General features: G+C 38.8%; 62 protein-coding genes and 4 tRNA genes. 38 read left to right on the forward strand and 28 right to left on the reverse strand.

Features of this window, described 5'->3' with window-relative positions:
• From Q0976_RS18640 to Q0976_RS18655, 4 genes are all read left to right on the forward strand, one after another.
• Positions 1-2,987, forward strand: a 2,987-nt coding sequence (locus Q0976_RS18640; RefSeq protein ID WP_299495384.1) for a KR domain-containing protein, incomplete at its 5' end; no start/stop codon positions are given.
• The gene (locus tag Q0976_RS18645) at positions 2,984-5,329 is read left to right on the forward strand and encodes a PfaB family protein (RefSeq protein WP_299495385.1); all 2,346 of its coding nucleotides are present in this window, start codon (positions 2,984-2,986) and stop codon (positions 5,327-5,329) included. The genes Q0976_RS18640 and Q0976_RS18645, both read left to right, overlap by 4 nt.
• A gap of 43 nt (positions 5,330-5,372) precedes the next feature.
• Positions 5,373-11,273 (forward strand): beta-ketoacyl synthase N-terminal-like domain-containing protein, encoded by a 5,901-nt coding sequence (locus Q0976_RS18650; protein WP_299495386.1) that lies wholly within the window; start codon positions 5,373-5,375, stop codon positions 11,271-11,273.
• Between the two features lie 26 nt (positions 11,274-11,299).
• Entirely contained in the window at positions 11,300-12,976 is a 1,677-nt protein-coding gene (locus Q0976_RS18655; RefSeq protein WP_299495387.1) for a PfaD family polyunsaturated fatty acid/polyketide biosynthesis protein, read from the forward strand.
• A 59-nt stretch (positions 12,977-13,035) separates the two neighbouring features.
• Here the strand turns inward: Q0976_RS18655 and Q0976_RS18660 are convergent, their stop codons facing one another.
• The 3 genes from Q0976_RS18660 to Q0976_RS18670 all read right to left on the reverse strand — a co-directional run bounded on the left by Q0976_RS18660 (position 13,036) and on the right by Q0976_RS18670 (position 15,296).
• Positions 13,036-13,263: a hypothetical protein gene (locus Q0976_RS18660; RefSeq protein WP_299495388.1), complete on the reverse strand. Its 228-nt coding sequence runs from the start codon at positions 13,261-13,263 to the stop codon at positions 13,036-13,038.
• A 222-nt stretch (positions 13,264-13,485) separates the two neighbouring features.
• Positions 13,486-14,139 carry a LysE family translocator gene (locus Q0976_RS18665; protein ID WP_299495389.1) on the reverse strand — a complete coding sequence of 218 codons (654 nt, stop codon included), beginning with the start codon at positions 14,137-14,139 and terminating at the stop codon, positions 13,486-13,488.
• Positions 14,140-14,459: 320 nt separating this feature from the next.
• On the reverse strand, positions 14,460-15,296 hold the full coding sequence (locus Q0976_RS18670) for an AraC family transcriptional regulator (RefSeq protein WP_299495390.1): 837 nt from the start codon (positions 15,294-15,296) through the stop codon (positions 14,460-14,462).
• A gap of 246 nt (positions 15,297-15,542) precedes the next feature.
• On the opposite strand from Q0976_RS18670, the gene nadE reads away from it, so the two are divergent.
• From nadE to Q0976_RS18690, 4 genes are all read left to right on the forward strand, one after another.
• Positions 15,543-16,391: an ammonia-dependent NAD(+) synthetase gene (gene nadE / locus Q0976_RS18675; RefSeq protein WP_299495391.1), complete on the forward strand. Its 849-nt coding sequence runs from the start codon at positions 15,543-15,545 to the stop codon at positions 16,389-16,391.
• 275 nt (positions 16,392-16,666) lie between these two features.
• The gene (locus Q0976_RS18680) at positions 16,667-17,068 is read left to right on the forward strand and encodes a hypothetical protein (protein WP_299495392.1); all 402 of its coding nucleotides are present in this window, start codon (positions 16,667-16,669) and stop codon (positions 17,066-17,068) included.
• A 285-nt stretch (positions 17,069-17,353) separates the two neighbouring features.
• Positions 17,354-17,989 (forward strand): nucleotidyltransferase family protein, encoded by a 636-nt coding sequence (locus Q0976_RS18685; RefSeq protein ID WP_299495393.1) that lies wholly within the window; start codon positions 17,354-17,356, stop codon positions 17,987-17,989.
• A 424-nt stretch (positions 17,990-18,413) separates the two neighbouring features.
• On the forward strand, positions 18,414-18,890 hold the full coding sequence (locus tag Q0976_RS18690) for a DUF1097 domain-containing protein (RefSeq protein WP_299495394.1): 477 nt from the start codon (positions 18,414-18,416) through the stop codon (positions 18,888-18,890).
• Positions 18,891-18,966: 76 nt separating this feature from the next.
• On the opposite strand, the gene xthA is transcribed toward Q0976_RS18690, so the two are convergent.
• From xthA to Q0976_RS18715, 5 genes are all read right to left on the reverse strand, one after another.
• Complete coding sequence (gene xthA / locus Q0976_RS18695) at positions 18,967-19,773, reverse strand: exodeoxyribonuclease III (protein WP_299495395.1); 807 nt, start codon at positions 19,771-19,773, stop codon at positions 18,967-18,969.
• 16 nt (positions 19,774-19,789) lie between these two features.
• Positions 19,790-20,089, reverse strand: a complete 300-nt coding sequence (locus tag Q0976_RS18700) for a YciI family protein (protein WP_299495396.1) — start codon at positions 20,087-20,089, stop codon at positions 19,790-19,792.
• The gene (locus tag Q0976_RS18705) at positions 20,089-20,634 is read right to left on the reverse strand and encodes a septation protein A (protein ID WP_299495397.1); all 546 of its coding nucleotides are present in this window, start codon (positions 20,632-20,634) and stop codon (positions 20,089-20,091) included. Before Q0976_RS18705 ends, Q0976_RS18700 begins: the two co-directional genes overlap by 1 nt.
• Before the next feature lie 91 nt (positions 20,635-20,725).
• Entirely contained in the window at positions 20,726-21,280 is a 555-nt protein-coding gene (locus Q0976_RS18710; RefSeq protein ID WP_299495398.1) for a hypothetical protein, read from the reverse strand.
• Between the two features lie 116 nt (positions 21,281-21,396).
• A complete protein-coding gene (locus Q0976_RS18715) occupies positions 21,397-21,714 on the reverse strand; it encodes a hypothetical protein (RefSeq protein ID WP_299495399.1) in 318 nt (105 codons plus the stop codon).
• 223 nt (positions 21,715-21,937) lie between these two features.
• Between Q0976_RS18715 and Q0976_RS18720 the strand changes: the two genes are divergently transcribed.
• Together Q0976_RS18720 and Q0976_RS18725 are read left to right on the forward strand one after the other, a co-directional pair.
• Complete coding sequence (locus Q0976_RS18720; RefSeq protein ID WP_299495400.1) at positions 21,938-22,762, forward strand: SDR family oxidoreductase; 825 nt, start codon at positions 21,938-21,940, stop codon at positions 22,760-22,762.
• Positions 22,763-23,061: 299 nt separating this feature from the next.
• Complete coding sequence (locus tag Q0976_RS18725; RefSeq protein WP_299495401.1) at positions 23,062-23,700, forward strand: thiol:disulfide interchange protein DsbA/DsbL; 639 nt, start codon at positions 23,062-23,064, stop codon at positions 23,698-23,700.
• Between the two features lie 98 nt (positions 23,701-23,798).
• On the opposite strand, the gene Q0976_RS18730 is transcribed toward Q0976_RS18725, so the two are convergent.
• Complete coding sequence (locus Q0976_RS18730; protein ID WP_299495402.1) at positions 23,799-25,457, reverse strand: FMN-binding glutamate synthase family protein; 1,659 nt, start codon at positions 25,455-25,457, stop codon at positions 23,799-23,801.
• Between the two features lie 174 nt (positions 25,458-25,631).
• Here Q0976_RS18730 and Q0976_RS18735 point away from each other — a divergent pair, with 174 nt between their 5' ends.
• Positions 25,632-26,138, forward strand: coding sequence for a GNAT family N-acetyltransferase (locus tag Q0976_RS18735; protein ID WP_299495403.1), 507 nt, complete (start codon positions 25,632-25,634; stop codon positions 26,136-26,138).
• Between the two features lie 76 nt (positions 26,139-26,214).
• Here the strand turns inward: Q0976_RS18735 and fur are convergent, their stop codons facing one another.
• From fur to glk, 5 genes are all read right to left on the reverse strand, one after another.
• Positions 26,215-26,646 carry a ferric iron uptake transcriptional regulator gene (gene fur, locus Q0976_RS18740; RefSeq protein ID WP_299495404.1) on the reverse strand — a complete coding sequence of 144 codons (432 nt, stop codon included), beginning with the start codon at positions 26,644-26,646 and terminating at the stop codon, positions 26,215-26,217.
• Between the two features lie 329 nt (positions 26,647-26,975).
• Positions 26,976-29,060 carry an elongation factor G gene (fusA, locus tag Q0976_RS18745; RefSeq protein ID WP_299495405.1) on the reverse strand — a complete coding sequence of 695 codons (2,085 nt, stop codon included), beginning with the start codon at positions 29,058-29,060 and terminating at the stop codon, positions 26,976-26,978.
• Between the two features lie 217 nt (positions 29,061-29,277).
• Positions 29,278-31,743: an ATP-binding protein gene (locus Q0976_RS18750; protein ID WP_299495406.1), complete on the reverse strand. Its 2,466-nt coding sequence runs from the start codon at positions 31,741-31,743 to the stop codon at positions 29,278-29,280.
• A 206-nt stretch (positions 31,744-31,949) separates the two neighbouring features.
• Entirely contained in the window at positions 31,950-33,398 is a 1,449-nt protein-coding gene (locus Q0976_RS18755) for an FAD-binding oxidoreductase (RefSeq protein ID WP_299495407.1), read from the reverse strand.
• Between the two features lie 195 nt (positions 33,399-33,593).
• Complete coding sequence (gene glk, locus Q0976_RS18760; RefSeq protein WP_299495408.1) at positions 33,594-34,565, reverse strand: glucokinase; 972 nt, start codon at positions 34,563-34,565, stop codon at positions 33,594-33,596.
• Positions 34,566-35,225: 660 nt separating this feature from the next.
• Here glk and tsaB point away from each other — a divergent pair.
• The 6 genes from tsaB to rnd all read left to right on the forward strand — a co-directional run bounded on the left by tsaB (position 35,226) and on the right by rnd (position 42,588).
• Positions 35,226-35,945, forward strand: a complete 720-nt coding sequence (gene tsaB, locus Q0976_RS18765) for a tRNA (adenosine(37)-N6)-threonylcarbamoyltransferase complex dimerization subunit type 1 TsaB (protein WP_299495409.1) — start codon at positions 35,226-35,228, stop codon at positions 35,943-35,945.
• Between the two features lie 145 nt (positions 35,946-36,090).
• Positions 36,091-36,756 carry a M50 family metallopeptidase gene (locus Q0976_RS18770; protein WP_299495410.1) on the forward strand — a complete coding sequence of 222 codons (666 nt, stop codon included), beginning with the start codon at positions 36,091-36,093 and terminating at the stop codon, positions 36,754-36,756.
• Positions 36,757-37,300: 544 nt separating this feature from the next.
• The gene (locus Q0976_RS18775) at positions 37,301-38,089 is read left to right on the forward strand and encodes a methyltransferase (protein WP_299495444.1); all 789 of its coding nucleotides are present in this window, start codon (positions 37,301-37,303) and stop codon (positions 38,087-38,089) included.
• Between the two features lie 496 nt (positions 38,090-38,585).
• On the forward strand, positions 38,586-39,482 hold the full coding sequence (locus Q0976_RS18780; RefSeq protein ID WP_299495411.1) for an alpha/beta hydrolase: 897 nt from the start codon (positions 38,586-38,588) through the stop codon (positions 39,480-39,482).
• 235 nt (positions 39,483-39,717) lie between these two features.
• Complete coding sequence (gene fadD / locus Q0976_RS18785; protein ID WP_299495412.1) at positions 39,718-41,388, forward strand: long-chain-fatty-acid--CoA ligase FadD; 1,671 nt, start codon at positions 39,718-39,720, stop codon at positions 41,386-41,388.
• Between the two features lie 90 nt (positions 41,389-41,478).
• Positions 41,479-42,588 carry a ribonuclease D gene (rnd, locus tag Q0976_RS18790; protein WP_299495413.1) on the forward strand — a complete coding sequence of 370 codons (1,110 nt, stop codon included), beginning with the start codon at positions 41,479-41,481 and terminating at the stop codon, positions 42,586-42,588.
• 71 nt (positions 42,589-42,659) lie between these two features.
• Here rnd and minE read toward each other — a convergent pair whose 3' ends face one another.
• From minE to minC, 3 genes are read right to left on the reverse strand one after another with little or no spacing between them, the layout of a single operon-like run.
• A complete protein-coding gene (gene minE / locus Q0976_RS18795) occupies positions 42,660-42,923 on the reverse strand; it encodes a cell division topological specificity factor MinE (RefSeq protein WP_299495414.1) in 264 nt (87 codons plus the stop codon).
• Between the two features lie 31 nt (positions 42,924-42,954).
• The gene (gene minD / locus Q0976_RS18800) at positions 42,955-43,764 is read right to left on the reverse strand and encodes a septum site-determining protein MinD (RefSeq protein WP_299495415.1); all 810 of its coding nucleotides are present in this window, start codon (positions 43,762-43,764) and stop codon (positions 42,955-42,957) included.
• Between the two features lie 31 nt (positions 43,765-43,795).
• On the reverse strand, positions 43,796-44,461 hold the full coding sequence (minC, locus tag Q0976_RS18805) for a septum site-determining protein MinC (RefSeq protein WP_299495416.1): 666 nt from the start codon (positions 44,459-44,461) through the stop codon (positions 43,796-43,798).
• Positions 44,462-44,581: 120 nt separating this feature from the next.
• Here minC and Q0976_RS18810 point away from each other — a divergent pair, with 120 nt between their 5' ends.
• Positions 44,582-44,863: a YcgL domain-containing protein gene (locus Q0976_RS18810; protein ID WP_299495417.1), complete on the forward strand. Its 282-nt coding sequence runs from the start codon at positions 44,582-44,584 to the stop codon at positions 44,861-44,863.
• 175 nt (positions 44,864-45,038) lie between these two features.
• Here the strand turns inward: Q0976_RS18810 and Q0976_RS18815 are convergent, their stop codons facing one another.
• Positions 45,039-46,172: a hypothetical protein gene (locus Q0976_RS18815; RefSeq protein ID WP_299495418.1), complete on the reverse strand. Its 1,134-nt coding sequence runs from the start codon at positions 46,170-46,172 to the stop codon at positions 45,039-45,041.
• A gap of 483 nt (positions 46,173-46,655) precedes the next feature.
• On the opposite strand from Q0976_RS18815, the gene cyoA reads away from it, so the two are divergent.
• From cyoA to Q0976_RS18865, 10 genes are all read left to right on the forward strand, one after another.
• Complete coding sequence (cyoA, locus tag Q0976_RS18820; protein WP_299495419.1) at positions 46,656-47,534, forward strand: ubiquinol oxidase subunit II; 879 nt, start codon at positions 46,656-46,658, stop codon at positions 47,532-47,534.
• Positions 47,535-47,536: 2 nt separating this feature from the next.
• On the forward strand, positions 47,537-49,504 hold the full coding sequence (gene cyoB, locus Q0976_RS18825) for a cytochrome o ubiquinol oxidase subunit I (RefSeq protein WP_299495420.1): 1,968 nt from the start codon (positions 47,537-47,539) through the stop codon (positions 49,502-49,504).
• On the forward strand, positions 49,497-50,096 hold the full coding sequence (gene cyoC / locus Q0976_RS18830) for a cytochrome o ubiquinol oxidase subunit III (protein ID WP_299495421.1): 600 nt from the start codon (positions 49,497-49,499) through the stop codon (positions 50,094-50,096). Before cyoB ends, cyoC begins: the two co-directional genes overlap by 8 nt.
• Entirely contained in the window at positions 50,096-50,425 is a 330-nt protein-coding gene (gene cyoD / locus Q0976_RS18835) for a cytochrome o ubiquinol oxidase subunit IV (RefSeq protein ID WP_299495422.1), read from the forward strand. Before cyoC ends, cyoD begins: the two co-directional genes overlap by 1 nt.
• Entirely contained in the window at positions 50,386-51,270 is an 885-nt protein-coding gene (gene cyoE / locus Q0976_RS18840) for a heme o synthase (RefSeq protein WP_299495423.1), read from the forward strand. Before cyoD ends, cyoE begins: the two co-directional genes overlap by 40 nt.
• A gap of 372 nt (positions 51,271-51,642) precedes the next feature.
• The gene (locus Q0976_RS18845; RefSeq protein WP_299495424.1) at positions 51,643-52,494 is read left to right on the forward strand and encodes an OmpA family protein; all 852 of its coding nucleotides are present in this window, start codon (positions 51,643-51,645) and stop codon (positions 52,492-52,494) included.
• Positions 52,495-52,524: 30 nt separating this feature from the next.
• The gene (locus Q0976_RS18850) at positions 52,525-57,210 is read left to right on the forward strand and encodes an Ig-like domain-containing protein (protein WP_299495425.1); all 4,686 of its coding nucleotides are present in this window, start codon (positions 52,525-52,527) and stop codon (positions 57,208-57,210) included.
• Between the two features lie 862 nt (positions 57,211-58,072).
• The gene (locus tag Q0976_RS18855; protein WP_299495426.1) at positions 58,073-59,398 is read left to right on the forward strand and encodes a hypothetical protein; all 1,326 of its coding nucleotides are present in this window, start codon (positions 58,073-58,075) and stop codon (positions 59,396-59,398) included.
• A gap of 34 nt (positions 59,399-59,432) precedes the next feature.
• Positions 59,433-61,901, forward strand: a complete 2,469-nt coding sequence (locus tag Q0976_RS18860; protein ID WP_299495427.1) for a hypothetical protein — start codon at positions 59,433-59,435, stop codon at positions 61,899-61,901.
• A gap of 273 nt (positions 61,902-62,174) precedes the next feature.
• Positions 62,175-62,265, forward strand: a tRNA-Ser gene (locus tag Q0976_RS18865).
• A gap of 150 nt (positions 62,266-62,415) precedes the next feature.
• Here the strand turns inward: Q0976_RS18865 and Q0976_RS18870 are convergent.
• A complete protein-coding gene (locus Q0976_RS18870) occupies positions 62,416-66,954 on the reverse strand; it encodes an REJ domain-containing protein (RefSeq protein WP_299495428.1) in 4,539 nt (1,512 codons plus the stop codon).
• A gap of 544 nt (positions 66,955-67,498) precedes the next feature.
• On the opposite strand from Q0976_RS18870, the gene uvrY reads away from it, so the two are divergent.
• The 6 genes from uvrY to Q0976_RS18900 all read left to right on the forward strand — a co-directional run bounded on the left by uvrY (position 67,499) and on the right by Q0976_RS18900 (position 71,435).
• Positions 67,499-68,143, forward strand: a complete 645-nt coding sequence (uvrY, locus tag Q0976_RS18875; RefSeq protein ID WP_298775010.1) for a UvrY/SirA/GacA family response regulator transcription factor — start codon at positions 67,499-67,501, stop codon at positions 68,141-68,143.
• Between the two features lie 141 nt (positions 68,144-68,284).
• Complete coding sequence (gene uvrC, locus Q0976_RS18880; protein ID WP_299495429.1) at positions 68,285-70,114, forward strand: excinuclease ABC subunit UvrC; 1,830 nt, start codon at positions 68,285-68,287, stop codon at positions 70,112-70,114.
• A gap of 193 nt (positions 70,115-70,307) precedes the next feature.
• Positions 70,308-70,856, forward strand: a complete 549-nt coding sequence (gene pgsA, locus Q0976_RS18885; RefSeq protein WP_299495430.1) for a CDP-diacylglycerol--glycerol-3-phosphate 3-phosphatidyltransferase — start codon at positions 70,308-70,310, stop codon at positions 70,854-70,856.
• Between the two features lie 231 nt (positions 70,857-71,087).
• A tRNA-Gly gene (locus tag Q0976_RS18890) sits at positions 71,088-71,163 on the forward strand.
• Positions 71,164-71,195: 32 nt separating this feature from the next.
• Positions 71,196-71,269, forward strand: a tRNA-Cys gene (locus Q0976_RS18895).
• A gap of 80 nt (positions 71,270-71,349) precedes the next feature.
• Positions 71,350-71,435, forward strand: a tRNA-Leu gene (locus Q0976_RS18900).
• A gap of 648 nt (positions 71,436-72,083) precedes the next feature.
• Here Q0976_RS18900 and Q0976_RS18905 read toward each other — a convergent pair.
• From Q0976_RS18905 to Q0976_RS18925, 5 genes are all read right to left on the reverse strand, one after another.
• On the reverse strand, positions 72,084-72,425 hold the full coding sequence (locus Q0976_RS18905) for a hypothetical protein (protein ID WP_299495431.1): 342 nt from the start codon (positions 72,423-72,425) through the stop codon (positions 72,084-72,086).
• A gap of 890 nt (positions 72,426-73,315) precedes the next feature.
• The gene (locus Q0976_RS18910; RefSeq protein WP_299495432.1) at positions 73,316-73,825 is read right to left on the reverse strand and encodes a hypothetical protein; all 510 of its coding nucleotides are present in this window, start codon (positions 73,823-73,825) and stop codon (positions 73,316-73,318) included.
• A gap of 369 nt (positions 73,826-74,194) precedes the next feature.
• Positions 74,195-74,587: a DUF296 domain-containing protein gene (locus tag Q0976_RS18915; RefSeq protein ID WP_299495433.1), complete on the reverse strand. Its 393-nt coding sequence runs from the start codon at positions 74,585-74,587 to the stop codon at positions 74,195-74,197.
• A 91-nt stretch (positions 74,588-74,678) separates the two neighbouring features.
• On the reverse strand, positions 74,679-74,930 hold the full coding sequence (locus tag Q0976_RS18920; RefSeq protein WP_299495434.1) for a DUF2999 family protein: 252 nt from the start codon (positions 74,928-74,930) through the stop codon (positions 74,679-74,681).
• Between the two features lie 129 nt (positions 74,931-75,059).
• Complete coding sequence (locus tag Q0976_RS18925; protein WP_299495435.1) at positions 75,060-75,911, reverse strand: alpha/beta hydrolase; 852 nt, start codon at positions 75,909-75,911, stop codon at positions 75,060-75,062.
• A 612-nt stretch (positions 75,912-76,523) separates the two neighbouring features.
• Between Q0976_RS18925 and Q0976_RS18930 the strand changes: the two genes are divergently transcribed.
• Entirely contained in the window at positions 76,524-76,979 is a 456-nt protein-coding gene (locus tag Q0976_RS18930) for a GNAT family N-acetyltransferase (RefSeq protein WP_299495436.1), read from the forward strand.
• A 10-nt stretch (positions 76,980-76,989) separates the two neighbouring features.
• Positions 76,990-77,280: a YciI family protein gene (locus tag Q0976_RS18935; protein ID WP_299495437.1), complete on the forward strand. Its 291-nt coding sequence runs from the start codon at positions 76,990-76,992 to the stop codon at positions 77,278-77,280.
• 190 nt (positions 77,281-77,470) lie between these two features.
• On the opposite strand, the gene Q0976_RS18940 is transcribed toward Q0976_RS18935, so the two are convergent.
• The 4 genes from Q0976_RS18940 to Q0976_RS18955 form a co-directional block, all read right to left on the reverse strand.
• Positions 77,471-77,923: a hypothetical protein gene (locus Q0976_RS18940; RefSeq protein ID WP_299495438.1), complete on the reverse strand. Its 453-nt coding sequence runs from the start codon at positions 77,921-77,923 to the stop codon at positions 77,471-77,473.
• Between the two features lie 391 nt (positions 77,924-78,314).
• Positions 78,315-78,500: a hypothetical protein gene (locus tag Q0976_RS18945; protein WP_299495439.1), complete on the reverse strand. Its 186-nt coding sequence runs from the start codon at positions 78,498-78,500 to the stop codon at positions 78,315-78,317.
• A 344-nt stretch (positions 78,501-78,844) separates the two neighbouring features.
• A complete protein-coding gene (locus tag Q0976_RS18950; RefSeq protein ID WP_299495440.1) occupies positions 78,845-79,354 on the reverse strand; it encodes a zf-TFIIB domain-containing protein in 510 nt (169 codons plus the stop codon).
• Position 79,355: 1 nt separating this feature from the next.
• A complete protein-coding gene (locus Q0976_RS18955; RefSeq protein WP_299495441.1) occupies positions 79,356-80,024 on the reverse strand; it encodes a VTT domain-containing protein in 669 nt (222 codons plus the stop codon).
• 166 nt (positions 80,025-80,190) lie between these two features.
• Here Q0976_RS18955 and Q0976_RS18960 point away from each other — a divergent pair, with 166 nt between their 5' ends.
• A complete protein-coding gene (locus Q0976_RS18960; RefSeq protein ID WP_299495442.1) occupies positions 80,191-80,751 on the forward strand; it encodes a GNAT family protein in 561 nt (186 codons plus the stop codon).
• Positions 80,752-80,781: 30 nt separating this feature from the next.
• The gene (locus Q0976_RS18965; protein ID WP_299495443.1) at positions 80,782-81,318 is read left to right on the forward strand and encodes a DUF924 family protein; all 537 of its coding nucleotides are present in this window, start codon (positions 80,782-80,784) and stop codon (positions 81,316-81,318) included.
• The last annotated feature ends 199 nt before the right edge of the window (positions 81,319-81,517 follow it).

Below are 81,517 nucleotides of genomic sequence, written 5' to 3' on the forward strand. Positions count from 1 at the left end.
CTTTACCTGAGCTAAACCCTGAGGAAATGGCCGAATGTCGCACATTAGGTGACATTGTCAGTTACTTAAACAGTCAACTTTGTACAAATTCGTTAGAAATGGATAGTCATTCTCCTCAAGAGGAGGAAAAAATAGATGTAAAAGTGATGACTGCTGACAGTTTACCTTTATCTTCAACCATCAGCAGTCAGATAGAGTTACCTAGTCATAGTGAAGTGGTATTAGCACCGCTTCCACCTTTAGTGGAACAGACATTAAATATTTACCCACAAAATGCCTGCATTATTATTGTAGATGATGGTCATAATGCCGGGGCTTTGGCAGAAAAGCTGCGATTACAGCATTTGCAAATTGCTGTGATCCGTTTACCAGAAGGTGAGCCTCAATCTCCTTTGAGTTCTGAAGTGGAAAGCTTTCAACTTAAAAGCCAAGATGAAGTGGGTTTGAGGGAAACACTTGCTTATATATCTCACTCTTTTAGTCAAATAGCTGGGTTGGTTTATTTGCAGCCTTTATCTCAGTCCGTCTTAAATGACGCTGAATCGCTGTTGGTATTAAATAAAAAGAGTTTGCGTCAGCTTAAGCTGGTCTTTCTATGGGCTAAATTATTACAGTCTGAATTAACGAAAGAGCATGGTAATTCAAGATACTGTTTTATGACAGTAAGTCGTATGGATGGTGGGTTTGGGTTAACAAATAACGCCCAGTTAAATGCAATCGAGCTTAATCAAGGGGGGCTTTCAGGACTCTGCAAAACAATGAATCATGAATGGCCTGATGTTTTTTGCCGAGCGTTAGATATTACTCCTGAAATGGATGCTCAAAGTGTGGCTCAGGCAATATTATTTGAACTATGCGATCAGGATGTGAGCCTTACTGAAGTGGGAGTGACATTGTTAGGCCGTTTTAATCCCGTCTTGAATACTGTTTTAGATAAAAATGAAGCGATGAGAGTTGAAAAGCGAACCAGTAAGCCTGTTAGTATCAATTCAACGGATATTATTTTAGTGACTGGTGGAGCAAAAGGGGTAACCCAGACTTGTGCATTAGCGCTAGCAAAGAAAACACAAGCCCACTTCATACTTGCCGGGCGTAGTGAGTATCTTCCTTTAGTTGATAGGCCTGCTTGGTCAGAAAATACAGATCTCGATAATTTACAAGCAGCGGCGATTACCTTTATGCAAACTCAGTCTGAAAAAGTGACCCCAAAACAAATAGCACAACTCATTGAGCCTATAAAAAATGCTCTGAAGATTGATTTAGCATTACAAGCTTTCAAGGAAGTGGGCGCCAGTGCTGAGTATGTGAGCATGGATGTTACTGACTCTTATTCTGTTCGTACTCAATTATCCAATTATACCAAAGTGAGTGAAAATCAATCGTTAGAGCCACATTCTTGTATTACTGGGGTGATTCACGGTGCTGGGGTATTAGCTGACAATTATATTCAGAATAAAAGCTTAGATGAATTTGATAGAGTATATGACACTAAAGTCAAAGGACTCGTATCTATAATGGAAGTTATTGATCCCCAAAAATTAAAAGTGTTGGCTCTCTTTTCATCTGCGGCGGCATTTTATGGTAATAAAGGGCAAAGTGACTATGCAATGGCGAATGAGATTTTAAATAAAATAGCCTTGCAATTGTCTGTTTCATTGTCTCAAACAAAAGTAATGAGTTTTGATTGGGGACCTTGGGATGGTGGCATGGTCAATGCCGATTTAAGAAAAATGTTCATTGATAGGGGAGTCGATGTGATCCCACTTGAGTCAGGAGCTGAGCTCTTTACGCGTCAATTGGTGAGTTCACATCATGTGCAGCTTGTTGTAGGTAGTTCCATGCAAGGAAGTGCCAAAAAACAGGTACCTCAACCGCTCACCATGACCCCTGACAGCCTGAATGACCGATATCAACATGAAGAGTATAAAGACAATCAAGGTCAAAATGGTACTGTACAAGTGCTTTCTGATCTTGAGAAAAATACTGACATTAAGCCCCTGACAAGGGCGATAATTTTAACCCGTAGACTGAATTTGGCTACTTTACCGATTGTGCTTGATCATTGTATCGGCGGTAATCCTGTATTACCTGCTGTATTTGCTATTCAATGGATGCGAGAAGCTGCAATTTCTTCATGTGGGTTAGCCTTTGATGATACGCATCATGTGCAAGTACAGGTTGAAGATTATCAACTGTTAAAAGGCATTATCTTTAATTTGTTTGAAGATCAGCTCTTGAAGTTAACGTTAATGCCAGATGGTGATGGAGATAAATATCAACAAGCATTAAAAGCAGAATTATATTGTAATGACAGGCCTCAATCGAGTGCACGCTTGATAGTGAAAACGATAAAGGCACTAGAGGAAGATGAGCAACCTTCTTTGATGGATAGGTCAGCATTAGCATTCGATAATGAGAATGATAATGTGCTAGATGCCAGTCAATTTTATCAGCAAGGTGTGTTATTTCATGGTCCAAGATTACAAGGGATCACCGCTGTGCAACATATCAATGATACATTTTTGTTGGCGTTATGTCAGCTACCTCTGGTGAATGCTCGTGACAGTGGTTGTTTTACCCCTTGTTATGAATGGGGAGGCTGTCAGCCTTTTGCGGAAGACTTGTTATTACAAGCCATGTTAGTTTGGGCGCGATTTAAATATGAAGCGGCAAGTTTACCAACAAGTATCGGGAAGCTGCTTACTTACCAGCCTTTTCAACAAGGTGAAAAAGGTGTTTTGTTACTTGAAGTGATAGAGCATTCGTTTCATCAATTAAAAGCGAATGTATCTTTATATCATCAAAATGGTGAATTAAGTGCAGTGCTAAAAGGTGCGGTTGTTACAATCAGTGATAGTTTAAATGACGCATTTTTATCTAATACTTTGATAACGAATGAGACACTTGTTGAAGCCAAAAGTTATTTAAACTCCAGTATGTCCTTGTCATCGTCTTCACAACAAATACAGGGACGTGAGAGCATATGAGTGTCAATAATCTTGATGATGGTAGCTTGAAACCATCTAAAAAGGCATTACGTATCGCGCTTTTTATTCAAGCAAACGATGTGCGAGATGCAAAAAAGCAGCGCTTGCCTGTAGAGGAAGCTAATTTTAAGGCTTTATCAATGGATATCAGGTGTGTGGTAGCATTTGAACAAGATCTAGATTCAGCGATTCAAGCGGTTTGTTGCGGTAATGGTGTCAAGCTGATTATGCCAGAATATACTCTTATAATGTTACCGGCATTAAAAGCGGCTAAGTTAAAATTACATCCCCATGCTTTATTATCAGCGTTTCAATGGCAATCGGTGCAAAGAGGAAGGGCGTATCAGGTTTTAGAACAACAAGCCATTAAACAAGTGAGGGGGGAAACTCATCACAGCGACATTAAAAGTGTGTCTTATGATGATTTAAATAGTGAGCAAAAATGCCTTCAATTCTGTCAGTGGGTTATTAATTTAATGAACCGGACATTGGTGACAGAAACACAATCACATTTTTGGTTTAGAGCGCCCTATAAGCCCCGCATGGTGGCAATGAATTTTGGTTTTTCAGAAGACAACTTAACGACGCTACCTGAAATACAGCAACAATCTTGTATTATTTTAACCCAAGGAACCTATCAGACACCTGCTAAGTCTTTAATCCATTCAGAGCAATTATTTTTTATTTTCAACGGCCATAATCAAAGTGAATTGCAACAAGCCTTAGTGAGATTAACACAATCGTTGGCAATAGATGATGTGTGTGTATTGACGTTGATGGCAGAAAATTTACGAACTTATGTAAATATTGGGCAGGGATCATTTTTTTCAGTGGTACTTCAAGCCACATCGATAAGTGGGCTTAAACAAGAAATAGACAATGTATTCAAAGCTATTCCTAAGGTAATAGCGGCTAAAGGTCGTTATCGAACACCCAGTGGTAGTTGTTTCTTTGCCAAGCCATTAACCGATGTTGGTTTAACTTTCGTTTACCCTGGCGTGGGTACAGTTTTTGACAAAATGCTAAGCCAGTTACATGAATATTTTCCTGAATTGTATCAAACTCTAGAAGGTGAGGGTGACTTAAGAGACATATTACAGTCAGAAAAGATTTATCAGGATATTGAGTTAAATGAGCTGTCTTTTGAGGAGAAGAAAAAAGAGTCCCAGTGGGATAAGCTCATTAGTATTCGTCGTAGCAGTGCGGATGAAAAAGGCATGAGCTTGGCAGAACAAGCCATTTCAGGTGTGGGGAGTAGCTATTTACTCACTAAACTATTAACACGAGAATTTGATATCACGCCTCGTTTTGCTATGGGGTATTCTATGGGCGAGGTGTCGATGTGGGCTTGTTTAGGTGTTTGGAAAAACCCTTATGAGATGGTGGAAGACACATTTACAACGGGTCTATTTTCTTCAATGGTGTCAGGCCGTTTAGATGCAGTCCGAAAAGCGTGGGGATTAAAGGATGAAGGGCAGTTCAATCAAGTAGTGGCGAATAAGGAAAATGATCCTCAAAGCGTGAACTGTGATAGTAAAGCGCATGAACGTGATGAATTACATCAAGATAAAGTATGTTGGGGGAGTTTTTTATTACGGAAACCAGCGAAAGAAATTAATGCCATTATTGATAATTACCCTCGTGTTTATTTAGCCATTAATCAAGGTGAAACTTGTATTATTTCTGGTTGTGAAGAAAGTTGTAAGGCGCTGATTAGTGCATTAGGCACAAAGGCGATGACCAGTTCAGGTGTATCTGCGATGCACACAGGGCCTGCAATGTTAGTACATCAAGAAACCTATGATTTTTATTTACGTCCTTTGAATGATTTTTCACAACGACCCTTCTTGTACGATCAGCCACATCATGTGTCAACCAAGACGTCCAATGACACTGTCGATCCGACCCAAATTACTTTTATTAGCTCGCAGTTAAAGCGGGGCATTCACTACAAGCATAATCCCTTTTGTGGCAAGACCATTGCGAAGTCAGTGGCGGATAATCTATGTTATCCACTTGATTTTCCAAAACATGTTGAAAATGCTAGACGCTTGGGAGCCAACTTGTTTTTAGAAGTGGGTGCAGATAAGCAAAATACCATTTTGATTAATCGTATTAATCAAGCTGATTCCGTCGATGACAAATGTGATGCCATGGCTGTCAACAGTCGTGCTGTCGATGACGTGAAGGGTTTATTGAATATTATCGCTCAATTAATCAGTCATCGAGTGCCATTGAGTTTAAAAGTATTGCAACGGAGTGTGGGTACGTTATTGGCCGATAAAGCAAATGACGCTATTGAATTACCGCACGCCTCAAGCCCTTTGGAAAAGCAACAGTAGATTATTATTGGCTTAATCATCATTGTTTAATGAGGAGAAGTTTATGCCACCCCACAATAAAAAAGCGTTACATCAATTACCGTTTTTATCTCATGAAGATGTGAATAAAGGCAGTAAAATTGCGATTGTGGGCTTAGCTGCACTCTATCCTGAAGCGAAAGATGTGGAGACTTTTTGGCAGAATTTATTACAAAAGAAAGATGTTCGTTCTCCTATATCAGCTCAGGAATTGGGTGAAAATGTTGATGATTATAGGGGCAAGAAAGGAGAAAATGATCGTTTCTATTGTGATAAGGGAAGCTATATCAGGCAGTTTGAATTTGATGCCAGTGGCTATCAAATGTGTGAGGATGAATTACACGCTTTAGATCAGAGTGTTCAATGGGCTTTAGATACAAGCCGCCGTGCGTTAATAGATGCAGGTATCACTCTCACGCCCAGTGGATTAGAAAAAGTGGGCTTGGTCATGGGAGCGTTATCTTTTCCAACGAGGCAATCGAATAAATTGTTTTTGCCTTTATATGACAGAGTGATTGAAAAAGCATTAAAAACACGTTTTAAATTGCAGCATGGGCATAGGTTGACATTGACTGAATCGATGCAGGTGAAAGAGGTTGATTTTCAGCATTCTCCTCATTGCCATTATGCTCAATTAGTGGCAAAAGCGTTAGGCTTAGGTGGTGTGAACTTTAACTTAGATGCAGCCTGTGCCAGCTCTGTTTATTCCCTTAAATTGGCATGCGATTACCTTAATCAACAAAAAGCGGATGTGATGCTCGCTGCGGCGGTTTCTGGTGCCGATCCGTTTGTGATTAACATGGGGTTTTCAATTTTCCATGCTTATCCTGATAATGATATTTCTATTCCTTTTGATCCTCGCAGTCAAGGTTTGTTTGCCGGTGAAGGTGCTGGTGTTTTGGTATTAAAAAGGCTTAAAGATGCGATTGAGAGCCATGATCATATTTATGCCGTTGTCGATGGCGTGGGATTATCCAATGATGGTAAAGGTCAATTTGTACTGAGTCCGAATAGTAAAGGGCAAGTAACCGCCTATGAGCGTGCATATCGTACCAGTGCGATAGCGCCAAAAGATGTGGAAGTGGTTGAGTGTCATGCAACGGGTACACCTTTAGGGGATAAAGTTGAGCTGACTTCTATGGAGCAGTTTTTTAGTGATAAATTAGCGGGAAGCTCGGCCCCATTATTGGGGGCGGTGAAATCAAATCTAGGGCATTTACTCACAGCCGCTGGCATGCCGGGGATCATGAAAATGATCTATTCCATGAATACAGGTAAGTTACCACCCAGTATGCATATTGAGCAGGCGATGTCATCGCCCAATGGCTTGTTTTCTGAACATTCATTTTTTGATGATGTTATTGATTGGCCTGTAAAAAATAATAAAAACGAAAAGCATGCAGGGGTTTCTGTATTTGGGTTTGGTGGTTGTAATGCCCATTTAGTGATGTCGTCATTTCAGCCTGAGATGATGGAAGAAAGTATTCATCTTGGTTCTGAGCAGGTAAGTTCTTCAATGGGGTATCAAAGGGAAAGTGAGCCCGGTAAGCCCTTATCGATTACAGGAATAGCAGCGCATTTTGGTCCTTTTGATGATATCAATAGTTTTGATCGTGCAATTCAAAATTATCAACATGGATTTATTTCATTACCTGAAAAGCGCTGGAAAGGAATGGATAAACATGCTGATATTTTAGTTGATTTTGGTTTGAAAGCTGTCCCTAAAGGGGCATATATCGATCGCTTTAAGTTGGATTTTTTGCGTTTTAAATTGCCGCCAAATGAAGATGATAGATTGATCCCACAGCAATTACTCTTAATGAAAATGGCTGATGAAGCTATTCGTGATGCCGGTCTTAAAAGTGGGCAGCATGTTGCGGTATTAGTAGCGATGGAAGCGGAACTGGAGTTACATCAGTTTAGAGGGCGGGTTAATCTTCATACACAACTGAAAAATAGCTTAGATAAACAAGGTATTTCATTAACGAATGAAGAATATTTAGCATTAGAAGCAATCAGTATGGACAGTATTTTACCTGCGGCTAAATTAAACCAATATACAAGCTTTATCGGTAACATCATGGCTTCTCGTGTGGCGTCTCTTTGGGATTTTTCTGGGCCAGCTTTTACGGTATCAGCGTCTGAGCAATCCGTGACTCGTTGCTTAGAAATTGCAAAGCAATGGTTTAAGCATCAAGATGAGAAAGACCCTTTGGAAGCAGTGGTGATTGCTGCGGTTGACTTAAGTGGCAGTATTGAAAAAATTTATGCGACAGCACACTGTCAACCCGTTGCGATAGATCCCAATCCTGTATTGAAGCCTCAAGAGTCAGCCGAGATGTCTCACTCACCTAACTGGAATGTGGGCGAAGGTGCGGGAGCGATTGTGTTGCAAATAAAAGAAGATGCGAAGCTTGATCATGTTTATGCTGACCTACTTGAATGTGTTTCAAAGGTGAATATTTCAGAGAATGAGAACAATACTGATATATTGCAGTATGTGAGTGCTAAGGTGTCAATGATTGAATCAAGTGTTGCTCCGAGCTCACAGGCTCAGCAATTAAGCAAGCAGTTAAATACATTCCTGTCTCAGCTTCCTCAAGCCCAATATTCAAAAGTCAGCGATAGGATTGGACATACCTTTGCAGCAGCAGGTATGGCAAGTTTACTGCATTTATTACTTAAGTTGCGTGAAACCCCCATTGAACAGTCTTGTGGTGACGAGGTGAATGGCTTAGTCAATATTATGAGTGAAGACGAGCAATCGTTACTCATCTTGACCCAAACAAAACCACATCAGCAGGCACTGAATAAGCGTCTTTTACAAGGGGGAAATGTTCATGAAGACCGAGCATTGAATAAACCTGTTGTTCAATTAATGAAAGAGGTTGTGTTGGGAGGAAAAGATATTTTCCAGACTCTTTTGAATGCAGAACTTAATAATGAAGCGGGTATTCAAGCTCAGTTTAATGGATGTGAACTTTGTCCGCCTTTAGGCTCAGCAGGAATGAATTCAATCGATTTTGAACAGGAAAAAGCTTTGATGCGTTTTTCTCAACTCATGGAATCGCATAAAGGTTCGTCTGTGGCCGCTGAAGATGAAGTCGAGATGATGAGACAAGTTGGGGGGGGGATGAGCCCAATGTTCCCTGCTTCTAGTCAAGTCATACATTCAGTTTACGAAACACGCTTGCACACTTTAATACCTGCTTATTTACAGCAACGTGATGCTATGCAAGAGGTACACAGCGCATTTTTGACAGCAAGTGAGTTTACCCATAAATTGAGCAGACAGGAATTACAGTCAAAGTATAGAGACTCCTTTTTTCATGCCAAGAAGAAGGCGACATTACCTGATGATTCTCAGCATATACTGGCGCTGTCAGCAAAGAGCGATAAGCTAGCAAAGCCAAAAGATTGTATTTGGGATTTTGAAGAGTTACAGGAGTATGCAGAAGGGGAAATTGCGAATGTATTTGGGCCCGAGTATAAGGTCATTGATACTTATTCTCGACGTGTTCGCTTGCCGACAACGGATTATCTCTTGGTCTCTCGTGTCACAAAACTTGATGCGACTATCCATGAGTTTAAGCCTAGTTCGATGACAACTGAGTATGACATTCCTATCGATGCGCCTTATTTATTGGATGGACAAATTTTATGGGCTGTTGCTGTTGAATCTGGGCAGTGTGATTTGATGTTGATCAGTTATTTAGGTATCGACTTTGAAAATAAGGGGGAGCGAGTATATCGATTGTTAGATTGTAGTTTAACTTTCTTAGGCGACCTCCCCAGAGCGGGTGATACATTACGTTATGATATTAAAATCAATAAATTTGCTCGTAATGGTGACACTTTGTTGTTCTTTTTTTCTTATGAATGTTTTGTCGATGATAAAATGATTTTGAAAATGGATGATGGGTGTGCCGGCTTTTTTACTGATGCTGAGCTAGCTGATGGAAAAGGGGTGATTAAAACAGAGTCAGAAATAGCCACGAGAGAGCAAGCACTCAAGCAAAATAGCCCTTCTTTTCCCCCTTTATTGCATTGCCAAAAAACGCATTTTGGTTTGGATGAAATTTGTCAGTTGAGTGAGGCTAATTTAGAGAAGTGTTTTGGAAAGAGTCACCGGGCTGATGGTCTTAAGCAAATGTCATTGAGTTTCACCTCTCGGCAATTTTTAATGATTGAATCAGTCAGCCAAGTTGATATTAATGGTGGTGCCTGGGGGCTGGGGTTTATTGAAGCCCATAAAACATTAGCACCTGATCATTGGTACTTCCCTTGTCATTTTAAAGATGATCCTGTGATGGCGGGCTCCTTAATGGCTGAAGGCTGTGGTCAGTTATTGCAGTTTTATATGCTTTATTTAGGTATGCAGACGTTAACGCAATCTGGCCGTTTTCAGCCTTTAGTTGAACTGACTCAAAAAGTGAGGTGTCGAGGGCAAGTGATCCCTCAGTCAGGTCAATTAACCTATCAAATGGAAATTACTGAAATTGGATTAAGTCCTAGGCCTTATGCGAAGGCGAATGTTGATATTTTACTTAACGGTAAAGTGGTGGTTGATTTTAGGGATTTAGGTGTGGTGTTAAAAGAAGAAGAGGAATGTGAACGTTATCAAGGACACTTGACGTTATTAGAGCAACAAAACCAACAATTTCATACTAATGCTCCTTTGATGCAGAAAATTGACGATGTTAACGCTGAGGCCAATAAAGGAGTGATCCCATTTAAACATGTTTCTGCACCGATTACGCCGGATTATCCTAATCGAGAACCGAATACACTACCTTTTACACCCTATCACTTATTTGAATTTGCAACGGGCAATATTGAAAATTGTTTTGGAGAAGACTTTGCCGTGTATCGCAATCGTATTTCTCCTCGAACGCCTTGTGGTGATTTACAATTGACCACAAGAATTATTGATATAAAGGGGACACGAGGGGAGTTTACTGAGCATGCTTTTTGTGTTGCTGAATATGATGTGCCTCAGGATGCATGGTATTTTAAGCAAAATAATCACCCAACTAAAATGCCTTACTCGATTTTAATGGAAATATCTTTACAGCCAAATGGCTTCATATCGGGTTATATGGGGACCACGTTACAGATCAGTGGTGAGGATTTATTTTTCCGTAACTTGGATGGAAAAGGGACATTAATTCGTGAAGTAGACTTGCGGGGAAAAACGATAGTGAATCGCTCAGTGTTACTGTCTACAGTGATAGCTGGAATGAACATTATACAGCGTTTTACTTTTGAGCTGAGTTGTAATAATGAGGTGTTTTATAACGGAGAGGCCTCTTTTGGCTATTTCACGCAAGGGGCATTAACTCATCAACTTGGACTGGATAACGGTCAAACGACCCAAGCTTGGCATCATCAACAACAGTGTGAGCCCGATCACCATATTGATTTAATCGATAAAAACAGCCGTTATTTTTGTGCCAGTAAAGCACAGCCTTATTTTAAATTGGCGGGTGGTCAACTTCATTTTATCGATGAAGTGGATATTGTCGAGCAAGGAGGTTGTCAAGGCATAGGGTATGCTTTTGCTAAGCGGGTAATCGATCCCAGTGATTGGTTTTTTCAATGTCATTTTCATCAAGATCCCGTTATGCCTGGTTCTTTAGGGGTTGAAGCCATTATAGAGTTAATGCAGGTTTATGCGATTAATCAACACTTAGGTGCGCAGTTCAATAATCCTAAAATCAATCATATTCTTTCTGAGATTGAATGGAAATATAGAGGTCAAATTACGCCGCTAAATACTCATATGTCTGTGGATGTGCATATTTTGGCTATTCGTGATGAGCCGGGGAAAAAAGTCATTATTGGTAGAGCGAATTTAAGTAAAGATGGTCTGCGAATTTATGAGGTCAATAATATTGCGATTTGTATTGAAGAAGCCAATGAATAAATTGTTATTAATTGAGGCGCTAATATATGGAAAAAACCAAGCTCAGTGAGCAACCATTATCTCCTTGGCCATGGCAAATTGATGTCTCTCACGTGAGCTTTGATTTGGCCGACATGTCTCAACAATTAAATGATCTTAGTTTAGGCTGCTACTTCGTTAATCATAGCAATAAAGGACTAGGGATCAGCCAACAAGCCTCGCTCATTGATCCACACCGTTTTGACTCGAGCAAACATATGTCTAGAACTGATGATTTTGTTTCAACCAATAAGGCCCACTTGCCGGTAAGTGCTTTTGCGCCAGCATTAGGCACACAAAGTTTAGGCGATCGTCATTTTAGGCGTGTACATGGTGTTAAGTATGCTTATTATGCGGGGTCTATGGCAAATGGTATTTCTTCAGAAGAGCTGGTGATTGCCTTAGGAAAGGCGGGCATTTTATGTTCTTTTGGTGCAGGAGGGTTAGTGAAAGATCGTATTGAACAGGCCATCATACGCATTCAAGCTGCTTTACCGAATGGTCCTTATGCTTTCAATCTATTACACAGTCCAAGTGAGCCTGCAATGGAACAGTCCAGTATTGGACTATTTTTAAAACATAAAGTACGGACTGTGGAAGCGTCTGCGTTTTTGGGGTTGACGCCGCAAATTGTGCATTATCGAGCTGCAGGCTTGAGTTGTGATTTAAATGGAAAAATATGTATTAAGAATAAAGTGATAGCAAAAGTTAGCCGCGTGGAAGTTGCGCGGCATTTTATGCAGCCTGCGCCAATTAAGTTATTACAAGGGTTAGTTGATGAAGGCTTAATCACAGCAGAGCAAATGTTACTGGCTCAAAAAGTACCAATGGCTGATGATATTACTGCAGAGGCCGATTCTGGTGGACATACTGATAATCGCCCATTGGTGACTTTATTACCCACATTGCTAGCGCTTAGAGACAGTATTCAATCTCAATATCAGTACTCGACTCCTTTACGTGTGGGTGCTGGTGGGGGAATTGGTACTCCTGATGCGGCATTAGCCGCGTTTAATATGGGAGCGGCTTATATTGTGACGGGCTCAGTCAATCAAGCTTGTGTAGAAGCGGGAGCGAGTGAACATACTCGTCAGTTGTTATCAACGACGGAGATGGCCGATGTGACAATGGCACCTGCTGCGGATATGTTTGAAATGGGCGTTAAATTACAAGTGGTAAAAAGGGGGACCTTTTTTCCTATGAGAGCCAATAAGCTGTACGATATTTATAGTCATTATGATGGTATTGAAGCTATCCCTATTAAAGAACGAGAGAAGCTAGAATCGCAAATATTTAGGCGGAGCTTAGAGGAAGTATGGGAAGGCACGGTGAGTTTTTTCAACGAGCGAGATCCCAAGGTTCTTGAACGTGCAATGAGTCATCCTAAGCGTAAAATGGCTTTGATTTTTAGATGGTATTTGGGTTTATCGAGTCGTTGGTCAAATGTAGGTGAAGCCGGTAGAGAGATGGATTACCAGATTTGGGCTGGGCCTGCGTTAGGAGCATTTAATCAATGGGCTAAGGGCAGTTACCTTGATGACTATAAAGCCCGTCATGCTGTCGATATAGCGAAACATTTACTTTATGGCGCAGCTTATCTTAATCGAGTTAATCATATTATTGCTCAAGGAATAAACCTTCCTGTTGAATTGAGGCGATGGTCACCGAGTAAAAGCATGATTTAAAAAATGAGGTCGGCGACCTCATTTTTCAGTATATCTTATTGATTATACTGGGGGTGATATTATTGGACTCGCTCCCAGCGGATCCCTTTTGCAATGATTTTTCGCTTTTTAATGGGATCGGGCTCAGTACCAAAGAAACGACATAAATAATGTAGGCTATTAATATAAAGTGGTACCCAAAAGGCGATATGCGTTTTGACTATGGGTTTGACGTTGGTTTTTTTTACAGTGGAGTGCTTCAAATAAGTGACTTTGTCAGAAGTGATATATTTGGGGGAATTATCCATTATTATTGCTCCTTTATTATCCATAAAGCATAAAAGAGTGCGATAACGTGTAGGCTCATTCACGTGGAAAGCTGAATCGATAATACACTCTTTTGAATGCCAAGGTTACCTTTTACTGCCTGTATGTAACTTGAATTAATTGAAATGAAAAGATAAAGGGACAATTAAAGGTGTTTTTACTGCATTATTAACCTCATTACTATGGCTATAAATAAATGATGTTTAGGCTAAGATTGGAATGAGGGCCTCATAGATAATCCCTAATGCGATAGCAATAAAAATAATGCCTGTTGCCAAATTAATGAAAGGGGTGATGCGTTGAAGTGTCGTTTGAATATGGGGTTTAGACAGGAATAAGCTGAGTAGGCTAAACCATAACAGTGACAGCAGGAAAAGTAATACCACACTCGCCAGTTGAGTGCCGATATTGATAGAAGGTGTGATAAGGGTTGAAAATAGTGTAATAAAAAAGATGAGGGCTTTTGGGTTGAGTAAATTTGTGAGTAGCCCTTGCCTAAATCCTTGAAATGGGCTGAGCGGTTTACATGATGGTCTCTTGTCATGATCTGATGATGTTGCATGGAAGTGAGTGAATACGGCTTTTAATGCATGAGTGCCTATCCAAGCCAGATAGGATGCACCGATGAGTTGGATCAGAGTATATAGGATCAGAGAGCTGTGAATAACTAAACTAACACCGGTTAAACTTAAGCTTGTGAGGATTAAAATACCGACTGAAATACCAAGCGCTGTCGTCAGTGCAACTTGGCGAGTTTGTTGAGTGGCTATTTTGACTGTTAGTGCAAAATCAGGGCCTGGACTCATGAGGGCTAAACTGTGGATCACGGCTAATGTCGTGAGTAATTCAACATTCATATGTGTTTTTACCTTGTTTTATCTAATGATCGTTATTGTGAGCCATATTTGTTTTTGAGTATTGTAAAAAATTGCATCTTGCATCTTGCAGTTTGGGGGACGCTGATCTTTGTTGATGATTTCTGCAGTAGCTTGTCATTTATTGATAAAAGGCAGAGTTTATGCTCGGCTTTGGTTCCAGACCTCCTCTCTTCCCCATTCTCCTTCTTTTATAAAACAGGATCTGGGTCTACAGACTGCGCCGAGATCAAAACACATTTATCTTAGGGGTTATTAAAGACTAAAGAACAGTTTCCTTAGTAGAAATAATGCTGTACTTCTCAAGCTGTAATTTGACGTTGAAAATGGCTGGGAGTCATTAAATAAGCGGCTTTAAAGGTTTTATTGAAATGACTTTGATCAAAAAAGCCCATATTATGAGCGATACTGGTGGATTTATCGCCTTTTAATAATGCTTTTTTAGCATATTCTAATCTAAGGCATTTAAGGTAAGCATGGGGTGTGATACCTGTGGCTTTTTTAAATTGCCGAAGGAATTGAAATTGACTTAACCCTGTTTGGGTAGCGAGTTCTTCCAATTTAAATGCGTGTGTGAGTTGGCTGTGGAACAGAGATTTAATGTTTTTTAATTGTTGATGACTTAAAGAAAAAGAATGCTTTGGATCAGCAAGGCTTCCTTTACAATGGCGTAATATTAGTTCTGTTGTAAAAGCCATGGTTGTGGTTTCTTTAATCAGTTGGCTGTCAATATTGTTTTTGTCTTGTTGTGTCAGTAAGTGATGTAATTGCAAAAAAGCCTGACATAATTGAGAACAGGGCAATATAGCATGTTGGAAATAACAAGAGGTGTGTTTGAGTTCTTGTGTAATGTGATGAAAATAGTGAATGGGGATAGACATCACATTGGCTGTGTAGCCCTCTTCTTGATGACTTGTTCCATCATGAACTTCATCAGGATTGAGCGTTGATAATACCGTATTGCCGACATGATACTGCTGTCCTTTATGGGAATAGCGTTGACTGCCTTGTGAGATAAGCCCGACATGGTAATCTAAGTGAACATGCTTTTCAAAAGTGAAATGTTGAAATCGAGCACGACTGACAGCCATTTCTGCAATGCTAGGGTGTTGCCAATAATGAATATAATCTTGTTGCATGTGATGTATTTTGTTGGCTAGCTTGTATTGCCTTTCGATATAACGTTGTCAAAATTAATATCGAAAGCGTAAATGAATAGCGCTATGTTAGTCTTTGCCATAAGCTGTGACTAGTAAATAATTGCAGTGATAGCAGATTGCCAGTGTTTCTACATTGGTATCTTTAGATTGCAAGGGTATAATCCTATCATTTTTTAATACTACATTTATTGACAATAATGATACTTGATATCAATAGGAGCCTCAGTGAAAGGTCAGATCATAAGAGAAATGAAAGTGTTAAAGGTTATTGATCCTGCTTTTGAAGTGCAAAGACGCGTAGCATTTATTAAGGCTAAGTTGAAGCAGTCAAGCCTTCATGCTTTAGTATTGGGGATCAGTGGTGGGGTAGACTCATCTGTCGCTGGTCGATTATGTCAGCTAGCCGTTAATGAACTCAATGAAGACGTTATTGAGACAAAGGCTGAGGCAAATCAATCTGAGTATCAATTTATTGCCGTGCGTTTACCCTATAAAGTGCAAAAAGATGAGGATGAAGCACAGCTTGCTTGTCAATTTATTCAGCCGTCAAAACAAGTGACCGTTAATATTGCTCAAGGGGTGGATGAACTTCATTTAGCCACTTTGAAGGGGATTGATGCTGCTGAGTTAGTCAGTGATAGTACTAATATTGATTTTGTTAAAGGTAATGTTAAAGCAAGAATGCGCATGATTGCTCAATATCAGATTGCAGGGGTTATTGGTGGCTTAGTGGTGGGGACAGATCATAGCGCTGAAAATATAACAGGATTTTATACTAAATGGGGTGATGGCGCTTGTGATCTTGCGCCATTATTTGGGCTTAATAAGCGACAGGTGAGGCAAATTGCCCGTTATTTGGATGCACCAGAAACATTAGTGGTGAAAGCACCGACAGCCGATCTGGAATGCGATAAGCCGCAATTAGAAGATGAGGCGGCATTAGGTTTAACTTATGAACAAATTGATGATTTTCTTGAAGGTAAAGAAGTATCGAGTTTTGTGAGCGATAAGCTCATTGCGGTTTATAAAGCGACGCAGCATAAACGACAGGCTATTCCAACCATTTATGATTAGTGATTATATCTAAATTAGATTTTAATATGAAATGATTAGCGCTCAGAAATGAGCGTTATTAATTAAAGACTAATAATTATTATATTAATTAATTACAATTATTATTCATATTATTTGGCTATAAACAAATAGCTTTAAGCTGCTAAAAACAACCATAACATTGAAAATGTTATTTTTTTGTTTTTATTTTTTGATTTTAGATTAGAATGGGCTGATTATTTTATACTAATATTATAGCGTTCAATCATGGAGTATCAATAATAAGGATATCGATTATGAAAACGTTTATTTGTTCACTCTGTATGAGCTTAGCATTAGGGCTAAGCATGTCAATTCAGGCCGATCCTATTCAAGATTTAAGTATGAATGCTTACAAAGCGGGTTGGTTTCCAAACTTTTATCAAGGGCAAGCCATGACCTGCCCTAAAGCGTGTGATGTTTGGGTCGGCACGCGTGCCGAATATGAAAGAACCAATGATGTTGTCTCGAAGCATGATGTTGCTTATGTGTGTAAGATAACCCGAGATCCAGCAATTATTATGGATCCACAAAATGATCCTAGCTCACATTGGGTTTATGGCTCGCAGTTTGATGATATTCCAGCTTGTTTTGCTGGCACTTCTTGGGGACAAACAATAGGCTCTGATTTATTTATGTGCCTGTGTGTTGATTATTAATGATAACAAAGTTGTTTGAGTAAATAGAGTTAAGGTTAGGTGATAATTTAAGGCCGCACTGAAATAAAAGAGATTATGAGTGCGGTTTTATTATTGATATTTATCACATGAATAAGATAGATGTATAAATTGACTAAAGAAGAAGTATTTTTATATTTTTAAGTATTTTAAAAATAAATGGTGAGATAGTTATTTATTTTGATAAGTATATTGCATAAAATGCGTTTTTTTGTTGCTTTCAATTTATAGGTAAATGCCATTTTGTCTCAACAAGGTCAAAAATTCATGATTGCAATGCTTGCAGCGGGTGGCAGTCGCCGCTTTCAGGGAGCGAAACTCGCTGCAACGTTAAAATGCAGTCAAAAAGCAATCATTTTAGATAGCTACTCCAAACTTACCCAACTTGCTAAACAGATAAATTTAAACGGCGATAATGAATTAATTGTTGAGTTGGTGGTTATTTTAGGTGGTCATCAAGCCACTTTACAACCTTTGCTACCTACAGCGGCGTCTTGTGTTGTTAATACTGATTGGGCCCAAGGATTATCCTCCTCGGTGAAATGTGCAGCTCGTTATGCTCAAAAGAAACAAGCATCGGCTTTGATGCTAACATTGGCCGATCAGGTCGCAATTGACGTTGATGATTATAAGCAACTTTTTTCTCTGTGGTTACAAGATAGGCAGACTGTAGCCTCAGAGTATTTTAGTGAACCTGGGGTGCCGGCGATTTTTAATGACGACGACTTACCCGATTTTTCTATGGTTCATGGTGATAGAGGTGCCAAACCTGTGTTGATGAAGCATAAATCACAGGGCCGATTGAGTCTTTTGCCATTGGAATGCGCCGTATGGGATATTGATACTCACAATGATCTTGAGCGTTGGGAACAGTCATCATATTTGATAAGAAATACGTCATAATATGCGAGAATTAGCAGATATAAATGATTAACTCACTCACCTTTTTTAGTTACCTCATTTCGATATTGGTCATTAAACTGTAATTTAAAAACCTAAAATGTGATTTTGTAACGTTATTTTTATAAAAAAGTGCTATTTAATGGTATTTTGAGTGATATTTAGTGTTTTTTTTATCAAAAAAAGGTAATTTATCTCACTTATAAATCAGAGTTATTTAATATGTTGTAGGTTGAGCTTTATGAGTGGTTCATTTACATACTTCAGATAATAACAATAAATAATAGAAAATAATGGGTGTTTAATTTTACCGAGTATTTTTCATCAAGGCTCATAAGCGATAATGTTTGTTGGAAACGACAATACTATTGTTTTTGTTTTTGTTTTTTAAAATACAGGTGGTTATATCCCAAAGGTGTTAAGGTTTATGGAAAATCGTTGGGCTGTGGCTACATCAGCGGGATTACTCGCTGTTGTTTGGGCTGGAGTAGCAGATATATTTAATTGGGTGACTTGGTTAGGCTTTATGGGATGTAGTACGTTTTTTGCTCAGCCTTTGCTTGGCGTTAAGGGCATGCTCATGGCTTGGGCCACAAATGTGTCAGGTGTGTTCTGGGGTTGGCTGATTATTGCCTCAAGCAGCTTTTTTGTTTCTCCGATTATTGGGTATACGATGACAGGTTTGGTGACAGCGGCGATGTGTTTGCAAGCCAGTTATAGTCGTTTAGCTTTTATTCCTGGAACATTTATTGGTTGTTGTGTCTGCTTTGCTTTAGCTGGGGATCTTGCAGTGATTATTCCTCCACTAATAATAGGAGGAGCGTTAGGCCTGTGCATGAGTTTATTAACTGGACGATTGATAAACTTGGGGAATAAGCAAACTAAAGTACAATCCGTAGAGTAAGGTTTACTTGGGTATATCCACAGCAAAGGTGCATTTCAAATGCACCTTTGCTTGTTATCAACAGGCTGAATTCAACTTACTTAAAGCTGCTCCAAATAGGTGCATGATCAGAGGGTTTTTCAATGCCTCTAAGATCATAATCTACATCACTTTCAGTCAATTTATTTGCAAGTGATGCGGTGGCCAGTACCACGTCGATACGCAGTCCTCTATTATCGACAAAGCCTTTACTGCGGTAATCGAACCAAGAGTAACGCTCTGCTCTATTTGGGTGGAGCTGACGGAAAGTATCGATTAAGCCCCAATCGAGTAAGGTGGCTAACCATTTACGTTCTTCAGGTTGAAAACTGCACTTTCCGGTTTTTAGCCAACGTTTGGCATTGACTTCTCCTATGCCGATATCAAGATCGGTGGGAGAAATATTAATATCGCCGATAATGGCAATGTCTTCTTCAGGACTATGATATTCATTTAAATATTTCATTAAATCTTGATAAAATCGACGCTTAGCAGGGTATTTTGTTTCATGATCAATGTTATCTCCTTGAGGAAAATACCCATTTAATACCGTCAGAGGGCGGCCATTTTTTTGCATGAAGGTACCTATGATCATACGGCGCTGTGCATCATCATCATCTGTTGGAAAGCCTTTTTGGACTTTGTCAGGGGCTTGTTTAGATAACATGGCGACACCGTAATGGGCCTTACCACCATGAAAATGCACGTGGTAGCCCATGGCTTCCACATCCGCTAAAGGAAAGGCTTCATCATGGACTTTCGTTTCTTGCAAACCAATAATGTCGGGTTGATGAGTATCGATTAAGGCTTGAAGTTGATGTAATCTTGCACGTAATCCATTGATATTAAATGAAACAATTTTCACAGTTTTTTCCTTACTTTTACGGTAATACGCGCTTAAAGGGTTTAACAACAACACTTTTGTAAACACCTGCAGTGATGTAGGGATCTTGATCTGCCCAAGCTTGCGCTTGCTCAAGAGAGTCAAAATCAGCAACCACTAATGAGCCTGTAAAACCAGCTTCGCCTGGGTTGTCGCTATCAATGGCAGGATGAGGCCCTGCGATAAGCAGTTTACCTTCATTGGTGAGATCTTGTAATCGAGCAAGGTGGGCGCTGCGAGCGGTTTTTCTTTTTTCTAGACTATTTTCATTATCTTGAGATGAAATCATATACCACATTATTTCAATTCCTTACGCTGTTCTTCAGACATATTTTTGTAAAGATAAACAATCGTCACCACGGTATTGATGAGAGTCAATGCCGTTAAACCGAAGACTTTAAAATTCACCCAAGTTTCTTGAGGCAAACTAAAGGCGACGTAAACATTAAGTAGACCACAAGCGATAAAAAAGAAGACCCAATACCAAGTAATATGTGCCCATATTTTGTCAGCAACAATGAGTTCTTTACCAAGCATGCTTTTCAGAACGGGTTTGTTAATCAGCTGACTCACCGTTAAGCCGATTGCAAATAGAGCATAAACAATGGTGACTTTCCATTTTATGAAGGCATCGTCATGGAAAAATAACGTCAATGAGCCAAAAACGGCCACCATGGCAAAAGTGATGACATGCATTTTTTCGAGTTTTTTGTATAGCATGTAGGTGACGATGAGTTGCAGCGCAGTGGCGACTATGAGTGCCCCACTGGCGACATAAATATCGTAAATTTTATAAAAAGCAAAGAAAATAACTAAAGGTAAAAAATCGAGCAACTGTTTCATAAAGTGATATCAATCAAAATAAGTAAAAGTAGCCATGAGTGTAGCATGATGGTGAATGAGGAAAAAGGATAGGCTAAAAACAAGGTCAATATTAGGGACTGATTTGCAGTAAGGTTGCGCTCAGCTTATCGTTAGGATTATTTTGAGTAATGGAGAGGTAAGTATCTTTGCTTGTATTGGTTGGGATTGGTAAAATATAACGGCTATTTTCATAATAGACATAGTTATTAAAGGTGACGTTTCTAAAGCGTTTGTTGATATTCTCTTTCAATACATATGAAGCAATTAATCTATCAGTTTCAACAAGGTAACCGACTCCCTTATATTTATAAGATGTATGTTGGTTAGGTTTCAGAATATTGACTTGGCAATGTCGGTATGGGTTTTCTGATTGTGGATGTTGGTACCATAAATGGGGCGGGTGTAGTGGATGGCTATATTGTATTGCGTTGTTTTTTGTTATGGCGATGGCAACATTGGTACAGCCTTCTGCTAGGAAACTGATCAGCATGTTTTGTTCTGTGTTATTTAATACTGTCACTTGAACATTTTGGGCAAAATCGGTGCTGAACATGGCACTGACTTTTATGGGAAAAATAATTAAGGTAGATAAAAGCAATGCATAAAAAAATATGAATCGATACATGTTATCCACCTTATTGCTGTTGCCTTTATCTTAAATTTAGAAGTGTTTAAATGTAAAATCAAAAGTGATGTTGTTACTTAATGTGTGTTGATGTTTCTTATATGTTCTTTTTTTGGTTAGTCACACCCACAATCAGTTTCACTGCGCCAGCAACCACCAGGACAAAAGCAGTCTTTTGTTCCGTCTCTCGATGAACAGCTTATTCCTACGGATGTTAAGCCAATTTCAGTCATACTATTGGAAATATTTTGCCGTGCTGATATTTCAGATATCCATTCTCCTTGCATAATTAAATCAACAAAGACATGTTGCATTTCAGTCCAGTTCACATTGGTTTGAAATGATGTTGATGATGTATCTTGATTGGAACTTGCATAGGTAAAACTGGTGACAAAGAGTAATAAAGCAGCAATGCTACGAGTGAGTATAGGCATGGTTATTCCTTATTGGATAGCGTGAATTTAGTCCGTTGTTTAGGTTGTTTTTCGATCTTTAATCTTGAAGGTGCTTCCTACAACAAGTAAGAGTGTAGTGGTTATTGAAGCGAGTACGGTCAAACATGTCAGTTCAACTGAAATATCGCTATTAAGGGTAGTTATTAAGGTGTAGGTTGATAAACTGGGTGAAGAATAAGTTGATTTTAATTGGAAAAAAACGATGACAAAGTCGGTGAGTATTGTGGGTTGTGGTTGGTTTGGTTTGCCACTGGCCAAAGCGTTTGTTGAAGTTGGTTTTGATGTGAGAGGCTCAAAACGAACAGCAGCAAAAGCCAGATTATTACAGCAAGAGGGAATAATGGGATTCCATTTAGATTTAGATGATAAGGAAACCTTCGACTCTAGGACATTATCACGTACAACATCCTTACTTGACAGTGATTATTTAGTGGTGAATGTTCCGCCAGGCTTTAGGCAGGATCCTCATGGGTATTTAAGGCGGTTAACACGATTAAAAGAGTGTATCTCTGATTGCCAATATCAGCGTATTATTTTTATCAGTAGCACAGGAGTTTATCCAGCGAAGGATCAAGTGGTGACAGAAAAAGATGCAATAATGCACTCAGCATCCAGTGAAAATTTGTTAGCTGCTGAGCAGGTGTTTAGGGATATAGCTCCCACATGTGTGCTTAGATTTGCAGGGTTAGTGGGTCCTAAGCGTCATCCTGGACGTTTTTTATCTGGAAAAACGGATATTTCAGGAGGGGCGGCTCCGGTTAATTTAGTGCATTTAAATGATTGTATTAGCGCTGTTGTTCAAGTGATTACGGCCAAAAATGTAGGACCTGTATATAACCTTTGTGCATTTGAGCATCCAAGTCGAGAACAGTTATATCAAGCGGCATCGCTGCATTTAAATTTACTTAAACCACTCTTTAATGAGGTTGAGGTAGCGGGGAAAAAAGTGGATGCGAGCTTGATTACACGAGAGTTAGGTTTTCAATATCAATTCAATAATCCAATTGATATGCTTGATTATTGTTAGCAATAACTTAGGGCCTGTTGAGCTTTGGTGAGTGTTTTTGCAGCAGTTTGTCGTTTCTTTATACAAGGCAGAGCTTATGCGGTGTCGTTATTCGCCATAAATAAGCGATAATGCCGTAGAAAGGAGCGACAAGCGCTGTCCTCATTCTTTTATAAGGCAGGATCCACTAAACGTGTTTTACTCTTTGTTGAGAGGCATTCGCTTAGAATAACTAGGCATCACACCTCTCGCCGCGATTAAAACACGTTTATCTGAACATAATTTAATCACTAAAGAACAACAGGCCCTAGGGTATGACCATGAAAAAGAGATTGAAAATGAAACAATTGTTTTTAGGTATAGCTATGTGTTTAATGGCTTTGCTAAGTTATGCGAGTGATAATCGTTACATTGAAGGCCAAGATTATATTCACATTAATGGGATCCCTGAAACACAACACCCCGTTGTTCGGGAGTTTTTTTCTTACAATTGCCCTCATTGCTACCGTCAAGATGCGACATTTGAGACAATGTCGCACTTGTTAGGAAAGGATATCATGTTTGTCAGAACACCTGTCGGAGCGGGTCGAGACGCATGGATATTAAGTCAAAAAGCTTATTATCTAGCGCAGAAGTTTAAAGTGACTCGTCAAGTCCATGGGGTTATTTTTAAACGTATTCATACACAAGAAGGTGGGTTTAAAAATGAGATGGATGTGGTGAATTTTTTTGTTAAGCAAGGTTTAGAGGTGAATGAAGTTAAGGCTGCATTAGCGTCAGCAGATGCCGATTTAGCTATTTCAAATTATGATCTGCAAACTCAATTATCGGGTATTCGAGGGGTGCCTTCGTTATTAGTTAACGGACAATATCTGGTGAATTCGACTTCACAAACTCCTGAGCAGCTCAGTCAATTGGTTCAGTATTTAAGTCGATTAACCGTTAAAAAAGACAAATAATAGTGAGTACTGTCAGAGCATATTGGTCGTGATAATGAGGAATGATACCCGTGATACTTTCTGCTAAATGCATGGGAAGAGTCACGGGCATAGCAGGATTATTTTGTGCTGCTGACCCTGTGTGATGTATATTCAAGTGGGCTAAGAATATACAGGTCGTCTGAAACAAATTCATTACTTTTTGCTTGACTCCACCAGTGATGCCAAGGGCCTAGATCATGGGTATCTTGCAGTAATGACTTAGGTGGTAAAGGAGTGACTAAGCTGCCTAATGAAATCGCAAGTCCTGTTGGGGTACGTTTTTTTATCATTTGAGGCATAAGCTTACTTGGATCGTCTAATCCCATGGCTCCAACTAACTCATAAAAACTATGTAGCGTATTATGATGAAAATGCATGACACGCTCACTTTTTAAATTGACGTCTATGGCTTTACTTCTGACAGGATCTTGTGTTGCGATACCAGTTGGGCAGCGGTTGGTATTACAATGTCTTGATTGTACGCAACCAATAGCTAGCATCATGGTTCTGGCTGCGTTGACTGTGTCAGCACCTAACGCTAACTTAGTGAGTAAATCAAAGCTAGAAGCGGTCTTTCCAGAACCTATGATGCGAATTTTATCTCTAAGGGCTACCCCCATCAGTGCATTATGTACAAAATAAATACCTTCAAGGCAAGTCATGCCTAAATGATTACTAAATTCTAAAGGTGCAGCGCCTGTACCGCCTTCTGCGCCATCAACAGTAATAAAATCAGGCAGAATATTGGTTTCAAGCATGGCTTTACATATACATAAAAACTCTGCGGGGTTACCCACACAGAGTTTAAAACCTATAGGCTTTCCCTCGCTTAGTTGTCGGAGTTTTTGGACGAATGTTAACAAGGCTTTAGGCGTTGTACATTCGGGGTTGACGGCGGGTGATACACAGTCTTGTCCCTTAGGTATATGTCGAATTGAGGCTATTTCATCGGTAATTTTTGCGGCGGGTAATACGCCACCATGGCCAGGCTTTGCGCCTTGGGAAAGTTTAATTTCAATCATTTTGATTTGAGGTTTACAGGCCATTGCCTTAAACATATCTTCATCAAATTGTCCTTCATCGTCTCTACAACCAAATAAACCTGAGCCGACTTGCCAGACCAGATCGCCATCGTGCTTTAAATGATAAGGGCTCACACCTCCTTCGCCTGTGTTGTGAAAACAATGCGCTTTTTTTGCCCCTAAATTGAGTGCTTCGATTGCATTTCGACTTAAGGCACCAAAGCTCATAGCTGAAATATTAAGATAAGATGCGCGGTAGGGTTGTTTGCAATCATCGCCCCCAAAGCTAATGTGTTTCGCTTCTGCTTTGACTGTTTTAGGGCTGAGTGAGTGCCATGCGCTTAAATAATTCTCTTCAATTAAATTCCGCTGAGTACCAAAGGCAACCGTATCTCTCACATTTTTAGCTCTTTGATAGACTAAAGAGCGTTGCTCACGGTTGAAAGGCTTTTCTTCCTCATCATTAGCGATAAAGTATTGCTGAATTTCAGTACGAAAGGATTCTAAAAAATAGCGAATATAGGCCACACTAGGATAGAGTCGATTTAAATTATGCTTACTAAACTTTAAGTCATAAAAACCGACAACAGTATAAAGTAAGGTAAAACAAAAAATCAGCGCAGAAGAGAGATCATTAACATGTAACCAGAGAGTAAAAGCTAATAAATTCCCTAGGGTAGCAATAAACCAAAATACTTTTTGCATTGGCGTCATTGGAGGATCCTTTATCAACAAGCAAAGAATGTGAATGTTTATTGAACGTCATTGCTTTAACTATAGCAAGAGTGAGCATACTTTTATTTTGTATTGCGCTAGACCTAAGAGTAGACTTAGCGCCATTGCAGGTTCTCTCCTATATTTAAGTGATAGAAAGTTCGGGAGCACAGTATGGTTGTTGCAGAGACTGGACGGTTATATCTTCGTCGGTTTAACGTAGATGATGCTAAAGCAGTTTTTTTACTGAATAGCATGCCTAAGATTTTAAGTCATTTACCGGGTTCTCCACTTAGGTCAGTTGAAGAAGCTCGCCAAGTTATTTTAAATGTTGCCTTGCCGACTTATGCTCAATTTGATTATGGTCGCTGGGCGGTTGTCCATAAACAAGATGAGCGTATTATTGGTTTTTGTGGTCCCAAATATCTTGATTGCTATAATGAAGTCGAGTTATCTTTTCGTTACTTACCTGAATATTGGGGACAAGGCTTTGCCACTGAAGCAGCTATTGCGGCAATAGAAATATGCCAAGAATATCATTTAGCAGGGATTATGGCCTTAGTATTGCCGGGTAATCATGAGTATGAACATGTATTGAAAAAAATTAAAATGTATGAAACAAAAAGAGATCATTATTTAGGTTATCGGGTTAAAATATTTCATCGACTTTTTGATCATTAAGTTTATTCTTTCAAAGAAAGATCATTTGTTCGTTAAAAAACCAGCAATTAGCTGGTTTATTAATCTATTTGGTGGACTATTTTTCTTCATGATCACAGTGACCATCGGCACAAACGCCGTATAGGTATAAACTGTGATTTGTTAATTTTATATTGTATTTTGCGGCAATTTCATCTTGGCGTTGTTCAATGATGTCATCGGCAAATTCAATCACTTTGCCACAAGATAGGCAAACAAGGTGGTCATGATGATGTTGAGTTGCCAATTCAAATACAGCTTTACCACTTTCAAAGTGATGACGGGTGACGATACCTGCATCATCAAATTGGTTTAATACACGATAGACTGTCGCGAGGCCAATTTCTTCACCTAAATCTAATAGTCTTTTATAAAGATCTTCAGCACTGATGTGTTGATTTTCGGGCTCTTGCATGAGCTCTAAGATCTTTATTCGAGGGAGGGTTACTTTTAACCCTGCTTTTTTTAGCGCTTGATTTCCATCAGTCATGATGCATCTCTTATTTGCAGAACGATTAGCATAAATGTTAATGGTTCATTTGTGGCCGTTGAAACCATTATATGTGTACCTGCAGAAAACTGGAACCTTTGATTTATCTATATCAGTCAAATGAATAATAATTATAGGGTATTTTTTTTAATATGCGATAAAATAAGCAATTTAAGCATACATTCTGTAATGTTATTAAGTTTATTTGACGTATTTTATAAAATATAAAATCGATATGGGAAAGGAAGCGTTTTATTGATAAACAGGCATAAAAAACCCCATAAAATATTTTATGGGGTTTCAATGGTACTAAAGATTAACGGCTAGCATTATTTTTTAGCGTTTCTTTCTTTAACTTCAGCAATGACTTTTTCAGCAACACTGTTAGGACAAGGTGCATAATGAGCAAATTCCATAGAGAATTGACCACGACCTGATGTCATTGTACGTAATGAACCGATGTAACCAAACATTTCTGATAATGGGACGTCAGCTTTAATACGAACGCCTGTTACACCTGCCATTTGATCTTTGATCATGCCGCGGCGACGGTTAAGATCGCCAATTACATCACCAACGTTGTCTTCTGGGCTGAATACATCAACGTTCATGATAGGTTCAAGCAGTTGTGCACCGGCTTTAGGCATAGATTGACGGAAAGCACCTTTAGCAGCAATTTCAAACGCGATAGCCGATGAATCGACTGCGTGGAAAGCACCATCTGTTAGTTCTAGTTCAACGTCAAGTACCGGGAAGCCTGCAACAGTACCGGTTTCCATCATTGAAGCGAAGCCTTTTTCAACAGCAGGCCAGAATTCTTTTGGTACGTTACCACCCACAACTGAAGAGCTGAAAGTGAAACCTGAGTTTTGCTCACCAGGACGGATAACATAGTCAATTTTACCAAATTGACCAGAACCACCAGATTGCTTCTTATGCGTGTAGCTATCTTCAATGGTTTTTGTGATTGTTTCGCGGTAAGCAACTTGTGGCTCACCAACAATAAGATCAACACCATAAGTACGCTTAAGAATGTCAACTTTAATGTCTAAGTGAAGCTCACCCATACCTTTAAGGATGGTTTCACCTGAATCTTCATCTGTTTCTACGCGGAAAGATGGATCTTCTGCAATCATTTTACCGATAGCGATACCCATTTTCTCACTGCCACCTTTATCTTTTGGCGCAACAGCGATAGAAATAACAGGATCTGGGAATACCATGGCTTCTAGTGTACAAGGATGTTTAACATCACATAATGTGTGACCTGTCTGGACATTCTTCATACCGACAATAGCGATAATGTCACCCGCTTGAGCAGAATCTAATTCGTTACGCTCATCAGCTTGCATTTCAACCATACGGCCAACACGTTCTGTTTTACCGGTGAACGAGTTTAGAATGGTGTCGCCTTTGTTGATTTTACCAGAGTAAATACGTACGAAGGTAAGCGCACCAAAGCGGTCATCCATGATTTTGAATGCGAGTGCTTTTAATGGCTCATCAACAGAGACTAGGGCATGTTCGCCAGTTTCATTACCTTCTTCATCGGTAAGTGGCTGAGGATCAACTTCAGTTGGTGAAGGTAGGTAATCAACAACAGCGTCAAGTAGAAGCTGCATACCTTTGTTTTTGAAAGCACTACCACAGTATGTTGGGAAGAAGTCCATTGTACGTGTTCCTTTACGGATACAACGCTTAATGTCTTCCATAGATGGCTCTTCGCCTTCCATGTACGCTTCCATTAGGTCATCGTCTTGCTCAACAGCAGTTTCGATTAGCATTTCACGGTATTCTTCAACAAGATCGACCATGTCAGCTGGAATATCTTCAATCTTGTAGTTTTCAGCTTGTCCAGTTTCGTCCCATACCCATGCTTTACGAGTCAGTAGGTCAACAACCCCTTTGAACTCATCTTCGATGCCGATAGGCAGAACCATAACCAGTGGGTTTGCAGCTAGTACGTCTTTAGTTTGCTTAACAACACGTAGGAAGTCAGCACCCATACGGTCTAACTTGTTTACGAAGATGATACGAGCAACTTCTGATTCGTTTGCATAACGCCAGTTTGTTTCTGATTGAGGCTCAACACCGCCACTTCCACAGAATACACCGACACCACCGTCTAATACTTTAAGAGAACGATAAACTTCAACAGTGAAGTCAACGTGACCAGGGGTGTCAATAACGTTAAAACGGTGATCGTTCCAAAAACAACTTACAGCAGCAGACTGAATGGTAATACCACGCTCAGCTTCCTGTTCCATGAAGTCAGTTGTAGATTCACCGTCATGAACTTCACCGATCTTATGGATTTTACCGGTTAGCTTAAGGATACGCTCGGTTGTAGTGGTCTTACCCGCGTCAACGTGAGCGAAGATACCAATGTTTCTGTACTTTGATAAATCAGTCATTTTTTTACTCTATTGGAGTTACGTTCTAAAATTCCGCGCAAGTATAGCAATACTTTCCGAATTTTTTTATCGATTTTTATCAATTTGAGTTAAATAAGCCAAATTAAAATCAAAAAAGCCCTTAAAACCGCAGGATTATGGTTTTAATTATTTATGTTGAACCAGATTATCCGCAGGGTTAAAGGGGAGTTAAAATGGCAAAAATGGCATTTGATTATTATGAAGTGGTAAGATATTTGTTAATCATTTCGAATAGTTTGGCTTTTTGAATGGGTTTTGAAAGATAATCATTCATGCCGACTTGGGCACATTTTTTAATATCTTGATCTAAAATACTGGCAGTCAAAGCGATAATGGGATGGGGGGGGATTTGTTGCTCCTTTTCGTACTGACGGATATTCGTTGTGGCAGTAAATCCATCCATTTCAGGCATCATACAATCCATGAGGATCAAATCAAAATCAGAATTACTTTTTATTTTTTCAACGGCTTCTAATCCATTATTAGCAATTTCATAACGGTAACCTTCTTTTGATAAAAACAAAGAAACGACTTTCTGATTAACTAAGTTATCTTCAACAATCAGGATACATTTTTGTAGTGAGTCTTGTTGCGGTGCAGTGTTATTTGATTCTATAGTGTCGTGGTTTCGACGCTGTTGGCAATATTTGACTCCATTAACTAAGGTATTTAACAGTCGGTTACCGAGTAATGGATATTTTATAATCCCATCAATTTTATCTTTAAAATCAATACTGGGCGTGAGTATATGCTGACAAATAATAAAGGGAACTTCAGGATATTGATCTTTAAAGGTATTGAGTTGTATAAAAAAGTCACTTTCACTTTCACTTTCGCCTTGATAATGATAAAGAAGAATCGCTTCTTTGGGCAATGTTGTGATGGATTCAAATTCTGTCAGTTTTTGTGCAATAGTGACGCCGTAGTAAGTGAGCTCATTTTCGAGTGTTGAGCACACTTGATCATCGTCACTTATCAATGCAATAGAGGCGTTGTTCAAAGCAGTATTGAGATCGGGAGGGCAGGTTTCAACTAGTGTGGCATCGATAGTAAAAAAGAAAGTACTGCCTTGTCCTTTTTCTGAGTCTACGTCCAATTTCCCCCCCATCAGTTCGACCAGTTGAGAGCTAATACTGAGCCCTAAACCTGTTCCACCAAATTGTCTTGTTATCGAGCTGTCTTCTTGTGTGAAAGGAGAGAAAATACTGGCTTGTTTGTCTTTTTCAATACCCGTTCCGGTATCCGTTACGGCAAAATAAAGGCGTAATTTTCCTTGCTGTTCATGGGGTTGTTGAATAGATATTGTAATGTCACCAGATGAGGTGAATTTGACGGCATTAGACATAAGGTTCATCAATATTTGACGTAATCTATGCTCATCAAGCATGACATTAAAAGCGACATTGCTGTTAATTTTAATATTTAAATTGACCGATTTTTCTATTGCTTTTGATACCACAATAGCAAGTGTGTCGTAAGCGACTTCTCTGACGTTTGCATCACAAGGTGTAATTTCAAGATTACCTGATTCAATTTTGGATAAATCAAGTACATCATTGATGAGCATTAATAAAGTATGTGAGGAGGTTTCAATCGTATTTAAATGTTCTTGTTGGGTAGGGGTAAGTTGAGTTTCGGCTAAAATACCTGACATACCAATAATGCCATTTAAAGGCGTTCGAATTTCATGGGACATATTGGCCAAAAAGGCGCTTTTGGCTTTATTAGAGGTTTGCGCTTGAGTATTCAGCTGTTTTAAGTTCTTCTCCACTTTTGTTAATGATCGTGTTAAATAAAATAAGACAGAAATGAGCAAAATAAAGAGTAATAGTATTAATAATCGGTTGAGGTTTTCGAGTGAATTAAGTTTGTCTGTGAGTGCTAACGGAATTTCAATATTTAGAATATTGAGTTCATTTTCAACGCTATGGATGGTGGCTCTGAGCTGGCCTTGTAAGCCTGAGTCATGATTGATACCTGCAATCTGTCCGAGCTCTTCTAATTGCAGTAGTGTTGTTGTAAACGTTTGCAGATCGGCATGGAGCTTAGCGTGTTCTTTTTGAGTATTAAATAATGCTTTTAGCTCCTTAATATCTTTGATAAAGGCTTCTTGGTATTGAGGATCATGTAAGGTAAAAAAATAATAGATGTCTTGCTGGACTTGCCAAAAAGTTAATTGAATATTTTTATCTTGTGTATTGATAATGTTTTTTTCGAGTTGAATTAAAGCGGTTTGTAAATGATGTTTTAGGCCATTATTGTTGGTGCCATTAATATCAAGTAATACCTGTGATAGTTCGTTAAAGGCATTGATATAAATATTAATGCTATCTATCATGACTAGACTATTGTAGTTAATATCTATTCTATTGTTTGATAATAATTGTTCAATTTGTATAATATCTTTCTTGAGCTGTTCGCCTTGTTGTTGTAAAGAGACTGCGTATTGTTCATCCAGTCTAGACATGAAATCCTTTTCATGTCGTCTCATCGTGAGTAAGCGGTTAGAAGAGTTGGATACCGTCACTTCAAGAGAAAGTAGATTATTTTCAGTTTCAATAATTTGATGGTTAAAGTAAGTATAAATAAGCAGAAGAATAATAATGGCACTGGTGGCGAGTTGAAGTTGTAATTTAATTGAGCTGGTGATTTTATTGGGCATAATCAAATCGCTTCCATGTACGAAGGTGTATGGTTGAATACGTGCTTTTGTGTTGAGTATAGTTAAGTTCTTTTACTTTGGTGGGATTGAGGAGAAGATGTGTTTTTACTCGTTTATTTTAGCAAACTTGGGATGAGTTTGAGCTTCGCAATAAGAAGGATTCAGTTTAATCATTTTTAATGAGTTGGTTTCAGTGAAAAAAGGGGCTAATCGGCAGGGGGGATGTTGGCATTTTTACGGAATAAATTCATCGGATCATATTTTTTTTTGATTTGCCTTATCTTATTGTAATTTTTACCATAGACTTTCTTAAGGTGTTGGTTATGTTCTTCACCAATGCCAGCATGATTAAGGTAAATACGGTTTTGGTTTGAATAGGTTGCGAGTCTATCCCACAATGCCCGTCCCCAAGCAATATTAGCATCATCAAAGTTTGCATCAATCCAGGCTAAATTTGACTCGAGCATAAAGTCTGTATCTCTTGAACCAAAGGCTGTAGCCTCTTCAGCGATCTCACGATATGCACCGCGTAAGCATTGGATGACAAAAGAGACGTTGCCCTTACAAGTGGAAAGGGGTCTTAATCTAAATCCATCGATGAATTCTTTTAGCATAGAGTGACTTAATTGGTTTGTATAAATCGATTTAAAGTAAAAGCGTTGAGGTTGAACTTTATTGCTATTCCAATTTTCAAACCATTGTTGGACTTGCTTGAAGGGGATAATTGATGTGGCATCATGGACTAGACCATCAAAAGAGCAAAGACGCTGAATGTGTTTTTGAGCCTCTTTATGTTCTCCTACATGAACCCCTGCAAGCATGACAACATCTTGATCATGTAAATGTTTAGGAAAGTGGAGGCTAGGTGGGACGCGATAAATAAATGCAATAGAGGTTAAATCTTGACTGGCTTGTGCCATGAAGTCTCGCCATTGTAATAATACACTTTCCGCTTTATCTATAGGATACATAGGGCTACAAAAGAGGACTTCAGGTCCAATAGGGTGGGCTTGAAATAGAAAAGAACTGACCACACCAAAGTTTCCGCTGCCGCCACATAAGGCCCAAAATAAATCAGTATGTTTGTCTTTTGAGACGGTTAAAATTCGCCCGTCACTGGTAACAATTTGTGCTGATAATAAATTATCAATAGTTAAACCATGCTTTCCCGTGAGCCAACCAAATCCACCTCCTAAGGTGAGTCCTGCAATACCTGTGACAGAGACTGTGCCGACAGGCACTGCGAGACCAAAAGCTTGTGTTTCATGATCGAGTTTACCCAGTAGTGTGCCAGCTTCGACTCTGACTTGCTTGGTATTAGCATCGACATAAACACTTTGCATTTTGCATAAATCGATTAACATGCCACCTTCACAGCTGGCATGCCCTGCAACATTATGACCGCCGCTTTTAACTGCGATAAGGAGTTTATGTTTTGCTGCAAAAATAACACAGGTTTGAATGTCTGCTACGCCTGTTGGTTTGACAATGAAAGCAGGTTTTCTATCAAAGATATGGTTAAAGATCTGTCTAGACTCTTCATATTCATGACCGTCTTCAAACAGTATATTTGAATTGAGTAGAGCCTTGAATCGGTCAAATTCTTCTTCTGGAATGTCAACGTTTTTATTATTTAATCCTTTTACTTTTATCATGCTGCTCAAACACCCATCGTTCATTATTTATTTTATATATTAGTCTAAGTTTGCACTTTTATTTTCGAGTGGATCAAAATTGATTGGGCGATAACGGTCATAATTTTGATCAGAAAAATCTAGATGAGAATATTGGGGCAAGCGATTAAGGAGCGGGCAATTATGCTCCTTATTCAGGTAAAGGGATTGTTTAATTTACACTTGTTCTAAATATGCAGCAGCGCCAATGAGTCCGGGCTGAGGCTCTGTGATTAAATACAAAGGTGCTTGATTAACATAGCCTGTGAAGCGACCTTTATGTGTATAATGCTGTTTAAATTGTGTGAAATCTATATGCTCAATGATCCTAGGCAGAATCCCTCCAGCAATATAAACCCCACCAAAAGCGCCATTCATGAGAACGAGATCGCCTAAGAATTGTGCCAATATTTCTAAGAAAAGCTCAATACTTCTAATGCATAATTCATCTGTTTTATGGATGAAGTGTTCGGTAATATGCTGAGCATCATATGGCTGGGCAATGACATTAGATTGAACGGCAAGTGCCTGATAGATATTAATGATACCTTGTCCAGATAAGAGTCGTTCTATCGATACACGTTCATGTTGGTCTAATAAATGGTTCAATACTTGTATTTGTTGTTTCGATGTAGGCGCAAAAGCAATATGCCCGCCTTCACCACTGATACAGTGATGATGCTTACCGACTGAGATGAGTTGAGCAATACCTAAGCCTGTACCTGGACCGCAAACCATTTTTGGCGCCTGGGTTTGTGCTTTTTTATCACTGATGGTGATCAATTGTTTGGAAGAGAGTTGAGGTAAGGACATGGCGATAGCATGATAATCATTGATGAGATGAACCTGTTTGATTTGACAATATTGTTCTAAGGAGTGAGCAGAAAATTGCCAATCAAGGTTGGTCATTTTAATGATTTCATCATTAACCGCCCCGGCAATACAAATACAGGCTTTTTCAATATTCAATTGATTAAATTCGATATAATGCTTGATTGCAGCTTCTAAGGAAGGAAATTCAGCACATTTAAAAGTTTGAATATGATTGAGTTTACTTTGACAAGCAATTGCAAGGCGTATATTGGTACCACCTACATCGGCGACTAGATTTCTTTGCAGCATAGGGTTCTCTTCGTTTTGCATTTTCATATGTCAGTCAAGATTTACGGTAGAGCTTAGAACGAGTTGATTTTTTGTGATTACATGATGTTCGAGATAAACGAGTCTGAATCGCGGCGAGAGGGATGACGCCTAGTCATTCTTAGCCCCTTTAGATGGGGGAGGTCGAACAACGTTTGAATCAAGGCCGACAATAACGACGCCACATAAGCTCTGCTAGGTCAAATAACGCCACAAACGGCTGCAGAAATCACTACCAAAGATAAACATGAATATAAGATAACGGATTTAATCAACGCTGGCGAACATGATTTTAAATTTGTCTCCAAACTGCTTTAAAAATGTTTATTTGTGATTAAATTACGTTATTAAAATGATGCAAGTCAAGCTGATGTATCATAGCATTCATCATGAATATTACATTAATTACTTATTTTACAATTAGTTGGTTATCTATCGCGATATTCATCAATAAAGTTCAATAATCAGTTTGGTTGTTTTTTTACCACGCTTAAAGAGCGAATGCAATACCGCTAAAAATGATGAGACAGTGTTTGTTTTTGATTTTAATCGGACCGTTAAGCGTGGGCTATTTGATTTAAAGTGGGATTTTAAAGCGTGTAGGCTTAACCTCATCTGCGCTTGAGGTTATACTGACGGAAAATTTATATTCGTTGCGATTAATATTAAATGACCCAAGACGTTCAACAACACCTATCGTCAACTGTGTTGGCATTAGACACCTGTACAGAGTCATGCTCTGTGGCATTAATGGTTAATGGAGAAGTGTATCATCAACAAGTTGATGCTCCTCGTGAACATAGCCAACGTTTATTGCCTATGGTTGACAATATATTAAAACAAGCACAAGTGACCTTAAAAGATATCGACTATATTGCTTATGGTCGGGGTCCGGGGAGCTTTACGGGGATTCGAATTTGTACGAGTATGACCCAAGGCTTGGCGCTAGGACTTGATGTACCTGTTATTGGGATCTCTACATTAGCGACGATGGCGCAAATTGCAATAACCGATCGGGGGGCGACTCAAGTATTGTGTAGTATTGATGCGCGTATGGGAGAGGTGTATTGGGGTCAATTTATCAACCTTGATGGTATTGCAACGCTTGTTGGGAAGGAGCAAGTGACAACGCCTCAAGATGTGAGCTTAGTGTTGAATGTCAATGAAAGTATTATTTGCACTGGTACAGGCTTCGATACATACCCTGAGCTGTTATCAATAAGCGAGAATCTCACGGTTGATGAGAAAGCTAAATATCCTCAGGCCAGTGCGATGATTGCGTTAGCTGAGGTGGGATACCTTAAAGGCGAATCGACCAGTGTTGATGCGTTAGCCCCTGTTTATTTACGTGATACCGTGACATGGAAAAAATTACCGGGACGTGAGTAAGCTTTTCATTATAACGCTTTAATCATTATTTATTCGATAAGCCCACTGAGTCTTTAAAATACTCAGTGGGCTTTTTATTGCTGTATTGATAAAGGCTCGATATTATTGATGAAATAATATCGAGCCTTTATCAATAGGAAATGCCATGGGTCACTCAAAAATCCCAACCAAAGGACGTTTTTTCATCGAGTTATTTGTGGCGGTGATCATTACTCGTTTGCCTCTTATTCAAATTCCTTTTAAGTGGTTGGAAAGTTACTTTCATGAACTTTCCCATGGTTTGGCGACGTTATTAACGGGTGGGTCAGTGAGCCATATTCAATTATTTCCTAATGGTGCGGGTTTGTGCTTTAGTCAGGGGGGCTGGCCTATCATCATTGGTTTTAGTGGTTATTTTGGCGCAGCTTTATGGGGCTTTTTACTGTTTTTTTTGGCAACTAGCTCAAGAGGAATAAGGGTTTATTATGCTTTATTAGGCACAGGTGTGTTGCTAACGATTGCCCTGTGGGGGCGAGATATATTGACGATTGTGATCCTATTGGTCCTTGCTGGGGTATTTTTATTGCCGCTTAAACTGGATAGTAAAACTTTTTTTAATAGTGGGTTAAGGATTATAGCCCTGATGATTATGCTTAATGCTCTGGCTAGTCCAACTTATTTATTGGGGATAGGATCCCGTGGCGATGCCGCCATGTTAGCTTCACAAACGTGGATACCGGCTTGGGTTTGGGTGGGAATATGGCTGTTATTCAGTGCATGGATGTTGATATTAAGTTGGCGTCGAGTGCGCGATGTTAAGCGAAATGCTTGAGCTTTTTATGTGTTATACCCGTGAGACTTCAAGCTGTAGGATTCAGTTGGAATGAAAAGTCTTTTAGACAAGGTCATTAATTGCTCCTGCATAAATGACATTTCCATCATCCTTGATGGTTAGCTGAACATCGAGCCTAGTCATTCTAAGTTGGTGTTTAATAACACAGTATAAAAGGCTTTTAAACCAACCCTTTGGGAGTGTGTAAAAGCGCCTACTTCTGCGTTGTATCACCTTAAAAGGCAATAAGCATTTCGGCAATAATACGCCTTGAATTAGGCACTTTTACGCACTCTGAAAACATGCATCTTGAAGTATCACAGGTATAAGGCGTACCAACGGAATTGCGGGAAAGGCTTGGTTTTTCATTTAGTGGCTGTTATTTTGAACGTTTATTGATAATCAAGGAAGAAAAACTATGTTTTTGAATACGATTTTTAATACTCCAATACTGAATACTCGCTTAGAGAGTATAAAGAGGAGTTTGGGTGGGAAACACTTATCGTCTGTTTCGTTCGTCAGCGTGGGGTTGTTATTGGGGAGCATGAGTTTTTCCGTAATGAGCAGTAGCGAGTCGAGTGATATGAAAGATCCGTTACATAATGCCGTACAAAGCGACTTTAGAACGTCAAGTAACATTCAGCGTGATGTTTACAGGCACCCCTTTGAAACATTGAATTTTTTTGGTGTTAAACCGACTGATACTGTGATTGAACTATGGCCAGGTGGAGGATGGTATGCAGAAATATTAGCCCCATATTTAAATCAAAAAGGGCAATATGTTGGTGCGATTTTTGACAGTAATCCCACAGATGAAGCTAAAAAGAATGGCTATAGGGCGACATCTGCAAAGAAATTTAAAGTGTGGCTGGAAGACAGTAAAACGAAGACTTCTCAGGCTGAGGTCGTGACTTTTGATCCGCCAACGCATTATTCTCTCGGCCCTAATAACAGCGCAGATGTTGTTCTTACATTTAGAAATTTACATAATTGGGCGGTGAAAGATTATTTATTACCTGTTTTTCAATCGGCATTTAAAGTGCTAAAGCCGGGCGGCACTTTTGGAGTCGTAGAGCATAGGGGAAAAGAAGGAATGTTGGCCAGTAGTGGCTATATGGAACAAGATGAGGTGATTGCTTTAGCTAAAAAAGTGGGCTTTTCACTTGTGGCTAGCTCTGAAATTAACGCAAATTTAGCCGATACAAAAGATTATCCAAATGGAGTATGGAGTCTTCCTCCACGATTAAAAGGAGGGGATACCGACAAGCAAAAATATGTGGATATCGGTGAGAGTGATAGAATGACATTGAAATTTATTAAACCAAATCGTTAATTTTGTATTCTCAAAGCGATTAAGGGTTTAGGCAAACGTTAAAATGAAATTTGTTTAAATAGCGCTTGATGAGCAAAAACGTTAAAGTGCTTTTCATGATGATATATACCGTGATACTTCAAGCTTAAGGATTTGGCTGGCATGAAAAAGCCTTTTAGACAAAGTATTGAACATCGAGCCTAGTTATTTTAAGTTGATGTTTAAAAACTCAGTATAAAAGGCCTTTCTCTTTACTAATAAGGATTAGCTCGTTGGGAGTGTATAAAAGCATCTACCTCGACATTATATCATCTTAAAGGGTCATATATTTCGGCACTTTTTCTTATACAAGAATACGCACTTTGAAAACATGCATCTTGAAGTTTCGCGGGGAGAACAATCTGTCTGTATTTAGAAAGGTGATGTTGCTTTAAATAAAGGAAGTAAAGAAGAGGGGTGAAGTGTTGTTCATCACTTTTTTATGCTCTTTATTTTTATTACATTAAACGGGAAAAATATGCTGAGTGATGTCAAAACGAATGGCGAAGAGATACAAATTGCCTTGCCGCATTTGAATGTATCGGCAAGGATGTGGGGACGAGAAGATAAACCTTTACTGTTGGCTCTACATGGTTGGTTAGATAATGCGAATAGTTTTGAGCCTCTTGCGGCTTATTTGAATGATTATCAAGTTTTGGCTATTGATTGGCCCGGTCATGGCTATTCGGATCACCATCCTGGGCATTATCCTTTACATTGGGTTGATTATATTTTCGATTTACAATTACTCATGACCTATCTTGAGCAAAAAAAAGCCCCTGTTGCAATTATTGGTCATTCATTAGGGGGAATTGTGGCATCGGCTTATACGGCTGCTTTTCCTGAACACGTGAATAAGTTAATTTTAATTGAAGCGTTAGCGCCTATTTTTGAGTCGGCGAAAAAAAATAAAGCAAGATTAAAGAAAAGTTTTAAAGATTATCAAACTTACCTTGCCAATAAAGAGAACACCATTAGTGTGTATGATAATTTGCATATTGCTGTGAATGCGCGGCATAAATTAACCGGATTAGAGATATCATGGTGCGAATTACTGACTAAACGAAATATGTTTAAAAATGGACAAGGAGTGAGTTGGAGAAGTGATCCAAGGTTAAGATTGGACTCGCCTACTCGTTTAAGTTTTGAACAAGTCGATGCATTGATGCAGTCACACCCTTGCCCCACGTTACTTATCACGGCTGAAGATGGGTATCACTCTTTACAAACTGCGCTCTCTCAAGGCCAAAAATGGTTTAATCAATTATCGACATTGCATTTAGCAGGGGATCATCATTTGCATATGGGGAATGCCGCAGCAGTGGCGAGTGCGATAACAGAATTTATTGCTAATGATAGAAATGTGGTTGTTTAGAAGAGGGGAAATACGATTTTGGGTTATTTCTTCGTTAAGTGCTTTAGTTGTAAATTTTGACTAGGTTTTTTGTTTCATTTATGTGATGATGTTCAAAAAATTAAACGCTTGTATGATTTATATCACTGGCAATAGAAATACAATCATTAAGTCTGTGTTAAGCATTATTTCTAGGTGTTTAACGTAGACTTTTGTTGTACTGCTTTCATCATACTGAAGGCATGAGGAGAGAGTTTTGGATCAGCCTTGGATTAATAATTTACCTGATGGTGTACCCGCCGAAATCGACGTTAATGAATATGCTTCACTTGTTGATTTATTTGAACGGTCAACGGCTAAGTATGCCGACCAATCCGCTTTCGTTAACATGGGGGCGAGTTTAACTTATCGTAAATTAGAAGAGCGTAGTCGTGCTTTTGCTGCTTACTTGCAAAATGAGCTGGCATTAAACAAAGGGGATAGGGTTGCGATCATGATGCCTAATTTATTGCAATATCCCATTGCTTTATTTGGCGTACTAAGAGCTGGAATGGTCGTTGTGAATGTCAATCCTCTTTATACACCTCGTGAGCTTGAACATCAGCTAAATGACTCCGGTGCCAAAGCGATTGTTGTTGTCTCTAATTTTGCTCATACTTTAGATAAGGTAGTCAAAAAGACAGCCGTTGAAAGTGTGATTTTAACAGGACTTGGGGATCTACTGAGTGCGCCTAAACGGACTTTAGTTAATTTCGTTGTCAAGTACGTGAAAAAAATGGTGCCTAAATATCATTTACCTCATGCTATCTCTATTCGTCAAGCCTTATCGAAAGGTCGAAGAATGCAGTATGTTAAACCTCATATTGGTGCTGAAGATTTAGCGTTTTTACAATATACAGGTGGAACCACTGGGGTATCGAAAGGGGCCATGTTAAGTCATGGCAATGTGGTGAGTAATGTATTGCAGGCCGATGCGGCTTATTCTCCTTTATTGAATAATGGTGAAGAGTTTGTGGTGACAGCTTTGCCGCTTTATCATATTTTCGCATTGACAGTGAACTGTTTGTTATTTATTCATAAAGGAGCAAATAATTTATTGATCACTAATCCTCGTGACCTTCCTGCGTTTATTAATGAATTGCATAAATACCCTATTACCGCTTTAACAGGGGTCAATACTTTATTTAATGCATTAGTGAATTCCCGTGATTTTTCTGGTTTGGATTTTTCTACGTTAAAGCTGTCTATTGGTGGGGGCATGGCAGTACAGCGAGCGGTAGCTGAAAAATGGCAAAGCATTACTCATACCCGTTTACTTGAAGGTTACGGGCTAACGGAAGCTTCACCTTTAGTGACTTGTTGTCCGTATAATTTAGAGGGATACAATAGCTCCATAGGTTTCCCTGTGGCGATGACGGACGTGCAAGTCCGTAGTGAAGAGGGAGATATCTTACCTCAAGGGGAAGTAGGGGAAATATTTGCCAAAGGACCCCAAGTTATGTTGGGATATTGGCAACGACCTGAAGAGACCCAAAAGGTGATCGATGACACTGGGTATTTAGCAACCGGTGATATTGGTTATATGGATGAGAATGGTTTCTTTTACATTGTCGATCGTAAAAAAGACATGATTTTAGTGTCAGGTTTTAATGTTTTCCCCAATGAAATCGAAGACGTGGTGGCAATGCACCCCAGTATTGTTGAGGTGGCTGCTGTTGGTGTGCCTCATGAGGTATCCGGTGAAGTGGTTAAAGTATTTGTTGTTACCAATAACGATGCGTTATCCGCTGAGGATGTTATTGAGCATTGTCGTCGTCATTTAACGGGTTATAAAATCCCTAAGTTGGTTGAGTTTAGAAAAGAGTTACCTAAGTCCAATGTGGGTAAAATATTGCGTCGTGAACTAAGGGATGAGCAAAAAAACTAAATCTGTTATTTCTTGTGTTAATATAGCAATAGCATTGAAAAAAGCCGGCAAATGTCGGCTTTTTATTTGAAGCAGATTTTGGAGAAGATATTGTTAGCGTTTGAGTATATAGATAATAATGCGAGTCTTGAAGCGTTAGTGAAACAGTATGAACAGGCAGATTTATTAGTATTAGATACTGAATTTGTTCGTACTCGTACCTATTATGCAAAACTAGGGTTAATTCAAGCCTATGACGGTAAGACATTGGCGCTTATTGATCCTTTAGCTGTGATGGATCTGTCTGTTTTCTGGGCGTTACTCACTCAGCCTAATTTGATTAAAGTACTGCATTCTTGCAGTGAAGACTTAGATGTTTTTGCGCATTATGCTCAATGTCAGCCCAGTCCACTTTTGGATAGTCAATTGGGTGCCAGCTTAGCGGGCTTAGGGCATAGTTTAGGTTATGCCAAATTGGTTGAAAATCTTTTATCGGTGAGTTTAGATAAAGGGGAATCTCGAACTGATTGGCTTAAGCGCCCCTTATCTCGTGCGCAACTAGACTATGCTGCTAATGATGTTTTTTACTTATATGAACTTTATCCCCAGTTAGTTGAAAAGCTAAAAAATATGGATAGACTGGATTGGGTGATGGCAGAAAGTGAGCGAATGACACAGAATCGACTCACCCCGGTGGTTCCTAATGATGCGTATTTGAAGGTGAAAAATGCCTTTCAGTTGTTGCCGAGACAATTAGCTTGTTTGCGAGATTTGGCTAAATGGCGTTTAGAAGTGGCATTGAAGCGAGATATGGCAGTGGGATTTGTTATCAAAGATCATGCATTAATCGCACTGGCAAAGAAACAGCCTCAAAGCCTCACGCAATTAGCAAAATTAATCGATTTAACAGAGCAAGAAAAACGTGTTCATGGCAAAAAAATTGTCGAGATCATCAATCAAGTGAACTTTGAGTTATTACCTGAGCCGATTGATGTGATTGCGCTTAAAACGGGATATAAATCCGCTTTTAAGGCGATTAAACAGGTATTAATGACACAAGCTGAAGCAGTTCAAGTCCCCATAGAGCTGTTAGGTTCAAAGCGTCATATTCATGAATATTTACGTTGGTTATGGGATGGTAAAAAAGGGGAGCTACCTCTGATATTAACAGGTTGGCGAGCCGATATTGTGGGTGAGCACCTCGATACTATTACTGTGTAGTCAATTGTGTGTCATGATAGTTAATCTCACAGGCTAAATCATTTAGCTTGTGAGATCACTAAAAGTCGAAATTAGCCCTGTGGCTCAGGCAAAGTAACGTTAAGTTCAAGTACTGACAGCTTTTCATCGTTTTGATCGAGTTGTACCGATATTTGATCGGGTCCAACGTTCACATACTTTCGAATGACTTCGATAATTTCTTTTTTCATTTCAGGAAAATAGTCAGGGGCGTCTCTTTCTCCGCGTTGATGGGCGACGATAATTTGGAGACGCTCTTTGGCGGTTGCAGCTGTATTCACTTTTTTGTCACTTTTAAAATAATCGAGTAAAGACATAGTTAATTACCAAGAAGTTAGTTACCAAAAGTTAGCTACCAAAAATGCGTTTTAAAAAGCCTTTTTTCTCTTCGGTAATAAAACGTAACTCAACTTCTTCACCTAAGAGGCGCGCAACACTGTCACTATAAGCAATGCCTGCATCGCTTTCTTCATCCCAAATGACAGGGATCCCCGAATTGGATGCTTTTAGAACAGATTGTGACTCTGGAATGACACCTAATAACGGGATCGCTAAAATTTCTTCTACATCAACAACACTTAACATTTCACCCGTACTGACTCTATCTGGTGCATAGCGGGTTAACAGGAGTAATTCTTTTACCGGTTCTAAGCCTTGTTCTGCGCGTCTCGATTTACTTTGTAACATACCGACTATTCTGTCAGAGTCTCGCACTGAACTGACTTCAGGGTTGGTCGTGACAATAGCAAGATCGGCATAATATAAGGCCATCATTGCCCCATTTTCGATTCCTGCAGGGGAGTCGCAAATCACATATTCAAATTGCTCAGAGAGTAAATCCAGTACTTTTCCTACTCCCTCTTTTGTGAGTGCATTTTTATCTCGAGTTTGTGAGGCAGGAAGAATGAACAGGTTTTCACAACGTTTATCTTTGATTAATGCTTGATTGAGATTGGCTTCTTCATTAATGACATTAACGAAATCATAAACGACACGACGTTCACAACCCATAATGAGATCTAAGTTTCTTAATCCAATATCAAAATCAATCACGACAGTCCTATGTCCTTTTAGGGCTAATCCTGTTGCAATGGCTGCGCTTGACGTGGTTTTGCCAACGCCGCCTTTGCCTGAGGTGACAACAATAATTTGTGTCATGTCTATACTATCCTTTTTAATCTGTCGGTTGTTAAAGTGATAAATTATCGGCAGTTAAGGTATTCTCTTTTAAGCGAATACAGGCACTTTGCGACGTAATATTTTGCTGAAGGTTTTCTGTTAACCAATATTGGCCAGCAATGGAAACTAATTCAGCTTCGATTTTTTTCGCAATGATAACGGCATGCTTATCGCCTGCGGCGCCAGCCATTGCCTTGCCTCTTAATGTACCATAGACGTGTATGCTACCATCTGCAATGACCTCTGCACCATTACCAACGGCGCCAATGATGATTAAATCACCACCTTTTGTGTAAATTTGTTGTCCTGAACGAATATTACGCTGGATAATTTTAGTTGTTTTCGGTAATTGAGGGGGATTGAGACTTTGTTTTCCTGATTTTACGATGGCCAGTCCAAGGGATTTGGCCTGCTCAATCAGTTCGGGAATGGCAGCGGTAATGCCAACAATGATTAAATGCCGTTGAGTAAGAATGTGCTTGAGTCGAGCAAGGTCAAATAACGGATCTTTGATGCGCTCAATATTAATCACTAAAGGTGCACCAATAAAGAATTGGGGGGCAATCGCGAGTTTATTATCCAGTTCAGCCGTGAGTCTGCTCATATCTTGATGCTTAATGTGCAGTACCGATAGGGTAAAGGATGCGCCTTTTAATTCTAGGCTTGGTGTATACATTCCGACTTTGCTCTTTACAAATGATCAACTTTACGTCGATAAACATTAAATTCCGATCAGTCCATGGTATAGTGTCGTTAATTAGCTGGCAAGTTGAATTGTTTGGAAATTGAGCCTGATATGATCTGTGCAGTATATAAAAGTAGTCGAAAACAAGAAACCTATTTATTTATTGAAAAACGTGATGATTTTACCAAAGTACCCGATGCATTAATGGATATGTTTGGGACGCCGACTTTAGTGATGATGTTGCCTTTAAGCAAACGTGATCACTTGGGGTTTGCAGATATCGAAAAGGTGAAAAGTGAATTAGTCGATAAAGGGTTTTATTTACAATTGCCGCCACCGGTTGAAAACCTATTGGAAACCCATAAAGCAGAGATTGGTTACAGCCGAGATTAATGGAATTAGGCATAGTTTAAAAGGCAATAATAAATCAGTGTAAAACATGTTATTTTTTATGGTGGGCAATATCGTTCATGCTTTGTGGTACTGCCCAGCAGACTCCATCAGGTTATTTGCTTTTGCGACGTTGTAAAGTGCATTTTTCTTGAGCGAGTATTGATGCTAGTCATCCTCATTCAGCACTTGCTGCCATTTGAAAGTTTTTCACTAATGCGTTTGCAATGTTGTAGCCTAAATATAAGTAGTTTTGAATATCGGGATGGACGTTATTTTTATACCCCGTCACCGGAATAATTGGTTGGGCAATACTGATGTGAGCGTTGGGATTATTTAAGAGCACATCTTGGGTTAAGCTTGGTGATGATGAGCTAAGGTTCTCATTTTGAATGTAACGATTATAGGTTATATCGGCGCAACCATCTGTAGTGAACATCTTGCAAGCCCCGCTATTTGCAACGGGGGGAATTGGTGACACAATATGATATAGCTGATTATTTGCGTTTTTAGGGTTGAAATTCATTGGTAACGTGCTGGTGATGAAATGGAGTAAATCACTTTTGAGTTCGTCAAAAGTATCGAATCCAATCATAATGTCATTCGTACCAGCTAAAGTAATAGTAAATATGTCAGCTTGATCTGGAATAGGTGTTTTGGCTTGTTGAAAAAGAGATGTAATGGGAAGTTGGCAGTTGTGGGTGTTATCACACAAGGTGTAGCCTTGATTAGCAAAATAAGGTGCATTAATGGTTTTAATTTTTTTATTACTATCAGGTGCTTGTGTTGCAGTAAAGAAATCAATTCCAGGTGCTTGATTATTGGGATCGCCTCCTAATGGATTTGAATGAGTGTTACCTAAGAATTTTATTAGGTGTAATTGATTTTTTTTATCAATAAAGCTGATATTTTTCAGTGAAGTATTACATTGGAAGTGACTGGCAATCGATGTTGCTGGATTATTATTGATTGTTTGTTCTGCGACATTGATGGATAAATTGGGGTCACACATGAGCTGTATTAGTGCTTCTCTATAACCTCCAGGTGCAAAGGCTGTATTACCAAAAAAACGTGTTTGATACTGTTGATTTACCTTATTCTTTCCCTGAATGATTGCACTTGAATAAGTGTATTGATCTTTTATTTGTTGATTATCATTACCATCAACACCGACTGTGATGGAGTCCCCAATGGCGGTGATATAATAGGGTTTTGTATCAGCAAAAGCGGATAAGTGGATCTGTAGGCCTAAGGTTAAAAGGCAATACACAATTGCGTTTTTTGGAGTTATTAATCTAAGTGAAAGTGCCATATTTTTCCTTATTATTTAATTATTTTTATGTGATGATCTAAATTAATTTGAACAAGCATTGGATAAATAGTGGGGATTGAGAATATGAATAAGCACTAAAATATGTCTAATCTTTTTAAATTAATTAAATTTCATACCCATATTCAAAAATAAAATATTTTAATTCAAAATCAATTGCTTAATTTTTTTAAATTAAAAAATATATCGATAGCATTGTTAATCGTTTTGGCCTTAAACGATTAAATTCAAAGGAGAGAATCTGAATTTGATTATTTTGAATGAAGCATTTACAAAGGATAAATAAGGGTAAGCATAATATATGTGACTTGTAGTCTACTTGAAATGTTTTTATAGACTTTATTAAAAACACCCTACTAATTATCAAAAAATCAACAATACTAATATTACTCACATTTCTATAGTCGTTTATTGCAGAGGCTATGCTGTGAAATGTCAACTCCCATTCATTTGTAAAGAGTTGCCATGATGAAGATGACAAAAAAAGCGTTAATTTGGATTATTTCATTACTTTTTCTAGCGAGTTGCAGTTTAGGGGTACTTGATTCAAAAGGGCAAGTGGGTAAGGAGGAAGGCGAATTAATTATCACAGCGACCTTGCTGATGCTCATTGTGGTTATTCCTGTGATTGTGATGACTTTTGTGTTTGCTTGGAAGTATCGAGAGCATAATGAAAAATCAACCTATGCACCTGATTGGGCCCATTCAACCAAAATAGAGACGTTTGTGTGGGGGATCCCTTTTCTTATTATTCTCGTTTTAGCCATTATCACCTGGCGGACAACACACGCACTTGATCCTTATAAGCCATTGAACAGTGATGTAGAGCCTATTGTGATTGAGGTCATTGCGCTTGATTGGAAATGGTTATTTATTTATCCCAAGTTTGGTATTGCGACCATTAATCATATCGAAATTCCAGTGGATGTGCCGATTGCTTTTAAGATCACTTCTGATGCGCCCATGAATTCCTTTTTTATTCCAAAATTGGGAGGACAAATTTATGCCATGTCAGGCATGCAAACCCAATTACATTTAATTGCCAATGAGCAAGGCACTTTTAGAGGCATGTCTGCCAATATTAGTGGTGAAGGTTTTTCTGATATGACATTTACCACGACCTCAACTTCTGAAAAAGGGTTTAAAGATTGGATTAATAGTGTTAAGCAATCGCAATTAACACTTAGCAAAGCTCAATATAATAAGTTAAGTAATAAGAGTGAGAATCATCCAATACAGTATTTTTCATATGTGGAGCCGCGATTATTTGAAGCCGTAATAGAAAAATATATGTTGCCAGGTAAACAAGATGCGGATCGTAAATTCATTTTAAGGCAGGACTAACTATGCTAGGGAAACTAACTTGGGACTCTGTCCCCTGGGATAACGGCATTGTGATGGGCGCCGTTTCATTTATGGCTGCAGTCGTCATTATATTGGCATTAATTGTGACTCGGTATGGTAAATGGCGTTACCTTTGGAGTGAATGGTTTACTACCATCGATCATAAGAAAATCGGTATTATGTACGTTATTGTTGGCTTTGTCATGATGTTAAGGGGCTTCAGTGATGCAATCATGATGCGTTCACAATTGGCTTTAGCAGCCAGTGCGCCAGGCTATTTACCCCCAGAGCATTATGATCAAATTTTTACCGCACACGGTGTGATAATGATTTTCTTTGTTGCTATGCCACTTGTGATTGGTCTTATCAATATTGTGGTACCACAGCAAATTGGCGCAAGAGATGTTGCCTTTCCTTTTATGAACTCTTTGAGTTTTTGGCTATTTTTTGTCGGAATGGCATTAGTGAATATGTCTTTAGGCATTGGGGACTTTGCGAGAACGGGTTGGTTAGCGTATCCCCCTTTATCTGGAATAGCCAATAGTCCGGGTGTAGGAGTCGATTATTATATATGGAGCTTGCAAATTGCGGGCATTGGCACCTTAATGACGGGCATTAATTTCTTTGTCACTATCATGAAAATGCGTTGTCCTGGCATGACTTTGATGCGCATGCCTATTTTTACTTGGACAGCTTTATGTACCAATATTTTGATTATTGCTGCATTCCCTGTATTGACGGTAACGTTAGCATTGTTGACGTTAGATAGGTACTTAGGGTTTCACTTTTTTACCGCAACAGCAGGTGGCGATCAAATGATGTATGTTAATTTGATTTGGATTTGGGGCCATCCAGAAGTGTATATTCTTATTTTACCTGCTTTTGGGGTTTTTTCAGAAGTGGTGCCGACTTTTACGCATAAAAAGCTATTTGGTTACACTTCAATGGTTTATGCAACAGCAGTGATCACTGTACTGTCATTTAGTGTTTGGTTACATCACTTTTTTACGATGGGATCTGGGGCCAATGTCAATGCTTTTTTCGGTATTGCCACTATGATAATAGCCATTCCAACAGGGGTTAAAATCTTTAATTGGCTATTTACTATTTACCGTGGGCGATTACAAATGAATTTGCCTATTATGTGGACGTTAGCCTTTTTATCAACCTTTACTATTGGTGGCATGACGGGCGTATTACTGTCGGTACCTGGCGCCGATTTTTTGCTGCATAACAGTTTATTTCTTATCGCTCATTTTCATAATGTCATTATCGGTGGTGTGGTGTTTGGCATGTTTGCTGGCTACAGTTATTGGTTTCCAAAATCATTTGGCTTTACGCTTGATGAAAAGTGGGGAAAACGGGGTTTTTGGTTGTGGGTAGTTGGGTTTTATTTAGCCTTTATTCCTTTATATGCACTCGGCTTTATGGGAATGACAAGACGTTTAAATCACTATGATATTGACACCGGGTGGCAGCCGTTATTGATGGTGGCAATGGCTGGAGCGGTATCGATTTTATTTGGTATTATTTGTCAAATTATCCAATTATATGTGAGTATTCGTGATCGTGAGCTTAACCGCGATGAAACAGGCGATCCTTGGAATGCAAGAACCCTAGAGTGGTCAACAAGCTCTCCGCCAGCATTATATAATTTTCCTTTTACGCCAGTGGTTGATGACATTGATGCTTTTTGGAAAGAGAAACAAGAAAATCCAGTGAGGCCTAAAGAAACTCGGCCTTATGTTGATATTCATATGCCACGAAATACGGGAGCAGGATTTATTATGTCTGCTTTTGCGCTTGTTTTTGGCTTTGCCATGATTTGGTATATCTGGTGGTTAGCCTGTGTGGGCCTCTTGGGAATATTTTTAACTTTTATTCACCGATGTTTTGAAAAAGATGTGGATTATTATATCCCTGCGGCTGAGATTGAAGCCATTGAAAAGTTAAGGAGTCATAATGTCTAGTACAGTAATGGATCCGCATGTGGAAGAGTTAGACGAACACTCAATAACCGTTTTTGGTTTTTGGGTTTATATCATGAGTGATTGTATTTTATTTGCCACTTTATTTGCGACTCATGCCGTATTGATGCCGAATTTCTTTGGTGGACCTACGCCCAGAGAGCTGTTTTCAATGCCTTTTGTTTTAGTGGAAACCTTTCTTTTATTAACCAGTAGCTTTACTTATGGTTTGGCAATGCTTGCTATGCACCGAAATAAATCATCACAGGTTATCCAGTGTTTGATTGTGACATTTATTTTGGGTGCAGGGTTTATTTCTATGGAGCTGTATGAGTTCCATGAATTAATCACTGAAGGAAATAGTTGGCATCGTAGTGCATCTATTTCAAGTTTCTTTGGTTTAGTTGCGACGCATGGCTTTCACGTCACATTAGGCTTAATTTGGATGTTAGTGTTGATGTGGAGTGTTTGGCACTTTAATTTGACGAAACAAGTTAAAACGAGACTGACTTGTTTAGGTTTATTTTGGCATTTTCTCGACATTATTTGGATATGTGTATTTACCGTGGTTTATTTGATGGGAGCAATAGCATAATGAAGCAATCAAATGTTACCAGTAGTGGCGCCGACCATGGCACCTACGCTTCTTATATCACGGGATTTATTTTATCCATTCTATTGACCATTATTCCATATTATATTGTTGTTTATATGGATTTATCGAGTGGGATAAAAACATTGTTAATTGTGCTGCTTGCTTTAGCGCAATTATTTGTACAATTAGTTTTCTTTTTACATTTGAATACGCGGTCTGAAAAAGGGTGGAATTTTTTATCTTTTGTTTTCACTATGTTAGTTGTTATTATCTTAATTGGAGGCTCTCTTTGGATCATGTATCACCTTCGAGTCAACATGATGATATGAAGCTAAAGTTATTTGTATCGTTAACAAAACCTGGGATTATCTTAGGTAATTTAATTACCGTTATAGGCAGTTTTTTTTTAGCTCAACACCATTCGTTTAATATGAGCCTTTTTGTTTTACTATTATTGGGTATAAGCTTAGTGATTGCTTCGGGTTGTGTATTTAATAATATTATCGATAAAGATATTGATAGTCTTATGTTAAGGACCGCAGATAGGGTATTGGTAAAAGGATTAATATCAGATAGGGTGGCTTTACGTTATGGCATTATCTTAGGCGGGCTAGGTTTCTTATGTCTACTGAATATCAATTTATTGAGTTTTCTATTTGGACTTGTTGGTTGGTTTTTTTATGTGGTGGTTTATAGCTTATGGGCTAAGAGACAAACAGTATATGGAACCATAATAGGCAGTATTTCTGGTGCGATGCCTATGGCTGTGGGGTATTGTGCTGGCGGTAATCATATTGACTCTGGGTTGATATTGCTGGTGCTTATTAGTATTTCTTGGCAAATTCCTCATTCATATGCAATTGGTTTAGTTAGAAAGGAAGATTATATCAATGCCAATATTCCTCTCTTCTCTGTTTTATATCACACTGAAAAAGTGAAATTTCACTGTCTATTATATATTATCGCTTTTACTATACTGTGTTTAGCGCTATATCTTTTTGAATATGTTGGTTTGTTATACCTGTTGACTATGATGTTACTGTGTTTATATTGGTTGTTTATTGCTTTTCAAGGTTTTTCCCATCAAAATGTTAAACAGTGGGCAAAAAGAATGTTTCTTTTTTCCATTGTTATTATTTCTTCTTTTAGTGTTTTAATTGCTCTTGGTTATTAACTTTATCTGACTCATTGTTTAAAAATTAATTATGTTTCCCTTTGGTTAACAAAGATTGAAAATAGTTAATGTTGGTTGTTTATATTGATGATGAAATAGAGTAAATAAAAAATTATTATTAGGATGCATTTGTTTAAATATAAAAAATTGCTTATCGTACTTTTAGAATGGTATTCATCAATTAATATTGATTTTGCTATTATATTTAGGGTTGATATCAGCTCTTCAGTTTTTATCCTTGTTTATTGTCGGTATACATTAATATTCATATCTTTTTACTTTTTATATATTAATGTTTCTAAATTTTAGCCTTAGCTACGATTAGATTTTTGCATTTATTGTTAAAAACAATAGAAATAATATGGTAAGTAAATGTTAATAATAAGAATGATGATAATATGTTTACTCTTTAATTCATCAATAGTGTTAGCCTCAAAATATAATCTTCAATATTGGAAAGACTCAATTGATCCGTTAGGTATTGGAACCGGTTATCGTTATGTGTTTAATTCTCAATTTGTAGAAACAGAAAGTTTTGATAATATTATCAGTGATTTTTTATGCTATAACTATTGTCAATTAAATATAGGAGTAATAATAACTCAATTGGAGTTTCCTGTATCGGGCTACCTTGTTAATACGGTACAGCCATCAAGAATGATGGTGACTTTTAAAACAGGAATGGCTTATTCACTTATATCGCGTTTATCTTTAGGTTTCCGTTATGATTTTGATGCAAAAGTTATAGACAGTAATTTTGCCAGTGAAGATAATATTGCTGTTATAAAAAATCATGGTTCGGCGAGTGCTTTATTTAAGATAAGGTACTTGTTTACCGATAAAAATCAAAAACAGATCATCTCCTTATCGATTTATACAAATCGTTTGATTCAATCTAGTTCAAATAGCCTAACCAAGTTCACTGTCTATTTTGACTCTCATTACTCGACTGCTAGTCAAGCAAATCAAGCTTTGGTTGTAGAAATTAAAAAGCTTGCGGCTATCAATCAAGATTGTCAAATAAGTATTCAGGGGCACAGGAATGCTCAAGGCGCTAAGGCATATAACCTGATGTTATCAGAACAAGGTGCTTTGTCAGCCAAAAACTTACTTCTTGCCCAAGGTATTTCGGTTGACCCTATTGATATTTCTTTTCAAAGAAAAATGATTCAATTTCAAATAATAACAAGGCGTTATGGTGGTAGGGTAACCGTCGTGTCTTAGTCACTTTTATTCTAAATTAAGGTGTTTGCAATGATGACTACTATGAAGTATTGCTGCTTGATGTTTATTGCTGTATTAACGGCATTGTTATTAGTTGGTTGTGGTGAGAGTGAAAATACCACTGTTGAAAGCTCGTCATTGGTGGGCTTACAAGTTGAGCCAACCAATGCGGTGATCCCTGCTGGTACTACTCAGGCTTATCGGGCTACGGCGATTTATAACGATAACACCACGTTGGATGTGACCTCGAAGGCAACTTGGAGTGTGAGTGATCCCACTGATGCATCCATATCGACTTCTGGGCTAGTGACAGGTATTCACAGCGATGATGAGATAGAGAAAATTTCTGCAGTGTTTCAAGAGCAGTCAGTTAATGTTGATTTAAAAGTGAGTCCTGCCGTCCCAGTTGAATTAGTGATAACGCCTTCATCAATGAGTCTTCCTAAAGGCAGCACAATACAATTGTTGGCGACAGTGATTTATAGTGATGGTACAACTTTTGATGCTAGCAATAGTGAGAATATTAAGTGGAGCAGTAACAATGGCGCATTGTTTTCAGTCAGTGATACTGGATTAGTTGAGGCCAATATACAAATTAAGGGCGAGGGGAGTGTTATTGCTATTTATGAAAGTGGTGATGTTACTGTCAGCGCTCAAAGTCAGGTCAGAGTGACCGATGCTATTCCTACTGCTTTAATGATAACCCCTGTACGGTTAAGTATGGCTCAAGGAACAGAGCAGTCTTTAACTGCAATGGTATCATACAGCGATGGTACGCAAAGAGATGTGAGTAAAGCAACTAATATGATATGGCAAAGCAGTAATGATAGTATTGTTTCTGTGAGTGCCAGTGGCTTAGCAATTGCCAATAACGAGAGTAATGGCGATGTCATCATTACTGGTAACTATAGCAATTTAGGTGTTTCTATTTCAGCGAATAGCAGCATAAGCGTGACAGATGCCATTCCTGTGTCACTTTCGGTTACTCCGTCGTCGAGTACATTGGCTCAAGGGATGTCGAAGTCATTTACTGCATTAGTCAGGTTTAGTAATGATAGTGTTGTTGATGTCACACAAAATAATAATACTTCCTGGGTTAGCAGTAATACGAGTATTGCAACTGCCAATACCAGTACTGGAGTTGTAACGGCCAATAGCGCACAACGCTTAGGAGAAGTGAATATTATTGCCACCTTTGTTTTTGGTGACGGAAACAGCCAATCAATTGTGGTGAGTGATAATGCTGCATTATCTGTGACTCAAGCTATTCCGGTTGACCTTGTTGTGTTATCAACTAAAAGCAATATTGCTCAAGGGCAGAGTGCTCAGCTTAAAGCTAAATTGACCTACAGTGATAATAGCAGTATTACCATTAGTGACAATCCTCAGTTATCTTGGGTGAGCGATTCAAATCAAGTAGCGAGTGTGACTCAAGCAGGTTTGGTGACAGCAAATAGCCAACAATTAACAGGCTCTGTTTTAATGAGCGCAACTTATACCGATGTCAATCTGCAATTAACGGGCAGCCAAACATTAACGGTGACCGAGGCCGTTCCTGTATCGTTGGCTATCAGTGCTTCAAAAAGTCAAGTTGCTCAGGGACAAAGTATGCAGCTGACAGCCAAAGTAACTTATAGTGATAATACAAGTACTGATGTGACAGATGCCGATCAAAGTGGGATTGCTTGGAGTAGCAGTAATAATACCCTTGCGACGGTAACTAAAACCGGGTTGCTTACTGCCAACAGTTTACAGAAAAGTGGCGATATTACTGTCACAGCGACTTTTATGGATGTTTCTATTCAGGTTGTTGATTCTACTTTGATAACCATTACCGATGCGGTGCCGACTCAGTTAGTCGTTTATAGCAATGAATCAAGTATTGCTCAGGGACAATCGAGTCAGCTAAGTGCCATTGTTACTTATAGTGATAATACTACCGCCAATGTGACAGATGGCGATCAAAATACGACTTCTTGGATAAGTGAGAAAAATGAATTAATGACAGTTGATGCCCAAGGAAAGGTGACGGCAAATGTTAATGGTCAACTCGGTCAAGTTACTATCCAAGCGATTTATTCGCATGGTGGCGTAGCAGTGCAAAGTCAAGTTAGCTTAACAGTAACGCAAGCCGTTCCTGTAGCATTATCGATTATTAGCGAACAGACAACGCTTGCTCAAGGGCAAAGTCTTCAACTTAAAGCCATGGTGACCTACAGTGATAATACAACAGCAGATGTTTCTGACGGAGAGACAGTTAATACCTCTTGGGTGAGTGATAATAATGCGTTAGCGATAGTGACTAATGCTGGGGCGCTAACAGCGAACAGTTTTCAACAAGTTGGAGACGTGAATATTTCTGCCATTTATTCTGATGCTGGTGTGAAAGTCGATGCCAATATTACATTGTCAGTCACACAAGCCATTCCTGTTAGTATGGTGTTAAGTGCATCGAAAAAAAGCATTGCTCAGGGGCAAACGATTCAAATAAATGCCTTGGTTACCTACAGTGATAGTAGTGTTGTCGATGTCAGTGACAGTCAACTATTTGAAACTTCTTGGGTGAGTACACCTGAATCGGTGGCTAAAATTAATGGTCAAGGCTTATTGACGGCAAACAGTTCAGGTTTATTAGGGGAGGTTTCTGTCAGTGCGACTTATCTTGATGTTAATACTCGCGTTCAAGCCAGCCTTTTGTTATCTGTGACGCAAGCAATTCCTGTGCAATTAACCCTATCATCTGAAAAAAGCAGTCTTGCACAAGGGCAAACGATACCATTAAAAGCGACAGTTATTTATAGTGATAATACAACGTCTGATGTTACTCAAGATGTTGACATAGCATGGGTCAGTGAAAATACCGCATTAGCAAAAGTCGATGAAGGAGGTCGCGTTACTGCTAACAGTGAGCAGCAAGTTGGGGAAGTATCAGTAATGGCGACTTATCTAGATCTGGGGGTCAGTGTTGATGCAAGCATTAAGATCACTGTGACAGAAGCGGTTCCAATCAAATTGGTTATAACGCCCACGACGATTGATTTGGCTCAAGGTACCACTACGCAATTACAAGCGACGGTGACTTATAGTGATAACAGCAGTAGTGATGTTACCACTAAAGTTTCTTGGGTAAATGATTCTGTCAGTTTAGTGAGCATTAATAATACAGGATTAGTGACAGCAAATAGTGAACAGCAGTTGGGGGATGCTCAGATTAATGCAAAATTTACCGATGTAAATGTGCCTGTAGAGGCTTCAGCGATAATAACTGTTACGCTGGCGATACCACAGCGCTTAGTCGTATCGCCAAGTGTTGTCAGTTTGGCGCAAGGTCAAAGCCAGCAATACAGCGCAACCGTTATTTATAGTGATAGTACAACGGCTGACTTTACTCAAGCATCGACCCTTTCTTGGTCTAGCGATATGACTGAAATTGCAACGATTAACCAACAAGGCATGGTGACTGCTAATAGCCAACAAAAAGTGGGAAGTGTTGTGATTTCTGCGACAATATTAGACAGTGGCATTTCTGTTGAAGGTAGCGCAAATTTAAGTGTGACTCCCGCAGTGCCTGTAAGCTTGGCTATGTCTCCCGATGTTGCTAGTATTCCTATGGGGTATACTCAGCAGTTTTATGCGATGATGACTTACAGTGATGACAGTGTAAAAGATGTGAGTGACGGTACTGCGTATGATATTTCTTGGTCCAGTAGTAATAATTTCCTTGCTTCTGTGAATAACAAAGGGTTGGCGTCGACTTTATTTTCTGAAGGAACTGGCGATGTCATCATTACCGCAAAATTAATTGACAATAATGTTCCATTTGAAACCAGTGGAGTGTTAACCGTTACGGATCCTATACCAACAGATCTTGAAGTGACGCCAACAGAGGCGAGTATTGCTCAAGGAACGACACAAGCATTTCAGGCATGGATGACGTACAGTGATGGCGTGACAAGAGAAGTCACGAATAATACAAATATCGATTGGAGTAGCGACAATACAACAATCGCAACGGTGGGAACCACAGGTTTTGAAGGGGTTGTGACGGCGAATAAGAGTGTTAATGGCAGTACCAATATTATTGCAACGGATACCAATAGTGGTTTTAGTGGTAGTGCATCATTGACGGTGACTTCTGCGGTGCCAGAATCTTTGAATGTGACGCCAAGTAATGCGAGTAGCTATCAAGGACAAACAAAACAGTTTACTGCTACAGTAACTTACAGTAATGACACGACTTATAATGCGAGTAAGGATCCTAAAACCTCATGGATAAGCAGTAACCCGACTATTGCAACTATTGATAAAAATGGTAAGACGACGGCCTATTTATCAAAAGGCAGTGTCGACATCACAGCAACCTATCTTGATGGCACCAGTTATAGTGATACAACAGGTTTAACGATTAAGTCAAAAACATCATATCCTTTAGATTGTTATGCTGAATTTAATGACAGTAATACGTTAATTTCAGGGACTGCGAATACGAGTGGAGATGGGCCGACGTTAAGCCGTAAAAATAACAAATATGCTTATTGTTTACGTCCTGATTTGGCAGGGCTGGATATTACCTTAAAAGCCCATTCTGGAAGTGGTTGCCAAGTGTCGGCTCAAAAACAGTCTGGTTGGAAGACGGTTAATGGGTCACAATTTAAAGTGACCAAAATTATTGCTAATTCTTGTCCTAAGTATAGTGCTTTATATAATGGTTATTGAGGGCATTTCTTTTATTGAAATTTAATCGTGATTCATTAATGCTTTTTAGCTGATAAAAGAACGAGAATCGCTTTTGGCGCAGATTTACTTTGTTATCGCTTATTGATGTATCATCCCATGGATGGGGAGGATGGCGCTTGGGTCGTTCATTCACATCCATTTGTTCATCCGAAAACATCAGATGGAGGAGATAGAGGATGTTTGGAACCTAAGCCGACGACTCCAAGGATGGAGGAGATAGAGGATGTTTGGAACCTAAGCCGACGACTCCAAGGATGGAGGAGATAGAGCGACGTTTGGAACCTAAGCCGAGAATAACGGTAATATCCTTCACTAATTGTCCTGAAATCATTATCAAAGAATAAGTCTCTTTTAGAGACATTATATCCCTGAGTTCAATCGAGGGCGTTCAATCTGCTTTATAGTCAAAAAAGTTTGCCTACCTCCTACCTTATTTCAAATACGGTTAATTAAAATGATGCAAAAGTTTACTATTAGTTAGCCAAATGATCTTTCTTGTTGTATTTATCTATATTTGTTTACATTGTTTTCCATTTGTTTCGTTTTGGTTGTACACACTGTTCTTTGTTAGCTTATTGTTTATTAGTGTTAATTCGGATTGTTTAATTGGTTTTGTCTTTATTTTAACAAATGTAAGTTTGTTGGATTGTTTATTAATTATAATTAATCTTTGTTGGTAGAGTGAGGTTTACTAGTTGAATGATGTAAATGAAGTGTCATGTATTTCAATGTGTTATTTGGTAAAGCTCAATACAGTTGTCAGCTGAATTGAGGTGACACAGTTAATAAGTGTCATGGTCTGATAAAAATTATAAAAACAATTAATTATGGAGGTAATAATATGAAGAATATGGACTTAACTAAGTCTGTTATTAGCGCAGGACTCTTATTTTGTTTCAGTGCACATGCAGACTTTGAAATTGAGCTGACTGAAGCGCTAACAAATGAAACTGGGGTAACGTTAAATTATGATATGACCAGCATTGCTGATGGAAATACATGTATCGTTGTCACTAAAATTGAAAGATTAAGGGATAATGTTAATTGGGATGCCCCTGTTTGGGAACCTGCTCTTATTTATAAAAATTATGTGGATAGTAATGACAGTCCTGATGAAGATGATATTAAGTCCGCCTGTCGGAACAATCTTGACGGTGGTAGTGAAGATTTTTTCTCTTATGCCGGCATTAGTAATATTTTTACCAAACGGCATCGAAGTGTATGGAATGACAATAGCAGGCATTCCGTTATTTTTAATAATGCCAGTTTAGCAGCAGCAGCGTGGGCTGCAACAGGAAAGACTTCTTACGATACGTTTTTAACCGGGACGGATGCCGAAGATGCATTTGGTGAAGAGATCACCATTGATGATACTCTAAAAATCACGACTGTGGTTGCTAGGCGTAACAATAGTAGTTGGAAGCAATTTTATTATTTTGACAGTTATGTCAATTTAGATGATGGGACCGTTGTTAATGTGCCACCAGGAATGGATTTAGAAAATTGGGTGTTTCCAGGCTATGACGCTGAAAGACAGGTTCTTCCAGCCTTACTGACTTTTGAGTATGAAAACAAGGTGGGGTGTCTCGCTTTTCATAATGGTAGCAATTATGAGTGTTTTTGGGTTGCAGAGGATGACAAAGAAAATGTCTTTCCAACATCAGTGGATTTATCCAATCCAGAAAATTTGCGGGTGTTAATGTGCGGTTCAGATATTGATACCGATATTAGTTTGGGAGAATACGCTATTGTTAGTGTTGAAGATGAATACGGTTGGGATGAAGGGGGATATGATGCAGGATACCGATGGTGTTTGCGAGCGGATAAGTCGTATCGTACTTGGCATAACATGGTGGGTTATGTTGGCCAAGGTTGGTTAGCCGCTAAGGACGGCAATGATAATTGGTGGTGTATAAGAGACAGTGACAATATTTGTTTAAATGGATTAGTGGATACTTTTTCTGTTCCCGCACATGGAGACATAACAGCAAAGCATAATGGGTTAGCAGGTAAAATGGCTGACAGTGATAATATGCAATGTCGATTTAACGATGGCTCCATCGCAGATTGCCCTTCCGCCTTTGAGAATACGGTTTCTTTAGATACTCTGCAAAAATCATACTATTTAGATGCCGCTAAGTTATTAGATAGCGAAGAACCGCAATAGTTTTCAAGTTATTTATTTAGTGGGGAAATAGAATATGTTTAGACTAATAAAAAAATATTATATTAACGTTATTTTAGTGGCTACTGTATCCGCTTTTTTTACTCAAAGTGTTAATGCTGCATGGTACTCAGATTTTTGGAATGGTGTTAAGAATACTTTTTCTGGCCGTTCTATAAAAGCGACATATGTTGATCAATATAAAACCATCACATCGGGTGTTACGGGGACATTTGATAATTTTGCGGTGATTACTGAACCTTATTATCAAACGAGAGATTTAGCTACCGCGTTAGGCAATGGCAATGTGTCATTGACTATGGGCAATGCTGTAGGTGATCTTAATGCTATAGCTAAAAAATATGGCGTATCAGATGCGCAATTAGGTTCAGCATGGACCACTTTTAGAGATGAAACAGTTGATGGTTTGACTACAGCAGGGGATGCTATTGCGGCATCGGGTAGAGAATGGATGGAGTTTCAACTCGAATTACTTAATGAAATGTTCAGTTTATGTGTTTGGGCTGCTAAAAACTCTGAATATGCGATGTCTCCTATGCTTGTGGCATATACACAATCAACAGGTGAAGACGTTAACCTTATCGGAGAAGATGAAGCCTACGCAATATGTTCAAATTCTGGTTTGGGTATGCTGACTAATTTGGCAAATAGTTTAGAGTCTAATTTGAAGCAGTATAAAGAGCTAAACAGATATATAAATGGCAATCGCAAGGCTATTTTACAAACCGCTTTTACTAATATGTTAGACATGACTAAAGAGGCCAATAAACTCCTGACTCAACCGCTTATTAAAAGTATGATTAATCAATCAAAAATAGATGATGAAACACAAATCGTCATTACTGAGCCTTTTGTTCAATATGACAGTATTAATGATATTCGTAATAATATTGTTGAGAGCCATTATAGCTATCATACCAATCCAACGGCAGCATGCTCGCGTATATCGTTACCTATCATTTGTGATTCAGACGACTCTGAGATTAATGATTTAATGGATGACTTAGGGTATTTATCACATTCTACAGAGGCAGAGCAGTGGCGTTTTAAACGTAACATTCATGCTATTTTAGCTCATGCTTATGGCCCAGCTTATTGGTTTGAAAATGATAACTTTTCAACAGATTTACGTGATACGTTACTTGCAAAATATTCTGATTACTTAAGTGGAGATACACTGATATCGTCAGCAGGAAATGTTGACCCAAGAGTACCTTATATCGTGAGCGATACGTTTTTAAGTGGAGGGCTAGGTGTTATTTTGTCTAGCGATACGGATTATATTATCTTGTTAAATGAAAAACTTTTTGCTAATGGTTATAACAATTTAAATTTAGTGTTTAATGAAGCACTAGCAGATGATGCAATCAATGATGCGAAACTGATTTATATTGAAGAATTGTTTCATTTAATGGGCAAAGAGATCTGTAAAAACAATCCAAACCTTTCTTTGTGTCAGGTAACTGATGATGCAGGCGCAATGGCAGCTAATGCAATAGAACAATATGATACTGATTGGGAAACGTTTATTGATAATGTTTATACAAATACTCATGCTCAGACGATTAATGCGCAATATCAGTTGCCTTTGACAAATGAGGATGTGGTTTTAGAGACGAATAATAATCTTTGGGCAACCAATACTTATCTTAAAAAGAAAAAATCTAAACTACGTTTTCGTTCACGGGTCGGTGCAAGTACTTCAAGTGGGTTCACCAGTACCACTGCGGTGATTGATACGACTTTTACCTTTCCTCGTTGGATTAGGCCTGGAACCGGTTTAGAAGATTACTATGATGTCACGGATTGCAGTAATTTTCATTGTCGGGCACTGATTATGGAAGTCAGTGTGGGTATTCGTGACGAAGTAGAACTGGGGACGGGGACAGACGATCTTGTTAGTGCCTTTCAATTAAACCCCGATTATTATCCTGGAGGGAGTATCGCATTTGGGACCAGCCGAGTGCACAATGTTAAGCTTAAATTTGTCTTAAAAGACGGTGATATTACTCGGTATGATGAAAGTATCACACGCAAAAATAGTGGCTTTGAATATGCGATAGGGGTATGGGGGTTTGGTGGTGTTCGAACACCTAAGTTGCCTATAGGTAATTTTACATTGACCGGGAGTGCGTATGTAGTTCCATGGTACGATATTGCTGCTGAATGGAATTTAAAAGCGCGTTCTAAAATTGGAACAGCACTTGGTGTTGGCGCGACTTTAGGCTTAGGCGGATGCGTTGCTGGTGGTGTCGGTGGTTCATTTATGTCTAAATCGTTAGAAGGGTGCGTACTTGGAAGTCAGTTTGCTGAGTCATTAGCTGTTTTTCGAATTGTTCAGGAGCAAAATAAAGTAAACAAATGGCAAGGTTGGGGCTGGATTATCGGTACTCAATTGTTGAAAGCAAGTCGAAATGCGGGTCCAGTTAGTGCGGATTTACGTCTTGAATATGTGAAAACGATGAATCAAACCAATCATTATTAAATGAATCAATAAGGAGGGGGTTTTTACCCATTAACGGCCATTTCTTTTTATAGCAGGAATGGCTGTTTTTAGCTGAATTGAGTTTAAGAATTAGGACGTTTAGCCTTTTCATAGAGTAAGCGATTGGATTGTTAATGACGGCAAAGTCCAAGGATAATGTCAGTGTGGGATGGTAGTATTCAATCAAATTTGATGGCAAAACAACCAAACGGATCTATAGTGGCATTTTTTTGTTTACAGCAAGTCAGCGCAAAGGTATTATCCCTTCCGCTTGGAGAGATGGCAGAGTGGTCGAATGCACCGGTCTTGAAAACCGGCATGGGTTTGTAGCCCATCTAGGGTTCAAATCCCTATCTCTCCGCCATATTAAGCAAAAAAGCCGCTAATGATTTAGCGGCTTTTTTGTGTTTGTAACTCGCTTATGTAGGGTTCAAATCCTTATCTCAGGACGGAACACATATTAAAACAAAAACGGCAGCCTTAACGGGTTGCCTTTTTTGTTTCTAATGACCGACTAATTGATTTCAGTAACCCCAGGATAGTGAGTATCGATAGGTTTATCAGCGGGAACGACTTGAGTGACGACGGCGCTATTCGACAGGGTATAAGCAAATAACTTATCATTATGGCCACTGCCATCTGAGACGACTCCGACAATATCGCCGTTTGAATCTTCTGTTAAAAAACCGACGACACTGGTCAGCCCAAAATCAGCGACTTGTAACGTACTATCATTAGTCGAGTCGAAGCGCATTAACTTGCCACCTTGAGTACCGTAGTAGAAATGCCCATCAGAAGCTGAAAATAACGCAGTAGAAGGTAAGTCGGTTAAGCCAGTAATGGCATCACTAATGGTGGGGGTGGTACAGTTATTGCTCAAACGTTGGATAGTACCTTGCCCAGACATTGCATTGTCGCGAGTGGCAAAAAAGCCCTCTCCACCGGCGCTCTTAAAGGCAATTGCTCTAACGGGAACATTCGCACCTACGGTGGTAAAGTCATATGAGTATTGTTGATGAGTTAGCGTGTCATAGCAATAAAGCCGCGTATCATTAAAGAACCAAAGATGATCATTATCCATAATCACTTCATATTCTGGCACCACATCGGCAGTCGTATCGAGGTCTTTGAGTGATTGAAAGGTAAGCGTTGCGCCATCGAGTGAAAAAAGTTGGTAACGTTTATAGAATAAATCAATCCCCAGCCCATAAAGTGTTCCTTGAGCAGATTCAGCGAGGCTAATTCCTGGGCGGACTCGATTAGGGGTAGTGATTGAGGTTAACGTACCTAATGCAGAATCATAACGGAGTATTGAACCAGAGAATCGGCTGGTGCGTGCTGAAATAACGGAAAAAAGGTAATCTCCAGTGGATGTTTTTACTGCACGACCAAATGGAAATCCTCCCGATTCAAAACCTAATGAAGCCATTTTTACTGAGAAATCTCCCCTATCATAGGTTAGTACGGCACCCTGACCATAATCACCGCCATCATAGCTCAATACTGACACGTAGCGGTCGTTGATATTATCGGTAGGATCATTGACTATCGCCGGGTCACCAATAAAGTAGCTTCCTCGATCGCTCCCGCCAGTGATAGCTGAGCGATCACTATAATTGGGCTGGGTTACCTCACTGAGAAAAGGGGCCTGTATGGTGAATGATGAGGGTAATGATCCCGCAGGTAAATCGACAAAGGTATAGGCATTTTCGTCATTAACAGTAATATACATTCTCGCACCAACCTTCGATGCCACTAGGCCGTTAATATCAATGTCAGTCCAATTAGAAAAACCTCGTTCTAAGCTCGGTCTTGCAGCTCCCATATTGGTTTTATATAATGTAGCGGCATTAACACTGTTACCGGTACACAGAATAAATACATCAGGGTCAAGCCAAAAAAAAGCCCCTACTGGATCAGAGCAATCTCGGATAGTATAACCACTCCCTCCGCTGCGGGTTACGCCTTCCACTAGCGGAGGAGAAATGGATGTCACGTTGACAAAGCTGTCATTGTCAACAGCAATATGACGTCCTCGGCTCCAAGTATTATTGACAAAAATAGATATTTGCCAAGGCTGTGCTAAATCACTAGCATCTGATGCCGTAAATTCAATAACGGGGCGCGAAGGTTGTAAACGAGAAAAACCAAAAGTCAGTAATAGCTTGTTGGGCCCATTCCACATTAAGTTACTATGGCCGGATGATACAGAACCAGTAAAACTGCCGATACTTTCGCCTATTTCACCGATAACAGAGACGTCTTTATAGTTTGCATTTGCAGAGTCGGTATTGATATGAAGTAATAAGCCTGCATTGTTTACTCCGCCGAGCTTTGAATACGCATAAAGAGACTTGCCATCGGGGTGAAATAGCAATTTGGAATCGGCGAAGCGAATGCGATTTCCGTTGATGTTAAAATTTGGAATACTGGTGAATAATTGAAGCGCTTGTGTTTTAGGATCTAAGGTGAAAATAGCTCCACTACCAAAGACACCGGTTTCTGATTGTAAACTATACAGTGTCATCGTATTGGGATGCGCAACCAGACTTTGGTCGGGGCCTTTTTCAAAGAATCCGGGTACTCCGTGGAAACTGATAATTTCAGTGCTTTGTGATAAATAACTTTCTCTTAATGAAATTAGCGCGCCTGTGCCGCTCTCCCCCCCAGTTGCACTTATCATCATTAAGTTATGGCCGCTTGGCAAGGGAATAGCTGAGCCTTTTGCGGGATCATTAACCGTGATTGTCTTTGATATAGGTGATGACGTCAATAACCCATCATTAACCTGTAATGCTATTAAGTAGTTACCTGCAATATCAGGAGTAAAGTGTGGCATTGCCAAAGTGGTATCATTTAATGTCGCGCCACTGCCAACAGGTTGACTGAGGATTGTCCAGTGATAACTCAGTGCATCCCCGTTAGGATCGGAACTCTGGCTACCATCGAGAGAAACGGTGGTTAATGTCACGCCTATCGATGCGGCGCTAATATGCGCTTTTGGCTGTAAATTCTTTTTTGTATCATGAATGATAATCGTGTCTGGAAGGCTGGTACTTTTTGTATCACTCACGACCAATTGAATAATGAAATCACCATCGACATCGGGGAGGAAATTCGGGTTTCTAGTCGTATTATTGACTAATTGTGCGGTGCTGCCAGAAGGGCGGCTGACCATTGACCACGTATAATGAAGAGGATCCCCATCGGCATCAAATGAGCCTGAACCATCCAATACAATATTGGTACCTAAATCGACGCGTAGATCGGTTCCCGCATCGGCGACTGGGATGGTATTGCTAACCGAATCACGGATTATTAACACGTCAGATTTTTTTTGCCCATCAGAGTCTTCTACGGTTAACTGCACCACATAATCCCCTATGCGGTCTGGTATTAATGATGCAATGGCGTTATTACTGTTAATGATGACAGCCGTACTACCGATAGGATTGGATAATAATACCCAGCGGTAGCTTAAGGGTTGAGACTCAGGATCGATTGACATGGTACCGTCGAGCGTGGCCATATAACTCGTGGCAACACTTTGATCGGGGCCAGCCTCAGCGATAGGAGGGAGATTGCTATCAGAGATGACGACTGTAGCAGGTAGACTGTTGTGGCTGCCATCAGAGACGATCAGTTGGAACACATAGTGGCCCGAAACATCAGGGGTGAAGCTTGGTGTGACAGCAGTTGTACTTGATAATGTTGCCGTGCTGCTTTGTGGGGAGGAAATCTCGCTCCAAATATAGGTTAACGAAGAACCTTCAGGATCAGTTGATTGTGAACCATCAAGGTTGAACTGTTGACCCGTGATAACGGTTTGATTGGCACCTGCATGGGCCGTTGGCGCTAAGTTATTTGTCGAAATGGTGACGGTATCAGCGATACTAAAATAGTGTCCATCATATACGATTAATTGCACCACATAATCGCCTGCAGAATCTGGAATAAAGGTGGGCTGTAGAGTATGGATATCGGCTAGTATTGAGGCTGAATTTTTAGGCTTAGAGACGAAGGACCAACGTGCCTCTAAGGGATCACCATCGGCATCGGTTGATCCGCTACCATCAAGGTGCACTAGTTGGCCAATTTGACTGATTAAATCTCGTCCAGCGTTGGCGAGAGGTGGCTGGTTATCACTATGTAAGGTGACAGAGGTCACAGGACTGCTGGTTTTCCCATCATTAACAACTAGTGAGATAATGTAGTCACCTGAAACGTCTGGCGTTATAGAGGCAATGACGGAGGTACTGTTCAGCAGTGTCGCAGTGCTGTTTGTGGGGGCAGAAACGATCAGCCACTGAAATGTTAAGTTATCGCCATCCATGTCAAAGGAGCGACTAGCATTAAGATTAACCGCTCGTCCGGTGACAAAAGTCGTACTTGTACCCGCGTTCGCGACTGGGGTGATATTTTGATCCGTGACGATCACGGTATCGGGCAAACTGGTGTTGCTACCATCTGAGACAACCAGTTCAAATGTATAGGTTCCAGAACTATCGGGTATCAATATAGGATAAGGTGAATTAGCCCGTATTAGCTTAGATAAACTGCCAGAAGGACTGGATACCATCGTCCATTGATAGCTGAGTTGATCACCATCAGTGTCGAAACTTAAACTGCCATTAAGAGTAATAGGATTAGTACCGTCTACTTTTCGATCATAACCTGCGTTTGCGACAGGAATTGAATCGGTATCACTGATTTTTACCGTCACTGGTGCGCTATTGCTACTGCCATTATTCACTATCAATTGTATTTCATAATCGCCCAGGCTATCTAAATATAAACTGGGATAGGGGCTAGTGGTATCACTGAGATCACTGGTGCTGCCGGTGGGCTGGCTAAGGATACGCCAATTAAAGGTGAGGGGGTTACCACTAGGGTCATAAGATCCACTGCCATCTAAAACGGCGGTAGCGTATTGCGATAATGTCATGCTATGACCTGCATCGGCAATGGGCATCGACAGGGGATACTCTCTGTCAGAACCATCACTGCAAGCAGTCAGTAATATAACGAGTATCAATATGAGTGCGCGCCGCATAGCCATTTCCCCTAATGATGGAACATTTTATTAGAATATTTTGTTGTGTATGTTTGATTTGTTTTTTATGTTAATAAACATAGTTAACCTTAGAATGAGTTTCAAGGTTAGTTATTGAGTATTGTGGTGAGAACCGATTTATTCATTATTCTGATCGACTTGAAATGGCGTGATCATAATAGACTCTGCTTTATTCTTTTTTATGTTTATATTATTTGGGTCGTCTTTATATTTTGTTTGCTATTTTTTCATTTTGAATGAGTGAAAAGTAAAATGTGTTTTCTGCTTATTTGATACGAAAATGAACGTGCAGCTGAGACATTACCTAGAGTGGGCTCTTTTACTGGTTCATTTTTTTGAGGGGTATCAGAGCATAATTGTATGAATTTTCTGCTAAGTGAATCGTTTACACTTTTATTGTATTTCATATGCTTAGCAATTGGTAAATTCTCCTTTCTAATTCATAATAGATGGGATAAATTACTTATAACTTATTTTTCGAGGCGATTGCCTCTACGCGTTTATGTCGGAAGGAAGAGATAATTTGATTTCTGTATATTTAGTCGATGATCATGAACTGGTTAGAACGGGTATCAGACGTATTTTGGAAGATGAACGTGGTATTAGGGTCGTTGGTGAAGCTTGTGATGGTGAAACGGCGGTGCAATGGAGTCGTCAAAATGAAGCTGATGTGATTTTGATGGACATGAATATGCCTGGGATTGGTGGTTTAGAAGCGACACGTAAAATATTGCGTTATCAAGCGCACGCTAAAATTATTGTGTTAACGATCCATACTGAAGAGCCATTTCCAACAAAAGTCATGCAGGCTGGTGCATCAGGTTATTTAACGAAAGGTGCTACGCCACCGGAAGTATTACAAGCTATTAGGCAGGTGGCGCACGGGCAGCGTTACCTCTCCCCTGAAATTGCTCAGCAAATGGCACTGAGCCAATTTAATCCAACTGAAGATAACCCATTCCAATCATTATCTGAACGGGAATTACAGATAATGATTATGATCACTAATGGTGAAAAAGTGAGTGATATTTCTGAGCAATTAAACTTAAGCCCAAAAACCGTAAATAGTTATCGCTATCGTTTGTTTGCTAAGTTGGGTATTGGTGGCGATGTTGAATTAACGCGTTTGGCTATTCGCTATAAAATGTTAGATACTGGACAGTTTTAATGAGTTTGGTGATTGAGTTTTAAATACATTTAAAGGCGCTTATTGTTCATAAGCGCTTTTTGTTTGTGCCATAGGCTTTAGTGAGGGCTTGTGATTGGGTTAAAATGCTATGTGTCATTAAGAGGATGAGAAGTTATATTCATGGTGGGTGAATTTAATGCGGTGGATTTTTTAAAAACGGTGAGTTCAGCTCCTGGCGTTTATCGTATGTATGGTGAAAATCAGACTGTCATTTATGTTGGCAAAGCGAAAGACTTAAAAAAACGTTTGTCTTCTTATTTTCGTAAAAATATTCCCAATGTTAAAACCCAGGCCCTAGTGAGGCATATTAAGCATATAGATGTGACAGTGACACACAGTGAAACTGACGCATTGATTCTAGAAAATGATTATATTAAGCAATACATGCCAAAATACAATGTATTACTTAGAGATGATAAATCCTATCCTTATATTCTTTTGAGTCAGCATAAGCACCCTAGATTGGCTTATCATAGAGGGACTAAACGTGAGAAAGGCCAATATTTTGGTCCTTATCCCAATGGGGGAGCGGTGAGAGAAAGCTTGCATTTAATGCAAACCCTTTTCCCTATCAGGCAATGCGATGATCTGTATTATAAATCTCGTTCACGTCCTTGTTTACAATATCAAATTAATCGCTGTAGTGCACCTTGTGTGGACAAAATTAGTGAAAGTGATTATCAGGAACAAGTGATGTTAGCCAGTTTGTTTTTGAAAGGGAAAGACAAACAAGTGATGTCGGCTTTAGTGGATAAAATGAATTTAGCTGCTGCCAAGCTGGAATATGAAATGGCGGCCCGTTTGCGGGATCAAATTACGGCATTAAGGCGAGTGACTGAGCAACAAGAAGTGTCTAATGCATCAGGTGATATGGATGTGATTGGTGCACACTATGCCTCTGGTGTGGCGTGCTTTCATTTACTTTTTATTCGTGAGGGTAAAATCTTTGGCAGTCGAAGTTATTATCCAAGTGTGCCAGCAAAAACAGAATTGTCAGAAGTCTTGCATGGCTTTATATTACAATTTTATCTCAATACTGACAGTCAACGCAGTGTGCCCAAAGAAATTATATTAAGCAATGATTTTCAAGAAACGGGATTATTTGAACAGGCTATTGATGCAGTATTGGATAAGAAAGTGCAGATTAAAACTCAAGTAAGGGGCGAGCGGGCTCGATTTGTTAAGTTAGCCCATACAAATGCCACCCATGCCGTTAATACTCGTTTGTCCCACAAAAGTACAGTTGAGCAACGTTTTACTCTATTGGAAGAAGCATTGGAGACGACACAAGCAATCCAACGAATGGAATGTTTTGACATCAGTCACACAATGGGGGAGAGTACGGTTGCCTCTTGTGTCGTATTTAATCGTGAAGGGCCATTAAAAGCGGACTATCGACGATATAATATTACCGATATTACCCCTGGTGATGATTATGCTGCGATGAAACAAGCGATTAGTCGACGATTTGATAAGATAAAACCGGGTGGTAAAGTCCCGACTATTTTGTTTATTGATGGGGGGATTGGCCAACTTCGTATTGCCCAGCAAGTCGTGGATGAAAAGTGTATACATCTTGATAATCCACCTATGCTGATAGGTGTGGCGAAAGGAGAAGGGCGTAAACCGGGTCTTGAAACATTAATTTATGGCACAACTGAAACGGCCTTTAATTTAGCTCACGATTCAGGTGCATTACACCTTATTCAACATATTCGTGATGAATCTCATCGCTTTGCGATCACAGGGCATCGTAATAAGCGCCAAAAAACTCGTAATACCTCTACATTGGAGTCTATTGTTGGTGTGGGGCCTCAACGGCGAAAGGCTTTATTGCAATATTTAGGAGGACTTCAAGGGGTAAAAGGGGCAAGTGTGTTAGAATTAGCAAAAGTACCTGGGATCAGTAATGATATGGCTCAGCTTATTCATGATTCACTAAAAGAGTAATATGAAAGAGGTTGCTTTTTTCTTGTTATAGTGACAAAAGTATCTTTTTGTTGGATAAAGTTTATAGGGTTTCACTGAACAGTGAAACATGGTTAGAAATGAGGCAAAGCGTTAATTATCCCCGAGTATGCATTGCGGGTGTCTTGAAATTAAGGCAAGATTGGCGCTGCTTTTTAGATAATAGGTTTTATCAATGCCCTTTAATGTACCCATTGCGTTAACCCTGTTCAGGTTATTACTTTTACCTGTTTTTGTTGTGCTTTTTTACATACCTGAGACGTGGGCATCTTTTGCCGCGGCTTTTGTCTTTTGGTTAGCAGCCTTAACGGATGCACTGGATGGTTATGCAGCCAGAAAATTAAAACAATCAACCCGTTTTGGTGCTTTTTTAGATCCTGTTGCAGATAAAATAATGGTGATTACTGCACTGGTATTACTGGTAGGGCAATATAATAGTATTTGGTTAACGATACCCGCATTATTTATGATTGGGCGTGAAATTGTCATCTCGGCATTGAGAGAGTGGATGGCTGAGATTGGTAAAAGGGGAAAAGTGGCGGTTTCTTGGATTGGAAAATACAAAACGGCGGCACAAATGATAGCCATTATCGGATTAATCTGGCAACCAAATAATTTTATTATCTATACAGCATACTCTTTATTTTACATTGCCAGCATACTGACTTTTTGGTCGATGATAAGTTATATTCGTGCAGCATGGAGTGATTTGACTGCTGAGTAATGTTTTGTATGTGTATTTTTGATAAAAAAGGCTGACATTTGTGAGCCTTTTTTATGCAAGTAGGAGGGAATACCATCGTGTCGTTGGTTTTGTGCGCAGTCAGTTGCTAATCATGAAATTGACGATTGACTCTCTGTCATAAATCGGTAGAATGCCATCCCGTACTCAAGACGAAGTGAGCAAAACTATTTTATTCACATCATTTAAGAGTATTAACCACAAGGTTAAAAGGCGACATTAGCTCAGTTGGTAGAGCGATACCTTGCCAAGGTATAGGTCATCGGTTCGAACCCGATATGTCGCTCCAAATTCTTGATAAAAGAATTGGAATAAAAATTTGGCGCGATGGCAGAATGGCTATGCTGCGGATTGCAAATCCGTCGATCTCGGTTCGACTCCGGGTCGCGCCTCCAAATTTAGAAAAAGTTGAGTAATTTTGTTAAATTACAGTATTAACTATCGATAATACGTTTCATCTTATTCAAACAGTTTTGCCCGAGTGGTGGAATCGGTAGACACAAGGGATTTAAAATCCCTCGCTTAATAGGCGTGCCAGTTCAAGTCTGGCCTCGGGTACCATTTTTACATTAGCCCTGATTAATATCAGGGCTTTTTTGTGTCTGTTTTGCAGGTTGATAAGCAAGTAAGCGTAGAAAAATTATCGGATCAACGTTGCCCACTTTCTAGTGACTCTTTCTGTACTCTGGTTAATCGTATTCCAAGTATGACAAATGCTATTAACAATGCCTTCGTAGCTTTTAAATACCTTTCCATAGATGACCCATTGCTTTTCGATTGAATTATTATACCAACCTAAGTAAGTCAATGATCAGTTCAGAGCCTCTCAGGCTTTTCGATTCAAGGCGCATTGATGCAGTAAGGGTCATTTCTTTTCAAATTAATGCAACATAGAAGTGAAATGCCAGAGGGACTCACTCTGTGCAGGTTTAAAAATACGTTATGCTGCGTTGTCTGTTTTCGATATAGAATAACGATTAGCGTCAAACTGCCGCGACCGCCATGGCCGTTCATCCACATCCCTATGAACACGCCATTTGTTCATCCGTAAACATCAGATGGTGGGAATGTCAGTTAAAGCAGGAGCAATTAACGACCTTGCCTACCGCATTTTACATTCCCGCTTAATGATCACTTACTTAGATTGGTATTATTACAAATTAATATGTGAATTTTAGCCAACGAATATTGATAGAATGAAATTAAGTTTTATGGCGTCGTTTTGACATCGATGATGACTGGTTGTTCTGAGTGTATTTGGTGATGTTTGGGATCATAGAATTCGATGGCCATAAAATACAACATAAAGGCTAACCAGCCCAAAGCGATAGCTTGACTAGTGATCCGATAGCCTTTTCGAAGAATGAACCAAGTAAAAATATAAGGTATAAAGATAATTCCCAATAATAGTGGCCATGATATCTTCCTTGTGTTTTCTGAGTTGATTACTGGTGATTGAGTTTGTTGCTCATTTGGATGCCCGCAAAGTGGGCAAGCTGAAATGTCTTTTGAGATGAGTTGTTGACATTGACTGCACTGAATAAGTGCCATGAAATGTACCTTATATCTTATAGGGATATTCTGTATTTTAGTTAATATTTTGTGAGTTGTAATTAAAATAGGTTTTGAATGTAGTTGTAAGATAATATTTAGGGGTATATTGGGGGATCTAGATCGGCTAATAAAATCTGTATTTTTTAGTTGGCCATTAAATGGTGAGGTTCTATTCAATGTGAAGTTAATTCCTATGGGTTAAAGTTAAATATAGGACAGGCTTATTTTTAAGCTCCATAGCCTAGCTCTTGTTCAAAGTCGAAGTGATGCTAATGGTGTGATTCGAGCTTTGGTTGGAAATTGATGAAAACACATAATGGCATTGAATATGAATAATTAATGATTCACTTTTTATTTGTCATCAATGGTGATTTACAAAACCTAGATAAGTCGTTAAGCTACTTGTAAGGATATTTTAGAGTCGTTTAACCATCCTTTTAGGTGAATCTGAAAAAATGGCTTAATCCTTTTAAAATAGTGAGGTTAAGCTATTTTATTTTCTTGGTTAAGTTCTGAATATATTTTACTTTTTCCTGTGAGGACTACTAATTTTTTATCGTGATAATTTAATAAATGATCATTAAACATATCAATCATTATCGCTAATCCTCCTAATGCAGAAGGCTCAAGGTTAAGTTGGTTGTTTCTAGCCAGTAATATTGCCTCTTCCAGTGAGGTTTCTGTGAACTCACTAATAGATGAGTATTTTCCTATTTTTTCATCGCTATTTTAGTTGTAATAAAATTTTTATCGATTATGGAAAAGGGGTTAAATGGTGCGTATAGTTTATCAGCCTTTGAATATTTATAATGTGTTTTACCTCCTATTATATTGACATTAAAAGGTTCATCAAAAATGTCACTCGATAAAAAGCTTCCATAAAGGTGTCAGGTTCCATAAGGCACAAAAATATAACCAGATTGATAATGAGAAAGGTTGGAAACGAAATCCTTGTAATAATTATTATAGGGATTAATCGCCATATTGGATGTGATTTCGATTCCTTTTTCATTGTTTGTGAGTGCTAAAATATCAGTTGATGATAATACGTTAGACTCAAGATCACAGGTATATATTTCACAGCCTATTTTTTTCAGTATGTCGATTTCTTTTCTTGAAGAGTCAATTAATACTTTTAGCGAGGGGAGTTTATTTTTAGTTAAGGCAATTTGTATCGCATAAGCTGCAGAACCACTTGATATTAAAGATAATCTTAAAGTATCATTACTTAGTAACATATCTTGATATACAGTAATAATCGTTTGAGCCATGCGATCTTTATGGGTACCTGATGGATTTTTTGATTCATCCAATAAAACAATTTTTCCATAAATTGGATGGGTGATATTTATCGCAGAAGTGGGGAACTTAAGTATGGTTTTATTTCTTTTCAACATGGTATGATATCCTTTTCAATTGTGTTGAATTGCAATGGTTTATTTTATTATTGTCAATAAATAATATTAAAACAGTATAGATAAGCGAAAATATCGCCTATGATAAACAATAATATCTTCTTGATTTAATAAAAAGTAACATACATATGAAAGTGTGTAAGTTAATATGTGTAACAAAATATAAATAATGTTGAATGGTATTATTTTAAGTTAGTTTATATTACTCTCATACCGTATTTTTACTGAGTAAAATGGATGAAGAACACTATTTATTCTTATCTAGAGTATTATTATTTTTGAGTATAGAGGCTAAGAATATGCTCATCGATGTTTTCTTAGACAACATATTGACTGAGTTAATGGTTGGCTTTAAGAAATAGACAGTTCAGTAAACCCTGTGTTGGCATCATATTCCCGTGAGAAAGTGAGTTGTGGGTAACTATGAATAATGAGCTCACCCGTTGTATCTATGATGGAACCATCCAGTAAATGACCTCCTAGCACTTCGCCTTTTTGGTTGGCAACCGAGATATGAATATGAGCATGTTTAGGCGTTAATGTACCCATGATTGAGACGATTTCGAGCGGCTCTTGCAGTGTTAATGTGTTTAGTGCACCTGCGAGCCGTATTTTGAGCATGGATAAACTGCCTACACATGAGGCAATGTTTCCAGCTTTTATTTGGTTGAGTATGATCTGCTGATGAATGGCTTCCTTTAAATCTGTGCCTTGTATAAGACGGACTGCTATGGGTGTTATCATATTTATCACGTTCTATTGTCGTTAAAGCTAATAAAGTGTGTTAAATGGCCTATGAAGCGAGTTGATAAAAGCGCTTCATAGACCATTGTTTTTATTTATTTAAGCTTGCTTTTGCTGCTTCAACTTTTGAGAAATCAAGACCTAGTTCTTCGACGGCCTCTTTAATTAAGTTAGGTTGTTGCATTAATAACATCATTAAGGATTGTAATTTATCTTGTGGGATCCCTAATTCCTGTACTGTGGTCATTGCCATGAGTGGATTTTCAGTTAATGCTTGAAATACTGAGCGGGTTTGATCGTCACTGACATTATGTTCTTTTAAGAGTGCAAGGATAGGATTCATTCACTGACCTTTTGAGTTGATAATTTGAGTAATATTGACTGTAAGTGAATATATTCTATCAAAGTAACGCTCAATACAGAAAGGCTTGTTGGCGATCTTTTTCTGGTTTAGTTAGGTTATTTTTAGTATTTAGCATTGCATAAATGTATCAACAACTTGATTAAACTTAATTGGGTTTTCGATAAAAGGAAAGTGTTTTCCCCCTTCTTTTACTTCAAACACCACTAATTTTGCTTGTTCGATTTGTTGACTGAGCCAAACTTGGGAAGAAAGTGAGATAGGGCTCCCTCGTCCAGCAATCACTAAAGTAGGAAGAGAAATGTGTTTGATCGTGTTTCGCCAGTCTTGATGATAATTATCATAAAAGAGTTGTGCTGCACCAATATCTGGTATGTTCGAGCTGCAGTCGAGTATGCGTTGTTTATCATCGTGAGTAATATTTTTTGATAACATGCAATTGAGCAGTATTTTTTGATATTGTTTTCCGCCAGAGTGGGTTATTTGATGAGATAGCTGCATTACTGTGGTGGTATTTGCAGTTGGACCAAATGCTAATATGTCATCTTTTGACCAAGTTGGGTTTAATATTGGGGTCACGGCTCTATCTAATAAAATGAGTTTGTTTATATGCTTTTTACCAAAAAGTTCCCAGTAACATAGAATAATGGATGCACCAACTGCGTGGCCAAGTAAGGTCGCATCTTGTAAGTTTAGATGTTCAAGGCATTCATATAAGTCTTTGGCGAGTCGATAAACTTTATAGCCATAATCGACTTTTTGTGATTGACCATGTCCTCTCATATCAAGTGCAATGACTCGGTATTTTTTGCTTAATTGTTGAATTTGATATGTGTATATTTCGGTATTGAGACTCCAGCTGGGAAGGAGAACAATGGGCTGCCCGCATCCTTGCTCAATATAATGTAATTTTACATTATCATTAGTGATAAAATAATGGCTATGACGCTTAAAGTTGGTCATATTCATATCCTACAGAATGTTGGCCTTAGATACTCAGGGTGAGTGGTTCGGTTTAAGGGCGTTAGAATGGTCTTTTTGGTGCTTAGCTGTTTAATTATAGCTTGCGATGGTTAGTATTTCTTCTTAAGTTTTTCATTATCAATTGCTCCACTTATTTGTCATACAAATAAGTGGAGCAATTGATTGTCACCTATCAGTGTTTATCATATATTTTAATGTGATAGGTGTGTTGGCATCTCATTTGGCGGATAAAAAATTGTCATTGATATGCATGATGGCGTTATTAATAAACTGCGATTAAGTCGAAGTAGACATGTGGTATCAAAATAGGTAAGTGATAGTATTAGGAACGATGGTTTTCTTGGTTGTCATTAGCATTATTTTTTGTGTTTACTTGTTGGGCTTGGACTAAATTCAAGGTTTATAAAATGGTGTTAAACGCTCAAGCTTTACTCAAAAAGGCATAGTGAGCTAAGTAAATTTAAATAGCGGAAGCTGACGGTTAGGCAAAATGAGTTCAAGCGAAAGCGGAGAGCGAATATATGCCAACAGAAGCGGGATTATCCATTTTAGATGCAGGGAAGAAAAAACAATCGATTAGAGAGTAACATTATGATTGAATTAAAATTATCGCGTATTGAAGACATTCCGCTCATTGTGACAATGGAGAATGACGTAGAAACAGCCCCCTATATTATGCCTTATGAGCATGATAAACATCAGTATGAAATGACTAATAGTGGTATTGTTTATCTTTCTATATTTGAAGGGGCATTACTTGTTGGTTTCATTATATTGTCACTAGAGCCCCATGATTCGATTGAATTTAGGCGTATTGTCATTGCTGTAAAAGGGCGGGGGATCGGCCAGCTTGCAATGCATAAAATGGAAGCGTATTGCCAATCAGTGTTGAAGGCTCAACGGATCTGGTTAGATGTATTTGAAAGTAATCTTCGAGGACTGTATCTTTATAAAAAATTAGGTTACCATCAATTTAAACAAAAAAATATCGATGGTAAGGTATTGCTCTTTTTTGAGAAAATAATATTGCCTATTGGTAAAGGGTAAGGAGGAGTTAATGTTTGTTGTGTCCTTGACGTATTTGGTTGATTTAAGTGAAGTGGAAATACATTTACCTGCACATATCACCTATTTAGATGCGCAGTATACCGCGGGGCATTTCTTGGCTTCTGGGCGAAAGGAGCCGCGTACCGGAGGCGTGATTTTAGCCCTTGCTGACAGTCGAGAAGTGTTAAATGATATATTAAATGCAGATCCTTTCAAGCAAAATGGCATCGCGCATTATGACGTCACTGAATTTATACCGACTAAGACGGCCTTTGAGCTTGATTTTCTAAATAAGGCTTAATTTTAGATAATATTAATCAAGGTCGGTGGCATGTTATTACTGTCGAGTGTATGGATAGTCAGCGATGATAATGATTAGAGATTAGTATCGGTGGAGATGACAAACGAAATTGGCATCCTTGCCAAGGGGGGCTAATAAAACGTTATATACCTTTTAATTAATCAGATGGGTTGGTGTAAAATATAGTCAATTAGCCGATACTAAATTCAAGCTCAAATCCATTGATAGCACCAGCAGACCAGTCTTTTTTATACAAACTGACATTGGTCTTTTTGTAGATAAATTGAATATCATCGCCGTGTTTGATTGCGTGAATGATGCGGGGATCAAGTTGGCAATCAAATACATATAAATAAAGGTCTTTAGCACAAGCCAGCAAATACTCTTTATCGGCAGGCATGTAAGCAATATCGTTGATATTTAATATTAATCTAAAGGTATGGCATTGTGTTTGATTACCTGCAATGTAATAAGCAATATGGTTGGGGTGTTCTGTTGTTTCTAGGTTAAGGTAAGAGGAGCCAGCATAGTAAAGATCGGGATATTGTTCATCTTGTTTATATTGATCGCAGACAAGTGATTTAGAACGGTATTGAAATAATTCTCCTGCTTGCTTTGGCGCATATTTGACTAATGCTTCCATGTTTTCTCCTTCAGGTTTATTTTTCAGTACGACTAACACTGTTTAACTATTCGTTAACATTACAACGTTAGCAAGTAATACTGATATACTCAAGCCTAAAGGTTATCTTTTAAATATTAGCTAAACCGAATTAATTATGAATAAAGATAACTTATTTAGTTAACTGAAAACTTCATATTTAAAAGAGCTTATTTATTATTTTTAGACGAGTATGAGGCAATATCTTGCTTAGCGGCTTATGTTTCTTGATTGAGGGCGGAGCCTTCAAAAAGTGATGAGTTTTGCTAATACTTGATTTTGTTACTTTAGGCGGGCAATTTATTGTTGGATTGAATACAGCTCATTTTTCAGACTAGGAGGTAATGTGCACCTAATAAGGGTCAATGAGCTATTAAGATTGAGAAAATAAATTTGTATCTAAATTAAGTACACTTTTTTCTTCAGTGATGGCTTTTACATCGCCAGAATCTTCTTGAGTGAAATACTGCTTTATCCCTGTGTTTTCGATATTCTCTTTTATTTTAAGTTTTTGTTTTTGTAAAAAAAATTTTATATCTTCATCTAAATTACATGCCATGGTTGAAATCCCTAAATTACTTTAATATTACAAATTTATTATTCTTTAGGCCGTTTATAGCATGGAATTTTATTTTGTCAAAGTTGATAGGTGTTATAAATTGTATCATAATTGAGCAATTACTCAGAGTTTTAAGGGGTAAAAAGCGTTTTTTGTATACAAAAAAGAGTGAGTTAATTATCTGCATAAAAAGCAGATAAGAAAGAAATTTTTTTTTGATGTGTTACATCAAGTTTCTCTTTTGTTAAAGTTGATTGATTGTTTTGTATTCATAAACAATATGATTTTTGATATATCCCGAGTTTAAGTTAAATAAAAACGGATATTATTTACTTAGAGTGATGTTAGGGATTAAATAAGTATAAAAAAGAATTGATTTTCTTTATATTGCTTATCCTGTGAGACATAGCTTCTTTTGCTTCTAAGTGCTGGATATGATCATGGTATTTTGCACTGTGAAGGATATTTTCTTCAAATGCTCTTGAAGCATTTTCTCTATCGGCTTTTGTTGGAAAGAGTGTTCTTATTTTTTCCAGTTCGCCGTAATCAAACCAAAACCCGCCACAACTAGGACACTCATCGACTTCAATGATTTTTTTCGGGCTATAGAAGTGTCTCTGCATGGTGACATCTATACATTTAGGACATTGAATACGCTGCGTTAAGTCTAACTTTGGTGGGACAAACTGTTTTAAATGTTCCACTAACACTTGACCGCGGCGTTCATGCTTTTCATCGAAATGCTGTAACTCTAAGTGGTCAAAAAATACGCCACCACAAGTGAGTGAAATATCGACAGTGATACCACCGACTTGGACTGGTTTAAGCGTTGAGCCTGTTCTTGGGCATCGCATATCATTTTTCCGATAATGAGTTTTCTTCTGTTTTCTTTTTTCTATTCTGTATCATGCATCCGAAAATGGGTAACAGAATAGAAATCACAATAATGCCTAATATGATTGCACTTAAATGGTGTTTGACAATCGGTATATGACCTAAAAAATAGCCTACTTCAATAAGGATCGCAATCCAAGCTAATGAGCCTATTCCATTAAAAAATTGAAATCGCCGCCAGTTCATGGCTGCAATGCCAGCAATAAATGGAACAAAAGTGCGTACGATAGGGATAAAGCGGCCAAAAATAAGTGCTATGCCGCCGTATCGTTGATAAAAATGATGGGCTTTTTGCAGGTGAAAAGGGTTGAACCAGCGGGAGCGAGGAAAGTGAAAGACTTTCGAGCCTAACCATTTACCTGTGAAGTAATTCACGGTATTACCTAATATTGCAGCAAACATTAATGAAGGTAATAGTATTGTAATATCCAATGTGCCGAGACTGGCCAAGTAACCTAGCGCTAATAATAAAGAGTCACCCGGTAAAAAGGGGAAAATAATGAAGCCAGTCTCACCAAAAATAATAAGGAAAAATAATAGATAAGACCAATTTCCCATATGTTCGACGAGAGCATTAAGGTGGGTATTTAAATGTAAAATAAAATCAATGAATATGGCTAAATATTGCATGGACAGATTATTTACTAAAAGCGTAAAAATACCTAGTGTTGACCTGTAACTATATGTTTTTATCCTTAAGAAAAACGGATAGATAGTTTAACCATATGTTGTGTAGCTATTTTTTTAATAATAATTTAGGATTAATTATTATTTATTATCATTAAGGTGATGTGTGATGTGTCCTGAATTAATGACTGAGCGTTTATTCATAAGGGCTTTTTCTGAAAATGATCTATTGATCTTTAGCCAATATCGAGCCATGCCAGAAGTCGCGAAGTATCAAAGTTGGAGTGAAGATTATTGTTTAGCGGATGCACAAGCTTTATTAGCGAGAACGGATTATGCGTCTTTTGGGCAAGAAGCGCATTGGTATCAATTAGCGATAGTGGACAAAGCGTCTCATGGATTGATGGGAGATTTGGCATTACATTTTATTGATACTCAACAAGTTGAGATAGGATTTACGATAGCGCCTCAGTTTCAAGGTAAAGGGATCGCTTATGAAGCGGTAAAGGCATTATTGTTTTATCTATTTAATACCTTGAATAAACATCGAGTAATAGCCATAACGGATCCTCAAAATAGTGCATCATGCCAATTCGTTGAGAAACTTCATTTTAGACGAGAAGCCCACTTCATTAAGAATATTTTCTTTAAAGGCGCGTGGGGAGATGAGTATGTTTATGCTTTGCTGAAAACTGAATACCAAGAGCAGACTCATGGAGGTAAAGATTAAGTTCAAACGAATATATCAAAAGGAGATCTTATGTACCAAAAAGTATTACAATTTTGGTTTGAAGAGATAAGACCTGATCAGTGGTGGACAAAAGATCCTTTGTTTGATCAACTGATTAAAGATACATTTTCCTCATTGCATGTTCAAGCGAACAGGGGAGAGCTTTATGCTTGGCGGCAAACCCCTAAAGGACGATTGGCCGAAATTATTGTGCTTGATCAGTTTTCAAGAAATATGTATCGCGATAGCCCACAAGCGTTTTCATCCGACTCACTTGCCTTGGCGTTATGCCAAGAAGCGGTTACTCAAAGGGCTGATACAGCATTAACACGTGTTGAGTGTAGTTTTTTGTATATGCCAATGATGCATAGCGAATCCTTGTTAATCCATGAAATGGCGTTGCCGTTATTTAAGCGAAGAGCCGTAGAATCGAGTGTTGACTATGAATATCAACATAAGGCTATTATTGAACAGTTTGGCCGTTATCCCCATCGCAATGCTATTTTAGGCCGAGAGTCCACAGCTGATGAAATCGCATTTCTTAAACAGCCCAATTCACACTTTTAAGTCGGTGGTCGGTGCTAATAGAGAGGGGATGATTCTATAGGCTAAGATTTTGCAGGAGAAGTACACTTAAGTTTTAGCTATTTCACAGCTGATGAACTTGCATTGCTCAAACAATGCGATTGACACTTTTAAGTCGGTGGTCGGTGCTAATAGAGAGGGGATGATTCTATAGGCTAAGATTTTGCAGGAGAAGTACACT

This window comes from uncultured Shewanella sp., from assembly GCF_947501665.1.
In the GTDB taxonomy this organism is placed as follows: Bacteria; Pseudomonadota; Gammaproteobacteria; order Enterobacterales; family Shewanellaceae; genus Shewanella.

What these genes read in the sequence shown, in the direction of transcription:
- Q0976_RS18645 (WP_299495385.1), top strand. Translation starts at nt 2,984, where the DNA reads ATGAGTGTCAATAATCTTGATGATGGTAGCTTGAAACCATCTAAAAAG.
- Q0976_RS18650 (WP_299495386.1), top strand. Translation starts at nt 5,373, where the DNA reads ATGCCACCCCACAATAAAAAAGCGTTACATCAATTACCGTTTTTATCT.
- Q0976_RS18655 (WP_299495387.1), top strand. Translation starts at nt 11,300, where the DNA reads ATGGAAAAAACCAAGCTCAGTGAGCAACCATTATCTCCTTGGCCATGG.
- Q0976_RS18660 (WP_299495388.1), bottom strand. Translation starts at nt 13,263, where the DNA reads ATGGATAATTCCCCCAAATATATCACTTCTGACAAAGTCACTTATTTG.
- Q0976_RS18665 (WP_299495389.1), bottom strand. Translation starts at nt 14,139, where the DNA reads ATGAATGTTGAATTACTCACGACATTAGCCGTGATCCACAGTTTAGCC.
- Q0976_RS18670 (WP_299495390.1), bottom strand. Translation starts at nt 15,296, where the DNA reads ATGCAACAAGATTATATTCATTATTGGCAACACCCTAGCATTGCAGAA.
- Q0976_RS18680 (WP_299495392.1), top strand. Translation starts at nt 16,667, where the DNA reads ATGAAAACGTTTATTTGTTCACTCTGTATGAGCTTAGCATTAGGGCTA.
- Q0976_RS18685 (WP_299495393.1), top strand. Translation starts at nt 17,354, where the DNA reads ATGATTGCAATGCTTGCAGCGGGTGGCAGTCGCCGCTTTCAGGGAGCG.
- Q0976_RS18690 (WP_299495394.1), top strand. Translation starts at nt 18,414, where the DNA reads ATGGAAAATCGTTGGGCTGTGGCTACATCAGCGGGATTACTCGCTGTT.
- Q0976_RS18700 (WP_299495396.1), bottom strand. Translation starts at nt 20,089, where the DNA reads ATGTGGTATATGATTTCATCTCAAGATAATGAAAATAGTCTAGAAAAA.
- Q0976_RS18705 (WP_299495397.1), bottom strand. Translation starts at nt 20,634, where the DNA reads ATGAAACAGTTGCTCGATTTTTTACCTTTAGTTATTTTCTTTGCTTTT.
- Q0976_RS18710 (WP_299495398.1), bottom strand. Translation starts at nt 21,280, where the DNA reads ATGTATCGATTCATATTTTTTTATGCATTGCTTTTATCTACCTTAATT.
- Q0976_RS18715 (WP_299495399.1), bottom strand. Translation starts at nt 21,714, where the DNA reads ATGCCTATACTCACTCGTAGCATTGCTGCTTTATTACTCTTTGTCACC.
- Q0976_RS18720 (WP_299495400.1), top strand. Translation starts at nt 21,938, where the DNA reads ATGACAAAGTCGGTGAGTATTGTGGGTTGTGGTTGGTTTGGTTTGCCA.
- Q0976_RS18725 (WP_299495401.1), top strand. Translation starts at nt 23,062, where the DNA reads ATGAAAAAGAGATTGAAAATGAAACAATTGTTTTTAGGTATAGCTATG.
- Q0976_RS18730 (WP_299495402.1), bottom strand. Translation starts at nt 25,457, where the DNA reads ATGACGCCAATGCAAAAAGTATTTTGGTTTATTGCTACCCTAGGGAAT.
- Q0976_RS18735 (WP_299495403.1), top strand. Translation starts at nt 25,632, where the DNA reads ATGGTTGTTGCAGAGACTGGACGGTTATATCTTCGTCGGTTTAACGTA.
- fur (WP_299495404.1), bottom strand. Translation starts at nt 26,646, where the DNA reads ATGACTGATGGAAATCAAGCGCTAAAAAAAGCAGGGTTAAAAGTAACC.
- fusA (WP_299495405.1), bottom strand. Translation starts at nt 29,060, where the DNA reads ATGACTGATTTATCAAAGTACAGAAACATTGGTATCTTCGCTCACGTT.
- Q0976_RS18750 (WP_299495406.1), bottom strand. Translation starts at nt 31,743, where the DNA reads ATGCCCAATAAAATCACCAGCTCAATTAAATTACAACTTCAACTCGCC.
- Q0976_RS18755 (WP_299495407.1), bottom strand. Translation starts at nt 33,398, where the DNA reads ATGATAAAAGTAAAAGGATTAAATAATAAAAACGTTGACATTCCAGAA.
- glk (WP_299495408.1), bottom strand. Translation starts at nt 34,565, where the DNA reads ATGAAAATGCAAAACGAAGAGAACCCTATGCTGCAAAGAAATCTAGTC.
- tsaB (WP_299495409.1), top strand. Translation starts at nt 35,226, where the DNA reads ATGACCCAAGACGTTCAACAACACCTATCGTCAACTGTGTTGGCATTA.
- Q0976_RS18770 (WP_299495410.1), top strand. Translation starts at nt 36,091, where the DNA reads ATGGGTCACTCAAAAATCCCAACCAAAGGACGTTTTTTCATCGAGTTA.
- Q0976_RS18775 (WP_299495444.1), top strand. Translation starts at nt 37,301, where the DNA reads ATGAGTTTTTCCGTAATGAGCAGTAGCGAGTCGAGTGATATGAAAGAT.
- Q0976_RS18780 (WP_299495411.1), top strand. Translation starts at nt 38,586, where the DNA reads ATGCTGAGTGATGTCAAAACGAATGGCGAAGAGATACAAATTGCCTTG.
- minE (WP_299495414.1), bottom strand. Translation starts at nt 42,923, where the DNA reads ATGTCTTTACTCGATTATTTTAAAAGTGACAAAAAAGTGAATACAGCT.
- minD (WP_299495415.1), bottom strand. Translation starts at nt 43,764, where the DNA reads ATGACACAAATTATTGTTGTCACCTCAGGCAAAGGCGGCGTTGGCAAA.
- minC (WP_299495416.1), bottom strand. Translation starts at nt 44,461, where the DNA reads ATGTATACACCAAGCCTAGAATTAAAAGGCGCATCCTTTACCCTATCG.
- Q0976_RS18810 (WP_299495417.1), top strand. Translation starts at nt 44,582, where the DNA reads ATGATCTGTGCAGTATATAAAAGTAGTCGAAAACAAGAAACCTATTTA.
- Q0976_RS18815 (WP_299495418.1), bottom strand. Translation starts at nt 46,172, where the DNA reads ATGGCACTTTCACTTAGATTAATAACTCCAAAAAACGCAATTGTGTAT.
- cyoA (WP_299495419.1), top strand. Translation starts at nt 46,656, where the DNA reads ATGATGAAGATGACAAAAAAAGCGTTAATTTGGATTATTTCATTACTT.
- cyoB (WP_299495420.1), top strand. Translation starts at nt 47,537, where the DNA reads ATGCTAGGGAAACTAACTTGGGACTCTGTCCCCTGGGATAACGGCATT.
- cyoC (WP_299495421.1), top strand. Translation starts at nt 49,497, where the DNA reads ATGTCTAGTACAGTAATGGATCCGCATGTGGAAGAGTTAGACGAACAC.
- cyoD (WP_299495422.1), top strand. Translation starts at nt 50,096, where the DNA reads ATGAAGCAATCAAATGTTACCAGTAGTGGCGCCGACCATGGCACCTAC.
- Q0976_RS18845 (WP_299495424.1), top strand. Translation starts at nt 51,643, where the DNA reads ATGTTAATAATAAGAATGATGATAATATGTTTACTCTTTAATTCATCA.
- Q0976_RS18850 (WP_299495425.1), top strand. Translation starts at nt 52,525, where the DNA reads ATGATGACTACTATGAAGTATTGCTGCTTGATGTTTATTGCTGTATTA.
- Q0976_RS18855 (WP_299495426.1), top strand. Translation starts at nt 58,073, where the DNA reads ATGAAGAATATGGACTTAACTAAGTCTGTTATTAGCGCAGGACTCTTA.
- Q0976_RS18860 (WP_299495427.1), top strand. Translation starts at nt 59,433, where the DNA reads ATGTTTAGACTAATAAAAAAATATTATATTAACGTTATTTTAGTGGCT.
- Q0976_RS18870 (WP_299495428.1), bottom strand. Translation starts at nt 66,954, where the DNA reads ATGCGGCGCGCACTCATATTGATACTCGTTATATTACTGACTGCTTGC.
- uvrC (WP_299495429.1), top strand. Translation starts at nt 68,285, where the DNA reads ATGGTGGGTGAATTTAATGCGGTGGATTTTTTAAAAACGGTGAGTTCA.
- pgsA (WP_299495430.1), top strand. Translation starts at nt 70,308, where the DNA reads ATGCCCTTTAATGTACCCATTGCGTTAACCCTGTTCAGGTTATTACTT.
- Q0976_RS18905 (WP_299495431.1), bottom strand. Translation starts at nt 72,425, where the DNA reads ATGGCACTTATTCAGTGCAGTCAATGTCAACAACTCATCTCAAAAGAC.
- Q0976_RS18910 (WP_299495432.1), bottom strand. Translation starts at nt 73,825, where the DNA reads ATGTTGAAAAGAAATAAAACCATACTTAAGTTCCCCACTTCTGCGATA.
- Q0976_RS18915 (WP_299495433.1), bottom strand. Translation starts at nt 74,587, where the DNA reads ATGATAACACCCATAGCAGTCCGTCTTATACAAGGCACAGATTTAAAG.
- Q0976_RS18920 (WP_299495434.1), bottom strand. Translation starts at nt 74,930, where the DNA reads ATGAATCCTATCCTTGCACTCTTAAAAGAACATAATGTCAGTGACGAT.
- Q0976_RS18925 (WP_299495435.1), bottom strand. Translation starts at nt 75,911, where the DNA reads ATGACCAACTTTAAGCGTCATAGCCATTATTTTATCACTAATGATAAT.
- Q0976_RS18930 (WP_299495436.1), top strand. Translation starts at nt 76,524, where the DNA reads ATGATTGAATTAAAATTATCGCGTATTGAAGACATTCCGCTCATTGTG.
- Q0976_RS18935 (WP_299495437.1), top strand. Translation starts at nt 76,990, where the DNA reads ATGTTTGTTGTGTCCTTGACGTATTTGGTTGATTTAAGTGAAGTGGAA.
- Q0976_RS18940 (WP_299495438.1), bottom strand. Translation starts at nt 77,923, where the DNA reads ATGGAAGCATTAGTCAAATATGCGCCAAAGCAAGCAGGAGAATTATTT.
- Q0976_RS18945 (WP_299495439.1), bottom strand. Translation starts at nt 78,500, where the DNA reads ATGGCATGTAATTTAGATGAAGATATAAAATTTTTTTTACAAAAACAA.
- Q0976_RS18950 (WP_299495440.1), bottom strand. Translation starts at nt 79,354, where the DNA reads ATGCGATGCCCAAGAACAGGCTCAACGCTTAAACCAGTCCAAGTCGGT.
- Q0976_RS18955 (WP_299495441.1), bottom strand. Translation starts at nt 80,024, where the DNA reads ATGCAATATTTAGCCATATTCATTGATTTTATTTTACATTTAAATACC.
- Q0976_RS18960 (WP_299495442.1), top strand. Translation starts at nt 80,191, where the DNA reads ATGTGTCCTGAATTAATGACTGAGCGTTTATTCATAAGGGCTTTTTCT.
- Q0976_RS18965 (WP_299495443.1), top strand. Translation starts at nt 80,782, where the DNA reads ATGTACCAAAAAGTATTACAATTTTGGTTTGAAGAGATAAGACCTGAT.